A 97,712-nucleotide genomic window follows, 5' to 3' on the forward strand; every position below is an offset into this window, starting at 1 on the left:
CCGAGCTCAATCAAACCATCGATCAGTTCTGCAGGTTGTCCAGCCGTACCAAAACCGCCAATCATGACGGTTGAACCGTCCTTGATTTGTGAAAGTACATTTCCTAAAGGCATTACACTTTTGTCAATCATGTCCATGTGTCTACAGTCAAAAACTTATCATTAGTATATTTAATTCGCCTAGCGCTCATTATCCTATTTCTACAAACAATTTGTTTCCCTTTTAAATACAAATGAACACACTGATCTCCAATAAAATACGCTTTTCACATACAGGACAAAATGCAATGAATTATATTGAGATGGTCAAAAAAGCAGAACAAAATCGTTTCCAAGCATTGATTAATCAGGACTATGTTGCTTTTCAAAACTTTTGTGACCCTGCTCTGACTTATGTGCACAGTAGTGCTCGAGTAGATACACTGCAAAGCTATATGGATAAATTAGAAAATCAGTTTTATGTTTATCAAAACATTGATTATAAAATTGAAAATATTGTGGAATATTCCGATAGTCTATTGGTTTTTGGTGTATTTGAAGCCAGTTTACTATTGCAAGGCGCTCCGATGCAGTTAAAAAATCGAACTTTATCTGTTTGGAATAAAACCACCGATGCGGTTAAATTATTTGCCTATCAACCCACACCGATCAAATAAAAATAGAGGGAAATTCCCTCTATTTCAAAATAGTCATGCTTTAAAATTTCAGTGTATAAGTGGTAAAGAAACGATTTTCCTGATAACTGCCTTGGACATCATTTTTATAATTCAGATTGAGCCATTGGAAACCCAAGCCTTTCAACATACCTTCATTCACTCGATAATTTGCAATAAAATCAAGTTCGCTTTCATCATACCCTTTTTGCCCTTTGATCATGTAGTTTTGTCCATCGACATAACGTGCCATCACGCTTAAACCGGGAAGCAACCAACTGGCATCATGATTAAACGTAAAATGATAGGATAATTCATTGGCTTTGTTAAAAGTACCTTGTGTCCAATTAACATAGCTCAGCACAGGTACAGCCCCATCCAACATTGGAAAATCACTTTTACCCTCTATCTTTTGTAATCCGATTCCGAAAGTATTCGGACCATAAGCGACTTCTTGTAATATACCGAAATATTGGTTATCAATTTTTCCTAAATATTCAGCACCATTTTCAGTCGTATAATAATATCTGAATTTGCTGTTAAATCTTAAATCATCCATCTGTGTCTTATATTGCAGCCCTACAGAATATTGATTATATAAATCTTCCAATTCACTTAAAAAAATCTGAGTTTGTAAGTTCCCTTGCAACGCTTTATATTTTAAATCCAGATAAGTAAGTCCATCTGACTCCTGATTATTTACTGTGATTTTTCTAAATTTCTCTTCATTCCTTGGTGAAAATTTATCTAAATAGCCCACGTCCACTTTGAGTTGCGGATTCAATTGCCCTGAATATAACCAGCCTTGATAAATCGTGAGTAACTGTCGACTATAATCCGTTGTCGCTAAAGGCGTATCTACCCATTGTTCACCCCAACTGATTTGATGTTGCTTGTGTTTTACACCCACTGATCCTGCGATTTTTTTGTATTCAGATGCCTGCTCCTGACGATTTTGATCAAATGGAATAATCATATCATTGCGATGTTTATCTTCACTGAGGCGCTGTGCGTATTGCAATGAACCTGTATACAAAAGTGCTGTTTCATCGCTAAATTCATGTTGACCATTTGCACGGGCAATAACACCTTGACTCCAACTTCCAATCGAAGCTCGATTCGCTGCATCAAAATCACGTTTGGCATATAAATTTTTGAGGGTTACATCAAAGTTGATCTCTTTTGCTGAGGCGTAGTTTGCCCCTGCAGCTATTGCAATGAGCAATAACACAGTCATTTGTTTGTTCATGCTTAATCCATTAAATTATTTTTTCAGTTATTTGATCTTTTTCACAGTCCTGAAACCAACATGACTAATGCCTAAATCAGCTTCTTGTGAATGTCTCGCGGAAGCTCGGTAACGCATGCAGTAATTCGATGCACACAGAAACGATCCCCCTTTGATGGTGTATTGATTAAATACAGGCGCTTCTTCTGACTTTAACTGGTGCATGCCCATATGATCATCATGTGTACCTGTAAATGGACTGTTGGTATATTCCCAGACATTGCCAATCATGTCATATAGACCAAAGGCATTTGCTTTAAAACATCCAACAGGTGCAACATCAGTAAAACCATCTTTGTTGTCATTCTGATAAGGAAACTCACCTTGCCAAACGTTGGCATCTATATGTTCCAGATCTGCACTCACATCTCGTGCCTGAGTAAAACCTTTAGCCGCATATTCCCATTGTTCCTCTGTAGGGAGCTCATGCCCAAGCCAGTCTGCATACGCAATGGCATCTTTCAAGGTAATCATACGCACAGGTTCATTCGGTAAAATCTGGCGACTCGCATTTGGTCCCCAAGGTTTTTTCCAAAATGCACCTTTAACTAATGACCACCAAGCCAATTCTTTGACTTGCCCTTGCGGGGGTATAAATACAGCAGCTTCGCCTTGTTTTTCAGCTTCCGTGATATAACCTGTAGCTTGAACAAAGCTTTCAAACTGCGCGTTGGTGACTTCTGTTTCATCCATCCAGAAATCAGTAACTATTCGCTCACTTTTATATAACGCTCGTTCTTCAGGATAGCTTTGATTGTTTCCAATCTGGAAAGTTCCCCCCGGAATTTTCACCATCCCTGCTTCAGGTTGCTTTAACCAATTGTGCGGTAAACCTGAATATTGCTGGCATTGTATTTTTCCACCTAATGTCACATCCTGTGTTTCTGTAGGTGCCCCACCACAAGCGTTGAGTACCAATGCAACTGTTGGTAATGTGAGAAGTTTAAAAATATTCATCATCCTTGATCTCTATTTTCAATCATTTAAAACACAATACGTGATTTCTGATCAACAGAAATAAATGGTCATTAATCTCTGAAATACTGAGTTTAATGACCATTTTCCATTTTATTTACCTATTATTTACCTAGGTTTTTCAGGAACTCAGGTTCAATACAGGTGTCATAAAAACAATTCATTTGACCATATTTATAACGAACAGGTGCTTCAACCACGCCCACATGCTGTGCATATTTATCCCATTCACTGGCTAAATTTTTCACAATATCAGGATGTTGGTCTGCGACATTTTTGATGAAGCTTTGGTCTTGAGTACGGTTATACAATTCCCAAGTGCCCGTCCCATACGGCGGTGCTTGCATTTGTAAAGCCCAGTCACCACGGTATAAGGCACGACGAGTATTAAACTCCCAACCTAATGAACGTTCAGGTAGTTTTTGCTGATTGAAAATAGGTAGGAATGAAATCCCTTCCAAAGGCAAAATTGGATGGTCATTAAAACTGTTTGGGCGTTGCGTTTTTGTCAGTTCTAACACGCTTGGCACAAAGTCTTTTACATGGACTAAATCAGTTTTAATCTGACCATGCTGCACCATTTTTGGATAGCGAACAATTGCTGGAACTCGAATACCCCCATTGGCAACAAAGCTCTTGAAATATGGCAGTGGTGTTGAAGCAACCTGAGCCCATTGTGGACCTAAGTTTACATACGAACCTTTTTTCCCCATATTTTCAATACTGTTATCAAAGTTCGCATCAACCCATTCACGGATACCATTTTTATCTTCAGTGGTTCCCAATGATTCAGGTGTTGCAGATTCAGCACCATTATCTGACATGAACAAAATAAAAGTATTATCCAATTCACCTGTTTGCTTCAGATAGTCTATAACGCGTCCAATGTTATAATCCAAGCTATCAATCATGGCTGCATACACTTGCATGGTCTTAATTTGATCTGCTTTCTGCGCTGCGGTTAACTGATCCCACGCTGGAAATGCTGATGCAATTGGATTATTGATTTCGGTGCCTTTAGGCATAATACCTAAAGCAATTTGGCGTTTTAAACGTTGGTTACGAATATATTCATAACCTTCTTTATACGAGTTTTTATACTTCGCTAAAAACTGATCTGGTGCTTGTAATGGCCAATGTGGTGCGGTATATGCCAAATAAGCAAAGAATGGCTGATCCTTTTTACGGTCATTTTTCAAATAAGACAGCATTTTGTCTGTATAGAAATCTGTTGAGTAAAATTCTTTAGGCAAGGTCACGTCTTTGCCATCTTCCAAATAGCGTGCTTTGTAGTTACCCGGAAACATTGGGCTTGCATCCATATGGCTTGCACCACCAGGCATTAGACTGAATGATTTGGTAAATCCTCGTGCTTTAGGATTACTGTCTTCTGTTGCACCTAAATGCCACTTACCTGCCATAAATGAGACATAGCCTTGAGCATTTAAAATCTCAGGCATGGTCATCACTTGCTGGTTCAGTTTACCTTCATACCCAGGCTTGCCTTTTTGTTCAGGCTGTAAATATTCAGCCATCGTCCCTAAACCAGCTTGGTGACTATCATTTCCAGTCAACAGCATTGAACGGGTCACAGAACAGGTTGGACCTGCATGAAAATTGGTTAAGATCGCGCCATCATTTGCCAATTTTTTAAGATTTGGCGTTTTGATTTCACTGCCGAATGGCTCAGTATCTGAAAAGCCTAAATCATCCGCCACAATGACCAACACATTCGGTTTTTTCACATTTTCAGCTTGAACCAGTGCGGTACTCAATAAAGTGGGAACAAATACAGCCGCCAATGCTAACTTTTTAATGACCATAGCATATCCTTGATAATGGTAAGGTTTAAGCAAAATCCTTGCTAAACGTCAATGTAATAAAAATTTAAGCAGAACAAAATCGCAAAGAAACGAATTAAATGTTCATATTTTTCGAACAATCTTGTAGATAAATATTGCCATCTTCAACATAAACAGACTCTTGTACTAAACTGTTCGCCTTGCATGGTCCATCGATACATAAACCTGTCTTGATCTCAAACATCGCTGAATGATGGGCACACATAATCCATTGATTATCGTAGGTAAAAAACTGCCCTTTGGCGTTATCCAATTGCACTGAAAAATGTGGACAGATATTATGATAAGCATAAAAATCCTGATCATTTTTAATCAGGACGAGATTGAGCCCCGCTTTCGAGGGATGGGCAACTTTCTTGACAGATTTATTTTCAAAATCATGGACTTGGCATAATGCAATTTTTGCTGACATCACGCCTGCTCCTTTGCCAACACAAACTGATAATCCACTTTGTAATAGGCAGAATTTATATTGAATTTCTGTTCTATTTCCGCTGAATATTCACAACGTTGATAATCAACAACCAGTGCGTCTTTCACCCCAAATACAGTGTCCGACTCCAAATATGGATCATCTTTTAAAAACAAATGCGTGACTAAACGATGGTGATTTTCTGCTGTAATCATGAAATGAATATGCGCAGGTCGCCAAAAATGGCGTTTTGAAAAATTCAATAACTCACCTACAGGTCCATCAGATGGAATCTGATAACTCACAGGAATAATACTTTGTATCGCATATTCCCCCTGAGCCTGACTGTAGAAGATGCCTCTTAAATTTCCCAATTGTTGTGCTGCATCCTGACCTGAATACATGCCATTTTCGGCAGTTTGCCAAATTTCGATCTTGGCATTTTGAATCGGGTTTAAGTCGGGATCAACGACCCGACCTGTGATGAGTAATGGGAGCTGTTCCGTTTCCCTATCTGCATGCTCAACAATAGAAGCACCGTAGTCACGGACAGGCATTTCTGGAATAAAGAAAGGACCAAAAACGGTGCTTGGTGTTTGTTTCTCATGTTGATGATGATTGATTTCATCGACCAACATAGAGACACCCATCACATCAGAAAGCAGAATATATTCCTGACGCTGTCCATGGCACATTTGCCCTGTACGCGTCAGAAAATCAATCGCCATTTCCCACTCGTTTTGACTCAATTGCACATCTTCAATATATTCATGCAACTTTGCAGCCAAAGTCGTGATCAAATGTTTCTGTCGTTCATTTTCAATCTTTGAAAAACTATCGATTACGTCTTGTGTTAACTGATACATATGACACCCTCCTTGTTATGACCGCCAAATTAATTTGGCGGCAATCCTAAATAAGCACGTTGCATTAATTGCTCAAGCTCATCGTAGTCATATGCACGTGGGTTGTAGTACGGGCTGTCACAGACGATTTTCGCCACAGTTTGTGGACCTTCTTCAGGTAAACCAATGTCTTTCAATGCCATTGAAATATTCAGCTTTTGATTCAATTCATAAATCAATTGCCCTACTTGCTCATGGCTTGTTCCGCCCAAAGCCTGTGCCAGTTGCGTCATTGCTGCAACATCTGCATTACGATTGTAATGAACTGAATATGCCAACGTGATGGCATGTGCTTCAGCATGCGGTAAGTTGTAAGTTCCGCCCAAGGTATGACAAATTTTGTGATGAATTGCCATGCCAACAGACCCCAAACAAATACCCGCTAACCAAGCACCATAAGTTGCTTTTTCACGTGCAGCCATATCCGTCGGATCTTGCACAATAGCAGGCAGAGCATCTTTTAAAGCACGGATCGAATCTAATGCCATCAGGCTGATAATCGGGTTTTTATCCTGTGCATACAGGGCTTCCACTGCATGTGCCATAGCATTCATACCTGAACAAGCTGATATTTTTGCAGGCAGTGTCAGTGTTAACTCAGGATCATAAATCACCACTTTAGGCAGAACTTTGATGTCCTTCCCTGTCGTTTTTAAACGATTTTCCGTCATACCATACACAGTCGTCATTTCACTGCCTGCGTAAGTTGTTGGAATCGCCACGATTGGCAAAGCAGTTTTCAAAGCAATCGCCTTTGCCAACCCAATCGTTGAACCACCACCGATCGCCAAACAACAATCTACATTTAAACGCTTGGCTTCAAGAATAGCTTGTTCAGCCACTTCTACAGGTACATGCATAACTGCTTTGGGATAAACACTGACGCAGAGGTTGCCCAGTTGTTCAGCTAATTTTTGACCATCGGCTTCTTGTTCAGGTGTGGTGATGATCATCACAGAACGAAAATTGTATTCATTGAGAATGCTGTGTACTTCTTTGGCACGCCCACGTCCAAAATGGACGTTGATTGGCAAAGCCTTGTAATTAAACATTTGCATTATTCACCTCGCTGAAAATGTGGCGGGATTTTTGCATCGACATTGACCCAGATCGATTTCGCTTCGGTATAGTCATGAATCGCCTCAAAGCCCATTTCACGACCGTAACCTGATTTACCCATACCACCGAACGGACTACCTGGATTCACACGTTTATAACTGTTAATCCAGCACATGCCAGCTTTAATTTTGCGAGCAAAGCTATGCGCACGGTGAATGTTCTGTGTCCATAAACCACTGCCTAAACCATATTCTGTACAGTTGGCAATTTCGAGCGCTTCAGCATCATCTTTAAAGCGCAGTACAGTAACAAATGGACCAAAGACTTCTTCTTGCGCCACGCGGTCAAAAGGTTGTGCTTCAACAATCGTTGGCATCACATAGAAACCATTTTGTAAGGCTGGATCGGCTGGAACTTCACCACCAAGCAGTACTTTACCGCCTTGTTCTTTGGCAATCTGGGTATAAGACAGAACTTTATTACGGTGTGCTTCAGAGGTTAAAGGACCCATTTCTGTATTTGGATCCATTGGATCACCCAGACGAATAGAAGCTGCAAGCTTAATAAATTTTTCTAAAAACGCATCTGCAATATTTTCATGCAAGACCAAACGTGAACCTGCAATACACGCCTGTCCTTGGTTGTGGAAAATCGCCCATGCTGCACCATTCACTGCTGCATCAATATTGGCATCTTCAAAGACAATGTTTGCACCTTTACCACCCAGTTCAAGTTGAACACGCTTTAAGTTTGAAGATGACGCATTGATGATGCCTTGCCCTGTGCGAGTTGAACCTGTAAACGCAATTTTCCCAACTTCTGGGTGTTCAGCTAGGCTTTGTCCTGCTGTTTGCCCATAACCAGGAACGACGTTTACAACGCCATCTGGGAAACCTGCTTTTTTAATCAGTTCAGCAATTTTTAACGTTGAAAGTGGCGTAATTTCTGAAGGTTTTAAAACCACTGTATTTCCAGCAGCCAAAGCAGGTCCAAGCTTCCAGCTAGTAAACATCAATGGGAAATTCCAAGGCACAATTTGCCCAACAACACCAATCGGTTCACGTACCACATAGTTTAAGAAACCTTGTTCAACAGGAATGACCGAACCTTCAATTTTATCGGCAATACCACCAAAATAACGGAAACATGCTGCAGTACGTGGAACATCCAAACGGCGTGAATCACGAATAGGATGACCTGTATCCAAAGACTCTAATTGAGCGAGTTCTTCTAAGTTTTCTTCAATTAAATCAGCTAATTTTAATAATAATCGTCCACGTTCAGCCGCTGGCATTTCAGACCATGCAGGAAATGCATTTTTTGCCGCTTCAACAGCAAGATCAATATCTTCGGCTTCTGCTGCTGCAATTTTGGTAATCAATTCACCATTGGCAGGGTTTAATACATCAATGGTATTGCCACTTTTTGCAGGCACAAATTGCCCGTTAATAAATAATTGATTATTCATATTTAACCTAAATTTTAGAAATGACAGGGCGAGAACACGCCCTGTTTAAATGAGAATGGATAGATTAGAACGCCACTGGATAAGGAGCTAATTCACCTGATGCAAATTTTTCTGGTAAATCAGGCGTTGCATTTTCCCAAACCAATAACATTGAACGTTTAGTTGAATAACCTTGGTGACGAATATTGGCTGGCATTGCACAAATATCGCCTGGCTTCATGACAATTCGAGCGATTGGCGCGCCATCGACTTTATCGCCGATATCCCAAGTGATTTCGTCAGAGAACTGCATAAACCATTCAACACGGTCATTGCCATGGAAAATAGGCAAAATATATTCTTCTGTGGTTGGGCAAAATAAGCTTGCTTTACACACAGAAGTCACCGATGGGTTCCAAGTTACATCCGAACGCGACAAGTATTTAAATAAATTAAAACCACCTAATTGACCTTCAAAACCAGGTTCACAATGAATTAATGGCTCATCTTGATTTACATCAGCAAACTGACGATTGATCTCCAGATCATCACGAAGTGGAGAATCCCCTTCTAAACTTGGCATACGTTTAGTCGCGATACGGTAACGATCAATGGCTTCAATATTTTCACCATTTTTACGACCAAATGCAGAACCAGTTTCTTCAGGTGCAGCAAATGGATCAAAACCTGCATTTACCCAATCATGTAAAATGGCTTTAAAAGTTGCCATGATTTTAGGTGTAGCAAAATTTTCCACATAATCCACGCCAGCATCTTTTAATACACCATTAAAAGTCCCTGCATAAAAATCTACACTACCATAGTGGTTTTGTGTGCCAATGACATGGTCAAAGTTGACCCAGCCGTAGAAAAACCCCCATGCAACATCACGCATAATGGCACGTAAAAAGGCATCTACAGACATCAGGTGAGAATGTTCCTGACCTTTCGCTGCCCATGTGACTTTGGCAAAATATTCATCACGAGTAATAGAGAAATTACCCAGTTTAAATGCCTGATAACCCGTAATAGCATCTTTGCCTGTTACTTCAACTTGATCGATGTGTGCGATTTGATTCATAGTATTCTTCCTTGAATATGATTATTTCAAACAAATTTCTGACCATTTTTCTAATGATAATGGTCCCTTGATTGTTTGGATTAATAAAACAGAAGGATCATTTGCTTCAAAACGATAAGCTGAACCTGCTGGTAAAATTGCTTGATGACCTTTTTTGAGTACAACATAACCCATCGGTGTACCATCAGGTTGTTCACCAGCAAGCTGTGTTCCTTCTATTTCAACATTCACTGTGCTTTTTAGCTTAAGGAAATCAACACGAACTTCTCCATCCATCACCACCACGAACTCATCATGAGAAGCGGTGTACCATACTGACTGACCTTCAGCACGTACAGTTTCAATCACATACTTTTGATTGAGACCTACCACAATTTTGTCATAGGCTGTTGCATGCTCAGCAACTTCAAATACATTTGAAAAAGCGTAATTGGTTGCTTCACCCTGAACAATTTGGATTGATCCTTTTTCGTAGTCTTTCAAACTACCAAATTTTGTTGTGTAAGCAGTCATTTGTTGTTCCCTTTGCAAATTTCCTATTTCAAAATTAAGGGATGTTTAACGAATGAACAATAAGCACTTTTTCGACATGAATGTTCGTTATTTTCAAACAATCAAGCACAAAATATCTTTCTATAATCGATTTCCGAGAAAAACGTAAATGAGTAACAGGAACGCTTACTCATGATCATTAGGAAATACATATGGATATTCAAAAATGGGACACTTCCTATGAATGGAAGATCGTTTTACTGCTGACCTTAGGTTTTGGTTTGGTCGGTTTAGACCGTTGGATCATTGCACCACTCCTGCCTTCAATCATGAAAGACCTCTCCCTTAATTATCAGGATGTTGGTCTAATCTTTGGTGCGTTAGGGATTACTTGGGGAATTTTTTCGATTTTCTCAGGGCATCTTTCTGACAAAATTGGGCATCGTAAAATCTTACTGATTTCTTTAGTGATTTTTTCGTTGGCTTCTGGTTTTTCAGGTGCTGCAATGGGATTGACCAGTTTAATTCTGATTCGGGCTTTGATGGGTATTTCTGAAGGTGCGTTTTGTCCAACCAGTTTTGCAGCAACAGCTGTAGCGGCAAAACCTTCGCGCCGTGGGACTTTACAAGGCTTGCAACAAAGTGGATTTGCATTGTTTGGTTTGGGTTTAGGACCTATTATTGCCACACAGTTGATGTTATTTTTGCCCTCTTGGCGTGAGGTATTTTGGGTTGTGGCGATTCCAGTTTTTGTTCTAGTCATTTTTCTATTTTTCATTTTGCGAGAACCTGAACAAACTCAGGGTGGTAAACTACTTATCACTGAAAAAAAAGAAACCAAACAAGAAAAAGTCAATTGGTATGTAATTCTAAAAACCCGTAATATTCTATTAAGTATGATCGGCTTATTTTGCACCATGTCTTGTGTTTTTGTGATCAGTGCGATGGTACCGTTATACCTAGAAAACTATCTTAAATTGAATGTACAACAAATGGGTTTTGTGGTGTCTGCAATTGGTTTTGGCGGCTTCCTTGGTCAATTCCTTGTACCTGCCTTTTCCGACTGGTTCGGTCGACGTTTAAGTGCAGTATTGAGTTTTCTTGGTTCTACCATTTTTATTGTTTTATTTGCCAATTCAGCAGCATCCATCTCAAGCTTATTTATTTTACTTTTTGCCTTATCTTTTTTCAGTTTAGGCTTAATTGCACTACTTTCAGGACCAATTGCAGCAGAATCAGCACCTGCTGGGTTGGTTGCATCTTCAATTGGCTTAGTCGTTGGTGCAGGTGAAATTTTTGGTGGTGGCATCGCCCCTGTACTGTCGGGCTTAGTTGCAGAACATTATGGAATTCAAAATATTTTTTATCTAAGTCTGGTTGGTACTGTGGTGGGTATGATTGTCAGTTTATTTATCAAAGAAACAGCACCACGTAAAATAGGTACAGCACATCAAAAAAAGATTGAAGAGTCTAATACAGCCGAATCTCATGAATCAGCATAAAATTGAATTTTTCATTGATTGAATCATGGAAATATTGCCTGAACTAATTTGAATTTTAGGCAATATTTCCAACTATTTTCATGACTTGAACACAGCATGATCGCAAACAAAATAGCATACGATATTGTTCTAAATCCAATGCACACCTCTATACCTACGGTACTCAATGTAAAGCTCAAAGATGAAAAAAATTTATGATATTACACAATTGAATCTAGCCGAGTATATCGCTCCGAATGATTGTGTGCTTTGGGGACAAGCACAAGCCGAACCAACGACTTTGACAGAATATTTAATGCAAAATCGAGCACAAATCGGTCGATTTAATGTCTTTTTAGGAATTTCAGAATATCCAACTTGCTTAGCTGAATATTCAGATCAGATTCAATATTCTAGCTATTGTGGTGCTGGATATAATCGTATGTTGGCACAACAACATTGTTTAGATATTCTACCCTTTCATTATTCACAATTACCGACATTGATCGAGCAACAAAAGTTAAAAGTTGATGTGGTTTTAATTCAAGTATCTCCTGCAAATGCACATGGTCAATATAGTTATAGCCTTGCACAAGATTATTTAAGATCAGCAATTCGACAGGCACGTGTTGTTATTGCAGAAGTCAATCAACAAGCACCGTGGGTATATGCAAATGACTACTTAACTGAAGACGATTTTGATCTTATGCTTTATACAGATCGTCCAATTATCTCAAAACGGTTTACCCTAGCTACTGAAACTGAACAAAAGATTGCTAAAAATGTAGCTTCTTTAATCGATGATGGTTCGACTTTACAAATTGGACTTGGAACGATTCCTGAGTCAATCTTACAAGCACTTGACCAACATCAACACTTAGGTATTCACTCAGGAATGATCAGTGATGGTGTTGCACAGTTAATGCAAACAGGTGTCATCACAAATGAGAAAAAGAGTTTTGATTGTGGTCAAACCATCACTGGACTCATTACTGGTTCTCATCAATTACACCAATTTGTTCAAAATCGTGTAGAAGTACAACTCCGTCCAACAGAATATACTCATCATCCTGCTGTTCTGGCAGCAATCAAACAATTTATTGCAATCAATTCGGCTATTGAGGTTGATCTCACAGGGCAAGTCAATGCTGAGGTACTGAATCAAACTTATGTTGGCGCAGTTGGTGGTGCTTTAGATTTTATTCGTGCTGCCAATCAATCACAAAATGGTGCTTCTATTATCGCATTACCTGCTTCAAGTAAAGGATTCTCTAGGATCGTACCACAGCTACAAGGTCCTGTATCAACACCACGTAGCGATGTCGGTTTTATCGTCACTGAATATGGTGTTGCAGATTTACGTGGCTTGTCTATTTCTCAACGTATTCAGCGCATGATTGCTATTGCTGAACCCAGTTTACAAGATGAATTATCCTTTCAGGCTTATATATTAAAACAAGTTAAATAGGATTTAGTTATGACGGACTAAATAAAGGAAAAATAAGCTATTAAATACTTATTAGTGACAGAAGAATGTATTTAGACTAATCTTCAAATTTTGCATTGCAAATTTTATTCTAGACAAAATACATCTTCTATAAAAGTTGAAAAAACTATAGCGCATAAACTCTATAGTTGACTTATATTTATGCTCTTAGTTAAAAATAATATCCAATATTTATATTGACTTGATTTTCCCATTGATTACTTCCACCAATAGCCAAGCTTTGCCCATAATCACTTCCTCCAATATATGGATTATTTTTGCCAAATAACCATTCTGTAGCGATGTAAATATTTTTTTTGAAAGTAAATGCAGACCCAAGCACAAATTGCTGTGAATCTAAGAAATCCTTTTTGGATTTGTCATAACGACTATAATGCCCATAAACATTAAAATCATTAATGTCTTTTATATTTAATTTTGGAATTTTATAATTGATATCAATACTACTAATCACACCTTGATTGGCAATATTAAATGTCCCATCATAAGAACCTAAAGTAGTTTGAGTGAATGGCGTATCAATATGATTATATAAACTAATTAATTTTAAACTAAATCGATCATTATTTAAGCCATAATGTAATCCAATGACTTTCCGTTCACCATTATTTTCATCAAAATCACTTTTTGATTTTAATTTTGAATAATAACCTGACACACCATAGTTTGAAATCCAATGATCAGCTTTTTGAGTATAATTATATTGTACTGCAAGAGCATCTTTCTCTTCATAATGTGTACCATTTTCTAAACTATCATCTGCTGAAACAATCTGATTAGAATAGTAAGTACCACGACTTGTCCCCTTACCTTGCCAAGGATTTGCAGCATAGTAAGCTGCTAAAAATTCATGATTTTCATTTTTATAATCATATTTCACACCTAAGCGATATAAATCCTCAATCCCTGCAATATATGCTATAGATTCAATAACAGTACTCGTATAATAAGGCTGAAAACCAATAGGTACTTGATTTAAACCCACTTGAATGGCTTGCTCTTTATCTACTGTATATTCTAAATAAGCTTTCTTTGTGAAGTTAATATCTCCAATATGATCAGTATAAGTATAAGGGTATGCTCCACCTAATATACGATGTTCAATATGCCCTGAGAATTGATCATAATAAAAATCTAAATTTACAATTGCAGTATCAAAACTTAGTTTTCGAATATCACGGTCAGGATCATAATCAAATCGCATTCGTATAGCACCACCCAAATCTATACGATTTTTCTGTGTTAAACTTTCTTCTACCACATCATCAGCATAACTCAAGCTTGAAAAAAAGCATGAGGAAGCAAATAAGAAAACAGAAGCTAATTTTAATTTATCATCTTTTAATGATAAGTCCGCATATATAAAAAATTTCGATAAAATATCCATACTTAATCCCTAAGTATCTGCATCATTGTATTTTATTTTGACAAAGCTTCGCTCTTCGCCAGAACGAATGTCAAAATTTAAAATTGATTTTAAAAGAGAAATTTCTGATCAGACTGCCCATTCAATCTGATCAGAAAGCGAGTGAGTGTTACTCAACAGGTTTGTCATAAAAGAAAATTTTAATAATCGACAACACTTGCAACATAAATATAAATAGTACGCAGAAACCACCGCATGCAGCTAAAAACTTAATGCCATCAATCCCTTGCTCACCACCCCCAAAAACACTCATAATAATCGCAATTGATCCAATTAATGTGCCCCAAATAATACGTTGATAAGCAGGTGCTTCTTCACCAATTGGTACATCTTTAGTACACATTCCTGCAATAGTGGTTGTTACGCTATTTGCAGCAACAGCATAAGCAAATAAACTAAGTACAAGAATTAATGGCACAATCACTACACCTAGTTTAAAAGGAAGATGTTGTAAAAATGCCCATAAACCAGATACAGCACCATTATCTTTAATAATTTGAACTAGATTTAAAACATTGCTTTCTTGTAGATATAATGAGGTTCCGCCCCAAATTGCAAACCAAATCAAAGCAAAACAAGAAGGTAGAATCCAATTGACAATAATAAATTCTTTTAATGTACGACCATAAGCAATCATAGCAAGGAATAATCCCATCAATGGTGCATACGCAATCCACATTGCCCAGTCAAATAATGTCCACCATTGTGTTAACTCGACGCCACCAATATCACCTGGATCTAATCCCCATAAAAAGAAGTTATCTAACCATACAGCCATTCCAGCTGTTGAGGTTTTTAGAATATAAATCGTTGGACCTGTAATAAATAAAAGAATAAGTAAGAAATATAAAACTTTTGATTTTATATTTGCTAAAACTTTAAAACCTTTATCTAGTCCTAAATAAGATGAGAATGTGAATAACGCTGTTGTCATTACACCTAATACAACAAATACTGTCGTTGTAATATGAATGCCATAAGCAATTTTCAAACCTGTAGCAACAACTGTTAAACCTGTTCCTAAACCTGATGCAAGAGCAAGTACAATCGCTAATGTAGAAAATACATCAATAAAATTTGCCACAAATTTATTTTGGGCATATTGACCTAATATCGGCTCTAAAGTCGCAGATACTGTCAATCCACGCTTTTTATTGAAATACATATAAGCAGCGATTAAGCCTGATAAGGTATACATTGCATAAGGAATAAAACCCCAATTATAAAATGAACGACCTAATGCCCAAATAGCAGCATAATGCGTATGAGGTTCAACAGGTACATGATTCAACTCACCATAAATATTACCAAAATAAATAATTGGCTCATTTGCACCATAAGTAATTAAACCTGTTGCAATACCACTACTCAATGCCATTGCAAACCAGCGCCCAAAACTCATGTTGGCTTGGGCATCTTTACCGCCAATACGTAGGTTTCCATAACGCGATATCATTATTACACCCACTAAAATAAGAGCAATAATTGAAATCCATTGATATAACCAGCCAAAACTTTGCAACGACCAATTAAAAAAATCTTTGGTTAAGGCAATCAACATTTCACTATGAAAAATACCTAAAATCACCGCAGAAAAAACAAATAAAAACATTGGAGCAAAGACCCCCCAACGTATCGTTTTTTCCTCTTTTTTTACATCTTCCATATACTCATCCTTTTGTATCTAGTGGCAGTAAGTCCATTAAAAAATCTAGATCGCATGCTGATGAAATCTTTTCATCCTCTAAGCCATACAAAAGATCATTTACAAACTTTAGATATAGCTAAACCATTCAATTTATCCATATATGGATTTTTAAAATAAAAATATTCCTTAGCTCCCTATTCCAAGCTAATTTCATCCATAGAAAATGATTGGTTTTTACATACTGAACACTACATGATTTAACATGTATATACAACATAATAAATTTCTTTTGAAATTAGTAGTTTTTTTTGAACGATTTTTACGTTTTTTATTGATTTTTTAAGTGGAAAAACATATAAAAAATATCATTTAAAATATTTATTTTTAAAAAACATGTGTTTATAAAAATTAAAAACAAAGATTCAATTCGCTTAAAAAACAAATATAAACTAAAGTTTTATACGATTAGCTCATATATCAGCTTTATTGCAGAAAGCTTTCAAAGCTAAACTACTTTTTAATTACTCAAATTTAAGTAGCAACTTGAGCATAGAATTAAGTTCATTTTATAAACTTATTGAGTATGACCAAACATACATGTGTTATTAAATTGACGATCAAAATTCTTAGTTTTGATTTATAAGCTTCATCTGTATCGATTATATCTAGCATACTATCTAATCCAATCCACACAGTTTAATCAGCGCTTAAACAAGCTATTATGCATAAAAAATAAAGTCGAAACTAAATATTTGATCATCTACAACCTTGCATGCTGTCTTAGAATAGGTTTACTTTTATTGATATTTGCCTGATAGCCAAAAATACCCTTGAGTCTTAGGCTCAATGAAGTATTTATTCGATTAATTAATGCTAGATCATAAGAGAAACTATTGATTAGATTTTGGATATAGGCTTTTCATTTGGAAATGATATTGATAAATAAATCTTCAATGATAACTTTATACAAAAAATTGCTATAACAATAAAAAAATAGGGATACATTTGTATCCCTATGAAATAAAAAATTTATGTCGTGATTTTTTACTGATCAAACCATAATACTTAATTTAGCTCACCAATCACATTTTCTACAATCGAAACTAAAGTCCCATTATGAATCATGCTTTTGATCTCTGTTATAAACTGAAAAATATAGACATCTTTTTCTGGAACTTGAATCGTTTTTTGTAATTCAGCAAGAATTTTTTCAACTGCTAAACTATGCTTCTTATTTCCCAATAAAAATTGCTGGCTATAATAGGCAGATAACAACTCAATTGCCAAAATATATTCAAGCTTATCAACAACAGAAATCGCTTTTTTAGAGGCATTATATCCCATTGCCACATAATCTTCTTGATTACCACAAGTCGGTGTATTATCAATTGTCGCAGGATGAGATAATATACGCATATCATTTAATAATGCCGCTTGTGTATATTGCGGAATCATCAAACCAGAATTTAAACCAGGTTGTTTAATTAAAAAAGATGGAAAACCAGATAAACTACCATCAATTAAACGATTATTACGACGCTCAGACATTTTTGCTAAATTTGTCGCTGCGATGGCTGCTGTGTCCATCGCTAGCCCCACATACGATGAATCTGGATTACAAGCAGAAATAATTTCTTTTTGATCTAAATCTAAGTCATACCAGACAATTGGATTATCACAGCAAGCATTCATCTCAATTTCGATCGTCACCAAAGCATCATTTAAGACTTTTTTAGCTGCACCATGCAACTGTGGAATACATCTGAGCGATAGTGCATCTTGCAATTTTATAGGATGACGTTGTAATGCCAGTTCTGAATCTTTAAGTAAACGACGAATATTTGAAGCAGTTTTGGCTTGCTCTGGATGCGGACGCACATTCATAACACGCTCATCAAATGCAACTAAAATCCCTTCTAATGACTCCAAAGTTAAAGCTGCAATAATATCAGCCGATTTAGCTGCATTTTGCATATCATATAAAGCTAAAGCGCCTAGTGCAGTTGTTGAGGTCGTTCCAGAAATCAGCGCCAAACCCTCTTTCGCATGTAGTTGAATAGGCTGAATATTCTCTGCTTGTAATACTTCGACTGCGGTGCATAATTTTCCTTGATAAAAAATACGCCCACGACCTATCAAAGTCAGTGCAAAATGTGCTTCAGGTGCTAAATATCCGACTGAACCTTCTTTTGGCATCCAAGGAATGAGATTTAAATTTAAAAATTGACGAATCATTTCCAAAACTTCGAAACGGACACCGCTATAACCTTGCCCTAAGTTTTGCAAAATCATAAGCATACAAGCACGCGCTTGCTCTTCATTCAGCGGATCTCCAACTGAAACTGCGTGTGATAGAATTAGATTTTCTTGTAATTCAGCGGTTTGCTCTTGTGAAATTTTCTCTGAACATAAAGCACCAAAACCTGTTGTAATCCCATACATCAACTCATCACTTGCCATCATTTCTTCAAGAACTTCACGTGATTTTTTTACACGTTTGACATACTGTTCTGAGAATTCGATCTGCTTTTTAAAGCGAGCGATTTCAATAAACGTGTTTATATCAATTTTATCGCCTAATTGTATGTTCATATTTTCGTCCTGATGTTCAAATTTTACATTCGTAAAGTCCATGAATTTCCATTTTCATGTGATTTCAATAGAAAAAAGTCCTTTACTTTTTGTATATTCTTCTCTTTTTCTAACAAAAACTAGAAGAAACGGTTTGTTTTCTACTCTCTTAAAGAGGAATTAAGAAAAAAACTATTAACTCCCTATTTTTTAAAAAATAAGGAGTTAGGGAGAGTTTTTAAATTACATCCAAGTCATTAACCTGGATAAATACCGCGTTCTTTACGCGCACGTAGAATACGTTCACATGCCAAAATATAGGCTGCTGTCCGTAGACTACACACTTTTTCATTTGCAGCTTTCCAGACATCATTCACTGCTTGAATCATCAACTTATCCAGACGTTGATTAATTTCTTCTTCAGACCAGAACAAACTTGCCATGTCCTGAACCCATTCAAAATAACTCACAGTCACACCACCCGCATTACAAATTACGTCAGGTACAACAGTGATACCTCGTTCAATTAAAATGTCATCTGCATCTAAATACGTCGGACCATTTGCACCTTCAAGCACTAATTTTGCAGACAGTTTTTTTGCTCTTTCAACAGTAATTTGACCTTCTAATGCTGCTGGAATAAGAATATCCATTTCAACATCCCAAAAATGATCATTACTGATTGCTTCTGCACCCACAAAGCCAGCTACGCCTTGATGTTCTGCTAAATGCAATTTTAATGCCTCAACATCCATACCTTCAGGCTGAAAAATCGTTCCTGTATGATCTTGAATAGCAACAATTTTTGATTTTGCATTTGCAAATAAATAAGCTGCTTCACTACCGACATTACCAAAACCTTGTACAGCAACTTTTGCGCCTTCCAAAGGTAATTTGATTTTTTGTGCAACTTGTTGACCTGTAATAAACACACCTCGACCAGTGGCTTTAATACGCCCTAATGAACCACCTAAATGTACAGGCTTGCCCGTCACAACACCAGTCACTGTATGACCTTGACCTGATGAATAGGTATCCATAATCCAACCCATAACATTAGGATTAGTTCCTACATCTGGTGCAGGAATATCTTTTTGTGGACCAATAATATGACCAATTTCACTGGTATAACGACGCGTCAAGCGCTCAAGTTCACGTGGTGATAATGATCGAGGATCAACACGAATACCACCTTTTGCGCCACCAAATGGTAAGTTTAGCGCAGCGGTCTTGATCGTCATCCAAGCAGATAATGCCATCACTTCATTTAAATCTACATCTGGATGATAACGAATCCCACCCTTACCTGGTCCACGAGATAAATTGTGCTGCACACGATAACCTTCAAAATGGCGAATTGTGCCATCATCCATCACAATGGGCACATCTACAATCAAAGCGCGTTTTGGGCGCTTTAAAGTATTGATATAGTCTTTGAGATGTTCCAAATATGGTGCAACACGATCAACTTGTGCCAAATATGTTTGCCATGCACCATTACTTTCTGGAACATACGATAAATTAGACATGCTTCATCCTTGTGAAATTATTTTATGAGCTTTTTACACCGATTTTTCATCTATTTTAATAAATCTCAGATTCAAAACTAAAATGTAAAAAGCCCCTGTTGTGTAATGTTGATTCGCTCAGAACTTCAACCCTATTCTTTAATCCTTCTCTTTATAAAGAGAGTATAAGGAGAGGTTTTCTAGCTTTTAAGTGCTTTAATCGAAGATATAATTAAAAATAATATAAGCCGCCAACTTGGCAGTTTTATTGTCCAAGTCAAATTTTGGATTACATTCAGCTACATCAAACACTCTGATTTTTCCAGAATCTTTAATGAATTGAATTAATGGATCAAATACAGCCAAATCAATGCCTTTCACTGCTGGCGCACTTACACCTGGTGCAATACTTGAAGCAAATACATCCAAATCAATGGTCACATATAAATAGTCAACCTGATCAATAAAGGATTGGATTTTCTGTTTTAAGCTTTCAAGCTGTGTAACTTGTACATCACGGTCTAAAATATAAGCAGCATTTAAACGATCAGCCGTTTCAAACAAGACTTGAGTATTTGTATGTTTTGCAACCCCAATACATAAGTAATGAAATGATTTGCCCTGCTCTTTAGACTTTTGTGCTGCCTGTAAAAATGGTGTACCTGACGATGCTTGATCAGCCTGTCTTAAATCAAAATGTGCATCAAAATTGATTATTCCAATATTTTTATCAGGTTCATGTGTCCGTAAATACTGAAATAATCCACTAAAACTACCATAAGCAACTTCATGACCACCACCCAATACAATGGGCTTTTCACCTTGCACAAGTGCTTGAGCAACATGGTCTGCTAGTACTGCTTGTGCTTCTTCAAGTAAACCATGTTGGCAAATAACATCGCCACGGTCAGCAATGCTTATAGTCTGATGCACAGGTAAATTTGCCAATTGCTTACGTATCGCATTTGGTGCTTCTGCTGCGCCAATACGACCTTTATTACGTTGTACACCTTCGTCAGAACCAAAACCAATTAAACTATACTCGGTTGATTCTGATTGATTAATCACTTGAAAAATACGCTTATGATTAACCGCAGTGCCATCATCACGCCCATCCCAATGAAATGTATTACTCATTTTAAAATCTCTATACAGCAGGATACTTAAGCTCAAAAAATCATTATTTCAAATGAATAGGGAAATAAATCTCTTTATGAAATTTGCAATTCTTGAGCTTGATAAATAATACGTTTAGACAAGTCACCACCTAACCAATAGGTAATTTCAGATGGATGCTCAATTTCCCAAGCAATAAAGTCCGCAACTTTACCGACTTGTAAACTACCATGTGTATCTTGTAACCCTAATGCTTTGGCTGCATAAATCGTCACACCTGCTAAGGCTTCTTCAGGTGTTAAACGGAAAATAGTACTGCCCATGTTCAACATCAAACGTAAAGATAAACATGGTGATGTACCTGGATTTAAATCTGTTGATAGCGCAATTGGAACTTGATGCTGTTTCAACACATCAATCAGTGGAAATTTAGTTTCTCTTAAGAAATAAAATGCGCCTGGCAAGATCACAGCAACAGTGCCTGATGCTGCCATTGCTTTAACATCATCTTCGGTAATATATTCTAAATGATCTGCTGATAATGCCTGATAACGTGCTGCTAAACTTGAACCTGATAAAGCTGATAATTGTTCTGCATGAATTTTGATAGGAAGTCCTAAACTTTGTGCCGTCTGAAATACTCGCTCAACTTGTTCAGGTGAAAATGCCAAGTATTCACAAAATGCATCAACAGCATCCACTAAACCTTCTTCATGTAATTTTGGCAGTATTTCTGTACAGATATACTCAATGTATGCATTACTTTCCCCTTCATATTCTGGTGGAAGTGCATGTGCTGCCAAGCAGGTACTTTTTACTGTAATAGGCAAATGCTGTGAAATTTGACGAATCACACGAAGCATTTTTCTTTCATTTTCATAATCAAGTCCATATCCAGACTTAATTTCAATGGTGGTTACACCATCTTTTAATAGACTTTTGATACGTTTTAATGCGCTAAGTAATAACTGTTCTTCACTTGCTTCGCGTGTTGCTCTTACTGTGCTAGCAATGCCACCACCTTGCGCTGCAATTTCGGCGTAACTCATCCCTTGTAATCTTTTTTCAAATTCGATGCTACGATTTCCGCCAAACACACTATGTGTATGACAATCGATAAAACCTGGTGTTACCCAAGCTTGATTTAAATCGGCTGTTTCATCATATTGATCGAATGCTAGATCTTGTTCTGGTCCAATCCAGTGAATCACATTCCCTAAAGTCACAATTGCTGCATTTTCAATGATGGAATATTTTCCATGCTGCATCGTTGCAATATGACAGTTGTGCCAAAGTTTTTTCATAACATCCACCTTAGGCTTTTGACCTAACTCTGTATCGTGATTTACTTTTTCTTTGTTCATGTTTTAGGAAACAAACGAATCCTTTATTGAAATTGTTTATTTACAATTTCAGAAAGCTGCTACTGATCGGTCAATAGCAACCTAAAATTTCATCTAAAAATAGGATTAACCTGTAATCATTGGCAGATTCAGCCCTTGTTCTTTCGCACAATCAATGGCAATTTGATAACCTGCATCAGCATGACGCATAACACCTGTAGCAGGGTCATTCGTTAATACACGTGCAATACGTGCCGCTGCTTCATCAGTACCATCACATACAATTACAACACCAGAATGCTGAGAGAAGCCCATGCCTACACCGCCACCATGATGTAAAGATACCCAAGTCGCACCACCAGCAGTATTGAGTAATGCATTGAGTAACGGCCAATCTGAAACAGCATCTGAACCATCTTGCATAGATTCAGTTTCACGGTTTGGACTAGAAACAGAACCAGAGTCTAAATGATCACGACCAATTACGATTGGTGCAGATAATTCACCACTACGAACCATTTCGTTAAATGCTAAACCAAGTTTTGCACGAAGCCCTAGACCTACCCAACAAATACGTGCGGGTAAACCTTGGAAACTAATACGTTCACGAGCCATATCTAACCAGTGATGTAAATGAGCATCATCAGGAATAAGTTCTTTTACTTTTGCATCAGTTTTATAGATATCTTCTGGATCACCAGAAAGTGCAGCCCAACGGAATGGACCAATACCACGGCAGAACAATGGACGAATATAAGCTGGAACGAAACCTGGGAAATCAAAGGCATTTTCTATACCTTCTTCCTGAGCCATCTGACGAATGTTATTACCATAGTCAAATGTTGGAATACCTTGCGCTTGGAAATCAAGCATCGCTTGAACATGCTTTGCCATAGACTGTTTTGCGGCTTTTACAACAACTTGAGGCTCAGTTTTAGCACGTTCTTTATATTCTTCCCAAGTCCAGCCAATAGGTAAATAACCATTTAATGGATCGTGAGCGCTTGTTTGGTCAGTCACCATATCTGGACGTACACCACGACGTACAAGCTCAGGTAAAATTTCAGCAGCATTGCCATGCAGTGCAATCGAAATTGCTTTACCTTCAGCTGTATATTTTGCGATACGCGCTAAAGCATCATCTAAATCATCAGCTTGTTCATCGACATAGCGAGTACGTAAACGGAAATCGATACTTACTTGTTGGCATTCAATGTTTAATGAACATGCACCTGCAAGCGTTGCAGCCAATGGCTGAGCTCCCCCCATGCCCCCTAAACCAGCAGTCAGTACCCAACGACCCGTCAAGTCACCATTATAATGTTGACGACCTGCTTCAACAAAGGTCTCAAATGTACCTTGAACAATTCCTTGGCTACCAATATAAATCCAAGAACCTGCTGTCATTTGACCATACATTGCCAAACCTTTGGCATCAAGTTCATTGAAATGTTCCCAAGTTGCCCAATGTGGTACTAAATTTGAATTTGCGATTAAAACACGAGGAGCATCTTTATGTGTTTTGAAAACACCAACTGGCTTACCAGATTGAACCAATAAAGTTTCATCATCCTCAAGATTTTTTAGTGTTGCAACGATTTTATCAAAACATTCCCAATCACGTGCTGCACGACCAATACCACCATATACCACCAATTCTTTTGGATTTTCTGCAACATCTGGATCGAGGTTGTTCATAAGCATACGTAAAGGTGCTTCTGTTAACCAACTTTTCGCATTTAACGTTGTTCCTCTTGGCGCACGAATTTCGATGTCACGGTAACGTGGATTATTTGTCGTCATGATTAGACTCCTTTCCTTTCAAAAATCTTTTCATAGCAAAAGCACTATGAAAATCTATATGTATTAACTTGTATATACATATATATACTACATAAAAATTTACTTTGAAATACTTTATTTAATTTATTTTTTATCTTAATGATTTTTAAATAAAAAAAAGATGTACAACTTTCGTCATACATCTTTTGAAAAACAGTAAAATTTAGATTTATGCTCAATTTTTACTGTATAAGTCAATGTAAAATAGATTTATCAATATAGACAATTAAAATATGATGCTACAATCAGTATGCTCTAAAGCTCCTAATTTGTATAAATATCACACATTATTTATAAAAAATTCTATGATCAGATATTATTTGCTAAATAGTTCAATCAAACAAAAATCAAAGCCACCTTCAGATTCAAAGTCCAACTGAGTTAAAATATTCATTTCATCTGCAAGATGTAAAGTTTCAAATGTATTCAAAACAAATTCTTGCTGCTTAACTTTAATTTTAAGTGTTTTTGAATGCGTAAATACAAACACTTGCTGCGCATTACTCAAAATAGAAAATAATGATGCCTGATTTACCCATTGCACACGTGCTGAAAACTTTTCAGGATCATAAATTAGATTAAAATCTCGAATTTCATTTTCTAATAATTCAGCATATACATCACATTCGCCATGAAAAGAAATAAATTCTTTTTTCAAGATATTAACAGGTCTATTGTGATCAATTTTTAAAGCTAAACCTGTACCTTCCAAAATACTAAGTACACGTTGTTTCTTGGGAAAATAAGAAAACGAACCTGCGGTTTTAACATCAGCAATTGAAATACGCCAATCAAAATCATCCAAAGCTTCACCATGACTACGAGCAATTTCTAAAGTTACACCTAGCCCGTTTTTCCACGGCATTTCTCTATACTGCTGCGCTGTTAATACCTGAATCATGGTGTAAATTTACCTTCTAAGTGATAACGACTTCCCGGATAAATCAAACGCGCACTGGAAATCAAGTTTTTATTAGACCATGTTCTACGCTGAATAAATAAACAAGGTTCAGTTTTATTAATTTTAAGCCATTTACTTTCCTGAGTAGATGCTAAAACTGCTTTAACGATATGTTCACCTTCTGTAATTGGTGCATTTGCCATTAAATACGCATTTGGTGTGACCTGTGTAAAATCCTGCTTTAAATAGTCAGGAACTAAAAATGAATTAACTAAACGATCTTCAACTTGTACAGGAATATCATTTTCATAATGTACAAGAATTGAATGAAATAAAGGTTGTCCTTCTTGTACTTGCATTTGTAAACTTTGAATTGAATTTGCCTTAATATTTTCTAAAATTAAAACCTCTGCACGATGTACATGATTTCTTGCAGCAATTTCATCGGCAATATTATGAATTTGAAATAGTGAAGTTTGCCCTTGCTCTTCTGCAACAAAAGATCCAACCCCTTGAACACGAACCAATACACCCTCAGCAGTCAGTTCACGTAAAGCACGGTTAATCGTCATTCGACTACAGCCTAATTGTTTTACGAGTTCACTTTCTGAAGGAATTTTTTGATTTGCAATCCAAATACCTTTATTAATTTTAGTTGTAATAAGTTGTTTAACACGTAAATAAATAGGAAGTGGACTATTTTCCTCAATAAACAGTTCTAAATCCTGTGTGGTTTTTTTTTGCTCTGACATAACATGACTCAACTCAAATAATTTAAAAAGATTTTACTCTTTTGCTTAGCAAAGGTATATACATATAAATACAAGTTAGAATTAAAATATGATTTCCATGAAAATCATATTTGATTGTCCGTTCTAAAAAGGCAAGACCATCTCAAATTTATTCTATTTTTGTCTTTTTAATCAACTTATTAGCTCTTTTATTTAATATCTGAGAAAAATCGCATCCTGAGTAATCATAAGAATAGTGATGAAACAAATCCCATCAAAATTAGAGCTTATCAATCAATCAAATTTTATATAGTAAAAAGAAAAGTATGATTTATGAAAATCTTCAATCAAATTACCATTAACCATAAGCTTTTGTTTTTTAAAAAAATATGATCATATAAAAAATTTAATTTTGAAATTACATATAATATATCTATTTTTTATCCACTAAAGTATAGATAAATATATGAAAAAACGGTGATATTTAAGTTATATTACAACGAAAATAGGGTTGAGATTTTTTAAATGTTACCAATAATCAAGGAAATAGATTTACCTTATGCATCTGCTTATTTTAGTCAGCAGATCGTATGGTTTGATTTAGAAATCAACCCACATAATAACGAGTTATTAATAGGCGCTTTACTGTGTGTGATAGATCAACAACCTTATGCTGCGACCTTTAAAGAAAGTGACTTAGAAATAGTTATGCATATTTTATGTAATGCGACTTATGTTGCAGGACATAATATTGTGCAATTTGATTTAAAATGGTGGATTGATCATACCATTCATGCTGATTCAGCAAAATTTTTATTAAAAAATAAAGCATTAGATACTCTAATTCTATCAAATTTAGTATTTCCTCAACATCCATCACATGCATTACTCAAAATCTATAAAGCACCTGATAGTGAAAATAATCCTATATATGATTGTTTAGAAACTTATCAACTTTATCAAAGAATTTGTACTTATTGGAAGCAAGAAATACATCCTCAAATATCAGCGTGGATCGAACAAAAGCAACCCGATTGTCAATATTTACCGCAAGCTTATACAGGCGAAAATTGTACAGCCTATGAGCTTTTAGTTCCTCAAGGCGATATACAAACCTTAAAGGAATATATCGAAAATATTCCAACACATGACAAAAAAGCATGGATTGGTGCAATTACATTTGCACATTGGATACTGCATTTAGATCATCCGAGTTGTCGTCGCCCATCATGGCTCATGGATAAATCAGAATATGGTGAAAATTTTATTATTGCGGAGCAAATTTTCTGGGAAAATAAACAATTTCAACATATTGATTTTAATACAGAAAGCCAAAATATATTTGGTTATTCTTTGCGTCCAGGGCAAGAGAAAATTATTAATACTTTGGCTAAAGGACTAGCAGTGCCACTGGGTTTATTACCAACAGGTGGCGGGAAAAGCTTGACCTTCCAATTGCCTGCTTTTGTATTGAGCCGTTATAGACGTGAATTAACTGTCATTATTTCCCCATTAAAAGCCTTAATGGAAGATCAAATTTTAGGTTTACAACAACTTGATCCATGGGGGAAACGCGCTGCTTGTTTAATTTCAGGACAAAGTCATGAAGAACAACAACGTATTTTAGAAGAAATTTGGTTGGGTAGTATTGATTTACTCTATATTAGCCCTGAACGATTACGTACACATAGTATTCAAGCTTTGCTACAACGTCGACGTCCTGCACTCTGGGTGGTAGATGAAGCACATACATTTAGCCAATGGGGAACAGACTTTCGCCCTGACTTTATGCGTATAGGGCAATCCATTGCTAAATGTTATCAAGGCGCTGAAATAGCGACTCAACCGCAATTAATGCTGGTCACAGCAACAGCGTCACAAAGAGCGATACAGGAAATTGAACGTGAAGTGGTCAAGCCTTTACAACATCTTTTACAAGTACCTCTTGAAACTGTCATGGTTGAACCTACTCAAAATGTATGGCGAGATGAAATTAAAGTCGATATCCGTTATTTAGAACGAGAAGATCGCTTAGTTGAAATTTTAAAAATTTTAAAACAGATTTTTCCACAACGAAAAACAGAAGAAACAGTAGAATTGGTTGCAGATGATCAAACGCATCCTGTTGTACTTATTTATGTGCGTAATCGAGATAAAACAGAAGAGTTTGCTGAAGATTTAGCAAAACAAGGTTTTATTACTGCTGCTTATCATTCACGTTTAACAGCATTACAAAAGAAAGAAGTTTTAGAAAAATTTAAACAGCATCAACTCGATGTAGTCATCTGTACCAATGCTTTTGGGATGGGCATTGATCGCGCTAACATTCATACTGTCATTCACTATACACCTCCGAATAACCTAGAATCATATTTACAAGAAATAGGACGTACAGCCAGAAAGCAAGGGGAACAAGGTCAAGCCATTTTATTTTGGAATAATCAAGACTTAGAAAGCTTAGTACGTAAAAATATTGCAAGTGAATTAGGTGGACATAAAGTCTTAGCTGACTGTTGGCAAAAAGTCATTGCACCGACATTAAAGCGCCCACCTGAAGAACGCTGGTTTAGTTCAGAAGAACTGCAACCCTACTTATCTTTTGAAAATGAAGAACTCGTGACCCAAATTCGAGTCTTATTATTAGCATTAGAACGTTATCGTTTATTGATTGAAAAAGATCAATTGCCTGCTTTGCTGAGCATGCAGTTATTGGATGCTCCTCGTACTTCAAGCACCCGAGCTGCTCAACTTTATCAACGTTTAGCACCTTTATTACAACATCAACAAAACGTAAAATTATATTTACCTGAAGTATCTGTCGCTTTAGGAATGAGTGTACGCCAATTATTAAATGGTGTGCGTCAGTTGGTAAAATTAGGCTGTGCGCGTTGGTCTTGTGAGGTTAGAATTCGTTTTGCCTATCGTTTTGCTCATTTACAACAACGTAAAATTAAAGAGAAAGATTTAGCATTAACAGCAATTCAAGAATGTTGGCAAGCTTACCCGCCTGAAGATTTAACACGCATTGATTTACGTCATTTAGATACATGGTTTACACAACGTGGATATCGTGTAAAAGCACGAGAAATTTTTTATTTGTTTAAAATCTTTAAATTAGTCAATTTAAAAGAAAATAAATATAGTTTACGCGTCGAATCACGTGATAAAGAACATACATGGAAAGATTGGCTTTCTGAAGCAAAACAAGGCTTAGCAGATCTCCATCACAGTTTAAACTTAATTGTAGATGAACTTCCTGATGATATTCAGACCAGTCATCAACTCAATGTTGATACATTCTTAGAAAGACATGATCTTGAAATCGATTTATTTTTAGAACATTTAGAAATGATGCAACGTTTTGGTTGGCTGAATGTCAGTCGTTTAGATGATGATACACAAAAAATATTTTTCATTGACTATCCCGCAGAAAATGCAGCACAGCGTTTACATTCTAAAGTTGCATATCAATATTTAGAAGAACATTATCAAGACCGCAATCGGCGTTTACATTTAATGAAAGCGTGGCTTTTAAGAGAACCACAACAACGCAAAAAAATGCTTAATGATTATTTTAATCTAGATTTAACGGATATGTGTAAACGTTACCTAGATGATCCTGAACAAGCAAAACAAGCTCATCTTGTGAATTATGAAGCATTAATTTTTCCAGATTTTTTAAATGAAATACAACGTAATATTATTGCCGATGATACTCGCCGTGCGATGTTAGTTTTGGCAGGTCCAGGCTCAGGCAAAACAACCATTATTGTTCATCGTGTAGCGAACTTAGTTATGCTACGTAATATTGATCCAGAAAAAATCTTGATTTTAGCGTATAACAGTCAGGCAGTATTTGAAATCCGTCAGCGTTTAATGCATTTAATTGGTATGGAATATGCCTTAAATATCCATATTTTCACTTTCCATGCTTTAGCGCGTTATTTAACAAATATTCATGAAAATCAAGCACCTTATAATCAAGATATAAATTATAAATATCAATGGTTACTTGAACAAGCAGTACAGTATTTAGCAGATACACCACAATATTTTCAATATATTTTAGTTGATGAATTTCAAGATATTGATGATGTCCAATATCAATTAATTTCACACTTGGCAGGTATGCAAGCAGAACCTGATGAGCAAGGAGAAATTAATCAACAAGGTTTCTTAGTGGCTGTAGGTGATGATGACCAAAACTTGTATGGCTTTAGAGGCGCAAATATTAAATATATTCAGAACTTTAAAGAAGACTTTAAAATTGACGAAGAAAATATTTTTTATTTATTAGACAATTATCGTAGTCCAAGCGATGTCATCGAACTTGCTAACCAATATATTCAAAATTGTTTACCTGCAGAACAACGGTTAAAAGGTTTAGCTCATGCAATACGCCCAAATAATCCTACTAAAAATAATATTCGCTTTGGGCAATACCAACAAAAACATGGTTTAGATGCAATTGGCTGGTTAATATCGGATTTAAAAAATCGAAAAAATCAAAATCAATGGTCAGATTTTGCGATTTTAGCACGTCAGTGGAATGAATTATTAGTCATACAACATGCTTTAACAGAAGCAGGTATTCGTTTTCAAATCTTAAATAAAAGCGATAATTTAGACTTATCAGACAGTTTTTTAGCTAAGCATTTATTTGCAGATTTAGCACAACGCCCTGCATTAGATATTATAGAGGGAGATGCGAGCCAATATTTAGATGAATGGTTAGAAAGTCGTGGATGGAATAAACAAGATTTAAGCTGGGGGATACTTAAACAACGTGTACAAGGCTATCAAAATTTAAGTTGCCAACAATTGTTAGAAACTTTGCAAACTGCTCCTGAACAAAACCGCATGGATCGACTGATTTTAAGTACTTATCATTCTGCAAAGGGTTGCGAATATGAGCATGTTTATATTTACGATCAATGGAAAAAAACACGAGATAGCGATAATGAAAGTCAAATTCGTGCCATGTATGTGGCTTTAACACGAGCTAAAAAAAGTTTAACCATTATTCAGCCTCAAGATCAACGTTGGCTTTTACAATATGATATACAGCTTGCTCAGTATTTAAAGGCTGTTGAAAAATTAACATTTGAACCTGCACCACAAATTAATGAAATCACCTATTTTGAGCAATTTAGTTTGGCTGATATTTATTTATCTCATCCAGAAATTGTGCAAGAAAAAGGACGTCAACGTTTATTAGATATGGCACAAAATTCATTATTTGATGTGCGTAAACAGGTCGTTATAAAACCTAAAAATAAAAATGGTCGTTTTGATCGCTTAGAAATATATAATCATGATGGTGTAATTGGCGCTTTTTCTGCCCTTACCTCACAGCGTTTATTCCGCATAAATTCACAAATTCGTGAAGTGAAATGTGTGGGTATGCAAATGATCAGTTATTATCAAGCAGATAAAAAGTTTTACCATTTAGCAAATTATCAAGGTAAAGAAGAGAGTCATTATGTATTTATTCCTACTTTAAAGATTCGACGTGTTTTAACTTAAATGTGAATTTATAACGTTTTAAATCGTGTTTTTTGAATTTTAATTATTTTCCATATTGCTTAGGCTATTTATCAACCAAAAAATAGCCTTAAAAAGGTATTAAATCAGTTATAAAATGAGCGAATTGATTAAATTAAAGTTTATCGTTATATTTCACCCTATTATGTTTATAGACATTCAATCGCATTCTCATCTGGAAAAATATGTTTTCTGAAAATACTCAAATTAGCGTTGTTTCTAGTTTTACTGAACTTGTTGATTCAAGTTTTGCAGAAAATATCAATGCCATGTGTTGGTCTAGAAATTTAATGGGTGATTTTCAGGAAATTGTCGCTAAACTTAAATTAAAAGAGAATATTACAGAAATTTCTACCCATGATCTTTTAGCGCTTCAACTTTCAGAAAATGGAAAATTAGCAAGGCAAATTATTTTAGAAGATATACAAAAACTTACTGATTTTGGTGCTTCTCCTTCTCTTAATTTACTCAAAAATTATGAGCGAGATGAAGAACTCGATTTTATCGCCACTGATGTATATTCTTATCATGTTGATCGTTCACCTGTAGCCACAGACACTTTTTTATGTACCTATTTTGGTCCTACAAGTGATATTTTACCTAATCATCAAGTTAAACAAAAAATTTATATTCCTGAAATAAGAGCAAAACTTAAAGCTTTGTATGATGGAGCTGAAAATGGTTTTGAAAACTTTTTAGAAGAATATTTTTTTGATTTACATTATGAAGCTCAAGCTGATGCTCTGCCGATTAATTTAGGTACAGGTCATTTATGGAAACTCGCTGTGGATCATCCCACACAGCAAGTATTACCCTGTGTACATAGAGCACCTGTTGAAAATGAAGGTGAATATAGACTGCTGTTGATTTGTTAATACAATGTCAGTCGATCAAAATATTCATTTTATTAACAATTGAACCATTAAATTTTGATTAGATTTTTCAGTGAACCCTTCATAATATCCATTGGATAATTAAAACACAAAAGACTGGTAGTGCTTCAAATAACATTTGAATTGCATTTTATGCAAAAATTAAATCAAAGATCATAAGATATTGAAAATATATAAAATATTATTTTATTTATTTTCAACTCTCCCATAAACTAGTTGAGTCAACATGTGATTTAGCACACCACCAGAATCACTTTAAAAATCATAAATTGCGGTGAAATTTACACGATTATCAAGTCCTTTTTTATGATTAAAAGTTTCACGCTCACCGTACATGTATTCTAAACCAAAATTGATAGGCTTCACTGGATTATAAAATACATTGACCCAACCTTGTTTCAGTGCCTTATTCTGCGTTTCATCACCATAAACTAAGTTTGCAAATGTATTATCATCATCTGCACGCATATAACCAAAGCCTAAAGTTGAACGTAATTTGGGGGTAATTTTATGACTAATCCCTAAGGTTAAAGCATCAAATTCATTTGCTTGCATTTGACCATGATCATCAAATACATATGCCATATTAGACCATAGCAAATTTTTGGTATCCCCTTTAATGTGATTATAATCCATGCGGAGCAACGTGTTTTCTGTAATTTGATATTTTCCTCCTAATGCTGCTCCCCATGCTAAAAAAGTATCATTAGCTTCATGATTAGTACGTTTTTCTGTCAAAAATAGACGCCCTGAAAGCATTGATTTATCATCAAATTTATAATTTATACGACCTGTTATAGAAGGTAATTTTAGTTTTGCATCAGCATCGGTCGTAAAATTCTGCGTTCCTGTACGAGTTACAGTTTCTGCTTTTGAATCTTCCAGACTCAAGGCAAAATTAAGTTTTGGATCTACAGCTACAGAGTACTTAATTTGAGGAACGCGCGTTAACGAACCACCCACAGCTAAAGAAGCATCAACAGTTTCGGGAAAATATTCAACAGCGTTAAAGTTAGACCACGTTTGCCCCAACAACCATTGGTCATAGGTGATATAAGCATGGCGAATACGGAAAGTGTCGCGTCCAGATCCTCCAAAAAAATCCATTTCTACTTTACCACCGATTTTATGATCTCCTTGTACTGGCGTGTTAAAGTTAAAACCAAAACGTGTTGCATTTAATGTGCTTTGGAATTTATTTGAATTTTTATGTTCAGCTTCCGTGCCTTTCAAAGGAACAGCACTAATCAGGTTATACATCGTACTTGGACCTTTACGCTGATAGCTCATGTCTCCACGAATGTTGCCATATAACTCAAATGAAGCATCACCTTTAGTCGTATGTTTTATTACTGGAGTATTTTCAATTGAATGTTCTTGGATCTTGGGTATTTCAGCTACAATTTGATCATTTACAGCTTTTTGCTGTTGCATCAATATTTGTAATTCTTGAATTTGCTGCTGCAATTGAGCAACTTGTTGTTCCAAAGTCATTTCAGCATAGCTAAATGTTGTACACATAAAGAGCGTTAAACTCATAGTACTTTTCACGAAAAAACCAAAATGCTTTTCCATTATTTAATTCCTTTTATTCAATATTTTTAGTTTTTCAGCACGAACAAACCCCATTTGATCAATACTTAAATATTGATCAAATCACTTGAGGTGAGTTTATTGCTGTTAAATTTTAGACCAAGTCCGTTTTAGGTCTGGTCAGCATGCTGTAATAATTCACGCAGTTTAAATTTTTGAATTTTACCTGAAGGTGTCATTGGAATATCATTCCATATTTCTAAACGCTCAGGAAGGTATTGATTTGCAAGATTATGCTGTTTTAAAAAGTCGACCAAATCTTTCAATGCAATATGCTCTGTATTTTCTTTTAGCTTGACAATAGCACATGCTTTCTCACCCATTCTTTCATCTGGGTAAGGCACTAAAGCCACCGTCGCTATATCTGGATGCAAATAAATCAGTGATTCAACTTCAGCAACAGGTATATTTTCACCACCACGAATAATCACATCTTTTTTTCGACCTGCAATACGGATATAGCCTCTCTCGTCTTGATAAGCAATATCACCTGTATCAAACCAATCATCTTCATCTGTTTCATTGAGATGAGCGCGTTTAAGATATCCTCCAAAGTTTGAACAACTGCGAATCATCAACGTACCTGATTGATTTGCTGCTAATAGATGCCCCTGATCATCGACAATTTTAACTTCTACACCAGACAGCGGTAATCCGTCAGTGTTAAATGAGCGTTCATCATCATCTTCAGGGCGTGTCATCGTCACTGCACCGCACTCTGTCATTCCCCAAGCAGAAATAACTTTAACTCCCATATTTTGACGCGCTTTTTGAACCAATGTACTAGGAATTGGAGCGCCTGCACAAAGGAAAAGTTTTAAACTATCCAAAGATTGATGTGTATCTAATACCGCTTCTGATAGATCATTTAAAAATGGTGTTGAAGCCATCGTAAAGCTCACTTGGTACTTTTGAATTAAATGAATCGCAGTATTTACATCCCATACATCTTGTAATACAGCTTTTGCCTGCAATAAAATAGGCATAATTAGACCATACATAAAACCAGTCTGATGAGCCATAGGTGATCCCATTAAAATGACATCATCCTTATTTAAATTCAGGCGTTTAGCATAAGGCACAATATTAGAAAATAAAGTATTTGCAGTATGCATCACCCCTTTTGGTTCACCTGTAGTTCCTGAAGTAAATATCAGTTGAGCAACATCATCCGCTGTGATTTTTACATCATTCAGTGTTTCTAACATCTGAGGATCATGATCTAGACCATGATTTAATAAGCATGTCTCAAAATTATTTTCACCTTCTCCACCAATGACAATAACATGTTCAAGACTTTTGATATTTTCCTGTAATTGATAGGCTAAATTTTCATGATTAAACTTACGGAAAGTTTTTGGCACAATGAACACTTTACTTTCTGTATGTTTCAACATAAATGAAAGTTCACGTTCTCTAAAAATTGGCATTAAGGGATTTAAAACAGCACCAATACGTCGACAAGCGATATAAAGTAAAGTAAATTCCCACCAATTGGGTAACTGACAGGAAACAATATCTTGTTTTTGAACACCTAAGTTTTTCAAACCTAAAGCAATTTTCTGAGCTGTATGCAAAATTTCACGATAAGTAAAACTTTTTTCAGATTGCTCCTCAGTTTTGTAGCTCACCAAAGCTACTTTATCGGGATTTTGATGTACTGCTTGGTTTAATGACTCTAATATGGTTGTATTTAACCAATATCCCTGCTGTAACATTTTTTCCTTACGTGGTGGTAAAAGAACCGCATCGAAATCCATTTCATAACTCCAATTTATAATTATGTAGTTGTCTTATATTGCATGGTGATACTTGATACATTGCATGAGCTTTCACGCTTATTTCTCTTTATTTTCTCCAAAAATTTGGAACATTTAAAAAGAAAAATAAAAGCAATACATATTTTTATTAAGCTGGAACAGCCTGACGACCTGCTTTATGTCTTGCAATAATCGTCTTCATAATCTGTGCTGTACCATCGCCGATTTGAAAACCTAAAACATCTCGCATACGCTGTTCCATCACTCCACGGTCATATCCTGCATGTCCAAGTGTAAGTAAACATTGATGAACGACATCATAAGCTAATTTTGGTCCCCACCATTTACACATCCCTGCTTCGGCAGTATGAGGTAAGTGTTTGTCTTTTAACCATAATGTCTGTAAACAGAGCAATCGTGCTGCTTCAACTTGAGTTTCATAATCTGCCAACGGATGTGAAACCCCTTGAAATGCAGTTAATGGTTTACCAAATGCTTCTCGTTGCGCTGCATACTCCCATGCCTCATCTAAAGAAACACGTGCGACAGCTAATACTTGTAGACCAATTAATGCCCGAGAAAAATCAAATCCCTGCATCACTTGAACAAAACCTTTATTTTCATCTCCTAAACGGTGACTAACAGGCACCCTAACATTGTCAAAAAATATAGATCCACGTCCAATCGCACGCTGCCCATGACAGTCAAAACGTGTTGTGCTTATACCCGGCAAATTCATTGGTACAAATACAGCAGTCACCCCATGTGCGCCAGATTCAACTGTGCCAGTACGACCAAAAATGACTGAAGCATCAGCTTGATCTGCGGCTGAGATTGAAGTTTTTTCACCATTTAATATGTAGTCATCACCATCTCTCTCAATTTTTAAACGCAAACTTCCTGCATCTGAGCCACCACGTGGTTCAGTTAAACCTATAGAAAAGATTGCTTCGCCTGCTGTGAGTTTTTTCAGCCAAGGTTCAACAATTTCAGGTTGCCCATGTTCAGCTAAAATTTGCCCATTTAATGAGGCTAATAAATTAATATATGAAAAACTCAAATCTGCTTTTGCAATCGCTTCATGAATCACCCCTGCCGCTAATCGCCCCATACCTTGACCGCCATATTGCTCAGGTAATTCAGGTGCAATAAAACCCATTTCTCCCATTTTTTTAACCAAGGCACGGTCAAAAATACGACTTTGGTCACGTTCTAAAAAACCTGGAGCGATATATTTTTTCGCAAATTTATCTACAGTTTCTGCCAAAAATGCTAAATCTTCAGTGATATAAGGATTTTTATTCATCATTTTATTCCTTACTTAAAAAATTTACGAAATTCTGGCTTACGTTTTTCCTTTAACGCATTCACACCTTCACGTGACTCTTCTGTATCGTAATATAGCTTTAATGCGTACATACCCATGCCTGCAATGCCTGCCTGATGCGCGGTATCCATATTGAAACTACGTTTTGCAATTGCTAAAGCAGTTGGGCTACGCTCACAAAGTTCTTCACCCCATGCCTGTACTTCTGCATCTAACTGATCTGAAGGCACACACTTATTTGCTAAGCCTATTTCAACAGCTTCTTGCCCTTTATAACGACGGCACATATACCATATTTCACGAGCTTTTTTCTCTCCAACAACACGGGCAAGAAAAGCTGTACCATAACCCGGATCAACTGATCCCATTTTAGGACCTACCTGTCCAAAAATTGCATTTTCAGAACAAATCGTTAAATCACAAATAGTTGCCAATACGTTACCACCACCAATTGCATATCCTTGTACTCGAGCAATCACAGGTTTTGGCACATCACGAATCGCGTTATGTAACTCTTCCATCGGTAGACCAATTGTGCCACGTCCATCATAATTACCATCATGTGCAGACTGATCACCACCAGTACAAAAGGCTTTCTCACCCGCACCTGCAAGTACAATGGCACCGATCTGACGGTCATAACCTGCTTTATTTAATGCACGGATAATTTCATCACAGGTTTGACCACGAAATGCATTCATTTTTTCTGGGCGATTAATAATAATCCATGCTACACCGTTACGTACTTCATATAAAATATCTTCGAAATTCATGATTTTTTCCTTTCCTTGAAACTGCTTTTAACTTTATTTATTAGATTGTATTGTGGGCTTGAATGGTGAATATTCTATTGCTCAAGACCCATATTTTTACTGTATTTATCATTTAACCATTCATGGTTAAACCACCTGAAACACTTAATACTTGTCCCGTAATAAAGCTTGCATCATCACTTAAGAAAAAGGCGATAGATGAAGCAAGATCATCTGGTTGCCCCAAACGCCCTAAAGGAATGGCACGAGTAAAAGCTTCACGAAGTTTTTCAGGATTTGCTGCACCTTGCGTTACACCTGCCAATAAAGCTGTATCTGTTGGTCCAGGGCAAATGACATTGACTGTAATATTATTACGAGAATGTTCACGAGCTAAAGTTTTAGAAAAAGAAAGTAATCCACCTTTACATGCAGCATAAACAGCTTCACCAGAAGAACCTACACGTGCCGCATCCGAAGCAATATTGACAATAGCGCCCTTATTTCGTTCTACCATGCCTTTGAGTACGGCATGGTGCATATTCAACATACCAACCAAATTAATTTGGATCAGTTTTTCCCATTCATCTGGTGTAGATTGAATGAATGGTTTAAAAATATCCCAACCTGCATTATTGACTAAACCATCAATTGTGCCCAGTTTAGCTTCAATGGTCTCAACCGCCTGATCTACAACTTCTTTATTGGTGATATCGCATTCAATCGCCAGCGCAATACCGCCTGTGGATTTAATTTCATCTACGATCTGCTGTGCAGCATCTAAATTCATATCAAAGACTGCAACTTTGGCACCTTCTTTAGCCAAACGTTTACAAGTCGCTCCACCAATACCACCAGCACCGCCAGTCACAATAATGACCTTATCTTTGAGTCCATTCATCTTGCTATCCTTCTTTGTTTTCTTCGAAATATTTCTATGTTGTATCTAATTTCAAAATAGACAAAAAGAAAAATAATTTCAATTATCAATTATATAATTTCGTCATACGAAATTTATTAAAAAACCAAAAAATAAATATAAGATATTGTTATAAATAACATTTATTAAAATAAATTCACTATTTTTGAAATATTTTATTACATATTAAATAAATTAAAATAATTAAAATTTTTATTTTTTAACTTTTAAAAAAAATTTTAAATATTATTCAGTAAAAATCGTCAATATTTGACTATATTTCATAATGCAAAATATAGTTTCTATGGTGATGAATAAACATCGTAAGTCTAATAGCAGCAATAAAAACTATCCCAATACATCGACTTTAAATGTTCAATAAGAGCAAAAATACGTGATACATTTTACTTTTAACTGAACCCATTAATAAGCGTTAGAAAAGTAAAAAGCGAGAAAAGGCTTTGTTTAACAAAGATAAAAGTCTTTGAGCTTCTGCTTTTTGTTAAAAAAGCAAAGTAGCAATCTGATTGTTGGTGAGGAAAGATCTTATTTTTGTGTATTTTTATTTTTCTATCATTAAGTATTACTATTGAATATCAAGGGTAAAATTTCTATCAAAATCAAAATCATAATTAAAATCTAAGCAAAAAATCATACAAAATTATTTTAAGTGATATGTTCATAGGCACGTTGAGTTCTTCAGTCTTGTGTCATGATTAAATTGTGACTCAAGTGCCTATCTTTAAAAAAATTTATGCTTAAAAATTCTTAGCGTGAATTTTCATTTTAAACAAAAAAATTATTTTAAAACGCCGTCTGTAGCAGTCCTTATCATGTCACGTGCAATAATAATCTGTTGGATCTGCGTTGTTCCTTCATAAAGGCGAAATAATCGTACATCACGGTAAAAGCGCTCTATAGCATATTCACTAATATAACCCGCCCCACCATGTATTTGTAGGCAGCGATCTGCGACCCGACCACACATTTCAGTCGCAAACATTTTTGCACAAGAAGCTTCTGTACTAATATTTTCACCTAAATCACGACGACGTGCCGCATCAATGACCATGCATTTCGCTGCGTAAATTTCCGCTTTTGAATCAGCAAGCATGCCTTGTATCAGTTGAAAATTAGCAATAGGTTGACCAAACTGTTTACGTTCAATCGCATAATTTAAAGCATCATTTAACATACGCTCCGCCATACCAGCACTATAAGCTGCAATATGTAAGCGCCCTTTATCCAGTACTTTCATTGCGGTTTTAAAGCCAACACCCTCTACACCACCAATCAATTGATCTTGATGTACACGACAATTTTCAAAAATAACATCACAGGTATATGAACCTTTTTGTCCCATTTTTTTATCTATTTTTCCAAGTGATAACCCTGATGTACCCGCCTCAACTAAAAAAGCAGATATTCCACCTGAGCCTTTAATATCAGGATTGGTTCTTGCCATGACTGTAAAAGTTTGCGCACGTGGAGCATTCGTAATAAAACGTTTCGTTCCTTTCAAAATATAATAGTCACCCTCCTTAACAGCAGAAGTTTTTAATGAAGCTGCATCAGAACCTGAATCTGGTTCGGTTAAACAGAATGAACCAATAATTTCACCATTTGCATAACGAGGTAAATATTTTTGTTTTTGCTCTTCTGTTCCATCAATTAAAATACCACTTGAGCCAATACCATTATTTGTCCCAATTAAAGAACGAAATGCAGCAGACGTTTGACCTAACTCAAAAGCGACCAATACTTCTTCTTCCATCGTAATACCTAAACCGCCATATTGTTCTGGGATGGTCAGTCCAAATAATCCCATATCACGCATTTTCTGTACAATCTGATCTGGAATAGCATCTGTTTCATCCACTTCATGTTCAAATGGCTTTAATTCATTGTCTACAAAATCTCGTATTGTTGCTAACAGTTGGTCCATCATTTTTTCATCACGAATCATTTTTATTTCCTACTCCATGTAGAATTAATAGTTTTAGATTATATGCAATAATTAACAATTATTTCGCTATACAAAATATAATATCAATTTAATATTATTTTGACAATAAACATTCTTATTTTTTTATAAAAAACAACTTTTAAATTACACTTTCATCCTAATATACAGATAAATTGAAAGTTTTAGATCCTATTAAGGCAAAATTAAGATAAAAATTAAATTTCTCTATACGAAATTTTTACAATAATCAGAGTATTTTGGATGGATTGATTTTTTAACATTAAATATGACTCAATATTGTTCATAAAAAATTCCCAATCAGATAAAAAATCCTTCATCTTATGTATGAAAAATACCGCTTGATTTGTCCTATGGTCATGGCACTATAAAGATACACACGCATAAATTATGATAAAAGTTTTGCAGAGCGAAATTTATTGTTATGATAGTAATCAATGATTCTTTAAATATTGGAATATTATGTATCCTGAAGATGACACAGCACCCGAGCTGATAGAAAAAAAAATAAATTTTGATGAGATTCGTTTAGATCCTATTTCGCATATTCATCGTGAAAATAATCCACAATTTATTGCATCACTGGCACGTGGCTTAGAAATTTTACGCTGCTTTACGCCATCTTCGCAGGTATTAGGAAATCAGGAGCTGTCACAACTTACAGGTTTACCAAAACCAACAATAGCACGCATTAGCAGTACTTTGGTCTCTTTGGGGTATTTAAAGCAATTACCAAATTCTACAAAATACACACTTGATACTGGTGTATTAGCCTTAGGTTATGCGTCTTTATCGAATATTTCAGCACGTATTCATGCACGTCCTTATATGGAAGAAATGGCAAAATATGCTCAAGCACCTGTTGCGATGGCAACACGTGATCGTTTGACCATGCTTTATCTTGATGTTGTACAAGCAGAATCAAATTTGACCATGCGCCGTCCAATTGGATCAACTATTCCATTGCATAATACAGCAATGGGACGTGCTTGCTTGGCAGCTATGACTGAAAATGAACGTGGTTTTATTTTAGAAGCCTTGGCAAAACGTCATAAAGAAGATTGGGCTAAAGTCAAACGGGCTTTGGAACGTTCTTTTTATGACTATCAAAATTATGGTTATTGTCTCTCTTTAAGTGAGTGGCATAAAGAAGTTAACTCCGTTGCCGTACCAATGATTCATCCGATTCATGGTTTATTGGTCTTTAATTGTGGCGCACCAAGCTATTTAGTGGATCAGGAAAAATTGGAAAATGAAATTGGTCCACGCTTAATTTATATGGTGCAAAATATTCAAGAAGCCTTGAATGCCATGTAAATTTTTACATCATTTTTCTATTTATATCAGTAATTTATATCAATAGGACTTAGGCATTGACAACATAAAAAAACACTCAAAACGACATTTTATGCTGTATGGCTTATACCAGTCATGTATATCCTCGGGCAATCAGCCCGAGGTTTTTCATCATCAATCTTGACCTAGCAATAGCTTTAAATAAATTTGAAAAACTTGAATCTCTATAATTTATATGTCGATAATAACAAACTGGTTTCTGTATTATAAATACCTGAAATTTTTCTAATTCTCCCTAGAATCACATCAAAATTTTGCAAACTATCTGAATGTATTTCAACTAATAAATCCCATTTTCCATTGGTTGTATGCAATTGTTGTACAGCAGGATCTATTCTCAACTCAGCAATCACCGCTTGTGCTTTGTTTCCTTCTACCATGATGTTCATCCATGCTTGGATCTGATTCCGCTCAACATTGGGTTTAATTCTTACGGTATAACCTGTAATGATCCCAGTTGTTTCCATATATTCAATTCGTTTTTGTACTGTTGCTCTAGAATTTCTAATTCTCTCTGCAATTTCAGTAATTGAAATACGTGCATTTTCCCTGAGTAAACCTAGAATTTTACTATCCGTTTCGTTCATTTTGAAAAACTCAATAAGCAATTTGATAAAAATAAATAAAATTCAATCAATTTAAAAGCTTTTTTTAATCAAATTGATTGCCAATAATATTACTTATTCGAGGCAACTCAGTAACTTAGTTCAAATCATCAGGAAATTTGAGCAAAGTATCACATTTGGAAAATGTGTAACTTATACCATAACTTTTTAGAGAAAAAGAATGTCTATATCGGCAAATGCATCGAAATATGATCCTTGGTTAGCTTATTTAACGCAAGTGGAACGCGTGACACCTTATTTAGGAAAAAGTATTCAACCTTATGTAAATACATTAAAAGTTGCAAAACGCGCTCTAATCGTAGACTTACCTATAGTCATGGATGATGGCTCTATTCGTCATTTTGAAGGTTACCGTGTTCAGCACAATTTATCTCGTGGTCCTGGTAAAGGGGGTATTCGTTATCACCCTGATGTTGATTTAAAAGAAGTTATGGCTTTATCTGCATGGATGACCATTAAAACAGCAGCATTAAATTTACCTTTTGGTGGTGCAAAAGGTGGAATTAGTGTAGATCCAACAGAATTATCAGCACGTGAACTTGAACGTTTAACACGTCGTTTTACCAGTGAAATTGGTCCTTTAATTGGTCCTCAGGTCGATATTCCTGCACCAGATGTGGGTACTAATCCACAAATTATGGGTTGGATGATGGACACCTATTCAAGTATTAAAGGTCATACCGTCACAGGTGTGGTAACAGGAAAACCTTTACATTTGGGTGGTTCTCTTGGGCGTGTTCGTGCCACAGGTCGCGGTGTCTTTATTACAGGCGTAGAAGTTGCCAAAAATATTCAGTTAGCGATCAAAGACTGCAAAGTTGCCATTCAAGGTTTTGGTAATGTGGGTAGTGAAGCCGCTTATTTATTTGAAGAAGCTGGGGCAAAAGTTGTTGCTGTACAAGACCATACAGGCACTATTTTTAATGAAAATGGAATAGAAGTTGTTGAACTACAAAAATATGTCCACCACAACAAAGGCGTAAAAGGTTTCCCTAAAGCACAAGAAATTTCGAATGAAAATTTTTGGACGCTACAGATGGATATCTTAATTCCTGCGGCATTAGAAGGGCAAATTACGGCTGAACGTGCTCAGCATTTAACTGCAAAATTAATTTTAGAAGGTGCCAACGGTCCAACTCATCCTGAAGCTGATGATGTTTGTTTAGAGCGTGGCATTACGATTGTTCCTGATGTCATTTGTAATGCTGGTGGTGTAACTGTCAGCTACTTCGAATGGGTACAAGATATGTCAAGTTACTTTTGGAGTGAGGCTGAAATTAACGAACGTTTAGACAAGCTCATGATCAATGCGATTGCAGATGTTTGGCAAAAATCAACCGATCAAGATTGTAGTTTACGTACAGCCGCTTACATCCTTGCCTGTGAACGTATTTTAAAAGCACGTCAAGAACGTGGAATTTTCCCAGGTTAATACTTCATTTATTCCCATTTAAACTTAATCAGAGACAGCAAAATGAATGCAAATTTAAAAGTAAATCGTGAAAATTTTAATGAGTTAATTGTACCCGTTTATGCACCCGCTGAGTTTATTTTAACTCGTGGCGAAGGCTCACGTATTTGGGATCAAAACGAAAAAGAATATATCGATTTTGCAGGTGGTATTGCAGTAAATGCTTTGGGACATTGTCATCCTGTTGCTTTAAATGCTTTGATGGAACAAGCAAAAAAACTCTGGCATTTAGGCAATGGTTATACCAATGAACCTGTTTTAGCACTTGCTGAACAATTAATTAATCATACTTTTGCAGATAAAGCATTTTTTTGTAGCTCAGGTGCTGAAGCCAATGAAGCCGCTTTAAAATTAGCACGTAAAATTGGCAGCTTAAGTGATAATCCAAACAAAAATGAAATTATCTCTTTTGAAAGCTCATTTCATGGTCGCACATTATTTACAGTAAGTGCAGGTGGTCAACCAAAGTATTCTAAAGATTTTGCACCACTTCCAGCAGGTATTCGTCATATTCCATTTAATGATCTAGAAGCAGCAAAAGCAGCCATCAATGCCAATACCTGTGCAGTCATTGTCGAACCTATTCAGGGTGAAGGTGGGGTTATTCCTGCAGATCCAGAGTTCTTAAAAGTATTACGTCAATGCTGTGATGAAGTCGGTGCGGTATTAATTTTTGATGAAGTACAAACAGGTGTGGGGCGTACAGGTGCGTTATATGCCTATATGAATACTGATGTAACCCCTGATATTTTAACCACAGCAAAAGCGCTCGGTGGTGGTTACCCAATTGGTGCAATGTTAACCACAAATCGTTATGCCAATCAATTTTCAGTGGGTGACCACGGCACAACTTATGGAGGTAATCCATTAGCTTGTGCAGTTGCAAATGCTGTTTTTAGCTTTATTAATCAGCCTGAAGTTTTATCGGGTGTAGAAGAACGTCATCAATATTTTGTACAACGTCTTGCTGAAATTAATCAAAAATATCCGATTTTCAAAGAATTCCGTGGTGAAGGTTTACTTTTAGGTTGTGTATTAAAAGATGAGTTTAAAGGTCAAGCCAAAAAAATCGTCAATTTAGCAGGTGATGAAGGTTTACTTGCATTGGTTGCAGGTGCTGACGTTGTACGCTTCACACCATCATTAGTTATTCCATTTGCTGATATTGATGCGGGTTTACTCCGTTTTGAACACGCATTAGCAAAATTTCAGTAATATCATCGGGAAGCATATATGATGTTAATTCGTTACATCCAAACAACTGATTTAGAAGATATTTACCAGTTAGCTGAAAAAGCAGGTTTTGGTCTGACTTCATTACAACCACATAGAGAAAAGTTGATGGCACGTATTCAACGTGCTTGTGACACTGTGCAAGGGATCACCCAAAAAGCAGATCAAGTCTATTTATTTGTACTTGAAGATACTCAAATGAATAAAGTCATTGGTTTATGTGGTATTGAGGTTGCATTAGGTTTAAGTGAGCCTTGGTATAACTTCCATGTGGGCACACAAGTACATACATCCAATGCTTTAGGGGTATATAAATCATTACCTACCCTCTTTTTGAGTAATGACCATACCAATTGTAGTGAACTTTGTACGTTATTTTTAGATCCAGACTATCGTAAAAATGACAATGGAAGATTTTTATCAAAAGTACGTTTCTTATTTATTGCAGCTTTTCAGTCGCTGTTTGAAAAGAAAATCGTAGCAGAAATGCGTGGCTACTCAGATGAAAATGGTCATTCTCCATTTTGGGATTCAGTCGGTTATAAATTTTTTAATATTGAATTTACACAAGCAGATTATTTAAGTGGTACGGGTCAAAAAGCGTTTATTGCTGAGTTAATGCCACGTTATCCGATTTATATCGACATGCTTCCTGTAGAAGCACAAAAAGTGATTGGTTTGGTACATCCCAATACTGTTCCTGCAAGTAAGTTATTGCATGAAGAAGGTTTACGCTTTCAAGGCTATGTTGACATTTTTGATGGCGGCGCAACCTTAGAAGCAGATGTTGAAAACTTACGTGCTTTAAAACAAAGCCAAAGTGCAACTGTAGAAATTGTCTCTGAAATTAGCCAAACGCAAACGACGAGCCCGCTCATGATCGCCAATGATCATTATGCAGACTATAAAGCGATTTTAGTTTTTCATGCACCTGTTGATGGTGTATTACAACTCACTGAGCAACAAGCAGCTCAACTCAATGTACAAGAACATGATGTTGTACGTCTCCTTTCGATCAGAGTATCTGAACAGGATGCCGTTAAACAACTCTCACATCATACGCTAGGAGAGGCTGCATAATGTCTTTAGGCTCTGTATTTATTGCTGGACAATGGTCAAATGCAATGGGTTCTACCTTTGTCAAAACCAATCCCGTTGGTGAAGAGATCATTTGGTTTGGTCAAGAAGCAACGGTGGATGATGTACAACGTGCGTGTTTAGCTGCTCGTCAACAATTTTTAAGCTGGTCACAAACATCACTGAGTTCTCGTATTGAAATTGTTGAGAAATTTGTTGCTCTATTGAAAGAAAATCAAGAGCATTTAGCAAATGTCATCAGTCAAGAAACCAGCAAACCTCGCTGGGAAACATTAACTGAAGTGCAATCTATGATTGCTAAAGCTGCTATTTCTATTCGCGCATATCAACAACGTACAGGTGATACAGCAACAGATTTACCTGATGGTAAAGCCACATTACGACATCGTCCACATGGTGTTTTGGCTGTCTTTGGTCCGTATAATTTTCCTGGGCACTTACCTAATGGACATATTATTCCTGCTTTAATTGCAGGGAACTGTATTGTTTTCAAACCAAGTGAGTTAACCCCGTGGACAGCAGAAGAAACCGTCAAAATTTGGCAACAAGCTGGCTTACCTAATGGCGTGTTAAATTTAATTCAAGGTGGGCGTAGTACGGGTGAAGCTTTAGCCGAAGCACATGAATTAGATGGTATTTTATTTACAGGTAGTGCAAATACTGGCTATCACCTGCATAAATTAATCGCGGGTCAGCCTGAGAAAATACTTGCGCTTGAAATGGGTGGAAATAACGCACTCATTATTGATGATAATACTGATTTAGATGCGGCTGTCCATCTGGCAATCCAATCTGCGTTTATTTCGGCAGGTCAACGATGTACTTGTGCACGCCGAATTTTAGTCAAAAATTCTGAGTTTGGTGATCGATTCATTCAACGTTTTGTTGAAGTGGCAAAAAACTTAAAAATTGATACTTGGAATGCGACTGAACAACCTTTTATGGGTGGTGTAATTTCAGCCCAAGCCGCAGCAGGATTATTAACCGCTCAAGAACAGTTAATACAGCTAGGTGCCAAACCTTTAGCTCAAATGCGTTTATTGCAAGACCATTCATCATTGCTGAGTGCAGGTATTTTGGATGTAACGGGTATTGAAAATATTCCCGATGAGGAGTATTTTGGACCGCTCACTAAAATCTATCGTTATCATGACTTTAGTGATGCTTTAAAATTAGCCAATCAAACTAAATTTGGTTTAGCTGTTGGCTTAATCTCTCCAAATCGCGAATTGTATGAACAACTACTCTCTTCAGCACGTGCTGGCATTGTTAACTGGAATAAACCCTTGACTGGGGCATCAAGCGCAGCCCCTTTTGGTGGTATTGGTGCATCAGGCAATCATCGCCCAAGTGCATTCTATGCTGCTGATTATTGTGCATGGCCAATGGCATCACTAGAAAGTGATCATATTGCATTGCCACAAACATTATCGCCTGGTTTAGTCTTTTAATTTGGAGTGATTCATAATGTCAGGATTTGAAATAAATTTTGATGGGCTAGTAGGACCAACGCATCATTATGCAGGTCTATCTTTTGGTAATGAAGCCTCATTTAAACATCGTCATTTAATTTCAAATCCTCGACTAGCTGCGCAACAAGGTCTAGAGAAAATGAAGGCTTTGGCAGATTTAGGATTAAAACAAGCGGTATTACCGCCCCATCATCGTCCTATTTTGCCTGAATTACATCGACTCGGGTTTCAAGGTTCAGACCATCATTGTCTAGAACAAGCGTATCAAGATGCACCACAAATTTTATCTGCGCTTTATTCAGCATCTTCAATGTGGACTGCAAATGCAGCCACAGTAAGCCCATCGGCAGATACGCAGGATCAGAAAATTCATTTTACGCCTGCAAATTTATGTTTGAATTATCATCGTCATTTAGAACAATACAGCACAGAAAAAATCTTTAAACGTATTTTTCAGGATGAAAATTATTTTGTACATCATCGTGCTTTACCAAATGTTCCTCTTTTTGGTGATGAGGGTGCTGCAAATCATTTACGGTTTTGTCAGGATTATGATCAAACTGGTGTCGAGGTTTTTGTCTATGGCAAAAGTTTTTCGCAAAAACAGCAGCATACACCGACACAATATCCTGCTCGACAAAGTTTAGAAGCCAGTCAAGTGATTGCGCGTTTACATGGTTTGAATGCAAAAAATGTATGTTTTTTACAGCAAAACCCTGAGGTTATTGATCAAGGAGTATTTCATAATGATGTTATTTCTGTAAATAATAAAAATGTGCTTTTTACTCATGAAAAAGCCTTTTTAAATCAAGATCAAGTTTTAAAGCAACTGACTGAACAATTACAACAACAGTCTATTTCACTCAATATTATCCAAGTACCCGAGCAACTAGTCAGTGTACAAGATGCGGTCAATTCTTATTTATTTAATAGTCAAATCATCAGTCATCCAAATGGCACAATGACTTTAGTTTTGCCAGAAGAAGCACGTCAAAATCAGGCTGTTTGGAATTATTTACAACAACATTTATTAGCAGAAAAAACCATTGATAACATTCAGTTTTTTAACCTAAGAGAAAGTATGCAAAATGGCGGTGGACCTGCTTGCTTGCGTTTACGGGTTGCTGTTAATGCACAAGAATATGCTGCTATTCATCCTCATATTTTTTTGAATGATCATTTGTTTATCCAACTTCATGCTTGGATTGAACGACATTATCGTGATCGTTTATCTATACATGATCTCATCGACCCTCAGTTGATGAGCGAAACTCAAACTGCCTTAGATGAATTAACTCAGATTTTGGCATTAGGAGCTATTTATTCTTTTCAAACCTAACCTATGGAGCTGTAAAAAATTATGGATGATTTTCTAAAATTGACATTGAGCGGTGAGCAACCATCGCAAAAATCTGGAGAAAACCAGATCTTACTGTGGGAGTGGATTGCCGAAGGGATTATTCAATTTACCCCACGCCAATCCTATCAAAAAGCCATTGTATTATCCGCAGGTATTCATGGCAATGAAACTGCACCTATTGAAATTTTAAATCAAATTTGTACTGATTTAATTACAGGAAAATTACATTTAAAAGAACAGGTTCTTATGATATTGGGGCATCCTGAAGCGATGCGTCAAGGTGTTCGTTATCTAAATAATGATCTCAACCGTATGTTTTGCGGAGGCAGAGTACATTTAGATGAAGATCAAGAAACACAAAGAGCCTTTCAGCTTGAAAATACTGTTTCTGATTTTTTTAGTCATCAAAATCATGATGTAGATTTTTATCATTATGACTTACATACCGCAATTCGTACTTCATTACTCCCGACTTTTGCACTCTTGCCCTTAAAGAAAGTGCCTTATAACACTACTTTACTAGAAAGCTTAAATGCTGCCCAATTAGATGCGATTGTGAGCCATAATTGTGCTGGGAAAACCTTTACGAGCTATACCAGTGAGCAATTTAATGCACAAAGTTGTACGCTTGAATTAGGTAAAGCACAGCCTTTTTCACACAATAATCTAGAAGATTTTGAAGCAACAAATGTCATGCTTCGTGCGCTTTTGAGCCAAACTAACCTATGTCCTACTGAAAATAATAAAACTAAATATTTTAGTGTCATTGAAAATATCATTAAAAATAATCATAGCTTTAAGCTAAATATCCCTGCTAATGCTCCAAATTTCACCTCTTTTTCACAGGGCGAAATTCTATATTCTCAAGATAAACAAGATTATATTGTTGAAAATGAAAGAATATGGATTTTATTTCCGAACCCTGATGTAAAGGTTGGATTAAGAGCAGGATTAATATTAAAAGAATCCTAAACCAAAGCCGTACCCGTTATACAGCAATGTAATAAACTAAATTTATATGTTTATTTATATTGATCCTTTTTAATATTTTTACCAAAACAGTAAATGTTTAAAAAAAACCGTTTAAATGAAATTGAAAAAATACCGTCATAAAATTTTTATTTATTCATTATATTTTAAATAAAATGAATATAAATTATTTAAATTATGACCAATATATTTGATTTTAAGTTTTTAATATTATATCAAGCTAAAAATTATTTTAGTCAAAATAATATCTGGTTTAAAAAGCATTTATTGCCAAAATATTTATAACCTTTGTTATAAATTGGAGTGATCATTGATGCAAAAAAATGATAGTAAGCCATTTTTAGAAGGAGATCTTCTAGGAGGCAATCATATTAGCCCTGAAGAAGAAGATAAACTTCAACGTTCATTAACCAATCGTCATATTCAAATGATTGCAATTGGTGGTGCAATTGGTACAGGATTATTCATGGGTTCAGGAAAAACACTGAGTGTTTCTGGAACTTCTGTTTTATTTACTTACCTGATTATTGGTTTCTTTTTATTTTTTGTTATGCGGGCGATGGGTGAAATTCTCCTTTCTAACCTGAACCACAAAACTTTCGCAGACTTTGTTACCGCCTATGTTGGACCTGGAGCAGGTTATTTTATTGGTTGGTCATATTGGTTAAACTGGGTTGTCACTGCGATTGCAGATGTCATTATCATTGGTGGCTATATGCAATTTTGGTATCCAGACTTACCTGTTTGGATTCCTGCATTTACTTCAATTATCATTTTAACTTTACTGAATTTTATTGTAGTAAAAACTTTTGGTGAAGTTGAGTTTTGGCTGTCCCTCATCAAAATTTTTGCCATTATTGCCTTTTTAGTTGTTGGGCTTTACTTGGTCAGTACGAGTTTTGTTTCACCAAGTGGCGTAACAGCGTCAGTTTCACATTTATTTGAAAAAGAGTCATTTTTACCGCATGGCTTGGCAGGCTTTTTAGCAGGATTTCAAATTGCCGTCTTTGCTTTTACGGGTATTGAGCTTGTTGGAACAACAGCTGCTGAAACGAAAAACCCACATCAAGCTTTACCTCGAGCAATTAACTCAATTCCATTACGTATTGTCTTATTTTATATTTGCGCGCTTGCTTTTATTATCTGTGTAACTTCTTGGTCTAAAATTGCACCTGATAAAAGTCCATTTGTTGAAATGTTTACATTAATTGGACTGCCGATTGCCGCAGGTTTAGTCAATTTTGTTGTAGCAACTTCTGCATTATCTTCTGCAAATAGTGGTATTTTTGCAACTAGCCGTATGCTTTACGGTTTATCTCTAGAAAAAGATGCACCAACAATATTTAGTAAACTTTCTAAAAGTAAAGTTCCATTAAATAGTCTGATGTTTTCGATGATTTGTGTTGTGATTGGAACTTCTATTTTATTTCTTGTTCCAAATGTAATGACTGCTTTTACGATAGTCACCGCTTTTATTTCTATTTTATGTATCTTTACTTTTGCCATGATTATTGTGGCATATATCGCGTATCGTAAAAAATCCCCTGAATTACATGCTGCATCTTTATATAAAATGCCAGGTGGATTATTTATGGCTTGGTCTACTTTAATCTTTCTTATATTTGTAGTCGTTGTTTTAGCATTTGATCATGACACCATGATTTCATTAGTTGCTTCTCCTATTTGGTTTATTGGACTTTATTTTGGGTATAAATTTAAACTCAAAAAAATAAGAAAAAACCAAGAGAAAGAATCTCCTGTTAGTGAAGTTGAAACATTAAGCTCTAATTAGTTTTTATACCCCAAGGACAGAATATATTTATTTTACCCACATAAATATATTCAACATTATTTTAAGGATTTAACCCATGAAACCTCTATATAAAGCATTATCTTTTGCAATCAGTAGTATTATTTTCCCATCCGCTTATGCAGCGACAGATTTAGTACTGATCAATGGTAAGATTTTTACTGCAAATGCTCAACAAGAGCATGTGCAAGCTTTAGCAATTGAGGGTGATCACATTCAAGCTGTTGGTACAAATCAAACAATTAAAAAACTAATTAATAAAAACACACAAGTTATCGACTTAAAAGGGAAAAGCGTTTTTCCTGGAATGATTGATTCACATAGTCATGCTGTATTAGGTGGGATTCAATTAGGTTCTGCCGATTTGCTTGATGAAATTTTATCTACCGATGAGATTGAAAAAAAGGTCAATGATTTTCATACAAAAGGACTCACGCTCAGTGATGGTACACTAAAAGTACTTGGTGTGAATGGCGCTGCATGGGTACATGCTGATGAACTCAATCAACGTTTTAATCAAGAACAATGGCATGAAGCACCATTGGCTTTAATGGGCAGTGATTATCATACTGGCTGGGCAAATGATGTTGTACTGAAAAAAGCAGGCATTAATAAGCAAATGATTGAAAGCTTGCCAAAAGCGGAGCAACACAATTATGGACGTCTTAAAAATGGCGAACCAAATGGCTTATTAGTAGATGCAGCTTGGGATAAAGTATCTTCTAGTTTACCAAAATATACTGAACAAGAAGTTGATCAGGCAACTGAACGTGCTGTTGCCTATAACAACCGCTATGGTATTACTGCATGGATGGATCCTGCTGCAAATGTCACTCCGAGTGATTCCATTTTTTCTATCGTACCCACTGAAACAACAGTAGGCATTTTACCAGGTTATAAAAATTTATCGCAACAAGGTAAATTGAACGCTCATGTAGTCGCACTTTTGGTTATGAATTCGAAAAGCACACCAAAAGATATTGAAGTGATTAATAAAGTCCGCCAACAGTTTCAAAATGTTGACCATTTATATATGTCTGGTGTAAAAATTTTTGCAGATGGTATTTTAAGATATCCAATGCAAAGTGCTGCCGTTTTACAGCCTTATAAAAACTCAAACAAACGTGGTGAATTACTGGTCGATGAAAATCATTTTGGTGAGTTGGTCACAGCGCTCGACAAGCAAGGCTTAATCGTTCATGTCCATGCTATTGGTGATCGTGCAGTGCGAGAAACTTTAAATGCCGTTGAACAAGCACGTCAAAAGCAACAAAGTAATATTGGTCATTCAATCACTCATATGCAACTGGTCAGTGCAGAAGATATTCCTCGATTCAAAGCTTTAAATGTTTATCCATCGATGCAATTGGCATGGGCTGCCGCAGATGAATATCGCATTCCGCCTGTAAAACCTTATATTGATGAAAAAGCATTTGAGCTAATGTATCCCGTACAATCGTTGAAAAAAGCAGGAGCAATTATCGCTGGCGCAAGTGATTGGCCTGATTCTCCTCCAAATCCGTGGTTATCTATTCAGCAAGGGATTACTCGTGAAGGTTCCTACGGTGTGTTAAATGCCAATGAGCGTTTAGAACGTAAAGATATGTTTTATGCCTACACTTTAAATGCAGCCAAACTCATTGGATTGTCTAATATGATTGGCTCACTTGAAAATGGTAAAAAGGCTGACTTTATTATTTTAGATCGAGATGTATTTAATACACCAACCCACCAATTAAAAGATACTGAAGTTTTACAAACTTATTTTGGAGGAAAATTAGTCTACTCTAAATAATAACGCATTAAAAATACTTCAAATCTTTTCAGTAAAGGTTCATTTCAAGCACAACTTAAAATAAATGAACCTTTACCCTAAATTACTCATTTTACAAGGAATACTTAAAAAAGGCGGTCATGGATGATATTGACGCTTTAGCCCTACTTTTTTTTATTTTTTGTTCAACGTGATTTGAAAGATAAATTATGTGAAAAGCATATGAATCATTTATTTATAAAATCAAATGATTTTTATATTTTCAAACTCAAGTTTTTCACGCTATTTTTTTCAATATGAGTCATTGAATGGGTGGTTAAAAAGTTAATTTTTACATCTCACCACCTAACCATTTTGACATGAATGCGTCATTATAAGTGATTAAATTAAATGAATTTACCTTTTCATTATTTAACAATTTCTGGACTATTGATCTCATCGATTGCCTATGCCCAAGTCAATATCATTGACCAAGAGCATGTATTTAACAATCAAGACCATTTTCAACTCAATACTTCAGGCAGTATTCGCTTACAAGCACTTAATTTTGAAGAATATAATGACAGTAATAGCTCACAAAAAGCTCGACGCAATGGCTATAGTGCCGCAAGTCGTATTTATGTGAATGCTGACTATCAAATGAATGCAAAAACACATTTGATTGCTGGATATCAAACTTATATTAACCCTGCTAAAATTTTGGATTGGGATGGGCATTATCAAAAATCTGATCAAAGTTTAGATACGGCCCAACTCTATTTTGGTATTCAAGATGCTGATTTAGGTACCTTAAAATATGGGCAAATGAATAGCCTTTATTATGATGTAGTCGGTATTAAAACTGATCTATGGAATTATTCTCCTTTGGCGCAACCTGCGACTTGGAGTACACAAAGTTTTTATGATGGTACAGAAGCATCACGTAAAACTTTACGCTATGAGAAAATAAATGATCACTTCAATTGGTATGCTGCCTATATGTTTAAGGATCAGACCTATCCCGCAGCAAACGAAAATCTGCAATATAAACGTCAGCATGGTTTTGCTCTAGCAACAGATTTGAAAATTACCTCATATTTAACTTGGTCAATGGCATGGCAACGTACTCAAAGTGATTTAATTTCTCTTTTAAATGATACAGAAAAAAGCTATACACAAGATATTATGGGCACTTCTCTGTTTTTTTTAAAAGATTCTTGGATGATTGGTATCGGTGCTGGTCTTTATAAAAACATTCATCCTAATCGTCAACTCAGTCTGAACAATAATCAAGGTGTTGATCATTTTTTAAATACCGAATCTTATGGTTTAGAATATTATGTCGGCTATAAACTTCCTATTGATCAGCACATTATCCAATCAATACGACCCTATTTTATGGGAAATCATTTTTCTTATACCAGTGGAGGTGATTTTTATCGTAAAGACAATGGTTTAGGTGTAGCAGTACGTTTTAACAAAGGTATTGGTTTTGATTATGAGCATCTTTTTACTCAAGATTCATTTAATACACCAGATATGGATTTATTTCGTTTACGCTATGAATTTTAATTTTTAAAATCAATATAAGCAATCAATCATATTTATTTATACCATTGATTGCTTTTTCAAAGCATTAAAATAAAAAATTATTACTCAATAAAACTCATGATTAAAGAAAATTAATCACATAAACAGATTAACTTTTCATTTTATATGATTAATTATTTATTAAAAAATTCGTTAAAATACAATCTTTAATATTTTTTGGTCTATATTATGTTAGGTTTATCTATTGGGCATATCGTATTATTCTTATTGGTTTTAGTTTTATTATTTGGAACATCAAAATTAAAAAATTTAGGAAAAGATCTTGGTGGTGCTTTAAAAGATTTTCGTAAATCTATCAATGATGATGACCTTGAAAGTTCATCCACAAAACCAAAGGATAAAAATTAATATACCCTATTCTATAAAAGCACTATTTTATGTTCAATATCGGTTTATTTGAATTATTATTTTTTCTTGGTTTTGCACTTATTTTTTTAGGACCAGAAAAATTAATTAAATTATTCAAAGCATCTTATCAATTTTATCACCAATTTAAATCATTATTTCGACACCTTCAGACTGATTTAGAACGTGAATTAAAATTAGATCAATTACAGCGAACACTTGAAACTGAAATCAGTAAAATTCATGCTTTAGAACTTCGCTTACATGAAAAAATAAACGCTCAATCACATGACTCTTTACCTTACCAACTTCTTCCCTATTTTTATCATCAAGAAATTTTAGCTTTAAAACCCTTATCCAATACAATGACTTATCATCATTTCCTCCCGCATAGTTATAGTTTTTTAAACTTCAAATTTGGTCAGTTTTATGAATCCAAGCAAAAATATTAATCATGCAACATCAGAAAAATTAAAGAATATTTTTTCTCACCTGACTGAATTAAGAAAAGCTTTAATTTATATGAGTATTTGTATAAGTGTGGTCTTTATCTCACTCTTACCATTTTCTAAACAACTTTATACGGTATTTTCAACGCCATTAATTGCGCAAATGCCAATAAATAGCCAGATGATTGCCACAGATATTACTACAATATTTTTAGCACCTTTTAAATTAAGCTTATTTTTAGCATTTTTAATTTCTTTACCCTTTTTGTTATATTGCTTATGGAAATTTATACGTCCTGCTTTATATAAATTAGAAAAAAGTTTGATTCAATATTTATTAATTACAAGTTTATTTCTTTTTTATATTGGAATTTCATTTGCATATTTTATTGTTTTACCTTCTATTTTATACTTTTTTATGCATGCCGCTCCTGAAGTCATTCAACCTATGACCGATATTAATAGTTATCTTAGTTTTTGTTTGAAATTATTTTTTATTTTTGGATTATGTTTTGAAATCCCAATTATCATCATCACACTTATTATAGGTAATATCGTTGACCGAAAAACGATGATTGAAAAGCGTAAATTTATTATTGTTTTCTGTTTTTTTATTGCTATGCTTATTACGCCACCTGATATTTTTAGTATGTTATTTTTAGCAATTCCGATGTGGTTTTTATTTGAAATTGGGCTATATTCTGCTCAATATATCGAACTTAAAAAATTGAATTAAAATCATTTGAATTTAATTCAATCTATTTAAGGCTAACTTAAATTCAAAATCAATTTTATACAGCAGCAAATCTTTTTTGTAAAAAGATGACCGCACGATCCAAAATAAAACCTATTAATCCAATAATTAAGATAATAGATAACAACTCTGTATAATCTAAACGATCACGTGCATCTAAAATAAAATAACCTAATCCCGAGCTGACGCCTAACATTTCACTTGGGACAAGCACAATCCAGACGATTCCAATCGCAAGACGTAAACCAACTAAAATTTGCCCAAGAACACTTGGCCAAATAATATGCCGCAATACTTCTAGTGACGTTGCATCTAAACTTTGTGCAAGTTTTAAAAATTGAGGATTAACGTTTTTTACGCCAGTTGCTGTATTTAAAATAATCGGCCAAACAGCAGCAAATGCGAGTAAAAAGTAAATTGGTTTATCTCCAACCCCTAAGATCATAACAGCGATTGGCATCCAAGATAGAGGAGAAATCATTCTTAAAAATTGAAAAATTTGTGAACTAAGTGCATCTGCTTTTTGATTTTGCCCAATCAATAACCCTATCGGAATTCCTATAAGTAAAGCATAAAATAATCCAATAAAAATACGTTTTAAACTCATAGCAATATGTGTATAAGTTTCAGGATCTTGAACCAATCCTATAAGTTTTAATAAAGTTGAATTTAAAGTAAATTGTTGAAAAAAACCTTCTGGTATTTGCAAACCTAAAACCCACCACATCATGAAAAATGCGATAAGCCCAGTTAGCCCATAAACATGATAGAGCCAATTTGGTAATTTTTTATTGTTCATAACTGAAAAATCTCCTGACGATTAAACTGCTCAGGTAAACCAAAAACCTTCATTCCGCCCAAACGTAAAATCGCTTTTTTGACAAATCGATCATCAACAATATCTCTGGCGGCTAAAGTTGGATTCAATTGTTTTAAAAATAAAGTATTACCCTCAACTTGCGTGTTTCTCATTCTTTTAATCAGTTCAATCATATAACTTTCAAAAGGATAAGGTTGAAAATCAATACGTTGCTCTTTCCATTTCACATGTTTTATCGCACCTGAACGTTGATAAACCAACGCTTGTTCTGGTTTAGGATTGATCACTTTTTCAATTACAGCATGGATATGGGGAGTAAGCCGAGGTTTATGCTCCCTCGAAATTAATTGTGCTGTTTCAGCGCGATGATTTCGACACCAGTGTTGGGCTTCAACAATGCTATTAACAACCTTTTGCGTCCATTCAGGATATTGTTTTAAATCTTTTTCATGCATATATACAACACAACACGCATGTTTATCCCAAATATCGCCTGTAAAACGCAAAATTTTTCCAATTTTTAGATGTTCTGCAATCGCATTAAAAGGTTCAGCAACCAAATAACCTGCTATTTGTTTACTCAGTAACGCAGGTGGCATATCAGAAGGGGCTAAAACAATAATACCGACTTCATCTGCTGCCAGTTTTTCTGTTTGCTTTGTGACAATCTTCAACCCTTCTGCACGTAACATTTCTTGTAATACGACATTGTGAATTGAATACCAAAAAGGAATAGCAACTTTTTTACCCGCTAAATCTTTTAGTTGATTAATTTTGGGTGAAACAGTTAATGCTGAACCACCGATATGATTCCAAGCGACAATTTTTGCAGGAAAGCGACTGCTAAAGCGTGTCCAAATCGCCATGGGTGACAATAAATGAATGACATTGATGTTGCCTGATAAAAAAGCTTCAATCAATTGCGCCCAACTTCTAAATAAAATCGGAGGACCAACTTTTAGACCTTGTTGTTCAAAAAGTTTTTTTTGATAAGCAACCAATAACGGCGTTGCATCTGTGATCGGAATATAACCAATACGAACTGTTTTATTTTGCATGGTTTCTTGAGGTTTTTGTGCAAAACTTTGCTGTATAGGCAAAGCAAGCGTACCTGCAAATAATCCCATAAGTTTTAAAAAATCACGCCGCGAGGAATTAAAATCATCATCACACATAACGGTTTCTCTTTAAGCATTCTGTTGAGTTTTAAGTTGATGCTGATGTAAACTTTTTAAAATACTATTTCGAATATTTGAAAATTCATCTGCCCATAAATCACGGTCTTTATTTAAGCCTAAAGTCCAAATTTGATTAATTTTTGCAGGTTGACCTGATAAGAAAAATATACGATCTGAAATCAGTAAAGCTTCATCAATATCGTGTGTAACCATAACCGCAGCGCCTATTTCTTCACGATGAACAAGTTCAATCAATAACTGCTGGAGTTGGCTACGGTTTAATTCATCTAAAGCACTAAAAGGTTCATCTAAGAGTAAAAGTTTTGGCATTTTTGCCAATGCTCTAGCCAAAGCGACCCTTTGCGCCATTCCACCAGATAAAATGTTTGGTTTTGCATGCGATACATGATCAAGTTTGACTCGAACTAAAGCATTTTCTACACGCTGTTTAATATATGCAGGAGGATGAGATGCTTGATGTTTGAAGTTTTGCCCAAATGCAACATTTTCATAAATACTGAGCCAAGGTAATAGCACAGCTTGTTGAAACATAAATGCCAATTCAGATTTTTGAGTTTCAATTGCCTGACCCAATAACTGTATTTGCCCTTTTTGTGTTGAATGTAAGCCAGCCAAAGCAGATAAAAGTGTTGATTTCCCAACTCCACTGGGTCCTAATATACTAATAATTTCACCTTGCCTAATCTCAAAATCGACTTGATCTAATACCGCTTGAGATTGTCCAGCATGGCAAATTTGTAGCTGTTCCACCGTTAAAATTGGCTGACTCATTTCGACTATACCCTTGTTTTTGAAAGCTCAGTTTGTAATTGCAAAACACTAGGCGTAACTATAGGTATAAATGCAGCCTCTTTAAGACGTCGAGTAAATCCTGCTTCATAGGGAGATAAATAACATTTCCCACCCGTACTACACAATTCCAACTGGATTGCTTGTTGTGTTAACCGACTGAGGCTAATTCTAATTTGAAATAAAGCTTGTGCATTTTCAACAAATGCACCCGAATCCAATCCAGTAAAGAGCTGTGTACATAAATCCGTTAAATTACTTTGAATTTCATGGATCTGTTGTTCAACTAATGCAGAATGCTTTTTAGCAATCACTTGTTTTAGACTACGTCGAATTAAACCTATCGCTAAAGCGCACTGTAAGCCTAAAAATGCTGGACGTATTTGAGGTAAATAGCTTTGTGCCTGTAAACTCAATACTTCATCTGTACGCACAAAAACATCTTGTAACTCAGCCGCTGCTGTTGAACTACCTCGTAGTGCTATTAGCTCTAGATTCGGTAAACGTTGAAAACCTTTTCTATTTGACGGCACTAAAAGCAAAATAGCCCCTTGATTGGTTTGTGCTGCAACTGCCACACTAAACCCATGAGGATGAAAATTAGTTACCCATGGTAATTTACCATTAAGTTTCCATCCCCCTTCAACAGCTTCGGCTTCAATCTGTAATGCTTCTAAGCCTGATAAAAATTTCATGGCATTAGACAGACCTGTAGCACCTGCATATTTTCCAGCTAATAAATCTGAAAATTGTAATTGATCAAATAAAGCTGAATCCAAAGTCATTAAATATTCAATATATGTACGCTGGCTCCAACTCACAAAAGCAGCAGTAAGTGAATATTCCGCAATTTCTGCAATGCTAAGAATGGCATCTTTAAGGTGAGTACCTGTTCCACCTAAAGTTTCTGGTACACCCTGACGAAAAACATCAGCTTGTCCCAGTTGATGAAGCAAAACAAGACTTGCTCTTGCTTCGCCTTCATTTAATTCCTCAGCATGCTTTTCTAACCACGCAAGCAGATTGGAATTAAGCATTTTTGGGTTCCCATCGATGTGCAGCAAGTTGACTATTTAATTCTGTTCGAGCCAAACTATTTGCATAGTTGCATAAGGTTGCCAAACTTAATCCTAAGATCACATCTAATGCCTGCTGTTGTGTATAACCTGCTGCAAAAAAAGCTTGAATCTCAGCCTCATCAACAGCACCTTTATTTAAAAGTACTTGACGAGAAAAAGTTGATAATGCATTTAATTTTGTATCAGATAATGCAGCTTGGTCACGTAATTCTTCTACAATTTCAGGTGATAACTTGGCTTTATTTTTTGCTAAAGCAGTGTGTCCAGCGACACAGAAAGTACAACCATTGTCTGTTGCTGCAACCAATTGTACAACTTCACGTTCTTGGACATTTAAACTTGAACGAGAGTTAATTTCAGATACCGTTTGGTAAGTTTCTAAAGCGGTTGGGGCATACGCTAAAACACCCAATAAATTTGAACTAAAACCATTCGCTTTTTCAGCATTGCTTAAACGTTGTTTTGCTTGTTCAGGGGCTTGTTCAATGGTTAAAGGTTGAAAATTTGTCATCTGATTTACTCCAAGTAGAGTACATAGTGTTAGAGATTTGCTATATTCACTCAATACTGTTTCTTCTATAAAAATGCTTTTTCGTCTAAACAATTGGAAGTTTTTATGCTTAATAATTCTGAAAAAATGCTAAGCTGGTTTATGGAGAGTTTAGAAATTGAAACCTCTTTACAGCATCTAAGTCGTTATCATGAGCAGTGGTCAACATCTATTCAAGGCAGTGGTTATGCAAGTTTTCATTTAGTTTTAGAAGAAGATTGTCATTTTCATTTTTTAGAACAACAAGATTATATTCATTTATATCAAGGTGATGCAGTTTTTCTATTGCGTGACTTACCTTTTATTATTACCGATGCATCTCAACGCACAGCACCCTCTCTACAACAACTTAACCGAAATTTAGCGAATACAAAATCTGGTACTGTACTGAACTGTTCAACCCATTTAGCATGTGGTTTTTTTAGTTTTCGTTCAAAACTCTCTGAACTCTTCTTAGAAGCCTTACCTTCATATATTGTATTACGTCAAAATGATCATACATTAATTGAATGTTTTCATATTTTTGAACTCATTCGTAATGAAGTGAAACAAGCCAAGCAGCCTGAGAAAAATACAGCCTCAGAAATCTTAATCGAACGTTTAACCAGTATTTTATTTTTTTATTTAATGCGCCATATTTTAAATAATCCGAACAACAAACAAATTAAGTTATGGCAATTATTTAATGATGCTGTACTTTACCCGCTCATTTTGGAAATTATTTCACGACCTGAGCATGATTGGTCACTCACTGAAATGGCTGAACGTTGTAATATTTCACGTGCTACTTTTTCAAAATATTTTACTGATGTTGCTGGTTTTTCTGCTACAAAATTCTTGTTGTACTACCGAATACAAATTGCACAAAAGTTGCTAAATCAGGGAGTACCTTTACAAAATTGTGCTGAGCAAGTGGGCTACCAATCTATTTCAGCTTTTACACGTGCTTTTCAACGTGTAACAGAAAAAAATCCAAGCGCATTTATGCAAAAAGTATAATGAATGAAAAAATAAAAAAATTGGTAGCATTTTCAGATGAATATTTTTTAAATATTACCATTTAAATGCTACCTTTAAATTCTATATTAGAAGTCTATCAAGCTAAATTTTAAAGGATTTATATTTTATTTTTAAGCTCATGTTTTCTGTCAAAAGTAGTATAGTCCAAACGATGATCTAAGCGATCTAAAGGTTGAACTTCCTGCAAAGTATTTAAACAACGGGCTGTTAAATCAATATATTCTTCAGTTCCTCTGCGTTTCCATGCAATTTCTTTAGGCTCTAAATGACGTAGCACTTTTGCAGGACTCCCTAACGCTAAAACATGAGCAGGAATGATCGCTTTTGCTTTTACAGTACTATTTGCACCAATAATTGTATTTTCACCAATTTCAGCTTCATCCAAAATCACACTGTTCATTCCAACTAAAACATTTTTGCCAATCGTACAACCATGCAAAATAGCAGCATGACCAATATGCCCATACTCCTCAACCAAAGTAACACTATTTGGAAAGCCATGAATTACACAATTATCTTGGACATTGGCATTTTTTTTGATATGAATACGTCCAAAATCAGCTCTTAATGAAGCAAATGGTCCAATGTAGACCCCTTCTTCAATAATCACATCACCAATTAATACAGCAGTTGGATGAACAAATGCTTGAGGACTCACGACAGGAATCACATTATCTATTGCATAACAAGGCATATAAATATTCCATTATCTATAAAAAAATTTTTAATTAAAAATCTATTTAACTATATGACTCTTCAACTTTTAATCCCCCAAAACGTTTATAAAACTGAGGATGTACAGGCGGCATTGAACCTTCTGAAGTACGTGCATATTCCATAAAATATTCTTCACCTGCCGTAATCACCAATTGATACAAATTACTACTTAAATTACGAGCATTTAAAGACAACCAATTTGAAGGTAACAGCTCAAATGGTAGATCTGGATCTTTAAGTAAAATACGGCGGAATTGATGAATCAATAAGGTACGAATTTGAAAAGCTTGCATACTATCAAGATCATCAGCACTTTCAACCAAATTTAAAAATTCACGAAAATCTTGGATAAACTTCTCATATCGTGCATGTAGTTCGATAATCGCCCAATTTGTTTCAACCATTCGTTTAATCGTAGGATAGGACTCTTGCCATAACTGTAAAGTTTCTGCTTTAAAAATTACAACTTGATCAGTCATATTTAAATTAAGCAGTAAATTCTGTAATTTCAAATGATCACAACCTGGATAAGCCATGACATTGCTTGCAATATTTGCAAAACCCAACCATTCCAGTTCTTTCTTTAAAACTTGCTTCGCTTCAATTTCGACTGAACTGAGTAAAACCAAATCCCATTTTTGATCCCATTCGATATGATTAAAATTATAAATTTTTGCATCGGCTAAAATAAAACGTTGTCGACTGCTTTCAGTCACTCGATAATAACTTGTACGCCCTATTTTTTCTGATACCAACCAACCATTTTGTACAAGTCGAAAAACTGCGGTTCGCACAGATCGTTCATTGAGTCCGAAAACATCCATTAATTGAATGAGACTCGCAAGGCTAATAATTCCACCATGATGATAAATGCTGTCACCAAATACCGTCATGATGAGTGATGTACCACTTAATGCTTCAGTTGCAATGAATTCATCAATTGCTTGCTTTAATTTTAGATTCATAACGTCCTAAATCCTGTCATCCATTGCAACTTAATAATCAGCTTAACATCTTAAGCTGATTTGTAATTTTCTGAAATAGGTTGACGAATATCAAAAATTCGCTGAGCCTTACCTTCAGAACGTGGCAAACTTCCTTCCATTAATAATTCTACACTTACCGTAATTCCGACCATGGTCTTAATCTTATTTTTTAATTGAGTACAAAGTTGGTTCATCAGTTCATGTTCAGTATCTCTACGCATTTCAGCACGGATATGTAATCCATCTAAATGACCTTGTTTACAAATTTGAATTTCGTAATTTGGCAATAATTGTGGAATATGTAAAATTTGCTCTTCAATTTGTGATGGAAAAACGTTGACGCCACGGATAATCATCATATCATCACTACGCCCGACAATTTTATCCATTCTACGCATTGTTCTTGCTGTACCTGCTAATAAGCGCGTTAAATCACGTGTTCTATAACGAATTACAGGCATACCTTCTTTGGTAATGGTTGTGAAAACAAGTTCACCGAGTTCACCATCAGCCAAAACTTCACCCGTTTCAGGATGAATAATTTCAGGATAAAAGTGATCTTCCCAAATGGTTAAACCATCTTTAGTTTCTAAACACTCCATTGCAACACCGGGTCCCATAACTTCAGAAAGACCATAAATATCAAGTGCATCTATTCCTAAACGATCCTCAATTTCTTTACGCATTTCATTGGTCCATGGTTCTGCACCAAATACGCCAGTTTTAATTGAACAATCTCGTGCTGTGCCATATTTACGTTCTAAAGCTTCTATAATGTTTAAGCAATAAGATGGTGTGACCATTAAAGCAGTAGGTTTAAAGTCATGAATCAATTGTGCCTGTTTTTCTGTTTGACCACCTGACATTGGGATCACGGTAGCACCTAAGCGTTCTACGCCATAATGTGCGCCTAAACCACCAGTAAATAAACCATAGCCATAAGATACTTGAATAATATCTTTGTTCGTTAAACCTGCTGCACGTAATGAACGTGCCACGACATCAGACCAAATTTGAATATCATTTTGCGTATAACCGACCACCGTTGGTTGCCCTGTCGTACCTGATGAGGCATGTACACGCACAATTTGTTCTTGTGGTACAGCAAACATACCAAAAGGATAATTATCACGTAAATCTTTTTTAGTGGTAAAAGGAAATTTTGCTAAATCTGCCAATGTTTTAAAATCATCAGGATGTACACCTGCCTCATCAAACTTTTTACGATACACTGCGCTATTGTTATACGCATGTTCCAAAGTTTTTTTCATACGGACAAATTGAACATGACGTAATTCATCAATCGAAGCAGTTTCAATATGTTCCAAAGCATTATTATTCATCTTTTATCTCCCTGAACAGCCATCCATTGGCTGTTACTTATATCCTTGTCTGTAATGTCTCAGCGTTTATCGCTGCACTCATTTACATTTTCTAAAATCAATGCCACACCTTGTCCTACACCCACACACATGGTGCAAAGTGCGTATTTTCCATTACGGCGTTTTAACTCTTTCATTGCTGTGATGACCAAACGTGTGCCACTCATCCCTAAAGGATGTCCCAGCGCAATTGCACCACCATTAGGATTCACTCGGGCATCGTCATCTTTTAAACCTAGCTCTCGCATTACTGCCAAAGATTGTGCAGCAAAAGCTTCATTTAATTCAATAACATCTATTTGCTCTAGTGTTAAACCTGCGAGTTTTAAAACTTTTTCTACAGCAGGCACTGGACCAATACCCATGTATTTCGCTTCTACACCTGCGCTTGCTGTCGCAATAATTTTTGCTAGCGGAATGAGTTGATGTGTTTGAGCAAAACTTGCGCTCGTTAATAACACACAAGCAGCACCATCATTGACACCAGAAGCATTGCCTGCTGTGACCGAACCACCTGTTTTACGAAATGGTGCTTTCAGTTTGGCTAATGCATCTAATGCTGTATCAGCACGAGGATGTTCATCTTGTGTCACTAAAATACTATTTTTTTTACGATCAAAAATTTCGACAGACATGATTTCTTCTGCAAAAATACCTTTTTGCTGAGCTTGTGCTGTTTTTTGCTGACTGTTATAGGCAAATAAGTCTTGATCCTCACGGCTAATTTGATATTTTTCAGCCACATTTTCAGCCGTTTCAGGCATGCTATCGACCCCAAAACTCGCTTTAAATTTTGGATTAATAAAACGCCAACCAATGGTTGTATCATAAATAGTTGGTGTGCGGCTAAAAGCGGTTTCAGGTTTAGACTGTACAAAAGGTGCTCGGCTCATCGACTCAACACCACCAGCTAATACAAAGTGTACTTCACCTGATTTAATTGAACGTGCTGCAAAACCTATCGCATCTAAGCCCGAAGCACATAAACGATTGACTGTAATTGCAGGAACAGTTTCAGGTAGACCTGCCAACAAACTTGCCATACGCGCCACATTACGGTTGTCTTCACCCGCTTGATTGGCACAACCTAAAATTACTTCATCTACCTGCTGCCAAGGTAAATCAGGATGTTGTTGTTTTAAGTATTGGATCGGTAAAGCTGCTAAATCATCTGTACGAATACTGCTTAAAGCACCAGCATAACGCCCTATTGGAGTACGAATCGCATCACAAATAAAGACTTGTTCCATCATGTACTCCTTAACCTGCTTGTTTTAATGTTTGTGTTTCAACATCTTGTGGTTTTTTCACAGATTGAAGCGCCACTTTTTTACGTAAATACAGACTTGGACGATAACGTTCTTCGCCATAAAGACGGTATAGATTTTCAAGCGTTGTTAAAATCTGAGTCGCCCCGATTTGTGCTGCCCATTGAAATGGACCTTGCGGATAATTCACACCATATTTCATTGCAGCATCAATATCTTGTTCAGTTGCAATGCCATGTAATACAGCTTCACATGCTTCATTGACCAACATTGCGATGCTACGCATTACAAATAATGCAGGATGATCTTTCACCCAGATACTGGTCACTCCCAATGCTGCAAATAACTGGCTGACTTTGTCACAATCAGCAGTTGTACAGCGTGGAGATGCGGTTAGCACTACTGCTTTTGCTGTCGTGGCATTTGCTAACCAATCCATCAAAACAACTTTTTCTTGTGGATATTCAATCATCACTGATTGACCTTGCGTCAACATCACTGCAATGTCATCAATCAGAATTTTGTCTATTTCTGATTGGATCTGCACAGAATTGACACTTGAAGTATTTTTGAGTCGCTGAATAAGTCCTGTATCGTGTAACCATTGTCCTGAAATTTGCACTTTAACGCTCGTGCTGAGTTCAGATTTTAATGCAGGTAAAATATATTCAGGTCTACGTTTTTCTTGACGATAATCATAAAAGCCTTGACTGCTTTTACGACCATAACAACCTGCATCAACCAATTCTTTTTGAACTAAAGATGGACGATAACGTGGTTCATAGAAAAATTCCTGATATACGCTTTGTGTCACAGAGAAGTTTACATCTTGCCCAATTAAATCGGTTAACTCACAAGCGCCCATGGCAAAACCACCACACTCACGTAAGATAAAATCAAGTTGTTCAGGTGAGCTCACATTTTCCTGTAATGCTCGAAAAGCTTCAGCATAATAAGGGCGTGCAACACGGTTGACAATAAATCCTGGTGTAGACTTCGCCATGACAGGAACTTTATGCCAGCTTTGCATCAAGACAGCGAGCGCTTCTGCAATCTCAGGTAAAGTCTTTAATCCTTTTACGATTTCAACTAACTTCATGACTGGTGCTGGATTAAAAAAATGTAATCCAACCACACGTTCAGACTGAGAAATACCAGATGCAATTGCTGTGATTGAGATCGAAGAGGTATTTGAAGCAAAAATGGTATGTTCAGAACAAATTTCAGCAAGTTGTTGAAATAAACTTTGTTTGACTTCTTTCTTTTCCACCACAGCTTCAATAATCAAATCGGCATTTGCTAACTGCTGTAAATCTGCAACGACCTGAATATTACCCAATGTTGTATCAACGGATGCTTGAGTCATTTTTCCCAATTGCACGCGTTTTTCGAGTTGGATTCTGAGTTGTGAAAATGCAGTTATGGTTTTTTCAATATCCAAATCAAATATATAAGTAGTATGACCATTCATTGCTGCTAATTGTGCTATTCCGATTCCCATCGTTCCTGCACCAATCACAGCAACTTTTGCCTGCTGTAAATTGAATATTTTCATTTTTTAGCATCCTTTAAATTCAGGGGTACGTTTTTGCATAAATGCTTGTACACCTTCTTTATAATCACTTGAACGACCTGCTAAACGTTGTAAATCACGTTCTAAAATCAGTTGATCATCTAAGTTATTATCTGCGGCTGCATGAATCGCTTTTTTAATTAACGACAAGCCAAAAGTGGGTTGTTTAGCAAGATGTTCTGCCATTTTTTCAGCTTCAGCTTTTAACTGATCATCTTCAACACACTGCCAAATCATGCCCAACTCTACTGCTTGCTCTGCTGCAATTTTATCGCCAAGCATTGCCAAACCCATCGCTTGAGCACGACCCACCAAACGCGGTAAAAACCACGTGCCGCCAGAATCAGGGACTAAGCCTAAACGACAAAATGCCTGAATAAATGATGCAGATTTTGCAGCAATTACAATGTCACATGCTAAAGCAATATTGGCACCTGCACCTGCCGCAACACCATTCACTGCACAGATCACAGGTTTTGGCATTTCAGTAATCAGTTTAATCAAAGGGTTATAGTAAGTTTCTATCGAAAGTCCTAAATCAGGTGCATCTGCATTAGGGTCTACAACACGATCACCTAAGTCTTGCCCTGCACAAAATCCTCGTCCTTCAGCCGAAATCACCACTGTACGGATATTTGAATCTTTTGCCCAAGTTTTAAGTACACTTGATACTTCTTTATGCATCATTTCGTTAAAACTGTTGAGCTGTTTTGGGCGATTAAATGTTAAATAACCCACTGCATTTTTTTCTTCAGCAATAATTGTTTGGTAATCCATCACACACCTCTAAATTCGGGTTGTCTTTTTTCAAAAAATGCTTTGATGCCTTCTTGGCGATCTTGAGTTGCTGCAAGCCAGACAAAATGTTGACGTTCTTGCTTTAAACCTTGGCTTAACGTTACTTCATGAATTGATTTTAAAGATTGCTTAATGACTGCAATCGCAAGAGGTGCTTGGCGAGCAATTTTTTCTGCAAGTTCAATCGCGTACTCTACAGTCAAAGCAGTGGGACAAACTTGACTGCTAATGCCATATTGCAACGCAGTTTGTGCGGTCACTCGCTCGCCTGTCATTGCCCAACGCATGGCTAACTGTTGTCCTACTAAACGCGCTAAACGTTGCGTGCCACCTGCACCAGGTAACATCCCTAAACCAATTTCAGGCAGTGCAAATTGTGCATTTTCACCTGTTAACACAATGTCACCATGCAATGCCAACTCGAAACCTGCACCAAAAGCAAAACCATTGACTGCCATAATCAGAGGTTTTGAAAATTCGTCTATTTTCTTCCACAATTTAGGACGTGGGTCTTGTTGAATGGATACCACATCCAACGCAGCGAGTTCATTTAAGTCTGCTCCTGCCGCAAAGCATTGCAAATTTCCTGTAATGACAACACTGCGAACATTGGGATCTATATCCAATTTTTGCAATAATTCTGATAATTCTGTTAAAGTTGCATTATTCAATGCATTACGCTTTTCAGGTCGATTCAGCTCTACCAGCATCACTCCTGATTTTACGACTGTGCTTTTTAATAACGCCATCTCATGCCTCCCATTGATTCAATTATTTTCAAGTTATTCATCAAAACTTAATCGAACATTGGGTGTTGTTGGACGTGCCTGACAACTTAAAACATAACCTTTTTCAACTTCTTCAGGTTCAAGGCTATAGTTAATTGCCATTTCGACTTGACCTTCAAGTACCCTACATTTGCACGTTGCACATACGCCACCTTTACAGGCATAAGGCAAATCTGCACCTGCACGTAAAGCTGCATCCAAAATGCTGTCATCTTCTTTTGACACATCAATGATCAACTCACGACCATCAAGAATAATATTGACCCTTTCTTCCTGACGACGATCAATTTGTTCAGCACTTATTCTTTTGGTGCTACCAGTGTTAAAACGTTCAGTGTGAATTTTGCTACGTTCAATACCAAGCTCAGGCAATACTTTTTCGATAGCATCCATCATTTCATCAGGACCACAAGCAAAACAGTGATCGAAATTTGCATGAATTAAATCAGCTTTAAATAACAACTGTAATTTCTCAGCATCAATACGACCATTAAATAACGCACTGTCATTCATTTCACGTGAGAATATATTAACCAATTGAAAACGTTCTTTAAAACGATCTTTTAAGTCCATAATCTGTTCAGAAAACATGGTTTGTTTCCATGAACGGTTGCCATAAATTAAGGTAAAACTAGAGTCTGGTTGTTGTGCAAGTACAGTTTTTACAATGGATAAAATCGGCGTAATACCGCTTCCCGCAGCAAAACCAAGATAATTTTTCCCACCAACTTTGGCTGCTTTTTGGAAGAACACGCCTTGTGGTGGCATCACTTCAAGCTGATCACCTGCTTTTAAATTGTCATTTGCCCATGTTGAAAACTCACCTTGATCAATTTTTTTAATGGCAATACTGATATCTTCTTGCATATCACTACAAATTGAGTAACAACGGCGTAATTCACCATGTTCTGTCATATGACGAATGGTTAAATGCTGTCCTGCCTGATATTTAAAGCGGTCTTGCTGTTCAGGTGCGAGATCAAATGCAATACAAATCGCCTGCTCAGTTTGAGGCGTAATTGATTTTATGGTTAATGGTATAAATTGACTCATTTGAAAATCCCTCTTTCTGTTTAGATGTTGATGCATTCAGTATTTTTAAATCCACCCCAACCCTCCTTTTTTAAAGGAGGGAGTTTTCCATGACTAAAGTTATTTTAGTTTCAGTACTCCCCCCTCTTTTTAAAAGAGGGGTTAGGGGAGATTTTTAGTATTTGTTCAATCATTGACTGAACTCACCACCATCAATATTTGGCTTTAACCTATAAATGCCTTAAATACATTTAAAATAGTCAAATGGTTCTAAGCAGTCTTGGCATTTGTATAAGGCTTTGCATGCAGTCGAACTAAATTCGCTTAATAATTTGGTCTGTAGGCTGTGGCAATGTGGACATTCAATGCCATCAATCAGCGCAACATGTGTTCCACAGCTATGTGCTTCACCCTGAGGTGGTGCAATGCCATACTGTTTCAATTTATCTTTACCGTTTTGGCTCATCCAATCGGTTGTCCATGCTTCAGATAAATCCACAACAACTTGGACAGGTGTTAATCCTTTTTGAGTAAATGCTTGTTCAATTTCATCTTTAAGAACATCTGTTGCAGGACAACCGCTATAAGTTGGCGTCAAGCGAACCACAAGTTCATTTTGTGTATTCAATTCCACGCCACGAATCATGCCTAAATCAACAACAGATAACACTGGAATTTCGGGATCAGAAATATGCTGCAAAACATCCCAACATTCATCAGTACAATGTCGAATTAAATTCATGTGGTTCACTCCTTGTGAAATACCTTTACCAAGCCATATTTGGATAAGCCCGTTGCATATATTGCATTTCAGCTAAAACAAAACCCAAGTGTTCTGTGTGTAAACCTTGTTTAGCACCTGAACGATAAGCCCCTGTTTCAGGTAAACTTAATTCAAAGCGCTTTAATTCAGCATTTACATCGATTAACCATTGCTCTTTCAATGTTTCTAAATCTGTAATAATGTGGCTTTCAATTAATTGTTTTTCATCTGTCGTTAATACGAATAATTCTTGGGTAAAACGCCATAATTCATTTAAGGCTTGTTGTGTTTTTTGATGTGCTTCGTCAGTCCCTAAACTTAAACGTTCCATCCAAGCCGTTGAAAAACGTAAGTGATATTTCACTTCACGCAAAGACTTAACTGCAAATGCACGAAGTTGATTATGGCTACTTGTCGTTAAAGCAGTAAATAATAAATTATGGTAATGATCCATTAACCATTGGCGTACCATGGTTTGTGCAAAGTCGCCATTCGGTTGTTCACACAACAATAAATTACGATATTCACGCTCTGTACGTAAAAATGCCAATTGGTCTTCATCACGCCCTAGACCTTCAACTTCACCAGCTAAACTGAGTAAAGTACGGGCTTGACCCAATAAATCCAAACCAATATTGGCAAGTGCAATATCTAACTCTAGTTCAGGTGCATGACCGCACCACTCAGCCAAACGATGCGACAAAATCAGTTGGCTATCCGCTAAATGCAATAGAAATTGAGAAAATACAGAATGATTCATTGATCTAACTCCTTACATATGCTCAATGCCATCAGGGATATGGTAAAAAGTTGGATGGCGATAAACCTTGTCTAATGCAGGGTCAAAAAATTGATCTTTTTCATCAGGTTGTGAAGAAGTAATTAACTCAGATTTCACCACCCAAATACTGATCCCTTCATTACGACGTGTATAAACATCACGCGCGTTTTGCAAAGCAATCTCAGCATCTGGTGCACGTAAACTACCCACATGACGATGGCTTAAACCTTGTTTACTACGTACAAATACTTCAAATAACGACCAGTTATTTTTATTGTTCATGAGAGAATCCTTCCTGAAAATTAAACCTGTATAAAAGCTAAAATTAACCAATACGCTTTAAATTAAGCGACTTTTGCGGTTTGTTCAGCCTGCTGCTTTTGTGCATAAACTGCTGCTGTATCACGTACCCATTTTCCACCTTCCCATGCTTTACGACGAGCTTCTATGCGTTCGTGGTTGCATGGACCTTTACCTGCAAGGATGTCATTGAACTCATCCCAATTAATTGCTCCTGACTCGTAATGCCCTGTTTCTTCATTAAAACGTAAGTCAGGATCAGGCACTGTCAGACCGAGCATGTGTACTTGTGGCACAGTGTTATCAACAAATTTTTGGCGTAGTGCATCGTTACTAAATAATTTGATTTTCCATTGCATGCTTTGTGCACTATTTGGTGAATTGTCATCACTTGGACCAAACATCATTTGCACAGGCCACCAAAAACGATTCACAGCATCTTGCGCCAACTGTTTTTGTTCAGGTGTACCGTTGGCTAGTTGCATCATGGCTTCAAAGCCTTGACGCTGATGGAAACTTTCTTCTTTACAAACTCGCACCATAGCGCGTGCATAAGGTCCATATGAAGTACGGCATAAAGCAACCTGATTGACAATCGCAGCACCATCAACCAACCAACCAATCGCAGCGACATCTGCCCAAGTTAAGGTTGGATAATTGAAAATAGATGAATATTTCATACGTCCAGAAATAAGCTTATCCATCATGTCATCACGATCTGCACCTAGCGTTTCAGCAGCACTATACAAATACAATCCATGCCCTGCTTCATCTTGAACTTTAGCCAACAACACCGCTTTACGTTTTAAGCTTGGTGCACGAGTGATCCAATTTCCTTCTGGCAACATTCCTATTACTTCTGAATGTGCATGTTGTCCAATTTGACGAATTAAGGTTTTACGATATGCATCTGGCATCCAGTCTTTTGGTTCTATCGAAATATCCTTTTCGATGGATTGGTCAAACTGTTGTTGATGATTATTCATTGTGTCCTCACTTATCCCAAGTGTTTATGCATTTAAGTTAAAACGATACAATATAAAAATCAAGATTAATTTTTCGTATCATAATTATTTTATCATTAAAATTTTATAAATATTTGTTTTATATATTAATTTATTTTATAAAAAATCATTAAATTATTTTTTATCATAAAAATATTTGACAATTTTAAAATTTAAGAACAAATTATGAATCATTAAAAGCAAAATATTTCACAAAGCGTATCATAAAAGGAGTTTTTCAATGCTTGAGTTAGATACGGGAATAAATCCTACAGAACATGAATCAGTCAACGTTGCAGCACAAACATTGTCCATAAAGTCATTAAGCTCATTGGTCTATGGTCAGGAATATACGGCTGCTCAAGATTTTCGCACGGTTTATCATGCTATTTCGGGTCAGGCAATTTATCAGGTCAGTAGCCACGGTATTGATACCAAAGCCATTATTCAGTATGCCAAAACCAAAGGTTCAGCGATTGCTCATTTAACTTTTCATGAACGTGCAAATGCTTTAAAACAGGTGGCACAATATTTGCTCGAACGCAAAGAACACTATTATGCCTTAGCAAAAGCAACAGGTTGTACGCGTAAAGATGCATGGATTGATGTGGAAGGTGGAATTGGAACATTGTTCGCTTATTCTAGCCTTGTTCGCCGTGAACTCAGCGATGAAACAGCTTTAGTCGAAGACAGTTGGATTCCATTGTCTAAAAATGGCACATTTGGTGCAAAGCATATTCTTAGTCCTAAAGCAGGTGTTGCTGTACATATTGATGCATTCAATTTTCCAATTTGGGGAATGCTAGAAAAAATTGCACCAACACTTTTGGCAGGCGTACCGTGTATTGTCAAACCTGCCACTGAAGGTGCAGAGATGACGCATGCTGTTGTCAAAGACATTTTAGCAAGTGGTTTTTTACCTGAGGGTGCTTTACAACTGATTTGTGGTCAGACTTATGATTTGTTTGAACACCTTAATCCACAAGATACCGTGACGTTTACAGGCTCAGCCACTACAGGGCAAAAACTTCGCGCACATCCTCATCTCAACCAATATTCAATTCCATTTAGTATGGAAGCAGATTCTGTCAATAGCGCAATTTTAACTGAACATGCTTCTGATGAAACTATTGATTTGTTTGTTCGTGAAATATTCCGTGAAATGACCACCAAAGCAGGGCAAAAATGTACAGCCATTCGCCGTGCCTTTGTACCACATAGTTTATTAGATACGGTACAAACGCGCTTAATTGCTAAATTACAAAAAGTCGTTGTCGGAAATCCTGAACTTGAAAATGTTACGATGGGTGCGTTGGCAAGCATTAAGCAAAAACATGATGTCGCTGAAAAAGTTGAACAATTAAGCCAAAATGCTGAGATTGCATTTGGTAGTCATTTGCGTGATGATTTTAAAATTGAGGCTGAATACCCTGAAAAAGGTGCATTTTATCCACCGACTGTTTTGGTCTGCAAATCACCTAATACAGCCCAAGCCATTCACCAAATTGAAGCATTTGGTCCTGTTGTCACACTCATGCCTTATGACACACTGAACGAGCTAGCAACATTAGTTGCCAAAGGTGAAGGTAGCCTTGTCGCATCTATTGTACGTAATGCTGACGAAAATATTGAAAAAATCATTGCCAAAATTGCACCATGGCATGGTCGTGTGCATGTATTAGATAGTGAAAATGCGAAAGAAAGTACAGGACATGGTTCACCACTTCCTCTGCTTGTACATGGTGGACCTGGTCGTGCAGGTGGTGGAGAAGAATTAGGTGGTTTACGTGCAGTGAAACATTATATGCAACGTACTGCGATTCAGGGTTCACCTAAAGCCATGACCCAAATTGGACATAGTTGGACCATTGGTTCAGAAGTTTTTGAAGATCGTGTCCACCCTTTTAAAAAATCATTTGATGAACTTCGTATCGGAGAACGCTTATTAACAGCACGTCGTACCGTAACTGAGGCTGACATTGTTAATTTTGCCTGTTTAAGTGGCGATCATTTTTACGCACATATGGATAAAATTGCTGCTGCCGACTCTTTATTTGGTGATCGTGTTGCACATGGTTATTTCATTGTGTCTGCTGCTGCTGGTTTATTTGTTGATGCAGCCCCTGGCCCTGTCATTGCCAACTACGGTATGGATAATCTTCGCTTTGTTGAACCTGTAAAAATTGGTGACACCATTCAAGTTGAGTTGACTTGTAAGCAAAAGACCCCAAAACCATTGCGTGATCCTGAACAAAAACCGCATGGTGTAGTGGTTTGGGACATTAAAGTCAAAAATCAACGTAATGAGTTGGTTGCAACCTATGACATCTTAACCCTCGTCAATCGTGACTAAAATATAAATATTGGTTAGCCCTTCTCCCACTGGGAGAAGGTTAGCATGAGGGTGCTTTGATATAAATCCATTCCTTTTTATGAAACTCAGCGCTCTATCCTAAAAAAGAAAAGAGTATTGAGTTTAGAGCAACTTTGAGAAAAACATCCTTCCAAATATGGATTTTGGAGCAGCACAGAAGGATTTAAAAATGAATAAAGTCTACCCAGACAGCCAGACCGCTTTGTTTGATATTGTACAAGACAACATGCTCATTGCAGTGGGTGGTTTTGGGCTGTGTGGCATCCCTGAAATGCTCATTGAAACATTAAGAGATACACAAGCTCAGCAACTGACTTGTATTAGTAACAATGCAGGAATTGATGGTATTGGATTAAGTTTACTTCTTGAATCACATCAGGTTAAAAAAATGATTTCCTCTTATATTGGCGGAAATAAAGAATTTGAACGTCAATATTTAAGTGGTGAACTAGAGGTCGAACTCACCCCTCAAGGCACATTAGCTGAAAAATTACGTGCAGCAGGTGCAGGTATTCCAGCTTTTTACACCAAAACAGGAGTAGGCACGGCTGTCCAAGAAGGTAAAGAAGTCAGAAATTTTAATGGTCAAAACTATCTTTTAGAAACAGCTTTACATGCTGATCTTGCTTTAATTAAAGCTTACAAAGCAGATAAGGCAGGCAATTTAGTCTTTCGTAAAACGGCACGAAATATTAATCCCGACTGTGCGATGTCAGCTAAATTTACCGTTGTTGAAGTAGAAGAATTGGTTGAAATTGGTGAAATTGATCCAGATGATATTCACCTTGCAGGCATTTATGTAGATCGTATTGTGGTCAATGCGCAGCCAAATAAACATATAGAGATTCGCACGGTAAAACCCGCAGCCTAAAGGAGTACAACCATGGCTTGGACACAAGAACAAATGGCACAACGTGCAGCATTAGAACTCAAAGATGGTGACTATGTTAATTTAGGCATCGGTTTGCCCACCTTAGTTGCAAATTACATTCCTAATGATTTGTATGTATGGCTTCAATCGGAAAATGGTTTATTGGGCATTGGAGAATATCCTAGTGAAGAAGAAGTAGATGCTGATTTAATCAATGCTGGTAAACAAACCATTACAACTCAAGCAGGCGCTTCATTTTTTTCAAGCTCAGACTCCTTTGCTATGATTCGTGGCGGACATGTCGATATTGCAATTTTAGGTGCAATGGAAGTTTCTAAAACTGGTGATATTGCAAATTGGATGATCCCAGGTCAAAAAGTCAAGGGAATGGGAGGTGCAATGGATTTAGTTGCAGGAGCAAAAAAGATCGTTGTACTGATGCAACATTGTAATAAATTTGGTATGCCTAAAATTTTAGATCAATGTACTCTCCCATTAACAGGTGTAGGCGTAGTCAGCCGTATCATTAGTAATTATGGTGTTTTTGATGTTAAACCTGATGGTATACATCTGGTGGAACTTGCAGATGGAATAACACTGGAACACGTGTTGCAATCTACTGGAAGTCATGTCATCACAACATCTTTACAGCATACAGCCGCTTAACAATACGCTAGATTCTTGTTATTTATTTTGTAGCAGACAAAGATGATCAATACAGCGAAGCGAGTGAGTCTAATCACCTGCTCGCTTTTTCTCACCCATTAAAAACCCTCAAAATATGATACATTTTAAAATATTTTTAATTATTTTAAAATCATTTAATATATAAAAATTAAAACCCAAAACACGAAAAATTCTATAAAATAATAAATTTTAACAATTATTTAAATAAAAAATAGCAGTTAAACATTACATTAAAATAATAAAAAGATACTTTTTATTAAAAAATAAAAAATTAATGTATCTCTTTTTAAAAAAATAATTCATACTCATTGATATAGTTAACGTACAAACTATGTAAAGGAAACGATCACGACAAAACAATCATTCAATATCGTCGTGATAATGAACAAAAAATTGTAAAAGGAAATACGATGGAAAAGGCACACATAGGGACAGTGTCCCCTGAACTATTAAGAGATGTATCACAAACATCTCGCACCAAAAAAATCGCAATGGCAACCATCATTGGCACGACTATTGAGTGGTATGATTATTTTATTTACGCAGCAGTCGCAGGCTTAGTATTTAACCAATTATTTTTCAAACCTGCAGGTCCTGCATTTGCAACTTTGCTTGTATTTGCATCCATTGGTATTAGTTTTATTTTTAGACCATTTGGAGCATTTATTGCTGGATATTTTGGAGATAAATTTGGTCGTAAAATGGTACTCGCTATTACGCTCATCATGATGGGAGGTACCACAACGGTGATCGGCTTACTGCCAACTTATGACAGTATCGGAATAGCAGCTCCAATTTTATTGATTTTATTACGTATCTTACAAGGAATATCAGCAGGTGGAGAATGGGGCGGTGCTGTACTCATGGCAGTAGAACATGCTCCTACAAAAAAACGCGGTTTATTTAGTTCATTTCCTCAATTAGGCGTACCTCTCGGTTTATTACTTGCATCATTGGTTTTAGTCATCATGACAGGATTTGTTTCTCCTGGAGATGAATTTATGCAATGGGGCTGGCGCGTTCCATTTTTAATGAGTATTGTACTATTTGGTCTTGGTTATTGGATTCGTCGTTCTGTAGAAGAAAGCCCGATTTTTGAGGAGCTTAAACAAAAAGGAACAAATCAAAAACCGATCCGTGAACTTTTTAGTCAATACAAAAAAGTGGTTTTTAGTTCAGCTTTACTGATCGCAGGCACTACAGCGCTTGGCTATATGACTGCTGGTGGTTTTGTACAAAGCTTTACTACAAATCCTACAGGTTTAAACTTAGATCGCCCAACCATCATGGCTTTAGTGAGTGTTTCCGCAATTATTTGGACATTCTTTACTTGGCTATCTGCAGTTCTTTCTGATAAATATGGACGTAAACCTATCTATATCTTTGGTTCGATCGTTCAAGTACTGACTGCACTGCTGTTATTCCCTCTCATCAGCACGGGTAGCTATATTTACATTATGCTTGGATTGGCATTATTGTCGATGGGCATAGGCATTACCTACGGTGTACAGGCAGTTTTCTATTCAGAATTATTTCCTGCGTCTATTCGCTTTTCTGGTATTTCAATTACTTATGCAATAGGCTCAATTCTTGGAGGGGCTTTTGCACCGTTAATTGCAGCGACATTAATTACTAAATCCAATGGCGTATTACTGGTCAGTGCTTATTTAACTATTGTTTCACTGATTGCATTGATCTCAATTTGTATGTTTAAAGATCGGACAGCGATTTCTTTAGATCCATCAGATGAGGAAGAACAGAAAAAATCACCTTTTATTTGGAATAAATAAGTTTATTTTTGTGTGTATCTTTAAGCAGATTTTAAATCTTACTCAGTTAAAATCTGCTTAAACCAAATGAATATTAGACGAAGTATTTAACAAATTTAAAGCTAAAACATAGTCATCTAAAGAAAAAATTTATGCCTTTTATCATTCACAGCAAGCTTTTAATCAGGAAAAAACTTCCTATACACAATAATAAAACTGCAAAACATTTTTTCAATACTGCTGGTGATAAAGCATGTGCAGCTTTGGCGCCAAATTTTGCTGTAAAAAAGCTCATCAAGCTAATACCAATAAAAGCATAAATATGAATAAAGCCTATTGTATTGGGTACATCAATTTGCTCTTTCATACCAAAGAACATAAAGCCTAGTGCGCCTGCAATTGCAATGGGTAAACCACATGCTGCTGAAGTCCCCACAGCCTTTTGCATCACCACACCATAATGCGTCAAGTAAGGTACTGTTAAACTGCCGCCACCAATACCAAAAATAGCTGAAGCGATTCCAATACCAGAACCTGCCATAATTTGCTTACTTGTTGATGGCAATGTTTTACTCGGATCAACTTGTTTTTTTGCTCCAGTAAACATGGTATAGGCAACCCAAAGTAAAAATATTCCAACGATTAACTGAAGATGAATACCTGAAAGCCATCCTGCTATCCCTGCTCCTGCAAAACATCCGATTGCCATAGGTGGCGCAAGATTTTTAAATACAGACCAAATCACTGCACCATTTTTATGATGTGCCATCAATGAGCTAATGGAGGTCACCACAATCGTTGCCAATGATGTGCCTAATGCAAGATGCATAATCACATCTGGGCTATAACCCATTTGCGTAAAAACAATATATAGGAGTGGTACAATAATCGTTCCACCACCCACACCAAATAGACCCGCAGCAAATCCAGCGAACGCGCCAATCACTAAAAAAATAATTAATTCCACAACACACTTACTTTAAAATTTAATATTAAAAATAAAAAGCAAAAACAAAAAGCTTAGGCAATTTCTACTTGCCCAACAGTATGATAAGCACGATTAAAATATACTAAGCTTTCATCCTGTTGACTTTGTTGAATAGCCACCACACGACACATGAAAATACTATGTGTTCCTACTGCCTGAATTTGTTCAATCTCACAATCAAAGCTGACTAAGGCATCTTCTAAAACAGGAGAACCTGTTTCTAACTCAGTCCATTTCGCATGTTTAAAACGCTCTTCAGTCGTCATTTTCGTTGAAAATGCTGTAGAAAGATGTTCATGCTGTGCAGCCAGTACATTTACTGTTAAAACTTTGTTTTCAATAAAGTGTGCATGTGAACTTGATGCTTGATTCATACATACCAATAAAGTTGGTGGTGTATCTGTCACGCTACATACTGCAGATGCCGTAAAGCCATAACGACCAGACATTCCTGATGTCGTCACCACATTGACTGCACTGGTGAGTAAAGACATTGCATTTTTAAAGTCTGTTGATTGAATCATGATTTGGTTCCAAAATTAAATCGTCGTTTTATCTTGTGATTTAGATATCAATAAAAATCATCACAAAGGCATTCATCTGAATATGTTCGAACAAGAGAATGAGTTTGCCACAATATAAAAGGCAGAGTTACAGTCCAATGTATTTGATCTAAACACATGCGAACCGTAACTCTTTTACCCTAAAAAATTAGAGATTATGCAGATAACTCTTTACGCACAATTTCTGCACCTGCACTTAGAGCATTTAATTTACCACGTGCGACTTCACGTGAAAGTGGTGCCATACCACAGTTTGTTGACGGATAAAGTTTATCTGCATCAACAAATTGCAATGCTTTTCTTAATGTATTCGCAACTTCTTCAGCAGTTTCTACTGTATTTGTTGCAACATCAATTGCACCCACCATGACTTTTTTGCCACGAATCAGTTCAATTAAGTCCATAGGTACACGCGAATTTTGACATTCTAATGAAATAATATCGAGTTTAGACTTTTGTAGCTTTGGAAATGCCTCTTCATATTGGCGCCATTCTGAACCTAAAGTCTTTTTCCAATCTGTATTGGCTTTGATGCCATAGCCATAACAAATATGTACAGCCGTTTCACATGTTAAACCTTCAAGTGCGCGCTCTAAAGTTGCTACGCCCCAGTCATTCACTTCATCAAAGAACACATTAAACGCTGGCTCATCAAACTGAATAATATCAACACCTGCGGCTTGTAGCTCTAAAGCTTCTTGATTAAGAATTTTGGCAAATTCCCATGCAAGTTTTTCACGACTTTTATAATGACCATCATATAAGGTATCAATCATAGTCATTGGACCAGGTAAAGCCCATTTAATTGGTTGATTGGTTTGGCTGCGTAAAAATTTTGCATCTTCAACAAATACAGGTTTTTTACGCGCTACTGCTCCAACAACTGATGGAACACTTGCGTCATAACGATTTCGGATACGTACTGTTTCACGCTTTTCAAAATCTACACCTTCAAGATGCTCAATAAACGTCGTCACAAAATGTTGGCGTGTTTGCTCGCCATCGCTCACAATGTCAATACCTGCAAGTAATTGCTCATGTAATGACAAACTTAAAGCATCTTGTTTTGCTTCGAGCAGTTGTTCACCTTCTAGCTTCCAAGGCGACCAAAGTTTTTCTGGCTCTGCAAGCCAAGAAGGTTTAGGTAAGCTGCCTGCTGTTGATGTTGGTAATAAAATTGCCATGTCTAATCTTCTATCTTGATATCTATTAAATTAAGTATTCAGTGCTTAATGTGTCATTAAGCTGCGTGTGTTGAGCGAGTATCAATGTCTATAGCATAGTTTTCAGCCCACTGTTCAAGCACTTTTTGATATGGCTTAATGAAATTCTCTTCTGTCCATTTACCTTGTTTAACTGCCAATTGGCTACGCTCTTCACGGTCATAAACAATTCGTGTCAATGAGTAATCTTGGTATTTCAAGCTTGGTTGATACTGTGCGGCTGCTGTTGAATTTGCATTGTAAATTTCTGGACGATAAATCTTTTGGAATGTTTCCATCGTACTAATCGCACTGATTAACTCAAAATCTGTGTAATCACGTAGTAAATCACCACTAAAATAAAATGCTAAAGGTGCAACAGCATTTTTAGGCATAAAGTAACGAACCGTTAAACCCATTTTGTTAAAATAATCATCGGTACGTGAAGCATCATCATTTTTATATTCCACACCTAAGACAGGATGTACATTTGTTGTACGGTAATAGGTTTTACTGGTTGAAACACTGAGACAAATCACAGGCTTTTTATTAAATTCAGCTTGGAATACTTCAGAATTTACAAGATGCTGATACAATTTTCCGTGTAAATCGCCAAATTTTTCTGGCTTTTCACCTGTTTTGAAACCTTTTTCTAATAATACGACACTAAAGTCATAATCACGTACATAAGATGAAAAACTATTACCAATCATGCCATCAATACGTTGGTTAGTATGATGGTCTACAATTGTACTCTTCAACGTTTCAATAAATGGGAATGTATTTCCATTTCCTTCAATATCAATTTCTGCAGAAATAATATCAATTTCAAGTGAATAACGATCACCTTTAGGATTATCCCAATTCGCCAAAGCATTAAAACGGTTATTAATCATATTCAGCGTATTACGCAAATTTTCTTGACGATGCGCTCCACGTGCTAAATTAGCAAAATTAGTTGTTAAACGTGTGTTATCCGCTGGTTCATAATTTTCATCAAAACGTATGCGTTTAATTGAACATGCAAATGTATTACTCATGGTATCCGCCAACTTAATTTCTAAAAAGACTAAATTTTTTCAATGAAGCTAAGATAACCGAACACAAAGATGAATAAAAATGATTTAATCTAATCACAAACTGAGCTAAATTCATGTTTAGTGATTTTTCCCTTATCATTTGTCTAATACTGCAAAAAAATAATTGAAATAAGCATTTAGAGAAAAACACTTTTAAATGATTAAAAATATATTATTATCATATATTTAATAAATTTTTATTTTTTAAAAGAGCTATAAACAAGCAAAAAAAATCGAATATCAAAAATATAAAAATAGCCAATCAAGCTATGGTGATGAAAAATCAAATTTTAACCAATAGTGAATTTAACTCATTATAAGATGAAAAAACATCAAGCTTCTCATCTTTTAAAAATTAAATATCTTCAAAATAACATTTTATTGCTTATGCGATTTATCACTTATATCGAAAATATCGGGCTAAAGACAGAAGTCAAAAGCCCTGACAATGCACTCAATCAATACAACTCAGCTTCTGTTGCCAAATACCAATTTTTCCAAGAACTTGTTCCACGTCTATCTAAGGGCACAGTTGGAATTAATTTATCTTTTAAAACTTGGGTCTGTTGCACCGCCTTTGCTAATCTGGCTTTAATTGAATGGATACATTCACGATCACCAAACTCACAACGATCTAAATGCGTTCCTCCACAAGGTCCATTGGCTAGACCTTTTGGACAAGTTTCAGGGCAAATATACAAGGTATCCCCTAAACGACACTGACCACAACTTTCACACCCAACGACACGATGTTTACTGAGAAATTCCGTTTTTAATAATGCTTTAGATATGGGTTTATTTTCCCAAAATGAGGCTTTAAAAATAAATTTTCCAACGCCTTTAGCCAGTTTAGAATCAAATAAAGCATCATGCATTAAGTGTAATTGTTGATATTTAATCATTTGACTTGATGTCGGCTGACGAGAAAAATAAGCTAACTTAGGAATAAACTCTCGACCTGTTTTGATTTGCCAAAGTGAATTCCACAGTCGCTCTAACTTATCTAATGCTAAATGACGATATTGTTCTATATAACTTTCAAGCAATATTTGTTCTTCTGCCTTATGACACGCAGACAAATGAACACCTGCAAAACCCAAATGCTTACACATTAAAATCTGTAAAGCACAGCGTAAATACATTCTTTCACTCTGTCCTGTTTGTTTTTCATCTGCTAAGATTTTCAACATATGAGGTGTAATGACAATACCTGCAACATTATTTTTCAGCATAAATTGAGCACGTGCCAAATTAAGAGGCATTACACATGCCAGTATTTTTTGTGTGTAATGACAATGCTTTAAAAAATTCTTACTTTGTTTTAATGCTGTAATATCGTAGCCTAACTGCGTAATAATAAAATCAGCACCAGCTTTAATCTTTTTATGTAGTTTTAAATATTGTGCATCACGTTCAGCTTCAGCATATTTAAAGGGATTAAAAGCGACTCCTATTGTAAAACCACCATATTTTTTAGCCGCCATGATGCTATTGACCGACTCTAGATATCGGGTACGTTCACTTTCATCTTGCCCATTATGATGATTTTTTAATTTATCACCTGTTAATAATAATAAATTTTGGATATTGGCTGCTTGAGCATGCTGAAGAAACTGCTCAAAGTCCTGAATATCTCGTCCCTTTCCTGCAAAATGTAGCACTTTATCTATCGTATCAGGATAACACTGACTTGCTTCAAGTGGCGCAATATCATGATCCGAATGTACACGGTCAGCGAATGTCATCAGACTCGGATAACCCGCAAATGATGTTTTCACAGAAAATTTTTCATTGAAAGACGTTAAATATTCAACCAAAACACAAAACTGGTTCTGTTGAAAATGGAGAGAAAGTTGCGACATAAAAAAGGCTTATCGAAATACGATATCAATCGAATTGATATGATAAATCATAATCGAGTTATTTTTATAAAATTAATAAGAGAGATTTTTAAAATTTCTATTGCAATAAAATTTGTAGAAAATCTTAGCTAAACAATAAAAAACCCAAAGAAAATACAATGGAATAAAATTTTACGAATGTTTATTAGTGGCAGAAGCACGTCTATATTCTCTATGATTAAAAAGTTTATAGACCGCTTTCTTATGTAGAAAATCATCTTCCACCACAAAAACTAAAAAATCTGAGTATTTAAAATATTTCAGATGATTAATCAAAAAACTGTACAAAGTTATTAATAGGCTCTCTAGGTGTTCTTAAGCGATTAATCTCACTGCTTAAATCAGCATAACCTAAAGACATACCACAAATAAAAACTTCCTCATCACTTGCACCTAAAATTGGCATGATGATTTGGTGATAATCATTCCACGAAGCTTGTGGACATGTATCTAAACCTTGTGCTTTTGCAATTAACATGATGTTTTGCATCAACATTGCGATTGCCATTTTTGCACCCGCTTCTAGCGCTTTGTGTGTAGTAAAAAATAGCCCTACAGGTGCATCAAAAAATTTAAAATTTCGCAGTTGTTGTTCATGCATTGCACTTTTGTCTCCTTTGGCAATTCCGAGGAGTTTATACATTGCCCAACCATTCTCACGGCGCCGACTTAAATAGGGTTCAAACCATTGTTCTGAATAATACAAATAAGGGGCTTGAAAAGACTTTTTATCCACCTGTCCTTGATATACTGAATTTACAGAAGCTACAACCTGCGCTGTGATTTGACACTTTTTATTTCCTTGTACAACATAAACCTTCCAAGGTTGAGTATTCGTGCCAGAAGGTGCAAATGATGCTTTACTTAAGATATCTTGGATCGTGTCTCGACTCACGTCTTGAGTTGTAAATGCTCTCACAGAATGACGATCTAAAATAATCTTTTCGACATCATTATTTGGCTGTAGTTCCATAAATTCGATCCTTAAATTTTAAAAATTGTAGCCGATGTTAATATTCCATCTGAACTTCCACTCATCACTATAATCAGAGTTGGCAGAGGTATAGCCCGTTGAGTTTTTTGCACCACCAAGCACATTGACATTTTTACCCACACTACCATCAACCCAAATTAAAAATGGCATTGCATTAAACTGGATGCCAAAAGTGTCCATTTGTGAGTCAGACCAATCCGAACGATCTTTCCATAAGATACTATAATCATTATAAAATTTTACAGATTTTAAATTTGGGAAGAACTTAGTCGTTACGGGTTGCGTATAGCCAATATTAAAAATACCAATCGTTCCTTCGGAAGCAACAAAGTAAGCTGGTGTTAATCCATTAGACTGCATCAGAATTTTATCGCCATCTACGCCATCTGGATTTTTAGCATCATATTGATAGTGAATCGCTGAAGTCTGAAAATCCCATTTGCCATAGTTATTCAACGCATGCAAACCCAATGCATAATAATGTCCGTCTTTATCGGTTTCTTTATTATGTAATTGAGAATATGCGCTACTAAAACCTAACTCTTGCTTTCCAAACTCGTAATCAAATTTCTTGGCAACTCGGATGTTTACTTGGTTACGTTTTTCATTTAAATACTGCTGTTGATTTGGTAGTACAAAATCCAACTCATCTGCCGAACCTGCTTCAGGGGCATAACGAACGCTACCGTTGCTCATAATTGGCATATAGGCAAGTGTTAAATCATACGCATCACTATAATTTTTCCAACTAATACCGGGTGCTACACTATCGGCAAAACCTAAGAAAAATGGAATTTGAAATGTCCATGCATGCTCAGGAAATGGATAAATTGCAAAAGGCTTATAAATAACCCCTGCTTGGATATCATTATTATGATTGGGTTTATAGCCAACAAAAGCATGTTCAATTGATCGCTTATGATCATCCTGAAATGCATAACTCGTATCTAAGTAGAATTGATTATATTTGGCTTTTACATTTAAGCGCGCATTATCAAATAGTACTTTTCCATTATTTTGGCTTTCCCAATGCTCATCACGATAATTTGCTCGTACAAACCCGCCTAATTCTAATGACTGAGCTCCATCTTCTGTTTGCCACTTAAATGGTGAACCCTGTACCCCAGCATATACAGAAACTGAAATCAAACATCCAATCGACAAAGCCAAATAACTTTTTTAGACATGAACTTCCCCTCAACAAATAACCTAAATGGCTTATTTGTTTAATAAAATATTTAAATTATTTATTGACCAATGACTTTGGTAAGGACAAAACAATCAAACAACTGAGCAATAAGAACCCAGCAAAAACCATCAACGCACCTTCAGGCTTTCCTGTAATCTGGATTGCGTAACCCACCAATGTGTTACTCACTAGACCCGCAAGATTGGCGATCGAACATGCTAATGCAAATCCAGTTGCTGCTGCTGTTCCAGACAAAAAAGTTGCAGGGAGACTAAAGAACACAGGAATTGTTCCCGTTGTTGCTATTGCTGCGATCGAAAACAACACAACGGTCATGGTGATATTTCCACTAAACATATGCGTTAAAAACAGTGCAATAGAACCAAATACAAAAGGAATAATTAAGTGCCAACGGCGTTCTCTATATTTGTCTGAACTACGCCCAATCAGTAACATTGCAATTAAACCAATCACACTTGGAATAGCGACAACAAAACCAATGTTAAGTAAATTATCCATGCCTGCACTTTTGATAAAGGTTGGTAACCAGAACCCCATAGAATATGTGCAAAGCAACATTGAAAAATTAATAACACCTAACTTCAGAATATTAAGATTAAAAAATCCATCTTTAAAACTATGCTTTTCTTTTGCAGAAGTATTTCCTTCCAAATCCTTTTTTAAATTATTTTCAATAATTGATTTTTCTTGTTCATTCAGCCATTTTGCCTTTGAAAAATGGTTAGGTAAAACTTTGAGTGTTAATATGCCTAACAAAACACTTGGAATTGCTTCTAAAAAGAAAAGCCATTGCCAACCTGCCAACCCATGTACTGAGTCAAAAGTTTGCATAATCCAACCAGATAATGGGCTACCAATAATGACTGCTAAAGGTAAACCGATCAGGAAAAGTGCAATAATTTTGCCACGATAATATGTTGGAAACCATGTTGTTAAGTAATACAAAACTCCTGGTAGAAACCCTGCTTCTGCCGCCCCAAGCAAAAATCGTAAAATATAAAATTGCATCGGTGTAGTTACAAACATCGTTAAACCAGACAAAATCCCCCATGTAATCATAATTCGAGCAATCCAGACCTTTGCTCCAACTTTTTCCATGACTAAATTACTAGGTACTTCAAAAATAATATATCCAACAAAAAATAAACCTGCACCTAACCCAAATGCAGCTTCACTTAAATGCACATCACTGAGCATATGTAATTTAGCTAAACCGACATTAATACGGTCTAAATATGCAGCGATATAGCAAAAACATAAAAAAGGGATTAATTTCCAAATCACTTTTTTATAAACCTGAACTTCTTCTTCTGTATAAGTTACTTTTCCAATTTCTTTGGAAACAATCACATTGGTAGACATATCTAACTCCTTTTAGACAACAAACCAAACCCCACCTAGCTACAAGGCGGCTGATCATAGATCGAGTCTTAAAACTCACTTTTTCAACTCCATCCTGACCAGTTTTTAATTCCGCATTGCATTATTCCTTAGGTTTGAAATCTCAATAAAAATACTTTTTTTGACAATCCATCTATTTCACAACATCAATTTTTTCAAAATAATTGAGGACTTCATCCTTAAGTACGACATCCCCATACTTACTATCAATATCGAATAAATTGGCTTCATGTGGCGCTTGATGACGATCACCTACACACTCTCGAATCACGATCGCCCTAAAACCATGTTGTACCGCATCAACAGCCGAAGCTCTGACACAACCACTGGTTGAACAACCGACCATAACAACCGTATCTATCCCTTGTGCTGTTAAAACTGATGCTAAACTTGTGCCAAAAAAAGCACTCGCATAGTTTTTAGTGATCACCAGTTCACTCTCTAGTGGTTCAACTTCAAGACAAAACTGAGTTGCAGGATTCGTCGCTACCATTGCTGCCATCACAGGTGACTTTTTAACCCACATCCCACCATCTAATTGATTGCTGTGATATAAAATATTGGTATGAATTACAGTGATACCTTTTTCCCGTGCAACATTTAAAACATCTTGTGTTTCTTTCACGGCTTGAATGACATCTGGTGCGTATAGAGGTTCAGAAGCTGTGATATATGACTGCATAAAATCGATAAGCAATAGCGCAGGTTTCTGACCGAAACCCACTCGATTCCCCCAAACCCCTTGATAGTTATCTTCTAAGTTCTGTTGTGTCATGACTTATCTCCAACTATGCATAAGCACCAGATAATAAAGCACCAGCACCTGGAGCAATCGGCTCAAGGTCTAATGCTTTTAACATTTGATACGTTGTTGCAATTGCAGCTGAAATAACCGGTTTACCAGTCAATGCTTCAACTTTTGCGACTGCTGGTAATGACTGCATTTGCACACAAGCGGACAGCACAATCACATCTGCATCTTGATAACTTAATTTCTGTACAATTTCAGGCAAATTATTTGGATCATGTTGTGCTACAGCAATATTGTCTGCAATTTCCAATGCAACATAGTCTAAAACCTCAAAACCTTCGGCTTTGATATAATCAACAACAAGTTCCGTTAAAGGTTTCATATAAGGTGTGACGACGACAATTTTCTTTGCCTTCATCACCTTTAAGCCTTCAACTAAAGCTCCTGCACTTGTCACAATCGGAGCTGCTGCATCATTATCTACGGTTACTTGATGCAAACGTTTTTCAGACTCTCGATGATAACCAATCCCCATAGACATAATTGCAACTAAGCAGGCATAGCCCAACACATCCACTCGCGCATCTGATAACTCAAGTGCACAACGATCAGACTGAGCATCCATTGCAGCAAGCTCTTCTTTTTTTACATGTTTCATTCGCATGCGACTTGAATGGAATGTAAATTTCTCTGGTCGAATGAGTTGACGTGCCTTAAGCATCGCTGGAATTTCTGTTTCCATTGTCGTATTTGAGCTTGGGACGATTTGACCAATTTTATAAATATGTTCCATTTTTGCTTTTCCCTAAACGATGTGGCGTCCTAAAAAATCTTCAAATGCTTGATAAAAACCTTGTTCATCATCCCAAGGAATCATATGTCCAGCATTTTCCACATGACTGATGCTGATATTGGTATTGAGTGCCTGAATTTCTTGAATATCTTCAGCCTGAATCACCCCACCTTTCCCAGCAACCATTAACAAAGTTGGCACTGCAATATCAGGAATATATTGGTGAATATCAACCTCATGAAAATCATTAAATGCTTTAACAATTGCAGGCAAATAGCAGGTGTGTAGCCATTCAGCACGTAATTGGCGTTGTTCAAGCGTCCATGTTGGGCAGAATTTCTTCATCGCTTCTGCATCCATACCTTGAATCGACTGCTCAATAGAATCGACATACCACGGAAGCTGACTCGGATAAGCTCGACGTTGAGGACCTGAAACAGGTGGATCAATCAGCACGATTTTCTTCAAACCCTTTGCTTGTTTTGATGCACAACGTATTGCAAAACGAGCACCCATCGAATGACCAACAAGATAATACTCTTGTAGACCAAGCTGTTCGATAAAATCTAAAATATCTTGTACGCAAGTTTCAGTGTCGTATTGCAGATGGTCGCCAGATGAAGATAGACCGCGCCCTCGTACATCTAAAACATAGACATCAAAATATTGAGCCAATTTTTCAGCTACAAATCCCCACGTGATTGCTGGACTGGTTATCCCTGGAATCAAAACCAATGGATGCCCCTGTCCGCCATAGCGAAGATAATGTAAACGGACAGCATTTGCCGCTACATGAGCTCCATACAGAAGTCGACTCATGCTGTCTCCTCCGCATGTAAAGGCTGTGCATATACATCAAACCCATATACCCACGACGGATCTTCTTGTTCTTTCAAGAAAGTGTTTGCATTTGAAACTTTTTGTACTTGGCTTGCACGCGCTTTACGATTTTGCTCATACAGGTTAAATGCTTGCTCATAATTTTCTAAGCCTTCTTCCAACAAGCAACGCGTCAGCATGGCTGCATCTTCAATTGCCATACCAGCACCCTGAGCCATATGTGGTTTCATAGGATGACAAGCATCACCAAGTAGAACTAAACGTCCATTACTCCATACTGGTAAAGGATTACGATTATTTAGAGGCCACTTGGTAACATCATCACTCGCTTCAATCATGGCAAGGATAGATGGATGAAAGTCCTTAAAGGTTTCAAATAATTCAGCCTTATCGCATGGCACAAAACTTTTCCCTTGGAAATCCCAAGCTGGATGTGGCACACCAGTGACAAAGTAGTATTCATCACGTTCCTTGGTGGTGCTATATGCCATAATATGACGGTCTTCATACCACCATTTCACACAATCATCTAAATTAAATTGTGCTTTGAGTTGCTTTAATTTCTCACCCGAAATAATCGCTCTATGTGCAACCCAGCCACTATATAAAGGGGCTTCAACACCTAAAATTGTCTCGCGAATTTTAGAGTTAATGCCATCTGCACCAATTACGATATCGGCTTGTGTGACAGTACCATCAGCAAAAGTTAAAGTAACACCATGCTCATCTTGCTCAACCTGACTTAGACGCTTATCAAAATGTAATTTATCTTGTTGTAATGCTTCAATTTGTCGTGCATGCATATCACCACGATGAATTGTTAAATAAGCTGCTCCATATCCTGTTAATTTTGCTTGAGCTTGTACTTCGCCCGTATTACCGTTGCGGCTAATCCATTCCTCTGAATGACAACCCATTTCTTCTAAATCATGCTCTAAACCCATTTCACGAAAAATTTTCATGATATTTGGACCGATGTGAATTCCTGCACCTAAACGAGAAAATGCTGGTGCCTGCTCATAGACCTCCACATCGAAACCTGCTTTTTGCAGTAGGATCCCCATGGCTGCCCCACCTAAACCTGCACCAATCACTGCGATCTTTTTAGAATGACTCATTGCTTACTCCGTTAAACAAATATTTCCGACTATTTAGATATACATCAAGGAAAATTTAAAGTCTACACACTTTAAAATAAAAACTTTAAGAAATTTTATAAAAATAATATAAATATTTGTTTTTAATATTTTTAATTAAATTTAAATACATTAATTTAAATTAATTGATATTTAATAATTAAGTGTATACTCTATATAAATTCATATTTGATTAGAAAAGGAACTCTAACCATGCCGGTAAATTCATCAGAACTCACCCAAATGTTTGAACACGTTTTACAGCTCTCCAAAGTAGATGAAACACAAACAATTGCTATTTTAAAAAGCCATTATTCACATCCACAAACGGTTCAAGCAGCAATGGATGCTGCTTGTCGTTTAAAAGCAAAAGTCTTTATTTTGGAATTACCGTCTTTCAATCACCCCAAAGCAATGGGCAATGATATGACGGCATATTGTGGTGATACTGCATTGACTGGGAATTTAGCGGCTCAACGTGCTTTAGAATCTGTCGATTTAGTCATTGATACGATGATGTTGCTTCACTCGCCTGAGCAAGAACAAATTTTAAAAACAGGTACACGTATTTTATTAGCGGTTGAACCACCTGAAGTTCTCGCACGAATTTTACCGACCCTTGAAGATAAGGTACGAGTACAAACTGCTGAAAAATATTTAAAAAAAGCTCAATCTATGCATGTAACATCAAATGCTGGAACTGATTTTTATGCTCCACTCGGTCAATATCCTGCTGTAACTGAATATGGTTTTGCAGATGAACCTGGACGCTGGGATCATTGGCCAAGTGGTTTTTTATTTACATGGCCAAATGAAAATACTGCAGAAGGAACTTTGGTTTTGGATGTGGGTGATATTTTGTTGCCTTTTAAGACTTATACAAGAGAAAAAATTACATTAGAGATTGAGAAAGGCTTTATTACGAAAATCCATGGTGGTTTTGATGCAGAATATTTACGCGAATATATGAAATACTTTAATGATCCTGAAGTTTATGGTATCTCTCATATCGGTTGGGGGCTACAACCTAGAGCACAATGGACTGCGATGGGCTTACATGATAAAAATGATGGAATGTGTATGGATGCCAGAGCATTTAATGGCAACTTCCTATTTTCTACTGGACCAAACACAGAAGTTGGAGGTAGCCGAAAAACACCATGTCACATGGATATCCCACTCAGAAATTGTACAATTAAATTAGACTCACTCACTGTCGTAGACAATGGGATACCTGTTGATTTAACTTAATTTTTTATAACGACTTCTACACTTTGGAGTCGTTATTTATCACCGCAACATTTATACTGAATTTAATTTTTAGTTTCTCTACTTTAGGATCATTAGACAATGCCTGAGTTAAACAATGAATATATCATTGAAGATCAAGTAGGATATTTACTACGCCGTGTTTATTACCACCATTTATCTATTTTCCAGCAAAGTTTAGATGAAACTCAACTAACTTCTGTTCAATTTGCAACACTCTATTCAATTAATAAATTAAAAGAATGCTCACAAAAAGAACTTGTTACAGACACAGGTATTGACCAAGCCACAATTCGTGGAATTATTCAACGCTTAAAAGATAAAGGACTAATTTCACAGGACCCTGATCATCTGGATAAACGCAAAGTATTAATTCATATTACCCAACAAGGCAAAGAAGAGCTAAAGCAAGCAATTCCTATTGCTGAAACCATTACGGATTTAACCTTAGAATCACTGAATCCAGCAGAGCGAATCGCATTAAAATATTTATTACAAAAAATTATTGAACAAAAAGCTAAGTAAAAATATTGGTGGTGTTTCAAAATGTATGCCAATGATTTTAACACCACCCACTACATAAAATCATGATTAATATAAAAAAGCTAAGTTAAACACTTTGACATGACTCAGTACTTTATTTAAAAAACAGTATGTTCTTGTTACTGCTCACTTAACCCAATATCTGAATCAATAATTATAGTCTTTGCCCCCAACTGTATGAAATACATCTTATTGATCAAGTTTAAATACTTTATCTCAAGCAATTAATGAATTATTTCCAGAAAATATTTGTAAATAAAATTACAAGTGATTATTATTATCATTTACAAACCTTATACAACCGAAACATACATTTTTTCTAAACAAGAAAATTTATGCAATAAGGCTAACGACGTATATGGTTTAAACAAAATAGTACAAAAATCCTAGATCAATCTATACAGGATTTTTAGTTTTTAAATGATTGATTATTAATATTTTATATATGCATGCAAAGCATATTTTAAATTTAATCAATTTTGGATGTAAGGAAATAATGATGCGATTATTCGTACAGTTTGCGGCAAGTTTGGTAATTATGGCGACTGGAAGCGTATATGCTTCCGAAAAATTAGAGCAAAATCAGGCTTATCAGCAGGCATATGCACTATATTTACTAAATCATCCACAAAAAGAAGCTAAAAATAGTCACTTCAATATCTCAGAATATACGTAAGATTATCATGACTTATTTAACAAAAATAAAAAAGTTGATGTCGAGCAATTTGTCCAATATGAACAAGATCGCCTAGTCACATTACTCAAACAACGTCGAGAAATGTCTCTAAAACAAGCACATGTTCGTTTTAATATTTTAGATAACAATAAAGATCAAAAAATGACTTTGAGTGAATTTCAAGAAAGTGGTATTAAAACTTTTGAAAGCTTTGACAAAAATAAAGATGGAATTCTTGATCAGCAAGATATTCAATTAGCAGGAAATTCATCAGGAACTCATGATGGTTTCCGCATTAAACTTCCGATTTCTATGCCAATGCCAAGCAATGTCACTGAATTTATTCAACAATATGGTCAAGGAAAAGACTATGTTACATTAGGTGACTACTTTAGTGCGCGTGACAAACAATATTTTTCTACAGATACAAATGCTGATCGTGTTGTCACAGAACAAGAATATGTGAATGAATTTACACAACGTTTTGATCAAAATTCAGCATCAGGCAAAGAGAAAATGAAAGCATTGTCTATCGCACAGTTTGACTTAATTGCTCAAGGTAAAAAAACAATAAAAGCCAATGACATACAAAATTTTGCACAAAAATTAAATCAAGAAATCACTCAATAATCATGATATGAACGCATAAATATTGTCTTAAATATAATGTGATATTTGAGGCAATATTTCATGTATTTTTGCACAAAAATCAGACTCTAAAATAAAAAATCCTGCTTAACAAGCATCCTTACGATACTCTCAAGCAGAGAGTTTTGCACACTCTTTTTGTAGCACCAACGAATTATTTAGTTCATGAAGCTCATGCTGCCATTGCTTAAAGAAAGTTACCTAAGCTAATTAAAAAATCCTCTTTAATATACTCTTTAACTTTTTATATTTTGCTATGTGTCAAACTGATTTAATTTTACAATTAGGATAATTTAATTAAAATTAACTATTTAATAAAATCCAACTTATACATATAAGTTAAATATACCTTTTGTATCTAAATTAAACCAAAAAATATCCTAAAAATAAAAAATTAATTAACAGCAATAAATAGAACAATTAATACTAATTGTTTTAACAAAATCACATATTGTACAAATTAAGACAACTATTTCGATAGTAAAACTATATTATTTTAAGCTAAATAAAATTTGATAATTTAAATCATTTTTTAAATAAATTTAAACACCTGTTTAAAACAAATAAAAATTTAAATTAATAAAATCAAAATAAAAAAATAAATATTACAAATTATTTCAATAAAATAAATATAAAAAAAAATTAAATAAAATTTTAATTTAAATAATTAAAATAAAAATATATTAATCAAGTAAATTAACCCCTACTTATTTAAGAAAATATAAAAAATCGGTTAATTTAAATCAAGCCAATAAGTTACATTAAAAAACAATAAAACATACATAAAAACCAATATGCCACCTTGACTTATTTAATTTATATAAATTTTATGCTTTTTTGTATTTAAGTTCTTTTATAAATTAGCTATAAAATGCAATGGTTCTATTCCTCTTTTTAATTATACTAATTTTTCAATTTCTTTATTAAGTATAGAATAATCATGATATTAGGTATATTAGGTATTTCTTCAAACAGTCCTAACGGCGTTTCAAGCTATTCTTTGAGTGATAGTATTAAATTTACTAAGCTCACAAACCAACTATCAAAATATGGTGTTCAAGATAGTGTTGCAAAAAGCACATTAAATGCTTTAAAAAAGGGATTGATAGATCCTAAATTAGTTGAAAATTTAACTAATAATCTATCAAGTGGAAAAATCTCTGGTGCCCTTGCAGGTAGTCTTTTAAATAACACAATAAATAATACTTTAAATGTAGAATTAACAACAAAAATTATTGATAGCGTAATTTCAAAAGATTTACCACTTGAATTGGTTTCTAACTTATTAAACAATCTAAACAGCACTGTAGATGGTCTAACAGATACTGTAGACAATCTAGTTGGCACAACAACAAATTTACTAGAAAATATATTAAAGGGCTTAGGTCTACAAATATCACTTAAAGGTGTGGATGATCTTGTTGGTGGTATCACAAATACTGTTGATAATATTGTAGATGGTGTAACTGGTGGATTAAATTCACTATCTTACAATTTATTAGGCAATAATATTATTATTTCTCTATTAGAGGGCTTAACAAGTGGTTTATTATCACTTGATCTTGTAACAAACTTATTAAAAGGTTTAACAAGTGGTTTATTATCACCAGACCTTATTTCAAATTTAATCGGAAGTATCACCAAAGGTTTACTACCTCTTGACCTTGTGACGAATTTGGTAGGTGGCTTAACGAGTGGTTTGCTATCACTTACTTTGGTTTCAAATCTAATTAGCAGTATTGCTGGTGGTTTATTATCACTTGACCTTGTAACCAACTTAGTTGATGGTTTACTTGGCGGCTTGTTGTCTCTTGATCTTGT

82 protein-coding genes and 1 pseudogene are annotated in these 97,712 nt (G+C 35.9%); 28 read left to right on the forward strand and 55 right to left on the reverse strand.

Annotated features, from left to right (window positions below; all coding sequences use genetic code 11):
- On the reverse strand, positions 1–131 hold a 131-nt coding region (locus HX005_RS15250), incomplete at its 3' end, for a CoA-transferase (RefSeq protein ID WP_286378070.1).
- Positions 132–286: 155 nt separating this feature from the next.
- Here HX005_RS15250 and HX005_RS15255 point away from each other — a divergent pair.
- Positions 287–655: a nuclear transport factor 2 family protein gene (locus tag HX005_RS15255; RefSeq protein WP_286378004.1), complete on the forward strand. Its 369-nt coding sequence runs from the start codon at positions 287–289 to the stop codon at positions 653–655.
- A gap of 40 nt (positions 656–695) precedes the next feature.
- Here HX005_RS15255 and HX005_RS15260 read toward each other — a convergent pair whose 3' ends face one another.
- The 9 genes from HX005_RS15260 to HX005_RS15300 form a co-directional block, all read right to left on the reverse strand.
- Entirely contained in the window at positions 696–1,901 is a 1,206-nt protein-coding gene (locus HX005_RS15260) for an OprD family outer membrane porin (protein WP_286378005.1), read from the reverse strand.
- 27 nt (positions 1,902–1,928) lie between these two features.
- Positions 1,929–2,897: a formylglycine-generating enzyme family protein gene (locus HX005_RS15265; RefSeq protein ID WP_502872755.1), complete on the reverse strand. Its 969-nt coding sequence runs from the start codon at positions 2,895–2,897 to the stop codon at positions 1,929–1,931.
- Between the two features lie 122 nt (positions 2,898–3,019).
- Positions 3,020–4,738, reverse strand: coding sequence for an arylsulfatase (locus HX005_RS15270; protein WP_286378007.1), 1,719 nt, complete (start codon positions 4,736–4,738; stop codon positions 3,020–3,022).
- A gap of 94 nt (positions 4,739–4,832) precedes the next feature.
- Positions 4,833–5,189, reverse strand: a complete 357-nt coding sequence (locus HX005_RS15275) for a Rieske (2Fe-2S) protein (RefSeq protein WP_286378008.1) — start codon at positions 5,187–5,189, stop codon at positions 4,833–4,835.
- Positions 5,189–6,055: a dioxygenase family protein gene (locus HX005_RS15280; protein WP_286378009.1), complete on the reverse strand. Its 867-nt coding sequence runs from the start codon at positions 6,053–6,055 to the stop codon at positions 5,189–5,191. The genes HX005_RS15275 and HX005_RS15280 overlap by 1 nt, the downstream gene beginning before the upstream one ends.
- Positions 6,056–6,084: 29 nt before the next feature.
- Positions 6,085–7,152: a maleylacetate reductase gene (locus HX005_RS15285; RefSeq protein ID WP_353621999.1), complete on the reverse strand. Its 1,068-nt coding sequence runs from the start codon at positions 7,150–7,152 to the stop codon at positions 6,085–6,087.
- Complete coding sequence (locus tag HX005_RS15290; protein WP_286378011.1) at positions 7,152–8,621, reverse strand: aldehyde dehydrogenase family protein; 1,470 nt, start codon at positions 8,619–8,621, stop codon at positions 7,152–7,154. The genes HX005_RS15285 and HX005_RS15290 overlap by 1 nt, the downstream gene beginning before the upstream one ends.
- 64 nt (positions 8,622–8,685) lie before the next feature.
- A complete protein-coding gene (locus HX005_RS15295) occupies positions 8,686–9,681 on the reverse strand; it encodes a hydroxyquinol 1,2-dioxygenase (RefSeq protein WP_286378012.1) in 996 nt (331 codons plus the stop codon).
- Between the two features lie 21 nt (positions 9,682–9,702).
- A complete protein-coding gene (locus tag HX005_RS15300; RefSeq protein WP_286378013.1) occupies positions 9,703–10,194 on the reverse strand; it encodes a cupin domain-containing protein in 492 nt (163 codons plus the stop codon).
- A gap of 191 nt (positions 10,195–10,385) precedes the next feature.
- Between HX005_RS15300 and HX005_RS15305 the strand changes: the two genes are divergently transcribed.
- Together HX005_RS15305 and HX005_RS15310 are read left to right on the forward strand one after the other, a co-directional pair.
- Positions 10,386–11,675 carry an MFS transporter gene (locus tag HX005_RS15305; RefSeq protein ID WP_286378014.1) on the forward strand — a complete coding sequence of 430 codons (1,290 nt, stop codon included), beginning with the start codon at positions 10,386–10,388 and terminating at the stop codon, positions 11,673–11,675.
- Between the two features lie 181 nt (positions 11,676–11,856).
- The gene (locus HX005_RS15310; protein WP_286378015.1) at positions 11,857–13,122 is read left to right on the forward strand and encodes an acetyl-CoA hydrolase/transferase family protein; all 1,266 of its coding nucleotides are present in this window, start codon (positions 11,857–11,859) and stop codon (positions 13,120–13,122) included.
- A 190-nt stretch (positions 13,123–13,312) separates the two neighbouring features.
- On the opposite strand, the gene HX005_RS15315 is transcribed toward HX005_RS15310, so the two are convergent.
- The 9 genes from HX005_RS15315 to hutC all read right to left on the reverse strand — a co-directional run bounded on the left by HX005_RS15315 (position 13,313) and on the right by hutC (position 26,268).
- Positions 13,313–14,548 (reverse strand): hypothetical protein, encoded by a 1,236-nt coding sequence (locus HX005_RS15315; RefSeq protein WP_286378016.1) that lies wholly within the window; start codon positions 14,546–14,548, stop codon positions 13,313–13,315.
- A gap of 148 nt (positions 14,549–14,696) precedes the next feature.
- A complete protein-coding gene (locus tag HX005_RS15320) occupies positions 14,697–16,253 on the reverse strand; it encodes a BCCT family transporter (protein WP_286378017.1) in 1,557 nt (518 codons plus the stop codon).
- Positions 16,254–17,300: 1,047 nt separating this feature from the next.
- Positions 17,301–18,827, reverse strand: coding sequence for an HAL/PAL/TAL family ammonia-lyase (locus HX005_RS15325; protein ID WP_286378018.1), 1,527 nt, complete (start codon positions 18,825–18,827; stop codon positions 17,301–17,303).
- Between the two features lie 236 nt (positions 18,828–19,063).
- Complete coding sequence (locus tag HX005_RS15330; protein ID WP_286378019.1) at positions 19,064–20,335, reverse strand: Glu/Leu/Phe/Val family dehydrogenase; 1,272 nt, start codon at positions 20,333–20,335, stop codon at positions 19,064–19,066.
- Positions 20,336–20,530: 195 nt separating this feature from the next.
- On the reverse strand, positions 20,531–21,451 hold the full coding sequence (hutG, locus tag HX005_RS15335) for a formimidoylglutamase (protein ID WP_286378020.1): 921 nt from the start codon (positions 21,449–21,451) through the stop codon (positions 20,531–20,533).
- Positions 21,452–21,525: 74 nt separating this feature from the next.
- Positions 21,526–22,734: an imidazolonepropionase gene (hutI, locus tag HX005_RS15340; RefSeq protein WP_286378021.1), complete on the reverse strand. Its 1,209-nt coding sequence runs from the start codon at positions 22,732–22,734 to the stop codon at positions 21,526–21,528.
- 165 nt (positions 22,735–22,899) lie between these two features.
- Positions 22,900–24,576 (reverse strand): urocanate hydratase, encoded by a 1,677-nt coding sequence (gene hutU, locus HX005_RS15345; RefSeq protein ID WP_286378022.1) that lies wholly within the window; start codon positions 24,574–24,576, stop codon positions 22,900–22,902.
- Positions 24,577–24,931: 355 nt separating this feature from the next.
- Entirely contained in the window at positions 24,932–25,516 is a 585-nt protein-coding gene (locus HX005_RS15350) for a HutD/Ves family protein (protein WP_107009596.1), read from the reverse strand.
- On the reverse strand, positions 25,513–26,268 hold the full coding sequence (hutC, locus tag HX005_RS15355; protein ID WP_286378023.1) for a histidine utilization transcriptional repressor HutC: 756 nt from the start codon (positions 26,266–26,268) through the stop codon (positions 25,513–25,515). Before hutC ends, HX005_RS15350 begins: the two co-directional genes overlap by 4 nt.
- Positions 26,269–26,772: 504 nt before the next feature.
- Between hutC and HX005_RS15360 the strand changes: the two genes are divergently transcribed.
- Complete coding sequence (locus tag HX005_RS15360; RefSeq protein ID WP_286378024.1) at positions 26,773–31,773, forward strand: RecQ family ATP-dependent DNA helicase; 5,001 nt, start codon at positions 26,773–26,775, stop codon at positions 31,771–31,773.
- A gap of 203 nt (positions 31,774–31,976) precedes the next feature.
- Positions 31,977–32,666, forward strand: coding sequence for a DUF1826 domain-containing protein (locus HX005_RS15365; RefSeq protein WP_286378025.1), 690 nt, complete (start codon positions 31,977–31,979; stop codon positions 32,664–32,666).
- 273 nt (positions 32,667–32,939) lie between these two features.
- Here HX005_RS15365 and HX005_RS15370 read toward each other — a convergent pair whose 3' ends face one another.
- The 6 genes from HX005_RS15370 to HX005_RS15395 form a co-directional block, all read right to left on the reverse strand.
- Entirely contained in the window at positions 32,940–34,259 is a 1,320-nt protein-coding gene (locus tag HX005_RS15370) for a DcaP family trimeric outer membrane transporter (protein WP_286378026.1), read from the reverse strand.
- 128 nt (positions 34,260–34,387) lie between these two features.
- Positions 34,388–36,037 (reverse strand): cyclohexanecarboxylate-CoA ligase, encoded by a 1,650-nt coding sequence (aliA, locus tag HX005_RS15375; RefSeq protein ID WP_107009590.1) that lies wholly within the window; start codon positions 36,035–36,037, stop codon positions 34,388–34,390.
- Positions 36,038–36,185: 148 nt separating this feature from the next.
- The gene (gene aliB / locus HX005_RS15380) at positions 36,186–37,343 is read right to left on the reverse strand and encodes a cyclohexanecarboxyl-CoA dehydrogenase (protein WP_286378027.1); all 1,158 of its coding nucleotides are present in this window, start codon (positions 37,341–37,343) and stop codon (positions 36,186–36,188) included.
- Positions 37,344–37,354: 11 nt separating this feature from the next.
- A complete protein-coding gene (gene badI, locus HX005_RS15385) occupies positions 37,355–38,137 on the reverse strand; it encodes a 2-ketocyclohexanecarboxyl-CoA hydrolase (RefSeq protein WP_107009588.1) in 783 nt (260 codons plus the stop codon).
- A 112-nt stretch (positions 38,138–38,249) separates the two neighbouring features.
- On the reverse strand, positions 38,250–39,017 hold the full coding sequence (gene badH / locus HX005_RS15390; protein ID WP_286378028.1) for a 2-hydroxycyclohexanecarboxyl-CoA dehydrogenase: 768 nt from the start codon (positions 39,015–39,017) through the stop codon (positions 38,250–38,252).
- Positions 39,018–39,834: 817 nt separating this feature from the next.
- Entirely contained in the window at positions 39,835–41,001 is a 1,167-nt protein-coding gene (locus HX005_RS15395; protein WP_286378029.1) for an acyl-CoA dehydrogenase family protein, read from the reverse strand.
- A 480-nt stretch (positions 41,002–41,481) separates the two neighbouring features.
- Here HX005_RS15395 and HX005_RS15400 point away from each other — a divergent pair, with 480 nt between their 5' ends.
- A complete protein-coding gene (locus HX005_RS15400; RefSeq protein WP_286378030.1) occupies positions 41,482–42,336 on the forward strand; it encodes an IclR family transcriptional regulator in 855 nt (284 codons plus the stop codon).
- 203 nt (positions 42,337–42,539) lie between these two features.
- Here the strand turns inward: HX005_RS15400 and HX005_RS15405 are convergent, their stop codons facing one another.
- Positions 42,540–42,962: an Lrp/AsnC family transcriptional regulator gene (locus tag HX005_RS15405; RefSeq protein ID WP_107010098.1), complete on the reverse strand. Its 423-nt coding sequence runs from the start codon at positions 42,960–42,962 to the stop codon at positions 42,540–42,542.
- A 199-nt stretch (positions 42,963–43,161) separates the two neighbouring features.
- Between HX005_RS15405 and HX005_RS15410 the strand changes: the two genes are divergently transcribed.
- From HX005_RS15410 to tatC, 12 genes are all read left to right on the forward strand, one after another.
- The gene (locus HX005_RS15410) at positions 43,162–44,433 is read left to right on the forward strand and encodes a Glu/Leu/Phe/Val family dehydrogenase (RefSeq protein WP_286378031.1); all 1,272 of its coding nucleotides are present in this window, start codon (positions 43,162–43,164) and stop codon (positions 44,431–44,433) included.
- 42 nt (positions 44,434–44,475) lie between these two features.
- A complete protein-coding gene (locus tag HX005_RS15415; RefSeq protein ID WP_286378032.1) occupies positions 44,476–45,687 on the forward strand; it encodes a bifunctional succinylornithine transaminase/acetylornithine transaminase in 1,212 nt (403 codons plus the stop codon).
- A gap of 18 nt (positions 45,688–45,705) precedes the next feature.
- On the forward strand, positions 45,706–46,785 hold the full coding sequence (gene astA / locus HX005_RS15420) for an arginine N-succinyltransferase (protein WP_286378033.1): 1,080 nt from the start codon (positions 45,706–45,708) through the stop codon (positions 46,783–46,785).
- Positions 46,785–48,254: a succinylglutamate-semialdehyde dehydrogenase gene (gene astD, locus HX005_RS15425; protein WP_286378034.1), complete on the forward strand. Its 1,470-nt coding sequence runs from the start codon at positions 46,785–46,787 to the stop codon at positions 48,252–48,254. Before astA ends, astD begins: the two co-directional genes overlap by 1 nt.
- 16 nt (positions 48,255–48,270) lie before the next feature.
- A complete protein-coding gene (gene astB / locus HX005_RS15430) occupies positions 48,271–49,614 on the forward strand; it encodes an N-succinylarginine dihydrolase (RefSeq protein WP_286378035.1) in 1,344 nt (447 codons plus the stop codon).
- 21 nt (positions 49,615–49,635) lie between these two features.
- The gene (gene astE / locus HX005_RS15435) at positions 49,636–50,607 is read left to right on the forward strand and encodes a succinylglutamate desuccinylase (protein WP_286378036.1); all 972 of its coding nucleotides are present in this window, start codon (positions 49,636–49,638) and stop codon (positions 50,605–50,607) included.
- Between the two features lie 331 nt (positions 50,608–50,938).
- Entirely contained in the window at positions 50,939–52,417 is a 1,479-nt protein-coding gene (locus HX005_RS15440; RefSeq protein ID WP_107009300.1) for an amino acid permease, read from the forward strand.
- 76 nt (positions 52,418–52,493) lie between these two features.
- On the forward strand, positions 52,494–54,230 hold the full coding sequence (locus tag HX005_RS15445) for an amidohydrolase (RefSeq protein ID WP_286378037.1): 1,737 nt from the start codon (positions 52,494–52,496) through the stop codon (positions 54,228–54,230).
- 369 nt (positions 54,231–54,599) lie between these two features.
- Positions 54,600–55,760: a porin gene (locus HX005_RS15450; RefSeq protein WP_286378038.1), complete on the forward strand. Its 1,161-nt coding sequence runs from the start codon at positions 54,600–54,602 to the stop codon at positions 55,758–55,760.
- Between the two features lie 207 nt (positions 55,761–55,967).
- Positions 55,968–56,147: a twin-arginine translocase TatA/TatE family subunit gene (tatA, locus tag HX005_RS15455; RefSeq protein ID WP_107009303.1), complete on the forward strand. Its 180-nt coding sequence runs from the start codon at positions 55,968–55,970 to the stop codon at positions 56,145–56,147.
- A 29-nt stretch (positions 56,148–56,176) separates the two neighbouring features.
- Positions 56,177–56,596: a twin-arginine translocase TatA/TatE family subunit gene (locus HX005_RS15460; RefSeq protein ID WP_286378039.1), complete on the forward strand. Its 420-nt coding sequence runs from the start codon at positions 56,177–56,179 to the stop codon at positions 56,594–56,596.
- On the forward strand, positions 56,574–57,329 hold the full coding sequence (tatC, locus tag HX005_RS15465; protein ID WP_286378040.1) for a twin-arginine translocase subunit TatC: 756 nt from the start codon (positions 56,574–56,576) through the stop codon (positions 57,327–57,329). The genes HX005_RS15460 and tatC overlap by 23 nt, the downstream gene beginning before the upstream one ends.
- Positions 57,330–57,384: 55 nt before the next feature.
- On the opposite strand, the gene HX005_RS15470 is transcribed toward tatC, so the two are convergent.
- The 5 genes from HX005_RS15470 to HX005_RS15490 are packed head-to-tail and all read right to left on the reverse strand — an operon-like array spanning position 57,385 to position 61,745.
- Positions 57,385–58,146 (reverse strand): ABC transporter permease, encoded by a 762-nt coding sequence (locus HX005_RS15470; protein WP_286378041.1) that lies wholly within the window; start codon positions 58,144–58,146, stop codon positions 57,385–57,387.
- Positions 58,143–59,342, reverse strand: a complete 1,200-nt coding sequence (locus HX005_RS15475; RefSeq protein WP_286378042.1) for an ABC transporter substrate-binding protein — start codon at positions 59,340–59,342, stop codon at positions 58,143–58,145. Before HX005_RS15475 ends, HX005_RS15470 begins: the two co-directional genes overlap by 4 nt.
- A gap of 12 nt (positions 59,343–59,354) precedes the next feature.
- On the reverse strand, positions 59,355–60,137 hold the full coding sequence (locus HX005_RS15480; RefSeq protein ID WP_286378043.1) for an ABC transporter ATP-binding protein: 783 nt from the start codon (positions 60,135–60,137) through the stop codon (positions 59,355–59,357).
- Positions 60,138–60,142: 5 nt separating this feature from the next.
- Positions 60,143–61,192 (reverse strand): acyl-CoA dehydrogenase family protein, encoded by a 1,050-nt coding sequence (locus HX005_RS15485; protein WP_286378044.1) that lies wholly within the window; start codon positions 61,190–61,192, stop codon positions 60,143–60,145.
- The gene (locus HX005_RS15490; protein WP_286378045.1) at positions 61,185–61,745 is read right to left on the reverse strand and encodes a carboxymuconolactone decarboxylase family protein; all 561 of its coding nucleotides are present in this window, start codon (positions 61,743–61,745) and stop codon (positions 61,185–61,187) included. The genes HX005_RS15485 and HX005_RS15490 overlap by 8 nt, the downstream gene beginning before the upstream one ends.
- Positions 61,746–61,850: 105 nt before the next feature.
- On the opposite strand from HX005_RS15490, the gene HX005_RS15495 reads away from it, so the two are divergent.
- A complete protein-coding gene (locus HX005_RS15495) occupies positions 61,851–62,783 on the forward strand; it encodes an AraC family transcriptional regulator (RefSeq protein WP_107009311.1) in 933 nt (310 codons plus the stop codon).
- Between the two features lie 118 nt (positions 62,784–62,901).
- Here the strand turns inward: HX005_RS15495 and HX005_RS15500 are convergent, their stop codons facing one another.
- From HX005_RS15500 to paaA, 12 genes are all read right to left on the reverse strand, one after another.
- On the reverse strand, positions 62,902–63,498 hold the full coding sequence (locus HX005_RS15500; protein WP_286378046.1) for an acyltransferase: 597 nt from the start codon (positions 63,496–63,498) through the stop codon (positions 62,902–62,904).
- Between the two features lie 46 nt (positions 63,499–63,544).
- Positions 63,545–64,486, reverse strand: a complete 942-nt coding sequence (locus HX005_RS15505; protein ID WP_107009313.1) for a PaaX family transcriptional regulator — start codon at positions 64,484–64,486, stop codon at positions 63,545–63,547.
- Positions 64,487–64,536: 50 nt separating this feature from the next.
- Positions 64,537–65,850, reverse strand: a complete 1,314-nt coding sequence (gene paaK / locus HX005_RS15510; protein ID WP_286378047.1) for a phenylacetate--CoA ligase PaaK — start codon at positions 65,848–65,850, stop codon at positions 64,537–64,539.
- 59 nt (positions 65,851–65,909) lie between these two features.
- Complete coding sequence (gene pcaF / locus HX005_RS15515; RefSeq protein ID WP_286378048.1) at positions 65,910–67,139, reverse strand: 3-oxoadipyl-CoA thiolase; 1,230 nt, start codon at positions 67,137–67,139, stop codon at positions 65,910–65,912.
- A 10-nt stretch (positions 67,140–67,149) separates the two neighbouring features.
- Positions 67,150–68,712 (reverse strand): 3-hydroxyacyl-CoA dehydrogenase, encoded by a 1,563-nt coding sequence (locus HX005_RS15520; protein ID WP_286378049.1) that lies wholly within the window; start codon positions 68,710–68,712, stop codon positions 67,150–67,152.
- A 3-nt stretch (positions 68,713–68,715) separates the two neighbouring features.
- Complete coding sequence (paaG, locus tag HX005_RS15525; protein WP_286378050.1) at positions 68,716–69,507, reverse strand: 2-(1,2-epoxy-1,2-dihydrophenyl)acetyl-CoA isomerase PaaG; 792 nt, start codon at positions 69,505–69,507, stop codon at positions 68,716–68,718.
- The gene (locus tag HX005_RS15530; RefSeq protein ID WP_286378051.1) at positions 69,507–70,277 is read right to left on the reverse strand and encodes an enoyl-CoA hydratase-related protein; all 771 of its coding nucleotides are present in this window, start codon (positions 70,275–70,277) and stop codon (positions 69,507–69,509) included. Before HX005_RS15530 ends, paaG begins: the two co-directional genes overlap by 1 nt.
- A 33-nt stretch (positions 70,278–70,310) precedes the next feature.
- Positions 70,311–71,369 carry a 1,2-phenylacetyl-CoA epoxidase subunit PaaE gene (paaE, locus tag HX005_RS15535; RefSeq protein ID WP_286378052.1) on the reverse strand — a complete coding sequence of 353 codons (1,059 nt, stop codon included), beginning with the start codon at positions 71,367–71,369 and terminating at the stop codon, positions 70,311–70,313.
- Between the two features lie 220 nt (positions 71,370–71,589).
- Positions 71,590–72,090, reverse strand: a complete 501-nt coding sequence (gene paaD / locus HX005_RS15540; RefSeq protein ID WP_107009320.1) for a 1,2-phenylacetyl-CoA epoxidase subunit PaaD — start codon at positions 72,088–72,090, stop codon at positions 71,590–71,592.
- Between the two features lie 25 nt (positions 72,091–72,115).
- On the reverse strand, positions 72,116–72,871 hold the full coding sequence (gene paaC, locus HX005_RS15545; protein ID WP_286378053.1) for a 1,2-phenylacetyl-CoA epoxidase subunit PaaC: 756 nt from the start codon (positions 72,869–72,871) through the stop codon (positions 72,116–72,118).
- 12 nt (positions 72,872–72,883) lie between these two features.
- The gene (paaB, locus tag HX005_RS15550; RefSeq protein WP_107009322.1) at positions 72,884–73,174 is read right to left on the reverse strand and encodes a 1,2-phenylacetyl-CoA epoxidase subunit PaaB; all 291 of its coding nucleotides are present in this window, start codon (positions 73,172–73,174) and stop codon (positions 72,884–72,886) included.
- A 62-nt stretch (positions 73,175–73,236) separates the two neighbouring features.
- Positions 73,237–74,178, reverse strand: coding sequence for a 1,2-phenylacetyl-CoA epoxidase subunit PaaA (paaA, locus tag HX005_RS15555; protein WP_286378054.1), 942 nt, complete (start codon positions 74,176–74,178; stop codon positions 73,237–73,239).
- A 259-nt stretch (positions 74,179–74,437) separates the two neighbouring features.
- Here paaA and paaZ point away from each other — a divergent pair, with 259 nt between their 5' ends.
- From paaZ to HX005_RS15575, 4 genes are all read left to right on the forward strand, one after another.
- Positions 74,438–76,549, forward strand: a complete 2,112-nt coding sequence (gene paaZ, locus HX005_RS15560) for a phenylacetic acid degradation bifunctional protein PaaZ (RefSeq protein WP_286378055.1) — start codon at positions 74,438–74,440, stop codon at positions 76,547–76,549.
- A gap of 190 nt (positions 76,550–76,739) precedes the next feature.
- Positions 76,740–77,441 carry a CoA transferase subunit A gene (locus HX005_RS15565; protein WP_107009341.1) on the forward strand — a complete coding sequence of 234 codons (702 nt, stop codon included), beginning with the start codon at positions 76,740–76,742 and terminating at the stop codon, positions 77,439–77,441.
- Positions 77,442–77,453: 12 nt separating this feature from the next.
- Entirely contained in the window at positions 77,454–78,107 is a 654-nt protein-coding gene (locus HX005_RS15570) for a 3-oxoacid CoA-transferase subunit B (protein ID WP_286378056.1), read from the forward strand.
- Positions 78,108–78,538: 431 nt separating this feature from the next.
- Positions 78,539–79,918 carry an MFS transporter gene (locus HX005_RS15575; RefSeq protein ID WP_107009326.1) on the forward strand — a complete coding sequence of 460 codons (1,380 nt, stop codon included), beginning with the start codon at positions 78,539–78,541 and terminating at the stop codon, positions 79,916–79,918.
- Between the two features lie 145 nt (positions 79,919–80,063).
- On the opposite strand, the gene HX005_RS15580 is transcribed toward HX005_RS15575, so the two are convergent.
- From HX005_RS15580 to HX005_RS15635, 12 genes are all read right to left on the reverse strand, one after another.
- On the reverse strand, positions 80,064–80,864 hold the full coding sequence (locus tag HX005_RS15580) for a sulfite exporter TauE/SafE family protein (protein WP_286378057.1): 801 nt from the start codon (positions 80,862–80,864) through the stop codon (positions 80,064–80,066).
- Positions 80,865–80,917: 53 nt separating this feature from the next.
- Positions 80,918–81,409: a flavin reductase gene (locus HX005_RS15585; protein WP_107009328.1), complete on the reverse strand. Its 492-nt coding sequence runs from the start codon at positions 81,407–81,409 to the stop codon at positions 80,918–80,920.
- Positions 81,410–81,603: 194 nt separating this feature from the next.
- Entirely contained in the window at positions 81,604–82,632 is a 1,029-nt protein-coding gene (locus HX005_RS15590; protein ID WP_286378058.1) for a methionine synthase, read from the reverse strand.
- A gap of 56 nt (positions 82,633–82,688) precedes the next feature.
- Positions 82,689–83,690 carry a DUF1852 domain-containing protein gene (locus HX005_RS15595; protein ID WP_286378059.1) on the reverse strand — a complete coding sequence of 334 codons (1,002 nt, stop codon included), beginning with the start codon at positions 83,688–83,690 and terminating at the stop codon, positions 82,689–82,691.
- A gap of 497 nt (positions 83,691–84,187) precedes the next feature.
- A complete protein-coding gene (locus HX005_RS15600) occupies positions 84,188–85,591 on the reverse strand; it encodes a methylenetetrahydrofolate reductase C-terminal domain-containing protein (protein WP_286378060.1) in 1,404 nt (467 codons plus the stop codon).
- Positions 85,592–85,898: 307 nt separating this feature from the next.
- Positions 85,899–86,603: a nitroreductase gene (locus tag HX005_RS15605; RefSeq protein ID WP_286378061.1), complete on the reverse strand. Its 705-nt coding sequence runs from the start codon at positions 86,601–86,603 to the stop codon at positions 85,899–85,901.
- An 18-nt stretch (positions 86,604–86,621) separates the two neighbouring features.
- Entirely contained in the window at positions 86,622–87,782 is a 1,161-nt protein-coding gene (locus HX005_RS15610) for a hypothetical protein (RefSeq protein ID WP_286378071.1), read from the reverse strand.
- Positions 87,783–87,867: 85 nt separating this feature from the next.
- Entirely contained in the window at positions 87,868–89,196 is a 1,329-nt protein-coding gene (locus HX005_RS15615; RefSeq protein ID WP_286378062.1) for an MFS transporter, read from the reverse strand.
- Positions 89,197–89,368: 172 nt separating this feature from the next.
- A complete protein-coding gene (locus HX005_RS15620; RefSeq protein WP_286378063.1) occupies positions 89,369–90,010 on the reverse strand; it encodes an isochorismatase family protein in 642 nt (213 codons plus the stop codon).
- A gap of 13 nt (positions 90,011–90,023) precedes the next feature.
- The gene (locus HX005_RS15625; protein WP_286378064.1) at positions 90,024–90,779 is read right to left on the reverse strand and encodes a maleate cis-trans isomerase family protein; all 756 of its coding nucleotides are present in this window, start codon (positions 90,777–90,779) and stop codon (positions 90,024–90,026) included.
- Positions 90,780–90,791: 12 nt separating this feature from the next.
- Positions 90,792–91,598: an alpha/beta fold hydrolase gene (locus HX005_RS15630; RefSeq protein ID WP_286378065.1), complete on the reverse strand. Its 807-nt coding sequence runs from the start codon at positions 91,596–91,598 to the stop codon at positions 90,792–90,794.
- Positions 91,595–92,737 carry an FAD-dependent oxidoreductase gene (locus tag HX005_RS15635; RefSeq protein ID WP_286378066.1) on the reverse strand — a complete coding sequence of 381 codons (1,143 nt, stop codon included), beginning with the start codon at positions 92,735–92,737 and terminating at the stop codon, positions 91,595–91,597. Before HX005_RS15635 ends, HX005_RS15630 begins: the two co-directional genes overlap by 4 nt.
- Before the next feature lie 231 nt (positions 92,738–92,968).
- On the opposite strand from HX005_RS15635, the gene HX005_RS15640 reads away from it, so the two are divergent.
- The 5 genes and pseudogenes from HX005_RS15640 to HX005_RS15660 all read left to right on the forward strand — a co-directional run.
- A complete protein-coding gene (locus HX005_RS15640) occupies positions 92,969–94,006 on the forward strand; it encodes a 2,5-dihydroxypyridine 5,6-dioxygenase (RefSeq protein WP_286378067.1) in 1,038 nt (345 codons plus the stop codon).
- A gap of 99 nt (positions 94,007–94,105) precedes the next feature.
- Positions 94,106–94,549 (forward strand): MarR family winged helix-turn-helix transcriptional regulator, encoded by a 444-nt coding sequence (locus HX005_RS15645; protein ID WP_107009340.1) that lies wholly within the window; start codon positions 94,106–94,108, stop codon positions 94,547–94,549.
- 517 nt (positions 94,550–95,066) lie between these two features.
- The gene (locus HX005_RS15650; protein ID WP_286378068.1) at positions 95,067–95,243 is read left to right on the forward strand and encodes a hypothetical protein; all 177 of its coding nucleotides are present in this window, start codon (positions 95,067–95,069) and stop codon (positions 95,241–95,243) included.
- Positions 95,244–95,345: 102 nt separating this feature from the next.
- A complete protein-coding gene (locus HX005_RS15655; protein ID WP_286378069.1) occupies positions 95,346–95,873 on the forward strand; it encodes a penta-EF hand family protein in 528 nt (175 codons plus the stop codon).
- A gap of 958 nt (positions 95,874–96,831) precedes the next feature.
- Positions 96,832–97,712, forward strand: a pseudogene (locus tag HX005_RS15660) (hypothetical protein); the annotation flags it as partial.

It is taken from the genome of Acinetobacter sp. R933-2 (assembly GCF_030325485.1).
GTDB classification, from domain to species: Bacteria; Pseudomonadota; Gammaproteobacteria; order Pseudomonadales; family Moraxellaceae; genus Acinetobacter; species Acinetobacter sichuanensis.

Coding starts and splice junctions, on each gene's coding strand:
- HX005_RS15255 (WP_286378004.1), top strand. CDS start 287: ATGAATTATATTGAGATGGTCAAAAAAGCAGAACAAAATCGTTTCCAA.
- HX005_RS15260 (WP_286378005.1), bottom strand. CDS start 1,901: ATGAACAAACAAATGACTGTGTTATTGCTCATTGCAATAGCTGCAGGG.
- HX005_RS15265 (WP_502872755.1), bottom strand. CDS start 2,897: ATGAATATTTTTAAACTTCTCACATTACCAACAGTTGCATTGGTACTC.
- HX005_RS15270 (WP_286378007.1), bottom strand. CDS start 4,738: ATGGTCATTAAAAAGTTAGCATTGGCGGCTGTATTTGTTCCCACTTTA.
- HX005_RS15275 (WP_286378008.1), bottom strand. CDS start 5,189: ATGTCAGCAAAAATTGCATTATGCCAAGTCCATGATTTTGAAAATAAA.
- HX005_RS15280 (WP_286378009.1), bottom strand. CDS start 6,055: ATGTATCAGTTAACACAAGACGTAATCGATAGTTTTTCAAAGATTGAA.
- HX005_RS15285 (WP_353621999.1), bottom strand. CDS start 7,152: ATGCAAATGTTTAATTACAAGGCTTTGCCAATCAACGTCCATTTTGGA.
- HX005_RS15290 (WP_286378011.1), bottom strand. CDS start 8,621: ATGAATAATCAATTATTTATTAACGGGCAATTTGTGCCTGCAAAAAGT.
- HX005_RS15295 (WP_286378012.1), bottom strand. CDS start 9,681: ATGAATCAAATCGCACACATCGATCAAGTTGAAGTAACAGGCAAAGAT.
- HX005_RS15300 (WP_286378013.1), bottom strand. CDS start 10,194: ATGACTGCTTACACAACAAAATTTGGTAGTTTGAAAGACTACGAAAAA.
- HX005_RS15305 (WP_286378014.1), top strand. CDS start 10,386: ATGGATATTCAAAAATGGGACACTTCCTATGAATGGAAGATCGTTTTA.
- HX005_RS15310 (WP_286378015.1), top strand. CDS start 11,857: ATGAAAAAAATTTATGATATTACACAATTGAATCTAGCCGAGTATATC.
- HX005_RS15315 (WP_286378016.1), bottom strand. CDS start 14,548: ATGGATATTTTATCGAAATTTTTTATATATGCGGACTTATCATTAAAA.
- HX005_RS15320 (WP_286378017.1), bottom strand. CDS start 16,253: ATGGAAGATGTAAAAAAAGAGGAAAAAACGATACGTTGGGGGGTCTTT.
- HX005_RS15325 (WP_286378018.1), bottom strand. CDS start 18,827: ATGAACATACAATTAGGCGATAAAATTGATATAAACACGTTTATTGAA.
- HX005_RS15330 (WP_286378019.1), bottom strand. CDS start 20,335: ATGTCTAATTTATCGTATGTTCCAGAAAGTAATGGTGCATGGCAAACA.
- hutG (WP_286378020.1), bottom strand. CDS start 21,451: ATGAGTAATACATTTCATTGGGATGGGCGTGATGATGGCACTGCGGTT.
- hutI (WP_286378021.1), bottom strand. CDS start 22,734: ATGAAAAAACTTTGGCACAACTGTCATATTGCAACGATGCAGCATGGA.
- hutU (WP_286378022.1), bottom strand. CDS start 24,576: ATGACGACAAATAATCCACGTTACCGTGACATCGAAATTCGTGCGCCA.
- HX005_RS15350 (WP_107009596.1), bottom strand. CDS start 25,516: ATGATTCAGGTATTAACAGCGCAGCAGTATAGAGAAATGCCGTGGAAA.
- hutC (WP_286378023.1), bottom strand. CDS start 26,268: ATGTCAGAGCAAAAAAAAACCACACAGGATTTAGAACTGTTTATTGAG.
- HX005_RS15360 (WP_286378024.1), top strand. CDS start 26,773: ATGTTACCAATAATCAAGGAAATAGATTTACCTTATGCATCTGCTTAT.
- HX005_RS15365 (WP_286378025.1), top strand. CDS start 31,977: ATGTTTTCTGAAAATACTCAAATTAGCGTTGTTTCTAGTTTTACTGAA.
- HX005_RS15370 (WP_286378026.1), bottom strand. CDS start 34,259: ATGGAAAAGCATTTTGGTTTTTTCGTGAAAAGTACTATGAGTTTAACG.
- aliA (WP_107009590.1), bottom strand. CDS start 36,037: ATGGATTTCGATGCGGTTCTTTTACCACCACGTAAGGAAAAAATGTTA.
- aliB (WP_286378027.1), bottom strand. CDS start 37,343: ATGAATAAAAATCCTTATATCACTGAAGATTTAGCATTTTTGGCAGAA.
- badI (WP_107009588.1), bottom strand. CDS start 38,137: ATGAATTTCGAAGATATTTTATATGAAGTACGTAACGGTGTAGCATGG.
- badH (WP_286378028.1), bottom strand. CDS start 39,017: ATGAATGGACTCAAAGATAAGGTCATTATTGTGACTGGCGGTGCTGGT.
- HX005_RS15395 (WP_286378029.1), bottom strand. CDS start 41,001: ATGATTCGTGATGAAAAAATGATGGACCAACTGTTAGCAACAATACGA.
- HX005_RS15400 (WP_286378030.1), top strand. CDS start 41,482: ATGTATCCTGAAGATGACACAGCACCCGAGCTGATAGAAAAAAAAATA.
- HX005_RS15405 (WP_107010098.1), bottom strand. CDS start 42,962: ATGAACGAAACGGATAGTAAAATTCTAGGTTTACTCAGGGAAAATGCA.
- HX005_RS15410 (WP_286378031.1), top strand. CDS start 43,162: ATGTCTATATCGGCAAATGCATCGAAATATGATCCTTGGTTAGCTTAT.
- HX005_RS15415 (WP_286378032.1), top strand. CDS start 44,476: ATGAATGCAAATTTAAAAGTAAATCGTGAAAATTTTAATGAGTTAATT.
- astA (WP_286378033.1), top strand. CDS start 45,706: ATGATGTTAATTCGTTACATCCAAACAACTGATTTAGAAGATATTTAC.
- astD (WP_286378034.1), top strand. CDS start 46,785: ATGTCTTTAGGCTCTGTATTTATTGCTGGACAATGGTCAAATGCAATG.
- astB (WP_286378035.1), top strand. CDS start 48,271: ATGTCAGGATTTGAAATAAATTTTGATGGGCTAGTAGGACCAACGCAT.
- astE (WP_286378036.1), top strand. CDS start 49,636: ATGGATGATTTTCTAAAATTGACATTGAGCGGTGAGCAACCATCGCAA.
- HX005_RS15440 (WP_107009300.1), top strand. CDS start 50,939: ATGCAAAAAAATGATAGTAAGCCATTTTTAGAAGGAGATCTTCTAGGA.
- HX005_RS15445 (WP_286378037.1), top strand. CDS start 52,494: ATGAAACCTCTATATAAAGCATTATCTTTTGCAATCAGTAGTATTATT.
- HX005_RS15450 (WP_286378038.1), top strand. CDS start 54,600: ATGAATTTACCTTTTCATTATTTAACAATTTCTGGACTATTGATCTCA.
- tatA (WP_107009303.1), top strand. CDS start 55,968: ATGTTAGGTTTATCTATTGGGCATATCGTATTATTCTTATTGGTTTTA.
- HX005_RS15460 (WP_286378039.1), top strand. CDS start 56,177: ATGTTCAATATCGGTTTATTTGAATTATTATTTTTTCTTGGTTTTGCA.
- tatC (WP_286378040.1), top strand. CDS start 56,574: ATGAATCCAAGCAAAAATATTAATCATGCAACATCAGAAAAATTAAAG.
- HX005_RS15470 (WP_286378041.1), bottom strand. CDS start 58,146: ATGAACAATAAAAAATTACCAAATTGGCTCTATCATGTTTATGGGCTA.
- HX005_RS15475 (WP_286378042.1), bottom strand. CDS start 59,342: ATGTGTGATGATGATTTTAATTCCTCGCGGCGTGATTTTTTAAAACTT.
- HX005_RS15480 (WP_286378043.1), bottom strand. CDS start 60,137: ATGAGTCAGCCAATTTTAACGGTGGAACAGCTACAAATTTGCCATGCT.
- HX005_RS15485 (WP_286378044.1), bottom strand. CDS start 61,192: ATGCTTAATTCCAATCTGCTTGCGTGGTTAGAAAAGCATGCTGAGGAA.
- HX005_RS15490 (WP_286378045.1), bottom strand. CDS start 61,745: ATGACAAATTTTCAACCTTTAACCATTGAACAAGCCCCTGAACAAGCA.
- HX005_RS15495 (WP_107009311.1), top strand. CDS start 61,851: ATGCTTAATAATTCTGAAAAAATGCTAAGCTGGTTTATGGAGAGTTTA.
- HX005_RS15500 (WP_286378046.1), bottom strand. CDS start 63,498: ATGCCTTGTTATGCAATAGATAATGTGATTCCTGTCGTGAGTCCTCAA.
- HX005_RS15505 (WP_107009313.1), bottom strand. CDS start 64,486: ATGAATCTAAAATTAAAGCAAGCAATTGATGAATTCATTGCAACTGAA.
- paaK (WP_286378047.1), bottom strand. CDS start 65,850: ATGAATAATAATGCTTTGGAACATATTGAAACTGCTTCGATTGATGAA.
- pcaF (WP_286378048.1), bottom strand. CDS start 67,139: ATGGAACAAGTCTTTATTTGTGATGCGATTCGTACTCCAATAGGGCGT.
- HX005_RS15520 (WP_286378049.1), bottom strand. CDS start 68,712: ATGAAAATATTCAATTTACAGCAGGCAAAAGTTGCTGTGATTGGTGCA.
- paaG (WP_286378050.1), bottom strand. CDS start 69,507: ATGGATTACCAAACAATTATTGCTGAAGAAAAAAATGCAGTGGGTTAT.
- HX005_RS15530 (WP_286378051.1), bottom strand. CDS start 70,277: ATGGCGTTATTAAAAAGCACAGTCGTAAAATCAGGAGTGATGCTGGTA.
- paaE (WP_286378052.1), bottom strand. CDS start 71,369: ATGAGTCAATTTATACCATTAACCATAAAATCAATTACGCCTCAAACT.
- paaD (WP_107009320.1), bottom strand. CDS start 72,090: ATGAATTTAATTCGACATTGTACTGATGAATGTTGGGATGTTTTGCAG.
- paaC (WP_286378053.1), bottom strand. CDS start 72,871: ATGAATCATTCTGTATTTTCTCAATTTCTATTGCATTTAGCGGATAGC.
- paaB (WP_107009322.1), bottom strand. CDS start 73,174: ATGAACAATAAAAATAACTGGTCGTTATTTGAAGTATTTGTACGTAGT.
- paaA (WP_286378054.1), bottom strand. CDS start 74,178: ATGAATAATCATCAACAACAGTTTGACCAATCCATCGAAAAGGATATT.
- paaZ (WP_286378055.1), top strand. CDS start 74,438: ATGCTTGAGTTAGATACGGGAATAAATCCTACAGAACATGAATCAGTC.
- HX005_RS15565 (WP_107009341.1), top strand. CDS start 76,740: ATGAATAAAGTCTACCCAGACAGCCAGACCGCTTTGTTTGATATTGTA.
- HX005_RS15570 (WP_286378056.1), top strand. CDS start 77,454: ATGGCTTGGACACAAGAACAAATGGCACAACGTGCAGCATTAGAACTC.
- HX005_RS15575 (WP_107009326.1), top strand. CDS start 78,539: ATGGAAAAGGCACACATAGGGACAGTGTCCCCTGAACTATTAAGAGAT.
- HX005_RS15585 (WP_107009328.1), bottom strand. CDS start 81,409: ATGATTCAATCAACAGACTTTAAAAATGCAATGTCTTTACTCACCAGT.
- HX005_RS15590 (WP_286378058.1), bottom strand. CDS start 82,632: ATGGCAATTTTATTACCAACATCAACAGCAGGCAGCTTACCTAAACCT.
- HX005_RS15595 (WP_286378059.1), bottom strand. CDS start 83,690: ATGAGTAATACATTTGCATGTTCAATTAAACGCATACGTTTTGATGAA.
- HX005_RS15600 (WP_286378060.1), bottom strand. CDS start 85,591: ATGTCGCAACTTTCTCTCCATTTTCAACAGAACCAGTTTTGTGTTTTG.
- HX005_RS15605 (WP_286378061.1), bottom strand. CDS start 86,603: ATGGAACTACAGCCAAATAATGATGTCGAAAAGATTATTTTAGATCGT.
- HX005_RS15615 (WP_286378062.1), bottom strand. CDS start 89,196: ATGTCTACCAATGTGATTGTTTCCAAAGAAATTGGAAAAGTAACTTAT.
- HX005_RS15620 (WP_286378063.1), bottom strand. CDS start 90,010: ATGACACAACAGAACTTAGAAGATAACTATCAAGGGGTTTGGGGGAAT.
- HX005_RS15625 (WP_286378064.1), bottom strand. CDS start 90,779: ATGGAACATATTTATAAAATTGGTCAAATCGTCCCAAGCTCAAATACG.
- HX005_RS15630 (WP_286378065.1), bottom strand. CDS start 91,598: ATGAGTCGACTTCTGTATGGAGCTCATGTAGCGGCAAATGCTGTCCGT.
- HX005_RS15635 (WP_286378066.1), bottom strand. CDS start 92,737: ATGAGTCATTCTAAAAAGATCGCAGTGATTGGTGCAGGTTTAGGTGGG.
- HX005_RS15640 (WP_286378067.1), top strand. CDS start 92,969: ATGCCGGTAAATTCATCAGAACTCACCCAAATGTTTGAACACGTTTTA.
- HX005_RS15645 (WP_107009340.1), top strand. CDS start 94,106: ATGCCTGAGTTAAACAATGAATATATCATTGAAGATCAAGTAGGATAT.
- HX005_RS15650 (WP_286378068.1), top strand. CDS start 95,067: ATGCGATTATTCGTACAGTTTGCGGCAAGTTTGGTAATTATGGCGACT.
- HX005_RS15655 (WP_286378069.1), top strand. CDS start 95,346: ATGTCTCTAAAACAAGCACATGTTCGTTTTAATATTTTAGATAACAAT.